The 111,155-nt window shown below is 68.3% G+C and carries 106 protein-coding genes, 1 tRNA gene, 2 other RNA genes and 1 pseudogene (2 of these 110 cut by a window edge); 32 read left to right on the top strand and 78 right to left on the bottom strand.

Annotated elements, in window-relative coordinates; translation table 11 throughout:
• The 15 genes from ftsA to rsmI all read right to left on the bottom strand — a co-directional run.
• A protein-coding gene (ftsA, locus tag ACYVGY_RS01695; RefSeq protein ID WP_325132082.1) for a cell division protein FtsA crosses the window boundary here: on the bottom strand, nucleotides 1-607 show its 5' portion. Its footprint begins 629 nt before the window's first position; 607 of the gene's 1,236 nt are visible here — the first part of the coding sequence; its start codon is at nucleotides 605-607; the stop codon falls past the left edge of the window.
• A complete protein-coding gene (locus tag ACYVGY_RS01690) occupies nucleotides 604-1,371 on the bottom strand; it encodes a cell division protein FtsQ/DivIB (protein WP_460455757.1) in 768 nt (255 codons plus the stop codon). The genes ftsA and ACYVGY_RS01690 overlap by 4 nt, the downstream gene beginning before the upstream one ends.
• Nucleotides 1,368-2,354 (bottom strand): D-alanine--D-alanine ligase, encoded by a 987-nt coding sequence (locus tag ACYVGY_RS01685; protein WP_460455756.1) that lies wholly within the window; start codon nucleotides 2,352-2,354, stop codon nucleotides 1,368-1,370. The genes ACYVGY_RS01690 and ACYVGY_RS01685 overlap by 4 nt, the downstream gene beginning before the upstream one ends.
• On the bottom strand, nucleotides 2,351-3,787 hold the full coding sequence (gene murC, locus ACYVGY_RS01680) for a UDP-N-acetylmuramate--L-alanine ligase (RefSeq protein WP_460455755.1): 1,437 nt from the start codon (nucleotides 3,785-3,787) through the stop codon (nucleotides 2,351-2,353). Before murC ends, ACYVGY_RS01685 begins: the two co-directional genes overlap by 4 nt.
• Entirely contained in the window at nucleotides 3,784-4,860 is a 1,077-nt protein-coding gene (gene murG / locus ACYVGY_RS01675) for an undecaprenyldiphospho-muramoylpentapeptide beta-N-acetylglucosaminyltransferase (RefSeq protein ID WP_460455754.1), read from the bottom strand. The genes murC and murG overlap by 4 nt, the downstream gene beginning before the upstream one ends.
• Nucleotides 4,857-6,167 carry a putative lipid II flippase FtsW gene (gene ftsW / locus ACYVGY_RS01670; RefSeq protein ID WP_460455753.1) on the bottom strand — a complete coding sequence of 437 codons (1,311 nt, stop codon included), beginning with the start codon at nucleotides 6,165-6,167 and terminating at the stop codon, nucleotides 4,857-4,859. The genes murG and ftsW overlap by 4 nt, the downstream gene beginning before the upstream one ends.
• A 1-nt stretch (nucleotide 6,168) precedes the next feature.
• Nucleotides 6,169-7,251: a phospho-N-acetylmuramoyl-pentapeptide-transferase gene (gene mraY / locus ACYVGY_RS01665; RefSeq protein ID WP_460455752.1), complete on the bottom strand. Its 1,083-nt coding sequence runs from the start codon at nucleotides 7,249-7,251 to the stop codon at nucleotides 6,169-6,171.
• Nucleotides 7,241-8,623 (bottom strand): UDP-N-acetylmuramoyl-tripeptide--D-alanyl-D-alanine ligase, encoded by a 1,383-nt coding sequence (locus tag ACYVGY_RS01660; RefSeq protein ID WP_460455751.1) that lies wholly within the window; start codon nucleotides 8,621-8,623, stop codon nucleotides 7,241-7,243. Before ACYVGY_RS01660 ends, mraY begins: the two co-directional genes overlap by 11 nt.
• The gene (locus tag ACYVGY_RS01655) at nucleotides 8,620-10,098 is read right to left on the bottom strand and encodes a UDP-N-acetylmuramoyl-L-alanyl-D-glutamate--2,6-diaminopimelate ligase (RefSeq protein WP_460455750.1); all 1,479 of its coding nucleotides are present in this window, start codon (nucleotides 10,096-10,098) and stop codon (nucleotides 8,620-8,622) included. The genes ACYVGY_RS01660 and ACYVGY_RS01655 overlap by 4 nt, the downstream gene beginning before the upstream one ends.
• Nucleotides 10,095-11,852 (bottom strand): peptidoglycan D,D-transpeptidase FtsI family protein, encoded by a 1,758-nt coding sequence (locus tag ACYVGY_RS01650; RefSeq protein WP_460455749.1) that lies wholly within the window; start codon nucleotides 11,850-11,852, stop codon nucleotides 10,095-10,097. Before ACYVGY_RS01650 ends, ACYVGY_RS01655 begins: the two co-directional genes overlap by 4 nt.
• The gene (ftsL, locus tag ACYVGY_RS01645; RefSeq protein ID WP_460455748.1) at nucleotides 11,849-12,118 is read right to left on the bottom strand and encodes a cell division protein FtsL; all 270 of its coding nucleotides are present in this window, start codon (nucleotides 12,116-12,118) and stop codon (nucleotides 11,849-11,851) included. The genes ACYVGY_RS01650 and ftsL overlap by 4 nt, the downstream gene beginning before the upstream one ends.
• Nucleotides 12,115-13,086, bottom strand: coding sequence for a 16S rRNA (cytosine(1402)-N(4))-methyltransferase RsmH (rsmH, locus tag ACYVGY_RS01640; RefSeq protein ID WP_460455747.1), 972 nt, complete (start codon nucleotides 13,084-13,086; stop codon nucleotides 12,115-12,117). Before rsmH ends, ftsL begins: the two co-directional genes overlap by 4 nt.
• A gap of 5 nt (nucleotides 13,087-13,091) precedes the next feature.
• On the bottom strand, nucleotides 13,092-13,538 hold the full coding sequence (mraZ, locus tag ACYVGY_RS01635) for a division/cell wall cluster transcriptional repressor MraZ (RefSeq protein ID WP_460455746.1): 447 nt from the start codon (nucleotides 13,536-13,538) through the stop codon (nucleotides 13,092-13,094).
• A gap of 313 nt (nucleotides 13,539-13,851) precedes the next feature.
• An RNA gene (gene rnpB, locus ACYVGY_RS01630) (RNase P RNA component class A) lies at nucleotides 13,852-14,205 on the bottom strand.
• A 42-nt stretch (nucleotides 14,206-14,247) separates the two neighbouring features.
• Nucleotides 14,248-15,081, bottom strand: coding sequence for a 16S rRNA (cytidine(1402)-2'-O)-methyltransferase (gene rsmI / locus ACYVGY_RS01625; RefSeq protein ID WP_460455745.1), 834 nt, complete (start codon nucleotides 15,079-15,081; stop codon nucleotides 14,248-14,250).
• Between the two features lie 63 nt (nucleotides 15,082-15,144).
• On the opposite strand from rsmI, the gene ACYVGY_RS01620 reads away from it, so the two are divergent.
• The 4 genes from ACYVGY_RS01620 to ACYVGY_RS01605 all read left to right on the top strand — a co-directional run bounded on the left by ACYVGY_RS01620 (nucleotide 15,145) and on the right by ACYVGY_RS01605 (nucleotide 19,557).
• On the top strand, nucleotides 15,145-16,893 hold the full coding sequence (locus tag ACYVGY_RS01620) for a penicillin-binding protein activator (RefSeq protein ID WP_460455744.1): 1,749 nt from the start codon (nucleotides 15,145-15,147) through the stop codon (nucleotides 16,891-16,893).
• Entirely contained in the window at nucleotides 16,877-17,254 is a 378-nt protein-coding gene (locus ACYVGY_RS01615; RefSeq protein ID WP_460455743.1) for a YraN family protein, read from the top strand. Before ACYVGY_RS01620 ends, ACYVGY_RS01615 begins: the two co-directional genes overlap by 17 nt.
• A gap of 306 nt (nucleotides 17,255-17,560) precedes the next feature.
• The gene (locus ACYVGY_RS01610) at nucleotides 17,561-17,983 is read left to right on the top strand and encodes a hypothetical protein (protein WP_460455742.1); all 423 of its coding nucleotides are present in this window, start codon (nucleotides 17,561-17,563) and stop codon (nucleotides 17,981-17,983) included.
• A 185-nt stretch (nucleotides 17,984-18,168) separates the two neighbouring features.
• Complete coding sequence (locus ACYVGY_RS01605) at nucleotides 18,169-19,557, top strand: FAD-binding oxidoreductase (RefSeq protein WP_460455741.1); 1,389 nt, start codon at nucleotides 18,169-18,171, stop codon at nucleotides 19,555-19,557.
• Between the two features lie 36 nt (nucleotides 19,558-19,593).
• Here the strand turns inward: ACYVGY_RS01605 and ACYVGY_RS01600 are convergent, their stop codons facing one another.
• The 18 genes from ACYVGY_RS01600 to creD all read right to left on the bottom strand — a co-directional run bounded on the left by ACYVGY_RS01600 (nucleotide 19,594) and on the right by creD (nucleotide 38,969).
• Nucleotides 19,594-19,755: a hypothetical protein gene (locus ACYVGY_RS01600; RefSeq protein ID WP_460455740.1), complete on the bottom strand. Its 162-nt coding sequence runs from the start codon at nucleotides 19,753-19,755 to the stop codon at nucleotides 19,594-19,596.
• Between the two features lie 71 nt (nucleotides 19,756-19,826).
• Complete coding sequence (locus tag ACYVGY_RS01595; protein ID WP_460455739.1) at nucleotides 19,827-20,048, bottom strand: hypothetical protein; 222 nt, start codon at nucleotides 20,046-20,048, stop codon at nucleotides 19,827-19,829.
• 10 nt (nucleotides 20,049-20,058) lie between these two features.
• Entirely contained in the window at nucleotides 20,059-20,223 is a 165-nt protein-coding gene (locus ACYVGY_RS01590) for a hypothetical protein (RefSeq protein ID WP_460455738.1), read from the bottom strand.
• Nucleotides 20,224-20,492: 269 nt separating this feature from the next.
• Nucleotides 20,493-20,984 (bottom strand): phosphatidylglycerophosphatase A family protein, encoded by a 492-nt coding sequence (locus tag ACYVGY_RS01585; RefSeq protein ID WP_460455737.1) that lies wholly within the window; start codon nucleotides 20,982-20,984, stop codon nucleotides 20,493-20,495.
• The gene (gene thiL, locus ACYVGY_RS01580; RefSeq protein WP_460455736.1) at nucleotides 20,984-21,943 is read right to left on the bottom strand and encodes a thiamine-phosphate kinase; all 960 of its coding nucleotides are present in this window, start codon (nucleotides 21,941-21,943) and stop codon (nucleotides 20,984-20,986) included. Before thiL ends, ACYVGY_RS01585 begins: the two co-directional genes overlap by 1 nt.
• Nucleotides 21,943-22,404, bottom strand: coding sequence for a transcription antitermination factor NusB (gene nusB, locus ACYVGY_RS01575; protein ID WP_460455735.1), 462 nt, complete (start codon nucleotides 22,402-22,404; stop codon nucleotides 21,943-21,945). The genes thiL and nusB overlap by 1 nt, the downstream gene beginning before the upstream one ends.
• A complete protein-coding gene (gene ribH, locus ACYVGY_RS01570; RefSeq protein WP_460455734.1) occupies nucleotides 22,401-22,868 on the bottom strand; it encodes a 6,7-dimethyl-8-ribityllumazine synthase in 468 nt (155 codons plus the stop codon). Before ribH ends, nusB begins: the two co-directional genes overlap by 4 nt.
• 31 nt (nucleotides 22,869-22,899) lie before the next feature.
• Nucleotides 22,900-25,026 carry a peptidase domain-containing ABC transporter gene (locus ACYVGY_RS01565; protein WP_460455733.1) on the bottom strand — a complete coding sequence of 709 codons (2,127 nt, stop codon included), beginning with the start codon at nucleotides 25,024-25,026 and terminating at the stop codon, nucleotides 22,900-22,902.
• A complete protein-coding gene (locus ACYVGY_RS01560) occupies nucleotides 25,023-26,273 on the bottom strand; it encodes an HlyD family efflux transporter periplasmic adaptor subunit (protein WP_460455732.1) in 1,251 nt (416 codons plus the stop codon). The genes ACYVGY_RS01565 and ACYVGY_RS01560 overlap by 4 nt, the downstream gene beginning before the upstream one ends.
• 97 nt (nucleotides 26,274-26,370) lie before the next feature.
• Nucleotides 26,371-27,465 (bottom strand): 3,4-dihydroxy-2-butanone-4-phosphate synthase, encoded by a 1,095-nt coding sequence (ribB, locus tag ACYVGY_RS01555; protein ID WP_460455731.1) that lies wholly within the window; start codon nucleotides 27,463-27,465, stop codon nucleotides 26,371-26,373.
• Entirely contained in the window at nucleotides 27,462-28,067 is a 606-nt protein-coding gene (locus ACYVGY_RS01550; RefSeq protein ID WP_460455730.1) for a riboflavin synthase, read from the bottom strand. The genes ribB and ACYVGY_RS01550 overlap by 4 nt, the downstream gene beginning before the upstream one ends.
• A gap of 241 nt (nucleotides 28,068-28,308) precedes the next feature.
• Complete coding sequence (locus ACYVGY_RS01545) at nucleotides 28,309-28,791, bottom strand: hypothetical protein (RefSeq protein ID WP_460455729.1); 483 nt, start codon at nucleotides 28,789-28,791, stop codon at nucleotides 28,309-28,311.
• A 107-nt stretch (nucleotides 28,792-28,898) separates the two neighbouring features.
• Nucleotides 28,899-33,914, bottom strand: a complete 5,016-nt coding sequence (locus ACYVGY_RS01540) for an RHS repeat-associated core domain-containing protein (RefSeq protein ID WP_460455728.1) — start codon at nucleotides 33,912-33,914, stop codon at nucleotides 28,899-28,901.
• A gap of 237 nt (nucleotides 33,915-34,151) precedes the next feature.
• On the bottom strand, nucleotides 34,152-35,249 hold the full coding sequence (gene ribD / locus ACYVGY_RS01535) for a bifunctional diaminohydroxyphosphoribosylaminopyrimidine deaminase/5-amino-6-(5-phosphoribosylamino)uracil reductase RibD (protein WP_460455727.1): 1,098 nt from the start codon (nucleotides 35,247-35,249) through the stop codon (nucleotides 34,152-34,154).
• The gene (locus ACYVGY_RS01530; RefSeq protein WP_460455726.1) at nucleotides 35,246-35,710 is read right to left on the bottom strand and encodes a GNAT family N-acetyltransferase; all 465 of its coding nucleotides are present in this window, start codon (nucleotides 35,708-35,710) and stop codon (nucleotides 35,246-35,248) included. The genes ribD and ACYVGY_RS01530 overlap by 4 nt, the downstream gene beginning before the upstream one ends.
• 5 nt (nucleotides 35,711-35,715) lie before the next feature.
• Entirely contained in the window at nucleotides 35,716-36,231 is a 516-nt protein-coding gene (gene nrdR, locus ACYVGY_RS01525) for a transcriptional regulator NrdR (protein ID WP_460455725.1), read from the bottom strand.
• A gap of 4 nt (nucleotides 36,232-36,235) precedes the next feature.
• Nucleotides 36,236-37,486, bottom strand: a complete 1,251-nt coding sequence (glyA, locus tag ACYVGY_RS01520) for a serine hydroxymethyltransferase (protein ID WP_460455724.1) — start codon at nucleotides 37,484-37,486, stop codon at nucleotides 36,236-36,238.
• A 136-nt stretch (nucleotides 37,487-37,622) separates the two neighbouring features.
• Nucleotides 37,623-38,969, bottom strand: a complete 1,347-nt coding sequence (creD, locus tag ACYVGY_RS01515) for a cell envelope integrity protein CreD (protein WP_460455723.1) — start codon at nucleotides 38,967-38,969, stop codon at nucleotides 37,623-37,625.
• A gap of 294 nt (nucleotides 38,970-39,263) precedes the next feature.
• Between creD and ettA the strand changes: the two genes are divergently transcribed.
• Nucleotides 39,264-40,928 (top strand): energy-dependent translational throttle protein EttA, encoded by a 1,665-nt coding sequence (gene ettA, locus ACYVGY_RS01510; RefSeq protein ID WP_460455722.1) that lies wholly within the window; start codon nucleotides 39,264-39,266, stop codon nucleotides 40,926-40,928.
• A 62-nt stretch (nucleotides 40,929-40,990) separates the two neighbouring features.
• Here ettA and ACYVGY_RS01505 read toward each other — a convergent pair whose 3' ends face one another.
• The 16 genes from ACYVGY_RS01505 to gspE are packed head-to-tail and all read right to left on the bottom strand — an operon-like array spanning nucleotide 40,991 to nucleotide 56,053.
• Entirely contained in the window at nucleotides 40,991-41,851 is an 861-nt protein-coding gene (locus tag ACYVGY_RS01505; protein WP_460456241.1) for a glycosyltransferase family 2 protein, read from the bottom strand.
• 38 nt (nucleotides 41,852-41,889) lie between these two features.
• Complete coding sequence (locus ACYVGY_RS01500; RefSeq protein ID WP_460455721.1) at nucleotides 41,890-42,732, bottom strand: class I SAM-dependent methyltransferase; 843 nt, start codon at nucleotides 42,730-42,732, stop codon at nucleotides 41,890-41,892.
• 9 nt (nucleotides 42,733-42,741) lie between these two features.
• The gene (locus tag ACYVGY_RS01495) at nucleotides 42,742-43,596 is read right to left on the bottom strand and encodes a glycosyltransferase family 2 protein (RefSeq protein WP_460455720.1); all 855 of its coding nucleotides are present in this window, start codon (nucleotides 43,594-43,596) and stop codon (nucleotides 42,742-42,744) included.
• Nucleotides 43,593-44,786 carry an ABC transporter ATP-binding protein gene (locus tag ACYVGY_RS01490; protein WP_460455719.1) on the bottom strand — a complete coding sequence of 398 codons (1,194 nt, stop codon included), beginning with the start codon at nucleotides 44,784-44,786 and terminating at the stop codon, nucleotides 43,593-43,595. Before ACYVGY_RS01490 ends, ACYVGY_RS01495 begins: the two co-directional genes overlap by 4 nt.
• A complete protein-coding gene (locus ACYVGY_RS01485) occupies nucleotides 44,783-45,553 on the bottom strand; it encodes an ABC transporter permease (protein WP_460455718.1) in 771 nt (256 codons plus the stop codon). The genes ACYVGY_RS01490 and ACYVGY_RS01485 overlap by 4 nt, the downstream gene beginning before the upstream one ends.
• 7 nt (nucleotides 45,554-45,560) lie before the next feature.
• Complete coding sequence (gene gspD, locus ACYVGY_RS01480) at nucleotides 45,561-47,732, bottom strand: type II secretion system secretin GspD (protein ID WP_460455717.1); 2,172 nt, start codon at nucleotides 47,730-47,732, stop codon at nucleotides 45,561-45,563.
• Between the two features lie 4 nt (nucleotides 47,733-47,736).
• Complete coding sequence (locus tag ACYVGY_RS01475; protein WP_460455716.1) at nucleotides 47,737-48,519, bottom strand: hypothetical protein; 783 nt, start codon at nucleotides 48,517-48,519, stop codon at nucleotides 47,737-47,739.
• The gene (gspM, locus tag ACYVGY_RS01470; RefSeq protein WP_460455715.1) at nucleotides 48,516-49,106 is read right to left on the bottom strand and encodes a type II secretion system protein GspM; all 591 of its coding nucleotides are present in this window, start codon (nucleotides 49,104-49,106) and stop codon (nucleotides 48,516-48,518) included. Before gspM ends, ACYVGY_RS01475 begins: the two co-directional genes overlap by 4 nt.
• Complete coding sequence (locus ACYVGY_RS01465; protein WP_460455714.1) at nucleotides 49,103-50,212, bottom strand: PilN domain-containing protein; 1,110 nt, start codon at nucleotides 50,210-50,212, stop codon at nucleotides 49,103-49,105. Before ACYVGY_RS01465 ends, gspM begins: the two co-directional genes overlap by 4 nt.
• On the bottom strand, nucleotides 50,212-51,093 hold the full coding sequence (locus ACYVGY_RS01460; protein ID WP_460455713.1) for a type II secretion system minor pseudopilin: 882 nt from the start codon (nucleotides 51,091-51,093) through the stop codon (nucleotides 50,212-50,214). The genes ACYVGY_RS01465 and ACYVGY_RS01460 overlap by 1 nt, the downstream gene beginning before the upstream one ends.
• Nucleotides 51,090-51,758 carry a prepilin-type N-terminal cleavage/methylation domain-containing protein gene (locus tag ACYVGY_RS01455; RefSeq protein ID WP_460455712.1) on the bottom strand — a complete coding sequence of 223 codons (669 nt, stop codon included), beginning with the start codon at nucleotides 51,756-51,758 and terminating at the stop codon, nucleotides 51,090-51,092. Before ACYVGY_RS01455 ends, ACYVGY_RS01460 begins: the two co-directional genes overlap by 4 nt.
• Nucleotides 51,755-52,207, bottom strand: a complete 453-nt coding sequence (locus ACYVGY_RS01450; protein ID WP_460455711.1) for a type IV pilus modification PilV family protein — start codon at nucleotides 52,205-52,207, stop codon at nucleotides 51,755-51,757. The genes ACYVGY_RS01455 and ACYVGY_RS01450 overlap by 4 nt, the downstream gene beginning before the upstream one ends.
• Complete coding sequence (xpsH, locus tag ACYVGY_RS01445) at nucleotides 52,204-52,656, bottom strand: type II secretion system protein XpsH (protein WP_460455710.1); 453 nt, start codon at nucleotides 52,654-52,656, stop codon at nucleotides 52,204-52,206. The genes ACYVGY_RS01450 and xpsH overlap by 4 nt, the downstream gene beginning before the upstream one ends.
• 22 nt (nucleotides 52,657-52,678) lie before the next feature.
• Nucleotides 52,679-53,095 (bottom strand): type II secretion system major pseudopilin GspG, encoded by a 417-nt coding sequence (gspG, locus tag ACYVGY_RS01440; protein WP_460455709.1) that lies wholly within the window; start codon nucleotides 53,093-53,095, stop codon nucleotides 52,679-52,681.
• Between the two features lie 14 nt (nucleotides 53,096-53,109).
• Nucleotides 53,110-54,321, bottom strand: coding sequence for a type II secretion system F family protein (locus ACYVGY_RS01435; protein WP_460455708.1), 1,212 nt, complete (start codon nucleotides 54,319-54,321; stop codon nucleotides 53,110-53,112).
• Nucleotides 54,322-54,325: 4 nt separating this feature from the next.
• A complete protein-coding gene (gene gspE / locus ACYVGY_RS01430; RefSeq protein ID WP_460455707.1) occupies nucleotides 54,326-56,053 on the bottom strand; it encodes a type II secretion system ATPase GspE in 1,728 nt (575 codons plus the stop codon).
• Nucleotides 56,054-56,152: 99 nt separating this feature from the next.
• On the opposite strand from gspE, the gene ahr reads away from it, so the two are divergent.
• Nucleotides 56,153-57,169: an NADPH-dependent aldehyde reductase Ahr gene (gene ahr / locus ACYVGY_RS01425; RefSeq protein WP_460455706.1), complete on the top strand. Its 1,017-nt coding sequence runs from the start codon at nucleotides 56,153-56,155 to the stop codon at nucleotides 57,167-57,169.
• 45 nt (nucleotides 57,170-57,214) lie between these two features.
• Here ahr and purL read toward each other — a convergent pair whose 3' ends face one another.
• The 3 genes from purL to xerD all read right to left on the bottom strand — a co-directional run bounded on the left by purL (nucleotide 57,215) and on the right by xerD (nucleotide 62,972).
• Nucleotides 57,215-61,069, bottom strand: a complete 3,855-nt coding sequence (gene purL / locus ACYVGY_RS01420; protein WP_460455705.1) for a phosphoribosylformylglycinamidine synthase — start codon at nucleotides 61,067-61,069, stop codon at nucleotides 57,215-57,217.
• 69 nt (nucleotides 61,070-61,138) lie between these two features.
• Entirely contained in the window at nucleotides 61,139-61,936 is a 798-nt protein-coding gene (locus tag ACYVGY_RS01415) for a thioredoxin fold domain-containing protein (RefSeq protein WP_460455704.1), read from the bottom strand.
• Between the two features lie 82 nt (nucleotides 61,937-62,018).
• The gene (xerD, locus tag ACYVGY_RS01410) at nucleotides 62,019-62,972 is read right to left on the bottom strand and encodes a site-specific tyrosine recombinase XerD (protein WP_460455703.1); all 954 of its coding nucleotides are present in this window, start codon (nucleotides 62,970-62,972) and stop codon (nucleotides 62,019-62,021) included.
• A 92-nt stretch (nucleotides 62,973-63,064) separates the two neighbouring features.
• On the opposite strand from xerD, the gene ACYVGY_RS01405 reads away from it, so the two are divergent.
• Nucleotides 63,065-63,511, top strand: coding sequence for an RDD family protein (locus ACYVGY_RS01405; RefSeq protein ID WP_460455702.1), 447 nt, complete (start codon nucleotides 63,065-63,067; stop codon nucleotides 63,509-63,511).
• A 2-nt stretch (nucleotides 63,512-63,513) separates the two neighbouring features.
• Here the strand turns inward: ACYVGY_RS01405 and lptG are convergent, their stop codons facing one another.
• Together lptG and lptF are read right to left on the bottom strand one after the other, a co-directional pair.
• The gene (gene lptG / locus ACYVGY_RS01400; RefSeq protein ID WP_460455701.1) at nucleotides 63,514-64,611 is read right to left on the bottom strand and encodes an LPS export ABC transporter permease LptG; all 1,098 of its coding nucleotides are present in this window, start codon (nucleotides 64,609-64,611) and stop codon (nucleotides 63,514-63,516) included.
• A complete protein-coding gene (gene lptF / locus ACYVGY_RS01395) occupies nucleotides 64,608-65,690 on the bottom strand; it encodes an LPS export ABC transporter permease LptF (protein ID WP_460455700.1) in 1,083 nt (360 codons plus the stop codon). The genes lptG and lptF overlap by 4 nt, the downstream gene beginning before the upstream one ends.
• 132 nt (nucleotides 65,691-65,822) lie before the next feature.
• Between lptF and ACYVGY_RS01390 the strand changes: the two genes are divergently transcribed.
• Together ACYVGY_RS01390 and ACYVGY_RS01385 are read left to right on the top strand one after the other, a co-directional pair.
• On the top strand, nucleotides 65,823-67,295 hold the full coding sequence (locus ACYVGY_RS01390; protein WP_460455699.1) for a leucyl aminopeptidase: 1,473 nt from the start codon (nucleotides 65,823-65,825) through the stop codon (nucleotides 67,293-67,295).
• 1 nt (nucleotide 67,296) lies between these two features.
• Nucleotides 67,297-67,722, top strand: coding sequence for a DNA polymerase III subunit chi (locus ACYVGY_RS01385; protein WP_460455698.1), 426 nt, complete (start codon nucleotides 67,297-67,299; stop codon nucleotides 67,720-67,722).
• 23 nt (nucleotides 67,723-67,745) lie between these two features.
• Here ACYVGY_RS01385 and ACYVGY_RS01380 read toward each other — a convergent pair whose 3' ends face one another.
• Nucleotides 67,746-69,056, bottom strand: a complete 1,311-nt coding sequence (locus ACYVGY_RS01380) for an aminopeptidase P N-terminal domain-containing protein (RefSeq protein ID WP_460455697.1) — start codon at nucleotides 69,054-69,056, stop codon at nucleotides 67,746-67,748.
• Nucleotides 69,057-69,063: 7 nt separating this feature from the next.
• Nucleotides 69,064-69,615 (bottom strand): UPF0149 family protein, encoded by a 552-nt coding sequence (locus ACYVGY_RS01375; RefSeq protein ID WP_460455696.1) that lies wholly within the window; start codon nucleotides 69,613-69,615, stop codon nucleotides 69,064-69,066.
• A 201-nt stretch (nucleotides 69,616-69,816) separates the two neighbouring features.
• Here ACYVGY_RS01375 and ACYVGY_RS01370 point away from each other — a divergent pair, with 201 nt between their 5' ends.
• The 7 genes from ACYVGY_RS01370 to rpiA all read left to right on the top strand — a co-directional run bounded on the left by ACYVGY_RS01370 (nucleotide 69,817) and on the right by rpiA (nucleotide 74,659).
• Nucleotides 69,817-72,060, top strand: coding sequence for a putative bifunctional diguanylate cyclase/phosphodiesterase (locus ACYVGY_RS01370; protein WP_460455695.1), 2,244 nt, complete (start codon nucleotides 69,817-69,819; stop codon nucleotides 72,058-72,060).
• Nucleotides 72,061-72,092: 32 nt separating this feature from the next.
• Nucleotides 72,093-72,314 (top strand): TIGR02449 family protein, encoded by a 222-nt coding sequence (locus ACYVGY_RS01365; RefSeq protein WP_460455694.1) that lies wholly within the window; start codon nucleotides 72,093-72,095, stop codon nucleotides 72,312-72,314.
• Nucleotides 72,311-72,604, top strand: a complete 294-nt coding sequence (locus tag ACYVGY_RS01360; RefSeq protein WP_460455693.1) for a cell division protein ZapA — start codon at nucleotides 72,311-72,313, stop codon at nucleotides 72,602-72,604. The genes ACYVGY_RS01365 and ACYVGY_RS01360 overlap by 4 nt, the downstream gene beginning before the upstream one ends.
• A 151-nt stretch (nucleotides 72,605-72,755) precedes the next feature.
• Nucleotides 72,756-72,941, top strand: a non-coding RNA gene (gene ssrS / locus ACYVGY_RS01355) — 6S RNA.
• A gap of 3 nt (nucleotides 72,942-72,944) precedes the next feature.
• Entirely contained in the window at nucleotides 72,945-73,520 is a 576-nt protein-coding gene (locus ACYVGY_RS01350) for a 5-formyltetrahydrofolate cyclo-ligase (RefSeq protein ID WP_460455692.1), read from the top strand.
• A 7-nt stretch (nucleotides 73,521-73,527) separates the two neighbouring features.
• A complete protein-coding gene (locus tag ACYVGY_RS01345; protein ID WP_460455691.1) occupies nucleotides 73,528-73,989 on the top strand; it encodes an EVE domain-containing protein in 462 nt (153 codons plus the stop codon).
• Nucleotides 73,990-74,002: 13 nt separating this feature from the next.
• Nucleotides 74,003-74,659 (top strand): ribose-5-phosphate isomerase RpiA, encoded by a 657-nt coding sequence (gene rpiA, locus ACYVGY_RS01340; protein WP_460455690.1) that lies wholly within the window; start codon nucleotides 74,003-74,005, stop codon nucleotides 74,657-74,659.
• Between the two features lie 28 nt (nucleotides 74,660-74,687).
• On the opposite strand, the gene ACYVGY_RS01335 is transcribed toward rpiA, so the two are convergent.
• The 4 genes from ACYVGY_RS01335 to rplM form a co-directional block, all read right to left on the bottom strand.
• The gene (locus ACYVGY_RS01335) at nucleotides 74,688-75,746 is read right to left on the bottom strand and encodes a cyclic nucleotide-binding domain-containing protein (protein WP_460455689.1); all 1,059 of its coding nucleotides are present in this window, start codon (nucleotides 75,744-75,746) and stop codon (nucleotides 74,688-74,690) included.
• A gap of 164 nt (nucleotides 75,747-75,910) precedes the next feature.
• Nucleotides 75,911-75,984, bottom strand: a tRNA-Gln gene (locus tag ACYVGY_RS01330).
• Between the two features lie 30 nt (nucleotides 75,985-76,014).
• Nucleotides 76,015-76,407, bottom strand: coding sequence for a 30S ribosomal protein S9 (rpsI, locus tag ACYVGY_RS01325; RefSeq protein WP_460455688.1), 393 nt, complete (start codon nucleotides 76,405-76,407; stop codon nucleotides 76,015-76,017).
• 9 nt (nucleotides 76,408-76,416) lie between these two features.
• Nucleotides 76,417-76,848: a 50S ribosomal protein L13 gene (rplM, locus tag ACYVGY_RS01320; protein ID WP_460456240.1), complete on the bottom strand. Its 432-nt coding sequence runs from the start codon at nucleotides 76,846-76,848 to the stop codon at nucleotides 76,417-76,419.
• A 110-nt stretch (nucleotides 76,849-76,958) separates the two neighbouring features.
• On the opposite strand from rplM, the gene ACYVGY_RS01315 reads away from it, so the two are divergent.
• Both ACYVGY_RS01315 and coq7 read left to right on the top strand, forming a co-directional pair.
• On the top strand, nucleotides 76,959-78,098 hold the full coding sequence (locus tag ACYVGY_RS01315; RefSeq protein ID WP_460455687.1) for a (Fe-S)-binding protein: 1,140 nt from the start codon (nucleotides 76,959-76,961) through the stop codon (nucleotides 78,096-78,098).
• A complete protein-coding gene (gene coq7, locus ACYVGY_RS01310) occupies nucleotides 78,095-78,739 on the top strand; it encodes a 2-polyprenyl-3-methyl-6-methoxy-1,4-benzoquinone monooxygenase (RefSeq protein ID WP_460455686.1) in 645 nt (214 codons plus the stop codon). Before ACYVGY_RS01315 ends, coq7 begins: the two co-directional genes overlap by 4 nt.
• 69 nt (nucleotides 78,740-78,808) lie before the next feature.
• On the opposite strand, the gene speD is transcribed toward coq7, so the two are convergent.
• Nucleotides 78,809-79,603 (bottom strand): adenosylmethionine decarboxylase, encoded by a 795-nt coding sequence (gene speD, locus ACYVGY_RS01305; RefSeq protein WP_460455685.1) that lies wholly within the window; start codon nucleotides 79,601-79,603, stop codon nucleotides 78,809-78,811.
• Nucleotides 79,604-79,780: 177 nt separating this feature from the next.
• On the opposite strand from speD, the gene crp reads away from it, so the two are divergent.
• On the top strand, nucleotides 79,781-80,452 hold the full coding sequence (gene crp, locus ACYVGY_RS01300; protein ID WP_460455684.1) for a cAMP-activated global transcriptional regulator CRP: 672 nt from the start codon (nucleotides 79,781-79,783) through the stop codon (nucleotides 80,450-80,452).
• 15 nt (nucleotides 80,453-80,467) lie between these two features.
• On the opposite strand, the gene ACYVGY_RS01295 is transcribed toward crp, so the two are convergent.
• The 8 genes from ACYVGY_RS01295 to pdsR form a co-directional block, all read right to left on the bottom strand.
• The gene (locus ACYVGY_RS01295; RefSeq protein ID WP_460455683.1) at nucleotides 80,468-81,124 is read right to left on the bottom strand and encodes an HAD family hydrolase; all 657 of its coding nucleotides are present in this window, start codon (nucleotides 81,122-81,124) and stop codon (nucleotides 80,468-80,470) included.
• 7 nt (nucleotides 81,125-81,131) lie between these two features.
• Nucleotides 81,132-81,920: an indole-3-glycerol phosphate synthase TrpC gene (gene trpC / locus ACYVGY_RS01290; RefSeq protein ID WP_460455682.1), complete on the bottom strand. Its 789-nt coding sequence runs from the start codon at nucleotides 81,918-81,920 to the stop codon at nucleotides 81,132-81,134.
• Nucleotides 81,921-81,944: 24 nt separating this feature from the next.
• Nucleotides 81,945-82,979: an anthranilate phosphoribosyltransferase gene (trpD, locus tag ACYVGY_RS01285; RefSeq protein ID WP_460455681.1), complete on the bottom strand. Its 1,035-nt coding sequence runs from the start codon at nucleotides 82,977-82,979 to the stop codon at nucleotides 81,945-81,947.
• 25 nt (nucleotides 82,980-83,004) lie between these two features.
• Nucleotides 83,005-83,592 carry an anthranilate synthase component II gene (locus tag ACYVGY_RS01280; protein ID WP_460455680.1) on the bottom strand — a complete coding sequence of 196 codons (588 nt, stop codon included), beginning with the start codon at nucleotides 83,590-83,592 and terminating at the stop codon, nucleotides 83,005-83,007.
• Between the two features lie 126 nt (nucleotides 83,593-83,718).
• Nucleotides 83,719-84,267, bottom strand: a complete 549-nt coding sequence (locus tag ACYVGY_RS01275) for an SIMPL domain-containing protein (RefSeq protein WP_460455679.1) — start codon at nucleotides 84,265-84,267, stop codon at nucleotides 83,719-83,721.
• Nucleotides 84,268-84,288: 21 nt separating this feature from the next.
• Nucleotides 84,289-85,764 (bottom strand): anthranilate synthase component I, encoded by a 1,476-nt coding sequence (gene trpE, locus ACYVGY_RS01270; RefSeq protein WP_460455678.1) that lies wholly within the window; start codon nucleotides 85,762-85,764, stop codon nucleotides 84,289-84,291.
• Between the two features lie 60 nt (nucleotides 85,765-85,824).
• The gene (locus ACYVGY_RS01265; RefSeq protein ID WP_460455677.1) at nucleotides 85,825-87,834 is read right to left on the bottom strand and encodes an ATP-binding protein; all 2,010 of its coding nucleotides are present in this window, start codon (nucleotides 87,832-87,834) and stop codon (nucleotides 85,825-85,827) included.
• 1 nt (nucleotide 87,835) lies between these two features.
• Nucleotides 87,836-88,525, bottom strand: coding sequence for a proteobacterial dedicated sortase system response regulator (gene pdsR, locus ACYVGY_RS01260; RefSeq protein ID WP_460455676.1), 690 nt, complete (start codon nucleotides 88,523-88,525; stop codon nucleotides 87,836-87,838).
• A gap of 143 nt (nucleotides 88,526-88,668) precedes the next feature.
• Between pdsR and ACYVGY_RS01255 the strand changes: the two genes are divergently transcribed.
• From ACYVGY_RS01255 to ACYVGY_RS01245, 3 genes are all read left to right on the top strand, one after another.
• Nucleotides 88,669-90,696, top strand: coding sequence for a marine proteobacterial sortase target protein (locus ACYVGY_RS01255; RefSeq protein ID WP_460455675.1), 2,028 nt, complete (start codon nucleotides 88,669-88,671; stop codon nucleotides 90,694-90,696).
• 92 nt (nucleotides 90,697-90,788) lie between these two features.
• The gene (locus ACYVGY_RS01250; protein WP_460455674.1) at nucleotides 90,789-90,974 is read left to right on the top strand and encodes a hypothetical protein; all 186 of its coding nucleotides are present in this window, start codon (nucleotides 90,789-90,791) and stop codon (nucleotides 90,972-90,974) included.
• Nucleotides 90,971-91,588: a class GN sortase gene (locus ACYVGY_RS01245; protein WP_460455673.1), complete on the top strand. Its 618-nt coding sequence runs from the start codon at nucleotides 90,971-90,973 to the stop codon at nucleotides 91,586-91,588. Before ACYVGY_RS01250 ends, ACYVGY_RS01245 begins: the two co-directional genes overlap by 4 nt.
• 12 nt (nucleotides 91,589-91,600) lie before the next feature.
• Here the strand turns inward: ACYVGY_RS01245 and rpe are convergent, their stop codons facing one another.
• Genes rpe through ACYVGY_RS01230 form a run of 3 tightly spaced genes read right to left on the bottom strand, consistent with a single transcriptional unit; the run spans nucleotide 91,601 to nucleotide 92,923 of the window.
• Nucleotides 91,601-92,275, bottom strand: a complete 675-nt coding sequence (rpe, locus tag ACYVGY_RS01240) for a ribulose-phosphate 3-epimerase (protein WP_460455672.1) — start codon at nucleotides 92,273-92,275, stop codon at nucleotides 91,601-91,603.
• A 7-nt stretch (nucleotides 92,276-92,282) separates the two neighbouring features.
• Nucleotides 92,283-92,609, bottom strand: a complete 327-nt coding sequence (locus ACYVGY_RS01235; RefSeq protein ID WP_460455671.1) for a J domain-containing protein — start codon at nucleotides 92,607-92,609, stop codon at nucleotides 92,283-92,285.
• Entirely contained in the window at nucleotides 92,606-92,923 is a 318-nt protein-coding gene (locus ACYVGY_RS01230; protein WP_460455670.1) for a c-type cytochrome, read from the bottom strand. Before ACYVGY_RS01230 ends, ACYVGY_RS01235 begins: the two co-directional genes overlap by 4 nt.
• Before the next feature lie 94 nt (nucleotides 92,924-93,017).
• On the opposite strand from ACYVGY_RS01230, the gene ACYVGY_RS01225 reads away from it, so the two are divergent.
• Both ACYVGY_RS01225 and ACYVGY_RS01220 read left to right on the top strand, forming a co-directional pair.
• Complete coding sequence (locus ACYVGY_RS01225; RefSeq protein ID WP_460455669.1) at nucleotides 93,018-93,914, top strand: phosphoribosylaminoimidazolesuccinocarboxamide synthase; 897 nt, start codon at nucleotides 93,018-93,020, stop codon at nucleotides 93,912-93,914.
• 65 nt (nucleotides 93,915-93,979) lie between these two features.
• The gene (locus tag ACYVGY_RS01220) at nucleotides 93,980-94,465 is read left to right on the top strand and encodes an Mpo1 family 2-hydroxy fatty acid dioxygenase (RefSeq protein WP_460456239.1); all 486 of its coding nucleotides are present in this window, start codon (nucleotides 93,980-93,982) and stop codon (nucleotides 94,463-94,465) included.
• 78 nt (nucleotides 94,466-94,543) lie between these two features.
• On the opposite strand, the gene ACYVGY_RS01215 is transcribed toward ACYVGY_RS01220, so the two are convergent.
• Nucleotides 94,544-95,035 carry a hypothetical protein gene (locus ACYVGY_RS01215; RefSeq protein WP_460455668.1) on the bottom strand — a complete coding sequence of 164 codons (492 nt, stop codon included), beginning with the start codon at nucleotides 95,033-95,035 and terminating at the stop codon, nucleotides 94,544-94,546.
• A 154-nt stretch (nucleotides 95,036-95,189) separates the two neighbouring features.
• Here ACYVGY_RS01215 and ACYVGY_RS01210 point away from each other — a divergent pair, with 154 nt between their 5' ends.
• Nucleotides 95,190-96,077 (top strand): DMT family transporter, encoded by an 888-nt coding sequence (locus ACYVGY_RS01210; RefSeq protein ID WP_460455667.1) that lies wholly within the window; start codon nucleotides 95,190-95,192, stop codon nucleotides 96,075-96,077.
• Between the two features lie 497 nt (nucleotides 96,078-96,574).
• Here ACYVGY_RS01210 and ACYVGY_RS01205 read toward each other — a convergent pair whose 3' ends face one another.
• The 5 genes from ACYVGY_RS01205 to ACYVGY_RS01185 form a co-directional block, all read right to left on the bottom strand.
• On the bottom strand, nucleotides 96,575-99,070 hold the full coding sequence (locus ACYVGY_RS01205; RefSeq protein WP_460455666.1) for an efflux RND transporter permease subunit: 2,496 nt from the start codon (nucleotides 99,068-99,070) through the stop codon (nucleotides 96,575-96,577).
• A gap of 10 nt (nucleotides 99,071-99,080) precedes the next feature.
• Nucleotides 99,081-100,283 (bottom strand): WD40/YVTN/BNR-like repeat-containing protein, encoded by a 1,203-nt coding sequence (locus ACYVGY_RS01200; RefSeq protein WP_460455665.1) that lies wholly within the window; start codon nucleotides 100,281-100,283, stop codon nucleotides 99,081-99,083.
• 88 nt (nucleotides 100,284-100,371) lie between these two features.
• Nucleotides 100,372-101,736, bottom strand: a complete 1,365-nt coding sequence (locus tag ACYVGY_RS01195; protein ID WP_460455664.1) for a DUF1329 domain-containing protein — start codon at nucleotides 101,734-101,736, stop codon at nucleotides 100,372-100,374.
• A gap of 20 nt (nucleotides 101,737-101,756) precedes the next feature.
• Entirely contained in the window at nucleotides 101,757-103,787 is a 2,031-nt protein-coding gene (locus ACYVGY_RS01190; protein ID WP_460455663.1) for a DUF1302 domain-containing protein, read from the bottom strand.
• 198 nt (nucleotides 103,788-103,985) lie between these two features.
• Entirely contained in the window at nucleotides 103,986-104,855 is an 870-nt protein-coding gene (locus tag ACYVGY_RS01185; protein ID WP_460455662.1) for an NAD-dependent epimerase/dehydratase family protein, read from the bottom strand.
• 183 nt (nucleotides 104,856-105,038) lie between these two features.
• Here ACYVGY_RS01185 and ACYVGY_RS01180 point away from each other — a divergent pair.
• From ACYVGY_RS01180 to ACYVGY_RS01150, 7 genes and pseudogenes are all read left to right on the top strand, one after another.
• Nucleotides 105,039-107,786: pseudogene (locus ACYVGY_RS01180) on the top strand (monovalent cation/H+ antiporter subunit A); the annotation flags it as partial.
• 14 nt (nucleotides 107,787-107,800) lie between these two features.
• Nucleotides 107,801-108,157, top strand: coding sequence for a Na+/H+ antiporter subunit C (locus ACYVGY_RS01175; RefSeq protein ID WP_460455661.1), 357 nt, complete (start codon nucleotides 107,801-107,803; stop codon nucleotides 108,155-108,157).
• Nucleotides 108,154-109,683, top strand: coding sequence for a monovalent cation/H+ antiporter subunit D (locus tag ACYVGY_RS01170; protein WP_460455660.1), 1,530 nt, complete (start codon nucleotides 108,154-108,156; stop codon nucleotides 109,681-109,683). Before ACYVGY_RS01175 ends, ACYVGY_RS01170 begins: the two co-directional genes overlap by 4 nt.
• Nucleotides 109,680-110,165, top strand: a complete 486-nt coding sequence (locus ACYVGY_RS01165) for a Na+/H+ antiporter subunit E (protein ID WP_460455659.1) — start codon at nucleotides 109,680-109,682, stop codon at nucleotides 110,163-110,165. The genes ACYVGY_RS01170 and ACYVGY_RS01165 overlap by 4 nt, the downstream gene beginning before the upstream one ends.
• Before the next feature lie 44 nt (nucleotides 110,166-110,209).
• Nucleotides 110,210-110,431, top strand: a complete 222-nt coding sequence (locus ACYVGY_RS01160; RefSeq protein ID WP_460456238.1) for a K+/H+ antiporter subunit F — start codon at nucleotides 110,210-110,212, stop codon at nucleotides 110,429-110,431.
• Nucleotides 110,428-110,760, top strand: coding sequence for a Na+/H+ antiporter subunit G (locus tag ACYVGY_RS01155; protein ID WP_460455658.1), 333 nt, complete (start codon nucleotides 110,428-110,430; stop codon nucleotides 110,758-110,760). Before ACYVGY_RS01160 ends, ACYVGY_RS01155 begins: the two co-directional genes overlap by 4 nt.
• Nucleotides 110,760-111,155, top strand: partial view of an SLC13 family permease gene (locus tag ACYVGY_RS01150; RefSeq protein WP_460455657.1) — the 5' end (the start) only. The gene runs 975 nt beyond the window's last position; the window shows 396 of its 1,371 coding nt (coding positions 1-396); it begins with the start codon at nucleotides 110,760-110,762; its stop codon lies beyond the right edge, outside the window. Before ACYVGY_RS01155 ends, ACYVGY_RS01150 begins: the two co-directional genes overlap by 1 nt.

Here is a 111,155-nt window from a genome sequence, read left to right as displayed (position 1 = left end):
TTTCGTCCGTGGTCAGCACCGCGGTGCTGGAGGCCAGCGAGCTCAGGATCAGGTCGTCCACCTGCAGGCCGCAGCGCTGCACGCACTTCATGACGTTGCTGGCGGCCGACTGGGCGCCCGTGACCAGGTGGGCGCGGACCTCGAGGCGCACGCCGCTCATCCCGACCGGATTGCGGATACCTTCCTGGGAATTGTCGACGATGTATTCCTGCGCGATGGCGTGCAGGATTTTCTGGTCGGCGGGAACGGCGACGGCCTTGGCCGCCTCCAGCACCCGGTCGAGATCGGCATAGGTCACTTCGCCGCCCGCCACCGGCACGATGCCGGGCGAGTTGCGGCACTGGGTGTGGCTGCCGGTGATCGAGGCGTAGACCGAACGGATCTCGCAGCCGGCCATCAGCTCGGCCTCTTCGATGGCGCGCTGGATGGACTGCACGGTGGACTCGATGTCCACCACCACGCCGCGCTTCATGCCGCGCGATTCGTGCGAGCCGATGCCAATGACCTCGATTTCCTGGCCGGGCGAGTACTCGCCCACCAGCGCAGTGATCTTGGAGGTGCCGATGTCGAGTCCGACGATCAGCGACTTGTCGCCTTTGCGGTTCATGCGTTTCCTTCCTGCGTGCGGTCGGCGGCGTCGCCACGCGACGCGCTTGTGTCGGCTTGGGCAGCCGGCGGCGGATCACCCCAGACCAGGGTGAAGCCGTTGGTGTATCGGAGGTCGGCGCGTACCAGTACGCGCGCGTCGTTCTCGCGCAGACGCGGCAGCAGCCGCGCGAAGCGGGCCAGCCTTGCCTGCGGATCACCGCGACCGGCTTCAACGCGGGTGCCGTCGTCAAGCTGAAGGCTCCAGCTGCCGCGCGGGCTCAGCTGCACGGAGGCCACCTTGGCACCCACCGTCAGAAACAGCGGGCGCGCCAGGCTGTGGAAGGACATCAGCTCACTGGCCCGGCCCTCGGGGCCTTCGAACAGCGGCAGGCCTTCGCCGGCGCCTTCCGGGGCCGCGAACAGCTTGCCGTCCTCGGACAGCAGGCGGCCGTCGGCCCAACGCGCCACCGGCGTGTGCTCGGTCAGGCTCACTTCCAGCCGATCGGGCCAGCGCTTGCGCACTTCCACCCGTTCAACCCAAGGCAGCGCCGCGACGGCATCGCGCACTTCAGCCAGATCCACGGCGAAGAAGCCACGCTGCACCTGCGGCAGCACGGCCTGGCGCACCGCAGCTTCGTCCACCTGCGCAAACTCGCCGGTGACGGCCAGGCTCCGCATCGGCCAACGCTCACCGGCGATCCAGCCGTTGAGCACGGCGTACACCGGCAGCGTCACCAGGGCGATCGCAAGGGTCCAGGCGATGATGCGCAGCAGGGCGTTCATGGGGCAACGTCCTCCTGCGCAAGGCTGGTTTCCAGTACGCGCCAGCACAGATCTTCGAAGCCGATGCCGACTTGGCCGGCGGCCTTGGGGACCAGCGAGTGGCTGGTCATGCCGGGCGCGGTGTTCACTTCGAGCAGGTAGTTGTTGCCCTCGGCGTCGCGCATCACGTCCACGCGACCCCAGCCGGTGCAGCCGGCCGCACGGAAAGCGACCAGCGCCAGCTCACGGATCGCGACCTCGGCCTCCGCTTCCAGGCCCGGGCACAGGTACTGCGTGTCTTCGGCCTGGTATTTGGCGTGGTAGTCGTAGTATTCGCCGGCGGGCACGATGCGGATGCTGGGCAAGGCGACGTCACCGAGGATGCCGACGGTGTATTCACCGCCCACCACCATCTGTTCCATCAGCAGCTCGCCGGGGTAGCGCGCGGCCAAGGCCACCGCGTCGGCAAGGCCGTCGGCGTCGAACACGCGCGATACGCCAACGCTGGAGCCTTCGCAGGACGGCTTGACGATCACGGGCAGGCCGATTTCACGGGCGGCCGCGCGCAGCACGTGTTCCGCGCTGCCCGCCGCGGCGGCGCCAGGCGACAAGCGCGCGTAGCGCGGGGTGGGCAGGCCCAGGGCCAGCCAGACCTGCTTGGTGCGGATCTTGTCCATGCCCAGGGCCGAACCGAGCACGCCCGAGCCCGTGTAGGGAACGCACAGCGCTTCGAGCAGTCCCTGCAGCGTGCCGTCCTCACCGCCGCCCTTGTTGCCGTGCAGGATGTTGAAGACGCGGTCGAAGCGCTTCGCGAGCAGGGCCTCGAGCAGGGCCGGAATGCCGTCCACCGCTTCGGCATCAATGCCGCGGGCGCGCAGCGCCTCGAGCACGTTGCGTCCGGACTCCAGCGACACCTCGCGCTCGGCGCTGGTGCCGCCCATCAGCACGGCGACGCGGCCGAAAGCCTTCGGGTCGGTGATGCGCGGGGACGGGATCGGCGTCATGCCTGGGGCTCCCCCTCGATGCCGTGCAGGGCCAGGTCGGCGGCCACATGGCCGATGTCGCCGGCGCCCATCATCAGCAGCAGGTCGCCGTCGGCGAGCATGTCGGCGAGCACCGCCGGCAGGTCGCGGGCAGTGCCGGCCACGACCGGATCAATGCGACCGCGGGCCCGGATGGCGCGCGCCAGCGACTTGGCATCGGCGCCGACGATATGCGCCTCGCCTGCCGGATAGACCTCGGTCAGCACCACGGCATCGGCGCTCGAAAGCACCGCCGAGAATTCGTCGAACAGATCGCGCGTCCGGCTATAGCGATGCGGCTGGAAGGCCACCACCAGGCGCCGATCCGGCCAGCCGCCGCGAGCCGCCGCGAAGACCGCTTCCAGCTCCTTGGGGTGGTGGCCGTAGTCATCCACCAGCAGCGCCTTGCCGCGACCGAAGTCGAGTTCACCTTTGAGGTTGAAACGGCGACCGATGCCCTGGAATTTCTCGAGTGCTGCCGCGATCGCTTCCGGCTCGACGCCCAGCTGCCAGCCGATCGCGGCCGCCGCCAAGGCATTGAGCACGTTGTGGCGCCCCGGCAAATTCAAGGTGACGGCCTGCGGCGCGCTCTCGGGCAGGTGCAGGGTGAAGCGCATGCAGCCGCCGTCCTGGCTCAGGTCGCGGGCGTAGACGTCGGCGGGCTGGTCGATACCGTAGGTGACCAAGTGCCGCGGCGTTTCGGCCGCCAGCGCCGCCACCTCGGCGTCATCCACGCACAGCACCGCCAGCCCGTAGAACGGCAGGCGGTGCAGGAACTCATTGAATGCAGCCTTCACCCGCTCGAAGTCACCCCCGTAGTTCTCGAGGTGATCGGCATCAATATTGGTCACCACGGCCACCAGCGGGTTGAGCCGCAGGAAGCTGCCGTCGCTTTCATCGGCCTCGGCCACCAGCCACTGACCGCCGCCCAGGCGCGCGTTGGCGCCGGCCGAAAGCAGCTGGCCACCGATCACGAAGGTCGGGTCCAGCCCGCCCTCACTCAGGACGCTGGCCACCAGCGAGGTGGTCGTGGTCTTGCCGTGCGTGCCGGCGATGGCGATGCCGCGCTTGAAGCGCATCAGCTCGGCCAGCATCTCGGCGCGCGGCACCACCGGGATGCGGGCATCGCGCGCCGCAACCAGCTCGACGTTGTCAGCCCGGATCGCGCTCGACACCACCACCACGTCGGCACCGGCAACCTGGCCGGAGGCATGGCCGCGATGGACCACGGCGCCCATCGCCAGCAGGCGACGGGTCGCGACAGAATCCGCCTGGTCCGAGCCCGATATCTGATAGCCCAGGGTCACCAGCACCTCGGCGATGCCGCTCATGCCGACGCCGCCGATGCCGATGAAATGCACGCGCGGGAAGGCGCGGGCCAGGTCACCGGTTTGCTGCAGACGACGACGATTCACGCCCGGGCCTCCTGCAGCACGAGGTCGGCGACGCGCTCGGCGGCATCCGGCCGGGCCGCGGCGCGCGCCGCTTCCGCCATGGCCAGGCGCGCGGGCGCGTCCACCAACAGCGCCGAAAGCGCATCGAGCAGGCGCGGCCCGAACGCTTCGCCTTCAGGCAAGAGGCGCGCCGCGCCACGTTCGACCAGGTATTCAGCGTTGCGGGTCTGGTGGTCATCCACGGCTTTCGGGAAAGGCACCAGCAGCGAGCCAACCCCGGCCGCGCACAGTTCGGCCAGCGTCAGCGCGCCCGCACGGCACACGACCAGATCGGCCCAGGCATAGGCCGCGGCCATGTCGGCGATGAAGGGTTCCACGCTCGCCGCCACGCCAGCCCGTGCGTAAACCGCACGCGACGCATCGGCATGACGCTCGCCGCACTGGTGGCGGACGCTGGGACGCTGCGCTTCAGGCAGCCGTTCCAGCAGCTTCGGCAGCGCCGTGTTGAGCGCATGCGCGCCCTGGCTGCCGCCCAACACCAGCAAGCGAACGGGGCCCGATCGCCCGGCAAAACGTTGCGCCGGCGGCGGCAGGGCGGCGATGGCCGGACGCACCGGATTGCCGACATCGACGGTGTCGCGTCCCGGGAAGCTGCCGGGGAAACCGCAGAGCACCCGACGCGCAACGCGTGCCAGCACGCGATTGGTCAGCCCAGGTGCGCGATTCTGTTCGTGCACCAGCAGCGGACGGCGCAGCAGCCAGGCGCAAATTCCGCCCGGGCCGGCCGCGTAGCCGCCGAAGCTGACCACGGCGCGCGGACGCACGCGGCGCAAGATGGCCAGCGCCTGCAGGCAGCCGCGCAGCAGCACGAAGGGCGCTTTGAGCAGGGTCATGGCGCCCTTGCCGCGCAGGCCGCCGATGGCGATGGTCTCGATTCGCAGACCGGCCTGCGGAACCAGCCGCGTTTCCATGCCGCCGGCCGCACCGAGCCAAAGCACCGGCACATCGCGCGACTGCAGCGCCTGGGCCACGGCCAGACCCGGGAAAATGTGGCCACCAGTGCCACCGGCCAGGATCAGCACGGGCCCGCTCATGCCACGGCTCCGAACTTGGGTTCAATGCGCTGGCGTGAGCCACGTGCACCCATCGCCGGAGCCAGCGCCGCCGGAGACTGCGTCGGCAGCGCGGCGTCCAGGCTCGGCTCACCAGACTCTGGCAGGCCGTCGCCGCTGCGCAGGCGCGCGACCTGGCGCTCGGCGCGGTCCAGCTCATAGCTCACCCGCAGCAGCAGGCCGATCGCCACGCAGGTGACCAGCACGCTGGAGCCGCCCGAGGAAATCAAGGGCAGCGTCAGCCCCTTGGTCGGCAGCAGCCCGAGGTTCACGCCGATCGAGACGAAGGACTGCAGGCTGACCCACAGGCCGACGCCGAAAGCACAGAAGCCGGCGAAGTGGCGGCGCATGTTGACGGCGCGCAGGCCGATATTGAACGCACGCCAGGTAAACGCCGCGAACAGGGCAATGATGCCGAAGGAGCCGACGAAGCCCAGCTCTTCGGCCGTGACCGAGAAGATGAAGTCGGTGTGCGCCTCGGGCAGGTAGAACAGCTTTTGGATGCTGCCGCCCAGGCCAACGCCGAACCATTCGCCGCGACCGATCGCGATCAGGGCCTGGGTCAACTGGAAGCCGTCGTTGAAGGGATCCGCCCAAGGGTCGCGGAATGAGGTCAGGCGGCGCACGCGGTAGGGCTCGGCGATTGCCACGATCGCCAGCAGCGGCAAAGCCACCAGCGCAGGAATGACCAGGTTTCGGATACGGGCGCCGCCCAGCCAGACCATGCCGCCAGTAATCGCGAGCACCAGTGCCGCGGAGCCGAAGTCCGGCTGCAACAAGAGCAGCACGACGATGACGCCGGCCACGGCCAATGGCTTGATCAGCGCCATCCACTGCTGGGCGATTTCGTCCCGGTAGCGCACCAGGTAGCTGGCCAGCCAGATGATGAACATCAGCTTCACCGCTTCAACGGCCTGGAACTTCGACACGCCCAGGTTGAGCCAACGCTGCGCGCCATTCACCGTGTGGCCGATGCCGGGCAGGAACACCAGCAGCAGCATCAGGAAGCAAAGCGCCAGCAGCAGATGGCTGTATTTCTCGACGATCTTGAGCTCGACCTGCATCAGGGCCCAGGCCAGGCCGCAGCCCACGCCCAGGAACACCAGGTGGCGCACCAGGAAATGGAAGGGCCCGACGTTGAGGCCCTCCGCGATCGCAAGCGAGCTCGACGCGACCATGACCACGCCCAGGCCAATCAGGGCCAGCGTCAACAGCAGCAGCACCGGGTCGTAGCGCCCGGTAATGGCGTCGAGGCGGGTGGCCTGGTGGCTGCGGTCGGAGGCGTTCATCTCAGCGCACCTTCAGGGTCGCGAGACCCACGAGCACGAGCATCACGGAGATGATCCAGAAGCGCACGATCACGCGCGGCTCGGGCCAGCCTTTGAGCTCGAAGTGGTGGTGGATGGGCGCCATCCGGAACACGCGCTTGCCGGTGAGCTTGAAGCTGGCGACCTGGATCATCACCGACAGCGTCTCGACCACGAAGATGCCGCCCATCAGCACCAGGATCGCTTCCTGCCGCACGATCACCGCGATGGTGCCCAGCACGGCGCCCAGCGCCAACGCGCCGATGTCGCCCATGAAGACCATGGCCGGATAAGTGTTGAACCACAGGAAGCCCAGGCCAGCGCCGGCAATCGCCGCACAGACGATGGTGATCTCGCCCGCGCCCGGGATCGCCGGGATCTGCAGGTACTGCGAGAACACCGCGTTGCCCGAGGCATAGGCAAAGATGCCCAGCGCCGCCGCCACCAGAACGGTCGGCATGATCGCCAGCCCGTCGAGGCCGTCGGTCAGGTTCACCGCGTTCGAGAAGCCGACGATCCAGAAATAGGCAATCACCACGAACATGCCGCCCAGCGGGATCGCGAAGTCCTTGAGCAGCGGCAGGAACAGCGTGGTCGCGTTGGCGTTGTCGGCGGTGTAGTACAGGTAGAGGGCCGCGGCGAGGCCGAAGATCGACTGCAGCGCGTACTTGTGGCGCGACTTCAGACCGTTCGGGTCACGCTTGACGATCTTGATCCAGTCATCCAACCAGCCGATCGCGCCGAAAGCGATCATCACGGCCAGCAGCACCCAGACGTACTTGTTGCGCAGATCGGCCCACATCAGCGTCGCCAGCGACACGGTCAACAGAATCAGGGTGCCGCCCATGGTCGGCGTGCCGGCCTTGGCGAAGTGGCTCTGCGGACCATCGGTGCGGATCGGCTGGCCGCCCTTGAGCTGGGCCAGGCGTGCGATGACGCGCGGACCGAGCCAAAGCGACAGCAGCAGCGCCGTCAGCGCGCCCAGGATGGCGCGGAAGGTGATGTAGCCGAACAGCGGCGGCATCAGGCCCATTTCATTAAGCCAGCGGGCCAGTTCAAGAAGCATGGTCGGCGTCTCCCTGCCGGTCGGCGGCCAACAGCGCGGCCACCACTTTGTCCATCGCGCTCGAGCGCGAACCCTTGACCACGCAGCGCAGTCCCGCGCCGGCCGATTTGAGCGCCGGTGCCAGCGCCGCCACCAGCGCGGCCTGGTCGGTGAAGTGACTCGCGCCGTCGCCGAAGGCGCGGCTGGCGTTCGCGCTCAACTCCCCCACCGTCCACAGCCGCGCGATGCCGGCGCCGCGTGCGTGGGTGCCGATTTCCGCATGCATCAGCTCGGCACCAGTGCCCAGTTCTTTCATGTCGCCCAAAACCAGCCAGGCGTCGCCGCCGGCCTCGGCCAGTGCGGCAATGGCCGCGGCAACCGAGCCCGGATTGGCGTTGTAACTGTCGTCCACCAGCACGGCACCATTCGCGAGGGAATGCGGAATCTGCCGACCGGGAACCGGCGCTGCGCCTGTCAGGCCGGCGACCACGTCGGCCAGCGAGGCGCCGGCGCCCAGCGCCAGGGCCGTCGCCGCCAGGGCGTTCATGACGCTATGGCGACCCGCGAGCGGCAGCGCGACGTCGGCGTCACCCGCCGGCGTATGCAGACGGAAGCGCATGCCTCCGGACTGGGCCAGCAGCTGGCTGGCGCGGATATCGGCGTCGTTCTCGAGGCCGAAGCGCAGCACCCGGCGCGCGCCGATGCGCTGCATGAACCAGGGCGCGAACGCGTCGTCGGCATTTACTACCGCCACGCCATCGTCGGGCAGGGCTTCGTAGATCGCGCCCTTGGTCTCGGCGATGCCCAGCAGGCTGCCCATGCGCTCGAGATGGGCCGGCATCACGTTATTGACCAGTGACACCTGCGGCGGCGCGATCGAGGCCAGGTAGGCGATGTCGCCGGGCTGGCCAGCGCCCATTTCGTAGATGGCGAAGCGCGCATCTTCCGGCGCACTGAGCACGGCCAGCGGCAGGCCGATCTCGTTGTTGAAATTGCCCGGATTGGCGTAGGCGGCACCCGCGCGCGACAAGATACCCAGCAGCAGGGTCTTGACCGAAGTCTTGCCATTGCTGCCGGTAATGGCGATCACCACGGCCGCGCGGCCCTGCTGCATGCCGGCAGCGAGTTCGCCCAGCGCGTCCTGGGTGTCGGCACAGAGTACCTGCGGCAGCGCGCAGTCGACTTCGCGCTGCACCAGCAGGGCGGCGGCGCCGCGCTCAAGCGCCTGGGCGACGTGGGCGTGGCCGTCGTGCTGCTCGCCGCGCAGCGCGACAAACAAACCGCCAGCCGCCAGCGTGCGGCCGTCGGTGCTGACCGAGCTGATCTCGACATCGTCGCCGAGATGGCGGCCTTCGACCCAGCGTGCGACCTGGGACAGCATCACCGGCCTCATGAGCGGGCCTCCAGGCAGCGGCGCGCAATCTTGAGGTCGTCGAACGGATGCTTGATGCCCTGCACGTCCTGATACGGTTCGTGTCCCTTGCCCGCCACCAGCACGACATCACCGGCGCCGGCTTCGGCGATCGCTTCGGCGATGGCGTCGGCGCGATCACGCTGGATCCGCACGGCATCAGCACGAGTAAAGCCGGCCAGGATCCCGGCGACGATGGCATCGCCATCTTCGTTGCGGGGATTGTCGTCGGTGACGACGATGCGGTCGGCGCCGGCCTCGGCGATGGCGGCCATCTGCGGGCGCTTGCCGGCGTCGCGCTCGCCGCCGCAGCCGAACACGCAGGTCAGGTGGCCGGGGGTATGGGCGCGCAGGCTGGCCAGCGCCTGTTCCAGCGCGTCGGGGGTGTGGGCGTAATCCACCACCACCAGCGGCTGGCCATCGCGGCCGCCGACGCGGCTCATCCGGCCGTCCACCGGCGCCAGCCGGGGCAGCATCGCGGCGACCGCGGCCAGCGACCAGTCCAGGGCGCGCAGCGCGCCGGCGACCGCCAGCAGGTTGTCCACGTTGAAACGGCCCAGCAGCGGCGAGACCACGGCGATTCGTTCCCTGCCTTCCACCAAATCGAAACGCAGGCCTTCCGGCGCCAGCGAGACCTGCTCGGCGCGCAGGCTGGCGTCGGCGTGGCCGCGCGAGCTCAGGCCGATCCGGCGCGCAGCGGCGGGCGCGCGATCCAACAGCCCGCGGCCGAACGCGTCGTCGAGGTTCACCACCACGGCCTGCAGGCTGGGCCATGCGAACAGACGTGCTTTGGCGGCACCGTAGGCGTCCATGCTGCCGTGGAAGTCGAGATGGTCGCGCGTGAGGTTGGTGAACACGGCGATGCGGAAGGCGACGGCATCGACGCGCCCCTGCTCAAGCGCATGCGAGGACACTTCCATCGCCACGTGACTGGCGCCGGCATCGCGCATTTCCGCCAGCAGTCGATGCACGGCGATGACGTCGGGCGTGGTGCGTTCGCCGGCCACCAGTTGGCCATGCAGGCCGGCGCCGAGCGTGCCGATGCTGCCGGCCACGCCGCCGCCCAGGGTCAGCGCCTGCGCCAACAGCTGCACGGTCGAGGTCTTGCCGTTGGTGCCGGTGACGCCGGCCACGGCCAGGCTGCGCGAGGGCGCGCCGTAGAAACGGTCCGCCAGTTCGCCCTGGCGCGCGCGAAGGCCGGGTACGGCCACCGCGCGATCGCTCAACGGCTCACCGGCGGCCGCCGGCGGTTCAAACAAAATGACGCTGGCGCCGGCAGCACGCGCCTGGGCCGCATGGCGCAGGCCATGGGTGCTGGCACCGGCCAGCGCAATGAAGGCGTCGCCCGCGCGCAGCGCACGCGTGTCGGCCGTCAGGCCAGCCAGCATGGGATTGAAGCCGGCCGGCAGCACCGGCTCGCCCTGCAGCAGATCGTGCAGCGACATGGCGCGGCTCATCGCAGCGCTCCCGCAGCTTCGGGTGGGACGGCTGCACTCGCGGGTGCCGGCGGCTTGTTGCGGGCCTGCTCGGCGAACCACTGCTCGATATTGTCCGGCGGCACGTCCATCAGGCGCAGCGCGCCGTCCATCACGTGGTGGAAGATCGGGGCGGACACGGCGCCGCCGCCGTACTCTTCGCCCTGCGGATCATGGATGACGACCGCCATCGCGAAACGCGGGTTGCTGGCCGGCACCAGGCCGACGAACACGGCGGCGTAGCGCTTGGCGGCATAGCCGCCGCCGCTGGCCTTGCGCGAGGTGCCGGTTTTTCCGGCAACCCGGTAGCCCAGCACCGCGGCCCGACGCGCGGTGCCTTCGGGGCCGGTGACCGTTTCCATCATCTGCATCAGCTGCGCAGCGATGGCCGGATCAACGACCTGCTCGCTTGGCTTGTTCGCACCCTTGACGAAGGTGGATTCGTTCAGGCGTCCGCCGTTGCCGATCGCGGCATAGGCACGCGCCAGCTGGAGCGGTGTCACCGACAGGCCATAGCCGTAGCTGATGGTCGCCTTCTCGGCCGGACCCCAGGTGTTGGGCGGGCGCAGCACGCCCGACGACTCGCCCGGGAAACCACTGCCGCTGACCTGGCCCAGGCCCAGCCGGTGGTACATGTCGTACTGGTGCTCGTTGCTCAGCTGCTGCGCGACCAGGGTGGCGCCAACGTTCGAGCTCTTGGTCAGCACGCCGGTAAGCGTGAGCGTGCCGTAGTTGCGGAAGTCTCGGATCTGGTGGCCGCCGGCCAGGCTCATGTAGCCGGGGGCGGTCGCGATCAGGGTCTCGGGCGTGAACTTGCCGCTCTCGAGCGCCGCCGCGAAGGTCAGCGTCTTCATCACCGAGCCCGGCTCCACCACGTCGGTGACGGCACGGTTGCGCTGGGCATCGGTGGTGCTCGATTCACGCGCGTTCGGGTTATAGGACGGCTGGTTGACCATGGCGAGGATCTCGCCCGTCGGCACGTCCAGCACCACGATGGAGCCGGCGCTGGCGCCATGCTCGATCAGGGCGGACTTGAGTTCGCGGTAGGCCAGGTACTGGATGCGCCGATCAATGGTCAGCACCAGGTCACGGCCGGGCTCGGCCGCCCGGATCAGGTCAACATTCTCGACCACGCGACCGCGGCGGTCGCGGATCACCTGCTGCGAACCCTCGGTGCCGGTCAGCCAATCTTCGAACGCGAGCTCCAGGCCTTCCTGGCCATGGTCGTCGATGTTGGTGAAGCCCAGCACGTGCGCCATCACCTCGCCGTGCGGATAGAAGCGCCGGAACTCGCGCTGCGAATACACGCCGGGAATGCCGAGGTCGGTCACTTCCGCCGCCAGGTCGGGATTCATGTGCCGGCGCAGGTACAGGAACTCCTTGTGCGAACGCTGGGTAACCCGCTGCAGCAGCACGTCCCGCGGAATGCCCAGCGCATCGGCGAGCGCGGGCAGGCGATCGATATGCTGTAGCAGTTCCTGCGGATTGACCCACACCGATTCCACCGGCGACGACACCGCCAGCGGCTCGCCGTTGCGGTCGCTGATCATGCCGCGCGAGGTCGGGATCGGCACTTCGCGCAGGAAGCGGGCATCGCCCTGCTGCTGGTAGAACTCGGGACTGATCAGCTGCAGGTGCGCGGCGCGGGCCACCAGCACCAGGCTGAAGAGACCCATCACGACACTCACCGCAACCAGGCGGCGGCGGAGGCTGTAGCTGCTGCGCTGGACCTTCATGGCTGCAGCACCACGATGTCGGCATCGGTCGGATATTTCATGCCGATGCGGTTGCCGGCGACCTGTTCGATGCGATTGGCTTCAGACCAGGTGGCCTGCTCGAGCTGCAGGCGTCCAAAGTCGATATTGAGCTCGTCGCGCTCGTGTTCGAGCATGGTCAGCGAGATGTACGCCTGGCGATGCAGGTGACGCGAGTACACGACGGCGACCGCGCTAGCGAGCACGGCCACCACCAGCACCATCAGCGCGAACAGGCGCGGGTTCATGCCGACGGCTCCGGTGCATCCTGCGGCGCCGTGGCGAGTTTTTCGGCGATGCGCATCACCGCGCTGCGGGCGCGGGGATTGACCGCGGTTTCCGACGAATCGGCGCGCAGGGCGCCGGCCAGGTCGCGCAGGCGCGGCGTGAACGCCTGGACCATGGGCATGCGGCGATTGCCCGGGGGCGCCTTGGCATGGCGGGCGATGAACTGCTTGACGATGCGGTCTTCCAGCGAATGGAAGCTGATCACGACCAGGCGGCCGCCGGGCTTCAGGCGCTCCAGCGCCGCATCGAGGCCGCGCTCGAGATCCTCGAGCTCGCGATTGATGTAGATGCGGATGGCCTGGAAGCTGCGGGTGGCGGGATGGATCTTGCTGTCACCGCGACCGACCACCGAGGCGATCAACTCGGCCAACTGGGCGGTGCGCAGCAGCGGCGCTTCGTCGCGACGCGCCACGATGGTGCGGCCGATCTTGCGGCTCAGCTTTTCCTCGCCGTACTTCCAGAGCACGTCCGCGATCTCGCGCTCGTCGGCGCGCGCCAGCCAGTTGGCCGCGCTTTCACCCGACTCCGGGTCCATGCGCATGTCGAGCGGGCCGTCCTTGGAGAAGCTGAAGCCGCGCTCGGCGACGTCGAGCTGCGGCGAGGACACGCCCAGGTCCATGAACACGCCGTCGAGACCCGCGCTGGCTTCATCCCAGCCATCCAGGCCGGCGAAGGAGCCGCGGCGGACGCGGACGCGCGCATCCGCGCTGGCAAGCGCGTGGGCGGCAACGATCGCTTCCGGGTCCTTGTCCATCACCAACAGCCGTCCATCCGGCCCGAGCCGGTCGAGCACGCCGCGTGCGTGGCCACCACGCCCGAAGGTGCCATCCAGATACCAGCCATCCCTGAGCACACGCAGCCCGTCCAGGGCCTGCACGAACATCACCGGGAGATGGCTGGGCTGCGTGGATTCCCGCACCCCGGCCATGCCCGTCACAGCCTCAGGTCGAGCATGTCCTCGCTGATCTCGTCTTCACCAATGGTTTGACGGATCTGCGCGAGGTGCGCCTGCTCGCTCCACAATTCAAACTTGCCGCCCATGCCCAGCAGCACCGCTTTCTTTTCGATCGCCGCCGCATTGCGATGGCTCGCCGGCAGAAGCAGGCGGCCGTTGCCGTCGGGCTCAACCACGGTGGCGGCACCGACCAGCTTGAGCTGCAGGTTGCGGTGCACGCGCTTGGCGTTGGGCAGGGCGTTGACCTGGTCGCGAACCTTTTCCCAGGACGCTTCCGGGTACAGCCACAGACAGCCGGCTTCGTAGGGGTTGTAGGTGACCACCAGGCGATTGGCGCAGGCGCGCGCGACCTGGTCCCGGTAGGCGGTGGGAATCGCCAGACGGCCCTTGTCGTCGATCGTGATTGCGGTTTCGCCCTGGAACATCAGTTCAGATCAGCCTTTATCCACCGAAACCCACGAAAAACCCGGATTTCCCTCGGAAGCCCACGTTAGTCCTGCCCCCGGGGGCTGTCAAGGATAAAGACGGGGCAATTTCGCTAGGCGGATCAAGACTTTGCGCGAAACTTGAGAGTCTTGTTTAAGAACTGTTTCGCAAGTGTTGTTTCACATGGATTTGATCAGAAGATGTGATCGGGTCCACGAAATGACGGGAGCGCCGGGCCGACGCGACAGCAGCGCCCGCTCCGGCCGGAGGCCAGGGGCAACTGCGCAAACGGGGTGGAACGGGAGAGGAAAGTGGCGGAGCCGGTCGTTAAGCCGGGTTCTGTCGTGGACAGTCATTCCTCTGGGACCTGCGTCACCGCAGGCCTCAAGCAACCAACCCGGGTGCGGCACGAGCCATGCCATAGCACCCCTATTTGGTCTTGCTCCGGGTGGGGTTTGCCGTGCCCCGAGGCGTTGTCCCCTCGGGCGGTGGGCTCTTACCCCACCGTTTCGCCCTTACCACGCACCCTTGCGGGCCGTTCGGCGGTTTATTTTCTGTTGCACTTTCCGTCGGCTCACGCCGCCCAGGCGTTACCTGGCACCCTGCTCTATGGAGCCCGGACTTTCCTCGGCGCATTGCTGCGACGCGACTGCCTTGACCGACTCCGCCGGGGCGGATTGTCGCACGCCGGGGGCGGCCGCGCCGGAATCAGGCCTCGCCGCCGTACAGGGACTTGCGCGGCGCCCCACTGAGGTCGGCCGCCAGCTTCGCCGCCACCGAGGGCTTGAGGTGTTCCGCCAGCTTGGCGTAAAGCCGCTGCCCTTCGATCAACCTGGCCGCCGTATCGTCCTCGCAGCCTCGGACGACGAGCACGAACTCGCCTTTGCGCTGGTTGTCGTCGGCGGCGACCTTGCCCGCGATCACGTCGAGGCTGTCGCCAAGCACGGTCTCGAACAATTTCGTCAGCTCGCGTCCGAGAACCGCTTCCCGATCGCCGCCGAAAGCCGCCACCAGGTCTGCGAGACTGTCCTGGATGCGGTGCGAACTTTCGTAGAAGACCAGGGTGCGGGTTTCCCGTGCCAGCGCCGCCAGCCGCTCACGCCGGGCGGACGCTTTCGCCGGCAGGAAGCCTTCGAAGCAGAAGCGGTCGCTCGGGATGCCGGCCACCGACAGCGCGGCAATCGCGGCGCAGGCGCCGGGGACAGGACTGACGGCCAGCCCCGCCGCACGCACCTCGCGCACCAGCCGGTAGCCGGGATCGCTGACCAGCGGCGTGCCGGCATCGGACACCAGGGCCAGCCGCTCGCCGTTGCGCAGGCGTTCGACCAGCTTCCAGGCGATCTCACCTTCATTGTGTTCATGCAGCGCCAGCAGCGGGCGCTCGATGCCCAGCGCCACCAGCATCTGCCGGGTGTGCCGGGTGTCCTCGGCGCAGATCGCGTCCACCGAGGCCAGCACCTCGCGCGCCCGCGCGCTCAGGTCGCCGAGGTTGCCGATCGGCGTGGCCACCACGTAAAGCGTTCCTGCCTGGGTCGTCGCCATGACCGCGCCCTCCTTGTGCACCGGGGTATCATCTTAGCGGCATCATCCTCCCGGACCCCGACCATGCTGCGATCTGCTTCCCTGCTGTTGGCGCTTGCCCTGCTTTCCGGCTGCGCCAGCGTCACCGTTTCGCCCTCCTCCCCGGTGGCAGGCGAACCGGCCGCCACTCCCGCGGCCAGGCTGGCCGCCGACGGCCAGCATCGCGAGGCTGCGCGGGCCTACGCCGCCGAGGCAGGCGATGCACGCGGCAGCGCCCGTGACCGCAGTTGGCTCTATGCCGCCGACCAGTACCTGCTGGCCGGCGACGCGTCGGCCGCCGAACAGGCCCTGACCTTGGCCAATGCGCGGCGGCTCGAGGGTCGCGACTTACTGCTTCACGCCTTGGTGAGCGCACAGTTGGATGTCGCGGCCGGACGCCACGCGGCCGGCCTGGCCCGGCTGGCGCAGCCGCGTGAATCGGTCCCCGACCGCCTGCGCATTCGCTGGCACAGCACGCGCGCTGACGCACTGGCGGCCACCGGGCGCAGCTTCGACGCCGCCGGCGAGCGCGCCTGGATGCATGATTCGCTGGACCGCGCCGAGCGCATCGACAACCTGCGCCGCATCGACGAACTTCTGCGCACCCTGCCCGACGCCAGCCTGGTCGCCGGCAGCACGGCGCTTGCGGTGGGCCATCCGCTGTACCGATATGCCGGCCGCGCCCTGACCCAGCGCGGGCTGCCGCTGCCGCGCCCCTACGACCGCAGCGTCTCGGCACCCGGCATGGAGAGCCTGCCCCCCGCCGAACCGGATGGCTATCGTCCGCCCGAGCGCCTCGCCGCCCTGCTGCCGCTCAGCGGTTCGCTCGCGCCGGCGGGCCAGAGCGTGCGCGACGGCCTGCTGGCCGGCTACTACGGCGAAATGCGCCGACGTCCGGAACTACGTTTCTACGACACCGCCGGCCCCGAAGGCGTGCGTGGTGCGCTGACGCAGGCACAGGCCGATGGCGCCCAGATGATCGTCGGCCCGCTGGGCCGCGACCAAGTGGATGCCATCTTCAGCCTGCCGGAGCTGGACCTGCCGGTGGTCGCGCTCAATCGCGGCGGTATTGCGCCGCCGCCGGGCAGCACCACGTTCGCGCTGGCGCCGGAAGACGAAGGCGTTGCGGCCGCCGAGCGCCTGCTCGATCGCGGCTTGCGCCGCATCCTGGTCGTGACCCAGGCCGACGAAAGCGCGAACCGCGCGCTGCTCGCCTTCCGCGAGCGACTGATTGCCGGCGGCGGCGACATCATCGGTGAGGTCGTGGTCAGCGACGGCAACCCCGACTATGTGCCGGCGCTGCAGCAGGCGCTGGGCGGCACCCGGCCGGATGGCGTGTTCCAGCCGCTGCGCGCGGCCCAGGCGCGCCTGTTGGCCAGCCAGATGGACACCGCGGGACTGCTGGGCGTGCCGCGCGTCGCCACCTCACTGATCCTGGCTGGCGCCAACCTGCGCATGGACGTCGAGCTCGACGGCATCGAATACCCGGAACTGCCCTGGCTGCTGGGCCTGCGCGGCGGCATGCCCGACGCCGAGTCCCTGGGCCGCAGCCTGCCCAGCGCCCAGGGCGGCGGCAGCCGACTCTTCGCCTTCGGCATGGACGCTTGGAAGTTGGCGGCTTATGCCGACCTGCTCGCGCGCGACCCCGCGGCCGAAGTCCGCGGCGCTACCGGCGAACTGCAGGTCGACGGCTTCGGCCTGGTGCAGCGTCGCCCGGCTTGGGCCGTATTCAGTGGCGGCCGCTCGCGCCCGGCGCTGGACGGTGCGCTGCTCCCCGATGCCGGCACGCCCTGACCGGCAAGTCCTGGGCGCCGCGGCCGAAGCCGCGGCACTGCAGCACCTCGAAGCCGCCGGCCTCCGCCTGCTGGCCCGCAATGCCCGCTTCAAGGTGGGCGAACTCGACCTGGTGATGCGCGACGGCGACACCGTCGTGTTCGTCGAGGTGCGCCTGCGCAACGCCAGCCGCTTCGGCGACGGCTTCGATTCCGTGGACCGCCGCAAGCGCCAGCGCATGGTGCGCGCGGCCCAGGCCTGGTTGGCGGGCCGCCCGGCGCTGGCGAACCAGCCCTGCCGGCTGGACGTGGTGTCGGTGCGAAGTGCGGGGCTTCGTTTGTCGCTTGACTGGTGCCAAGCCGCCTTCTCGTCCGGAGACTGACTGCAAGTGGCCGGCACAGCGCTAACCTTCCTCGGCGCCCGGACCATTGCAACTGCAACTGGACCACCTTAACTGTCAGCCTTGGTGATCCTGGCCAATCCCCTCTCTAGTCACCAGCAGCGCTGGTTAATAGGAAAAAATAGCGGCAAAAAGCACTCTCGCCACCATTGTGCGAACCTCCGTGGAAAGGCATTCTCCGACCCTATTCCAGTGCCGACTCGGGCAGCTGGCGTCGAGACAGGGAGACCAGATCGTGAGGCACATCGGCAGCAGCGCGCTCGGGATCAAGCCGGAGGTTGGTACGCCATGACCGACAGGTTTCTCACTTCAAGCGCCGCAATAGAAAGCCTGAAAGCGCCAGAGAGTGGCGGGGTCGAACAGTGGGTTTCCTGCCACGAAAGCGATGGTTTTAGGTTTATTTCTTGGATCCGAATTGTTCAAGAGAAAACGTCGTCACCCGGAAAGTGGACTGTTTACCAAAAGACGAGCCTCGACGTAGGAAACGAGGATTTCATTGATCTCGATGAGTTTGAGGAAGTGGGCGACCCAGACGAACCAGAAGGCAAGAGATACCTATGTGATTCTGTAGAGCAGGCCCTATCGCTTGCATCCTCTCTTGGCGCAGATCAGGGTCGCTATGTTGGCTACGGTGAACTTCAGTTCGTCTATCGCGATTTTTTCCTCGCAAACGGTCCTCCGAAGAGGGGGGCGGAGGACTGGTTCAGGTAGGCCGACAGCGCCGTGAAGCCCTGCGAGTCTGAGGTGCTGTCACATCCTCGGATTGCGGCGGCGTGCCATCGAACTTTTCAGTGCGGCGGTCGTTCAGGCCAATGAGAGCGTCAGGACCGAATTGAGTGGGGTAGACGTGGCAATCTCACGGCCATCGGGCAACTGAGTCACGCTAGAATTCAGACATGGCCGGAGCCGAGTCGTCCAACTTCCTCGACACCCTTTCGCGAATTCTTGGCGAGCACGGGCTACTTTTGGATCCGTCGGAACGGCTGGCCTACGGCTACGACAACTCACGCCGGCACGGCTTGCCGCTGGCGGTGGCACTGCCAACCACGGCGGCGCAGGTGCAGGCCATCGTGCGGCTGTGCCGCGCGAACAAGCTGCCGATCGTTGCCCGTGGGCGCGGGACCAACACCACAGGCGCCAGCGTGCCGGGCGAAGATGCGCTGGTGCTGTCCTTCGAGCGGATGAACCGGGTGCTGGACATACGGCCCGGCGATCGCGTCGCCGTGGTGGAGCCGGGACTGCTCAACGGCGACTTGCAGGCGGCGCTGGCGCCGCACGGCCTGTTCTGGCCGCCTGACCCGACCAGCGCCGGCTTCTGCAGCATTGGCGGCAACCTGGCCTGCAATGCCGGCGGCCCGCGCGCGGTGAAGTACGGCGCGACGCGCGACAACGTGCTCGCGCTCACCGCCGTCACCGGCAGCGGTGAGCTCGTGCACTTCGGCGCAGGCACCACCAAGGGCGCCAGTGGCTACGACCTGTCGCGCCTGTTGATCGGCTCCGAAGGCACGTTGGGCCTGATCGTCGAGGCGACGCTGAAGTTGACGCCCGTCGCGTCACATCGCCGCGCCCTGCGCGCGCTGTACGCCGATGTCGAAAGCGCCGCAGCCGCGGTGGCGCGACTGATGTCGCAGCCGGTGACGCCCTCGATGCTTGAATTCATGGACGGCGACTGTGTGCGCCTGGCGCGCGAGGTCGGTGGCGCCGACCTGCCGCCGGCCGGGGCGTTGCTGATGATCGAAGCCGACGGCGAGGACGCGGTGCTCGACGCCGCCGTCGCCGCGCTGACCGCCGCCGCCCGCGGCCCCGGCTGCCTGGACGTGGCCAGCGCGCCGGACGAGGCGGCGCGCGAAAAGCTCTGGGCCGCCCGCAAAGTGCTGTCCCCTGCCCTGCGCACGCTGGCGCCGGGAAAGATCAACGAAGACGTCGTGGTGCCGGTATCGCGCATCCCCGAACTGGTGGCGGCAGTGCGCGCGGCCGCCGCCGCGCAGCAGCTGAGCATCGTCAGCTTCGGCCATGCCGGCAACGGCAACCTGCACGTCAATATCCTCTACGACCCTGCTGATACGGATCAGGCGGCCCGCGCCGACGCTGCGCTGGAAGCGGTATTCGACGCCGTGATCGCCCTCGGCGGACAAGTCTCCGGCGAGCACGGCATCGGCCTGGTGAAACGCGAGCTGTTGGTCCGTTCGCTGACGCCGGCCACGGTCGGCCTGATGCGCGCCATCAAGTCGCAGTTTGATCCCGACGGAATATTGAATCCGGGCAAGGTGCTGCCGCCGGTCTAGTCCGGGGCCGGGCGAGACCGACGTCCGATACGCGGGTCAGCGATCGGAGCACTCGGCCGCCAGGCGTGAGGCTTCGGCCGAGGCCGCCTGGGCCACCTGCCAAATCGCGTCGCGCGCCAGCCACCCGCCCACCAGCAACACCAGTACCGAACCCACCAGCAGCACGCGCCGGCGCACCAGATTGCCTGTGCTTTGCATGTTTCCTCTCCTCGTGGTCGACCCGGGCGGATCCGGCGACCCCGCCAGGGGCCACCGGACCCTGCCCCGGGTCAGTGGTTGTTGTTGAAGTGGATGATGGCGCCGACGACGGCGCCGACCGGCGAGATCAGGCCGCCAATCGTGGCCTCCTTTGACGCCAGGCCGTGCAGCACCTTGCCGAGACCGTCGCCAATGGTTCCCGCGACCGAGCCATCGCCGCCGCTGCCGCTGCCGCCCGGCTCACCATCGCCACCGGCCACCTGTGCACAGGCCTTCATGTTGAGAATGTCCATGGTCGTCTCCTTAGGGATTGCCGCATTCGGCGTCGAGGTCGGCCATTTCCAGCGCCGCCTCGGAGGCGACCTCGGCCAGGGCTTCGCGGTTGCTCCAGAGGAAGGTCGCCATCTTGATCAGGGCGCTGTTGCCGCCGCTGACCTGGGCCGTTTGCGAAGGGGTCATCACGTTCATGGGTGTCTCCCGGAATGCCTGCGGTTTGCAGGCGCCTCCATCACATCAGCGCGGCCGCGATCGCGATGCCGGCCGTCGCCGTCGCAGGGCGTCGGTCGAGGCTGCATCGGAAGGTAGCGACCTGCGTCATGCGGCAGCAGCAGTTACCGACGACATGTCCGCATTGCCCGATCAGCCGCGATGGCCAAGGCGATGTTTTCGCACGCAGATACCGCCGGGCCCATCGGCGACCGGATCAGAATCGGGTGAGAGTTTTCCGACGCCGGGCGTCAGCGCAGCAGGAAGGCCGCCAGCTGCAGCAGGCCCAGCGCCCACAGGCCCGCCAACGCGTCGTCGAACATCGCGCCGAAACCGCCGTGCAGCCGGCGATCCGCCCAGCCCACCGGCCAGGGTTTGGCGATGTCGAAAATCCGGAACAGCACGAACGCCGCCAGCACCCAGGGCCAGCCGGCCGGCAGCAGCAGCAGCGCGATCCACATGCCGATGTATTCGTCCCAGACCACCAGCGACGGATCTTCGATCCGGGTTTCGCGGATGGCCCAATGCGAGGCCCACACGCCGATGCCGAAGCCCACCGCCAGCACCGCCAGGTAGGCCGAAAGCGGGAGGTCGCGCAGGAAAAACCACCAGGGCAATAGCGCCGCCAGGCTACCTACGGTGCCGGGCGCACGCGGCGCGAATCCCGCGCCAAAGCCAGCGGCAATCCAGCCCAGCGGATGCTTCATCAGGCGCCGGCGCGTACCTATGGGGAGGACAGCCATCAGTGAACTCCCTGGAAATGCTGGAAGCCAGCCTGCGCCGGCGTGTAAGCCTCGCCTTCCGGCGTGATGAAGGCCAGGCCCGGGTCCGCCAGCACTTGACCGATCACGCTCGCACCGAGCCCGCAGGCCGCCAGCGCCTGCTCGATCGCAAACGCCACCGAGGCCGGGGCGGTGAAGCAGAGCTCGTAGTCATCGCCGCCGGAAAGCTGCAGCGGCCAGCGCTGGGCTTCATCGAAGTGGTCGGCCAAGGTGCGCGAGGTAGGCAGCCGGCCCAGGTCGATCCGCGCGCCAAAGCCGCTGGCACGCAGCACGTGGCCGAGGTCGGCGGCCAGGCCATCGCTCAGGTCAATGCCAGCGGTAGCCAGCTCGCGCAGCGCCAGCCCGGCCGACACCCGCGGCGTCGGGCGGTCGAGTCGATATCGCAGCTTGGCCGAGAAAGGTCCGCCCGCGCGCCACTGCGCCAGCGCACCGGCCGCGTCGCCCAGGGTGCCGGTGACCCAGATCTCGTCGCCGTCCCGCGCGCCGTCGCGACGCAGGGCCTGGCCGGCCGGCACCAGGCCGTGGGCGGTGACCGTGATCGACAGCGGCCCGGAGGTGGTGTCGCCGCCGACCAGGCTGAGCTCGTGCTCATCGGCCAGCTCGAGGAATCCGTCGAGGAAACTGTCCACGAAATCGCCATCGGCGTCCGGCAGCGTCATCGCCAGCATGCACCAGGCCGGCGTGGCGGCCATCGCGGCCAGGTCGCTGAGGTTCACCGCCAAGGCTTTCCAGCCCAGGTCGGCGGCGCTGGTTCCGGGCGGAAAGTGCACGCCGGCCACCAGCGTATCGCTGGTTACCACCAGCTCGTGGCCGGGCGGCAGACGCAGCACGGCGGCGTCATCGCCGATGCCCAGCACCACGTCGGGGCGACGCCGCGCGCGGGCGCGGATCCGGTCAATCAGGGCGAATTCGCCCGGCATCAGCCGCGACGCGGAGCCTGGGCCTCGGCCGAGCGCCAGGCCGCGGCGGCATGATCGAGCACGCCGTTGACGAAGGTGTGGCCGTGCTCGGAGCCGAAGCGCTTGGTGGTTTCGATGGCTTCGTTGATCACCACGCGATACGGCACGTCAATGCGGTGGCGCAGCTCGTAGGCGGCGATGCGCAGTACGGCGCGCTCGATCGGGTCGACCTGGGCGATATCGCGATCGAGGTAGGCCGACAGCGCCTGGTCGATCGTGGCCAGGTTGGCCTCGACGCCGCGCACCAGGTCTTCGAAATACTCGGTGTCGGCCACTTCCATGTCCTGCTCGTTCTGGAATTGCTCGATCACCTTGTTGATGGCTGTATGCGACAGCTGCCAGGCGTAGATAGCCTGCAGCGCGCGGCGGCGGGCGCGCGAACGCGCATGCGGGTCAACGCCGTCGGGACGGGGATGCTTCATTCGAATTTTCCGATCAGGTTCGCCATCTCTATGATGACCAGGGCGGCTTCCTCGCCCTTGTTGCCGTGGTTGCCGCCGGCGCGGGCCTCGGCGTGGGCGTACTCGTCCACCGCCAGCACGCCGTTGGCCACCGGTACGCCGGTGTCCACGGACACGCGCATCAGGCCGCGGGCGCACTCATCCGAGACCTGCTCGAAATGGCGGGTGTCGCCGCGCACCACGCAGCCCAGGGCGACGATGCCGGCGTAGCCCATCCGGTCGATCGCGTGGGCGGCCGCCACGGGCAGCTCCCAGGCGCCGGGCACGCGGATCACGTCGACGCTGGCCGGGTCCACGCCGTTGGCCTCGAAGGCCTTGCGCGCACCGTCCACCAGCACATCGGTGATGCGCGGGTTCCAGCGGCTGGCGAGGATGGCGTAGCGGGCAGAGCCGGGGCTCTGGACGTCGCCTTCGTAATGGCTCATCGGTCGGGGTCGCGGCAGAAAGGGGGCTAGTTTACCCCGCGGGCAGGGGGGCCGCCTGCCTGATGACGGACCGACGGGCAGACGGGGCGGATGCCCCCGCCTCGACCCGCCCCCCGCACAGCACCAGCACGCGGTCAGCCGAGGCGATGGTTTCGGGCCGATGGGCGATGATCAGTCGGGTCAGCCTAAGCCGCTGTACGGCGGCATTGACCAGGCGCTCGCGCGCAAGGTCCAGATGGCTGGTCGCCTCGTCCAGGAACAGCAGCCGCGGTCGACGATAGAGCGCGCGCGCCAGGATCACCCGCTGCTTCTGCCCTCCCGACAGCGTGGTCCCCATGTCGCCAATCAGGCTGTGGTAGCCCATCGGCATGGCGACGATCTCGTCGTGCACCGCCGCCAGCCGCGCCGAGGCCTCGACCCGCGCCGGGTCCAGGTCGGCTTCGCCGTCGCCAAACGCGATGTTCTCGGCCACCGAGCCGGCGAACAGCTGGTCGTCCTGCATCACCGCGCCCACCCGCGCGCGATAGCCACGCAGGCCGAGCCGCACGATGTCTTCACCGCCCAGGCGCACGCATCCTTCGGTCGCGGGAAGCAGACCCAGCAGCAGCTTGAGCAGGGTGGTCTTGCCGCATCCGGAGGCACCGACGATGGCGACCGACTCGCCGGGCTCGACGACGAAACTGCAGTCCCGGATCACCCAGGGCTCGCCGTCGGCGTAGCGATAGCCCAGCCCGACGACCTCGAGCCGATCGCCGGCGGGCGCCGGCCGCGCGGTCGCGGAACCGGGATCGTGCTCCGGCGCGCTGAGCACGATGTCCGCCAGGCGCTCACCGTGCAGGCGCAGCATGCGGAACTCCACGACCTTGTCTATCAGGGCCGTGACGCGCGCCGCGAACTGGTCCTTGTACGCCAGGTAGGCGATCAACATGCCCACCGAGAACACACTGTCCATCGCCAACCGTGCGCCGATCCAGACCACGGCGATGCGTTCGATGCCGAAGATGGCCTGGCTGGCGGTGTTGAAGCCCAGGCCCAGGCGCGACAAGGCCAGCTCCTGGTTCACCGTTTCCACCCGCAGGTTCTGGAAGCCGGCCTGCCGCCCAGATTCCTGGCCCGCCAGCTTTATGCTCTGCATGCCGCGCAGCGACTCCAGCAGATGCGAGTGCTGCAGGGACGCGGCCAGCAGATGCTGTTCGGTGTGGCGACGCAAAGGCCGATACGCCAGCGTGCGCAGCGCAAGGTAGAGCAACACCGCCAACAGCGTCAGCGCCGCCAGACGCGGGCTGTAGATCAGCATCATCGCCAGCGTGGCCACCGCCATCAGGCCATCGATCAAGGCTTCGACGAAACTGCTGGTCAGGGTGCGCTGGATCGCCTGCACCGCGCCCAGCCGCGAGACGACGTCGCCCAGGTGACGCTGCTCAAAGAAGGCCAGCGGCAGCCGCAGCGCATGCGCGAACACGTTGCCGGCCCACTGCAGGCCAAGCCGGCTGGACAGAAATACGACCGCCCAGCCGCGCAGCAGTCCGATTCCCACCTGTATCAGCAGCGCCAGCCCGAAGCCCAGCGCCAGCAGCGCCAACAGGTCGCGATCACCGGACACCAGCGCCTGGTCCACCACCCACTGCATGAAGAAGGGCGCGACCAGCACGAACACTTGCAGCGCCAGCGAGAGCAGCAGCAGCTGCGACAGCGAACGCCACAGTCCGCGTACCGGGCCCGTCAGCTGCGACAGCGTGACCGCCGGCGGCGCGGGGCGCGCCTGGAACGCTGCGCCCGGCGTCAGCTCCAGGGCCACGCCGGTAAAGTGTTGGGACACCTCGGCGTGACTCAGGCGCCGCAGGCCCAGGGCCGGATCAAGCACGGTTACGTGGCGCCGGCTGACCCGGGACAAGACTACGAAGTGGTTCAGATCCCAGTGCAGGAGGCAGGGAGTCTCGAGCTGTACAAGCTCCGGAATCTCGAGCCGAAGCGCGCGCGCCTGCAGATTCATGTCCTGCGCGATGGCGATCAGCCGAGCCAGCGTCGCTCCCTTCAAGGACAGCGGAAAACGACGGCGCAGGTCGGCCAGCCCGCGGCGATCACCGTGATGCGCGGCCACCATCGCCAGGCAGGCCAGCCCGCATTCCGCGGCCTGCGTCTGCCGGATCGGTTTCATGGCGCGCGCGCCACGGTGCCCGCCAGCGCGTAGAGCGGCTCGATCGCCCACTCCCACAGACGGCGGCGCTCACCGAGGATGTCCGCTTCGAGCTGCATCCCGGGCTTCAGGGCTTCGTCACGGCCATAGGCGCGAACACTTTGCCGCTCGAGCGCCACCACGATCCGGTACATCGGCTCGCGGCCGCCCCCGTGGTCCACGCCAGCCAACGCGCTGCGCGAGATCCGTTCGACCCGCCCCGACTGCAGGCCGAATTTCTGGAAGGGAAAAGCGGCGTAGCGAAGCAGAACCGCGTCGCCGGGCGAGACAAAGCCGACGGCGCGGCTCGGCACCAGCAGATGCGCCTCGATCCGGCCACCCGACGGCAAGACGCTCAGCAGGTCCTGACCCGCCTGCACCGACTGACCTTCCAGCGCCAACAGGGTGCTGACCACGCCCGCCACCGGGGCCGTGATGACGGCCTGGCCACGGGCGCGGTTCTCGAGGGATTCCTGCACCAGGGCGGCGCGCTGACGCCCCGCGTCGGCGTCCAGCGCGTCCCGTCGCGACGGAATCTCGGCCAAGCCTTGCTGCAGCTGGGCCAGCAGTCGCTTCAGGGCCATGGCCTGTCGGGTCAGCGCCTGGGTCGCCGCCAGCAGCTCCAGCACCTGGGCCTGTTGCTGATGCAGCTGCAGATCGCTGACGAATTGCCGATGTCGCAAGGCTTCGAAGCGGTCCAGCGTGGCCTGCGCCAGCGCCTGCTGGCGACGCCGGGTATCGAGCTCGCGCTCGACCTGCGCCAACTCATCGCGCGCGGCCGCCTGCTGCGCCGCCAGCCCGTCGCGCTGCGCGGCGAGCTGCGCGCGCTGGGACATCAGGTTTTCACCCACCTCGTGCTGGCGCACCGTGATCGCAGCCTGCACGGCCCGAGCGGTATCGCCGGCCACCAGCGTGGCGCGCGGGGCGTCCAACACCGCCAGCACGTCGCCCGCCGCCACCGCCGCGCCTTCCGCCACGCGCACATCCACCAGCACGCCGCTGCTGGGCGCCAGCACCTGGGCCTGGCCGAGGCTGGGCACCAGCACGCCGGCGACCCGGGTACGCCGGGTGTAGTCGCCCAGCGCAAACACCAGCGCCACGGCGCTCGCGCAGAAGCAGGCGAACACCGTCAGGCTCCACAGCGACAAGGGCTGACCCAGAACAATACCGCCCAGCCAGCGGCTGCCGCGCGCCTGCATCACTTCGGGCCGGAACAATGGCTGCGCCATGGGCCTACCTCCTGAGGGAAGGCCAGCCTAAGCGGCGGCGCAGCGACCGCAGCGCTAAAAAACGGCGGCGCGCGTAGTGCCTACGCGCATTTGCGAATCAGCTGACGGAAGCCACGTAGTCCACGACCTCGAGACCATAGCCGGCAAGCCCGACCTGCCGGCGCGGCGTGCCCAGCACCCGCAGCTTGCCCAGACCCAGGTCGGCCAGGATTTGGGCACCGGCACCATTGCGGCGCCATTCCCGGGTTTTCGGCGTGTCGTTGGTATCGGCCTCGGTGATGCGGGCCAGCAGGTCCTCGGGCGACACCGGCTCGGCCAGCACCACCACCACGCCCTCGCCCGCCGCGGCCACGGCGGTCAGCGCGTCGTTCACGCTGACGCCGAAATCGGCGCGGCGCCACTGCAGCACGTCCGACAGCGGGTTCTTGACGTGTACGCGCACCAGCGTGGGCGTCTCGGCCTTGGGTTCGCCGTGCACCAGCGCGAAATGCAGGTCGTGGGTGACGCGATCGCGATAGGTCACCAGTTTGAAGGGGCCATGTGCGGTGGTGATGTCGCGCGCATCCACGCGCTCGACGGTGTGCTCGGTTTCAAGGCGATAGCGGATGAGTTCTTCGATCGATCCGATCTTGAGCCCGTGTTCCTTGGCGAAGGTTTCAAGCTCCGGACGACGCGCCATCGAGCCATCGGGATTGAGGATTTCCACCAGCACGCCGGCCGGTTCCAACCCCGCCAGCAGCGACAGGTCGCTGGCCGCTTCGGTGTGGCCGCTGCGGGTGAGCACGCCGCCGGGCTGGGCCATCAGCGGGAAGATGTGGCCGGGCTGGGTGAGGTGTTCGACCTTGGCATCCGGCCGCACTGCGGTGCGGATGGTGTGGGCGCGGTCGTAGGCGCTGATGCCGGTGGTGACGCCCTCGGCCGCCTCGATGCTGACCGTGAAATTGGTGTGGTAGGGCGAGTTGTTGTCGCGCACCATCGGGCCCAGGCCCAGCTGGCGGCAGCGCTCGCGGGTCAGCGAGAGACAGACCAAACCGCGGGCGTGGGTGACCATGAAGTTGATGTCGCTGGGCTTGACCAGCTCGGCGGCCATGATCAGGTCGCCCTCGTTCTCTCGGTCCTCGTCGTCGACGATGACGACCATGCGGCCCTGGCGGAGTTCCTCGAGCAATTCGGGGACAGTGGCGAAACTCATTTCGATTCCTCGCGAGTCGCCAGCAGGCGCTCGACGTAGCGGGCCACGGTATCGACCTCGAGATTGACGGCGGCGCCGACGGCGGTTTCGCCGAAGGCGGTGTGGGCGACGGTGTGCGGCACCAGGTTCACTTCGAAACCGGTGTCGTCGACGGCGTTGACGGTGAGGCTGGTGCCGTCCACGGCGATCGAGCCCTTGTTGGCGATGTAGCGCAGCACGCCGTGCGGCGCGGCGAAACGCCAGCGCTGGCTGCGGCCGTCGTCCCAGACTTTTTCGACGCTGCCGACGGCATCGACGTGGCCCGACACCAGGTGCCCGCCGAGGCGATCGGTCGGCAGCAGCGAGCGCTCTAGGTTCACCGCGGCACCGACCGGCAGTCCGCCCAGGGTGGTCAGGGCCAGGGTTTCGTTCGAAACATCGGCGAACCAGCCCTCGGCGTCCCATTCGACCACCGTGAGGCAGCAGCCGCTGACGGCGATGGACTCGCCCAGCGCGATGTCATCGGCCGGCATGCCGCCCCAGCCGATGCGCAGGCGCTGGTCGCCGCCGCGGACCTCACGGGCCAGCAGGCGGCCAACGGATTGGATCAGGCCAGTAAACATGGGGGAAAGCCCGGAAAAGGGCCGCCATTGTAAGGGCTAGGGGCGAAAACCGCGTCACGAAGCGGCCAGGCGGGTGGGACGCTGGGTTTCGGGCGGGTTCTGCCCTTTTCTCAGTGGAGACGCCGGCGGCGGTAATTCCTTCCTTGACGCTTACCTGTGGCCGGCCGACCCAGGCTGGCAAGTGTCCATGAAAGCCTGGGCGATTCATTGCGAGGGCATGGGCCAAGCCGACTCGCCTGACTTATCGACGAGCCGTGTCTCGACCCGCCCGGACCGCGACAACCCCGACCACAACCGCCACGAGGACGGCGATCCAGAACAGCAGCCCATTGGTCGCGTTCAAGTAGTCGGTTGACATTCGCGGCGACACGCACTGCACAAAGGCCTCGGAGGACACGCCGGATGCCATGCTCGCATCGAATACAAATCGCCGTCCAACCTCGACGGCCGCTGCGGTCAGGACCAGAATTAGGAAGACCCATCCGAACGCCACGACCCACCACAAGATTCGGGACCGGATCCAGCGATGTGCGGCACTCAGCGCGAGCGTCGAGAAAAGCATGGCGACGAGCAGCGGAAGCGTGGCCAGAAGCATGACAGTCCACACTGCTTGGTCGGCAAGGCATTCCGCAGGAACGACCTGATCCACTGCCACCACGAACATGAGCGTGAATCCGGCAAGGACTACTGCCGCTCCGTGAAATCGCATGCGAACTCTTTTCATGAACTTTTCCTTGGGCAACGTACCCAGCCAAGAAGGCCGCGACTGAGCGAGCACTCATTGAGTAAGCAGCCCGACTACTTCGCATGACCTCTTGGCGGAACAGCATTTCAACCGCCGGGTAGCCCAGCCCCCAGAACCAGGTTCGACGTCGTATCCATGCGGGCTCGCGCTCGCTCCAAGACCCGCGGTATCGGACGCCCATTCAAGGGGTCTCGCAAGCCGTAGAAGTCCATCACATCATGGAATGGCTTTCTGCAGGACATAGGAGCACCTCGGCACGCTTCCATCAGCGCCTCGTTCTGTTGAATTCGAAACTGCTCCAGCAGTGCGAGCGCTTGATCTTCTGCCAACCACGCGCCCTGCGGATATTTCGACTCGTAGTAGCCCTCAAATCCTCCATCAGCTGCCGCGCATTGCTCAAGCAGAGTCTCCCCAAAAAACTGAGCTAAAGGGTCAAGCGCAAGGTCAGACATTCCTGCCGGAGAGGCCGCCAATAGCGCTTCCTGGGAACTCTGCGACGATGCCAGCAGGGTTGCCAATCCGCCTGCAACTCGCGCAGCACGGCTCCGGGCCGCGGACGTCGAGCGCGTCGCCATCACCTCAGCCATAGAAGACTGGAAACTGAATTGGTATTGGAACTGTTGGCCGTTATATCGCGCAATCACATCGAAGAGCCCGTACGGGTCCGACCGGCCGAACGGTGAACCCGAGACGTACCCAAACGTTGTGATTCCACCTCCAAGTCCAATCGGATCCGACTGCACATACCGCCCGGTGCCCGGCTCATAGTCCCGGAAATAGTTGTAGTGCAGCCCCGTCTCCGTATCCAGGTATTGCCCCGGATAGCGCAGGTTGAACGTGTACTTGTTGGCATCGCCGTCCGGGTTGTTCTGGGCGGCGTGATCGCCGAAGGCGCTGCCGGTCAGGTCCCAGCGCCAGACGATGGCGTTGGTGCCCGGGTGCACCACGGCCCGCGGGGTATTCAGGTGGTCGGTGAGCACGTACTGGTAGGTGCTGCCGGCGTGGCTGGACAGCACCGCCACCGGGGTTTCGTCGAGCCAGACGATCTCGCGGATGCGGGTTCCGTTGCCGCGATACTCGCCGATCAGGTGACCAGCCTCGTCGTAGACGAAGTAGGTGTCGCTGGTAGCCTTTCCCGGTACTTTCTTGGCCACGCGCTGGCCCAGGCCATTGATCGCGAACGTGCGGTTGACCACGCCGTTGAGTAGGTACTGCGACATGCGGCCGGCGTCGTCATAGGTGTAAGTCTTGGTGCCGATCGCCGTGGTGTTGCCCGCGGCATCCAGGCTACGCAGGGTCGAGCCGATCTTGGTCAGGTGATGGCTGTCGGCGGCGTAGGTGTAGACCGCACTGCCCTTCTTGGTCCGGTTGCCGGTGGCGTCGTAGGTGAAGGACTGCACGTTGGCGGTGCCGTTCTTGAGCGCCGTCAGGCGGTCCTGGCCGTCGTAAGTGACGGTACGGGCGGCGGTGGCGCCGGTGGCCAGGCGCTCGTCGAGCGCCGTGACGTTGCCGACGTCGTCCAGGCCCAGGTCCAGCGACAGGCCGGCGGCCGCGCTGTCGGTCACTGCGTCAATGCCGTAGTTGAGGTCGTAGGCCTTGGTCAGCCGGCGGCCGTTGCCGAAGGTGATGACGTTCGCGGGTCCGAAGGGCAGGTAAGTCACGTCCGAGACCAGGCTCACGGTAGCCGCGGCCGCCGTCGGCTTGCCGCTGATGCCCGTGATGCGACCGTTGGCATCGCGCGTATAGGTCACGGTGGCGCCGCTGGGGTAGGTCATCGTGACCAAGCGGTCCGCCAGGTTGTGGCTGTAGCGAACCGTGCGGCTGGCCGCCGCGCCGGTGACGGCCTGCACCTTCCTGACCAGATTGCCGCGGCGGTCGTAGCAGAACTGGGTGCTGCCGCTGGGATCGGTGAGGGTACCGAGGCGGCCAATACCGAAGGTTTCCCCCGCGGCGCAGGCGGCCGGCACCGCGTCGTAGACGAAGCCCGTGTCCTGCCCCGCCGAGGGGCGGTCAATGCCGGTCAGGCGCGACTGGCCGTCGTAGGCGTACAGCGTCAGCACGCCGCGAGCGTCCACGGCACTGATGCGATTGCCGGCTTCGTCGTAGGTGTAGGTGGCGGTGCCAGTGTCGGGGCTCACCAGCTGCGTCAGATTGCCGAGGCCGTCGTAGCCGTAGCTCGTGACCAGCCCCTTGGGGTCGATGACGGTGGTCAGACGATCCAGGGCGTCGTAGTCAAAGCGCGTCTGGGCGCGCTCGCTGCCGGTGCCCGCGACGTTGGCGATGGACTCACGCAGGCGGCCGAGGGCGTCGTAGGCGTTGTCGGTGGTGCGGCCGAGCGCATCCGTGACCATGTCCACCTGGCCCGCTGCGTCGTAGTCCAGTTGCGTGGCGTTGGCATTGGCATCCGCCAGCGTCACCACGCGACCCAGGTCATCGAACAGTCGCGACAGGGAACGTGCAAGCACGCCCTCTGCGTCGCGTGTCTGCTCCGCGAAGCGATTACCCGCCCCGTCGAGGGAGTAGTTGATGGTGTTGCCCAGGCTGTCCTCGATCAGGGTCAGCCGGCGCGCGGCGTCGTATCCGAAACGGACGAGGACGCCGTCGGGCTGGGTGATTTGCTGCACCAGCCCGTTTGCGTCGTAGGCGAGGGTCGACCTCATGTCGTCCAAGCTGCTGTTGGGGTCCGTGCCGAGCACCGTCTGGCTCGACAAACGGCCCAAGGCGTCATGGTCCAGGATCGTGATGACCTGGTTCATGTCGCGGATGCGTACGATGCGGCCAGCCAGATCATGTCGGACGATCTCGGTTTCGCGGCCCGAGGCGTCAAAGACCTTCCAGAGATCACCCTTGCGGTGGCAGTTTCCGGTGTTGATTCCACAGCTCGTGATGTCGCTGGCGTTGCGATAGACGTACTGCACGCGGTCCGCCATGCCGGCCAGCGGGCCGTCAACCGAGCGCAGCAGGCCCACCAGGGGGCAAGCGGCGGGGTCAGCCGAGACATCCGCCTCGCTGCAGTAGTTGAACGCGGTCTGGCGGACGCCGGCCGGCGCATCCGCTGCCGAACCGCAGGCATAGCTGGTCCCGGGACCCGATGGATCAACGGCGCAGCTGGCGAGCACGCGACCCTGCGCATCCAGCGACCGGGCGGACCTGGAGAGCGGCACCATGGCGCCTCCGACCTTGCCGGAAACCAGGGACCCGGTCACCCGCCCGAAAGTGTCGCGATTGATCACGGTCACACGCTCCAGGTCGGTCCCCGGCGCTTCGGTTACCTGGGACACCTTTCCGCCGGTATAGGCGTAGCGGGTACGGCGGCCGGCACGGTCCACGGACTCGGTCCTGCGGCCATCGCTGCCGTAGATGTTCTGGATGCTGCCAAAACTGTCGGCCACCGACAGCAGGCGTCGCTGGACACCCGGCTGATAGGTATAGCGACGGACCAGGCCATTGGCCGTGGTCACGTCGACGATATCCCGACTGATATAGGTCAGTTCAGTGCGCTCTGCCCCGCCTGCCAGGGCCGACGACGTGACGCGACCATAAGCGTCATAGATAAAGGTCGCGTAGCGCTGGCCGTTGTCCGAGATGCCGGTCATGAGGCCGGCCGACGGCGCGCCCACGTGTGCCGACTCGTCGTAATGGTACTGGCGGGCACTGCCGTCAGGGCGAACCACGGCGGCCAGGTTGCCCGAGGCATCGTAGCTGTACTCGTGGACTTTTCCGTCAGGCAACACGACCTCGGTGAGGACGCGCTTGCTGGCCACCACGACGTTGCTGCCGCCCACCGGGCGGGACATCTCGATCACGCTGTAATGGAAGCTCAGCTTGCGGCCAACGCCATCCGTCAGCTCACTCAGGTAGCCGTTGCCATCGTAGGCATAGGCCAGGTCTCGGGTAGGATCCTCCGCGTGACGGCGACTGAGCAGGCGTCCCGTCGTGGCGTCGTAGATTCGCGTATGACCCGCTTCGTCCACCATCTCGTAGGTTGCGCCCACCCGCTTGACGATACGGTCGGACAGGCCACGGGCGACGTAGGTTGTCACGCCCCCCGACTGCGAGACCCACTCCATCGGCAGGAAGGAGCCATCGTTGTTGATGACGTGCGGGTAGTTGTCGTTGGTGCCGCCGATCCTGGAGCCGTGCGAGTGATGCCAGCGGCTGCCGATATTGCCCTGCTCCAGAAGGCCCGTCGACCGGTAGGTGCGAGTGAAGGGCTCGCCGGCGAACTCGAAGTCTGTTTCGTGTCGCTGTTTCTCACCGGTGGCGGGGTAGCAGGGATTGTCGTTCGCCTTGCAGCTTTCCGCCTGGCGGACCCGGACGGTCATCTGACGCATGTTGTCGCGCGGGGCGCAGACGATCGGCCAGTCCTCGGCGGGATTGACGATGACGAAGCCTGCCGGGCAGGCAAAAGGCGTCGTTTTCGAGATCTGGGTGGGGTGGTCGACGGGATCCGGCGTGCCCCAGCCCGGGCACCACCACGCTTCGTCTATGTATCGGCCGCCATGGCTGGGACCATGGGCAAAAACTGCGGCACCGTAGCGCGAGGCCGAATAGGCGCCCGACAGCCCACTGGGCACAGCGTGGGCACCCACGATCGAGTTTCGCAGGTACGTGCAGTTGGACCTTGAAAGGAACGCCGCTCGATTGGAGACCCAAATGCTGACGGCCTCGGCCTCACTCTGGCAGTGGGGATGACCCGGCCCGTTGCCGCTCGATACCGCGCAACCCAGATTGTCGGAGGTCCACCCACCGACAATGAAGCCCGGGCTTCCGATCGACTCCGGCGCCACCTTCTGCTCGGCGCGGTAGACCACCCAGCGCCATTCCGTATTGTTGGTGCGGCTTTCCTCCGCCCTGACCAGATATTCGCCGACCAGCGTCGACGCCCGCATCGCAACCAGGGCTTGGGCCTCGCTGGGATAGCAATCGCCTGGGCCACTGGGGGGGGTGAAGCAGTAGTCCAGTGGCGGTTCGCCGGCCTGCGCAGCGGCAGGCGACGGAACGGCCACAAGCAAGAGGCATCCGGTGGCCAGGAGTACGGCCAGAAGCGGTTTCCCGATGCGGGACACCAGCCGGGGGAGGGTCGGACGCGAGAGGCGCATGGGATGGTTCCGTGTGACAAACGGGGGAGGCGACAAGGCCGCATTGGCCATGCGCGGGGTTGCGTAGCCTAGCCAGACAACGGCGCCGCTGGACAGCGGTCGGCGCGTGCCGTGCCCGTCATGCTGGCAATTGGTCAGGCCCCACTAACGGGTTTAGCCGGAGTGACCGCCGGCGATACGCCGCCTCGCTCCCAGTGCGAGCGCTTGAAGTTGGCCGGTCTGACGCGCGGCGCGTTGCTAGCCGGCGGACGGCGACAGCAACAGCCGCAAATCCGGGCCTATCGACCGGGATTCCAGCAGGCGCAGCCCCATGCGCTCCGACATCGACGCCGGATCCAGGCCGGCGAACAGCGGCCTGGCCTTCTCCCCCAGCAGCACCGGGGCCACGTAGAGCAGCAGTTCGTCGATCAAGCCGGCCTTGAGCAGCGCACCGCTGAGGGTGGCACCGGCTTCGACCTGCAGTTCGTTGACGCCGCGCTGGGCCAGCTGGGACAGCACGGCGGCCAGGTCCAGGCCGCCTTCGACGCGGCGTACGGCGAAGGCGCGCACCTCGTCGTCGTAGTCGGGCACCACGTCGTCGCCGTGCACCACCAGGGTGGGCGCGGCGCCGTCGGTGAGCACCTGAGACAGTGCCGGCAGCCGGCCGCGTTCGTCGAGGACCACGCGCATGGGCGGCACGAAATCAACGCCTTCCGGCAGGCGCACGGTCAGGCGCGGGTCGTCGGCGAGGACGGTGGCGATGCCGGTCATCAGGGCGCCGGCGCGGGCGCGCCAGCGCATCACGTCGGCGCGCGCGGCCTCGGAGGTGATCCACTTCGATTCGCCGCTGGCCAGGGCAGTGCGGCCGTCCAGACTCATGCCCAGCTTCACCCGCACCCAGGGCAGGCCGCGCTCCATGCGCGAGAAGAAGCCGCGGTTGAGGTGGCGCGCCGCAGCTTCCATCAGACCGTACTCGACGGTGATGCCGGAGGCCTGCAGCTTGGCGAAGCCCTGGCCCGACACCTGGTGGTAAGGGTCGCGGCAGGCGGCGACCACGCGGGTGACGCCGGCGGCCACCAGCGCGTCCGCGCAGGGCGGCGTGCGGCCGTGGTGGGCGCAGGGTTCGAGCGTGACGTAGGCGGTGGCGCCACGGGCGCGGCCGGCGGCTTCGCGCAGCGCGTGCACTTCGGCATGCGGTCCGCCGGCGCGCACGTGCCAGCCCTCGCCCAGCACCCGGTCGCCGTCGGCGATGACGCAGCCGACCATCGGATTGGGCTGGGTGGTGAACGCGGCGCGCTCGGCCAGCTGCAGGGCGCGGGCCATGTGGGCGTGGTCGCGGGCGGTGAAGTCGGTCATGCGGGAAGGATATCCATCAAATGCACGCGGGTGCCGCGAAGGGTGGCCTGGCCCTGGGGGCGCCAGCCGAGGCGGGCGTAGTAGTCGGCGTGGTCGGGGGTGAACAACCAGAGGCGTTCGACCCCCTGCCCTGCCGCGAAATCAACCAGCGCCTGGACCAGGCGTTTCCCGAGACCCGTGCCGCGGGCTTCGGGCACCACGTAAAGGCTGGCCAGCCAGGCGTCACCGCGGTCGCGCAGCTCCGGCGCATCTTCGTCCACCAGGCTCACCGAGCCCAACAGCCTGTCGCCATCAAGCGCCACCAGCGTGGTCGGGCGGGTGCGGCGGGTGGCGTGGTCACGCAGTTCCTCGCAGGTGTGTTCGAGCGTCCAGCCTTCGTAGAGGTGCTGCCACTGCGCGTGGTGCCAGCCGGCAAGCGTGTTGGCGTGGCCGGGGGTATCGGCCAGGAAGCGGATGGCCACGGCCGTCAACGCTTGGCCTTGTCCACCACCACGTCCAGCAGGGGCAGCTGCAGGCCGTCGAGGCCCGGCAGGTCACGCTCCAGGCGTTCTATTTCCTCGCGGAAGGCCTGCACGTCCTCGAACTTTCGATAGACGGAGGCAAAGCGCACGTAAGCCACCTGGTCGAGCAGCTTGAGCTCGGCCATCACGAATTCGCCCACTCGCAGCGAAGGCAGTTCGCGCTCGCCGGTCAGGCGCAGCGCATGCACGACGCTGCGCACGGCGGTGTCGATCTGTTCGGACGAGACCGGGCGCTTCTGCAGCGCACGGTCGAAACTGATGCGCAGCTTGCGTTCGTCGAAAGCCTCGCGACGGCCGTCGCTCTTGACGATGGCCGGCAGCTTGAGCTCGGCCACCTCGAACGTGTTGAAGCGCTCGTTGCACTGCTCGCACTCGCGCCGACGGCGGATGGTGGATCCATCCTCGGACACGCGCGAGTCGATCACGCGGGTGTCTTCGTGCTGGCAGAAGGGGCAATGCATCCGGTCAGCCGTAAACCGGGAAGGCGCGGCACTGGGCGGTGACGGCGTCGCGCACGCGGGCAATCACCGCTTGGTCGGCCGGGGCGTCGAGCACGTCGCAGATCCAGTTGGCCAGCGCGATGCACTCGGACTCGCCGTAGCCGCGGGTGGTGACCGCCGGGGTGCCGATGCGCAGGCCAGACGTGACGAAGGGCGAGCGCGGGTCGTTGGGCACCGAGTTCTTGTTGACGGTGATGTGGGCGGCGCCCAGCGCGGCCTCGGCGTCCTTGCCGCTGACGTCGCGGCCGATCAGGTCAATCAGCATCAAGTGGTTCTCGGTGCCGCCGGAGACGACCTTGTAGCCGCGAGCCATCAGGGTCTTGGCCATCGCCTGCGCGTTCTTGATCACCTGCGCCTGGTAGTCCTTGAAGCCCGGCTCGAGCGCTTCCTTGAAGGCCACGGCCTTGGCCGCGATCACGTGCATCAGCGGGCCACCCTGGGTACCAGGGAAGACCAGCGACTGGAATTTCTTCTCCAGCGCTTCGTTGGCCTTGGCCAGGATGATGCCGCCGCGCGGGCCGCGCAGGGTCTTGTGGGTGGTGGAGGTGACGACGTCGGCGTGCGGCACCGGGTTCGGGTAGAGACCGGCGGCGACGAGACCGGCCACGTGCGCCATGTCCACGAAGAAATAGGCGCCGACCGACTTGGCGATTTCGGCCATGCGGGCCCAGTCCACCACCTGCGAGTAGGCGCTGAAACCGGCAACCAGCATCTTCGGCTTGTGCTCGGTGGCGAGGCGCTGCACCTCGTCGTAATCAATCAGCCCGTTTTCGTCCACGCCGTACTGCACGGCGCTGTAGATCTTGCCGGAGAAGCTGACCTTGGCGCCGTGGGTCAGATGGCCGCCGTGGGCCAGGCTCATGCCCAGCACGGTATCGCCCGGCGCCAGCAGCGCCATGTAGACGGCGATGTTGGCCGAGGAGCCCGAGTGCGGCTGGACGTTGGCGTAGTCGGCGCCGAACAGCTGCTTCACGCGCTCGATCGCCAGCTTCTCGGCGATGTCCACGTATTCGCAGCCGCCGTAGTAACGCTTGCCCGGATAGCCCTCGGCATACTTGTTGGTCAGCACGCTGCCCTGCGCTTCAAGCACGCGCGGGCTGGCGTAGTTTTCCGAGGCGATCAACTCGACGTGGTCTTCCTGGCGCTGCAGCTCCTGGGCCATGGCCTGGGCGAGGGCGTCGTCGTAACCAGCGATCTGCATATCCTTGGCAAACATTCGGGGCATTCCAGGCGGCGGCGGGAGCGTGAAATTGTAGCCCCGACGGGAACTTGCGGCCAGCCAAGCGCGGTCCGGGCCGCCGCGGCGCGCGCGACGGACCCGGTCCGCGCACGCGCCGCCGGGCCGGCCGGACTCAGCGGGGCGGCAGCGGCGGGGGCTCGCCGGTGACGCCGAGGCGGTGCCAGTCGACCCGGCGGGTCAGGGCCATCACGCTGGCCAGCGCAGCGAACAGCACGGCGGCGCCCACCAGCAGGGCGTAGTCCTCGGAGCTCAGCAGCGCATACAGCAGCCCGTAGAGCGTCAACAGCCCCAGCCCGAAGCCCAGTCCGGGCCGGCGCCCGCCCAGCACCCCGCTCAGGTAGTAGCCCAGCAGGCCACTGCAGCTCGCGGCGGCCAGGGCGTAGGCCGGGCCGAAGCCGATGTGCTCGGACAGCGACAGCAGCAGCAGGTAGAACATGGCCAGGGCCAGGCCGGTCAGGCCGTACTGCACCACGTGCACCGGCCGCGCCGACAGCGCCTCCACCAGGAACACGGCCCCGAACACCAGCCCAAGGAACAGCAGTGCGTACTTCATCGCCCGGTCGGTCATCAGGTAGCGGTCCACCGGATCCACCAGGCGGACGCCGAAGCGGCCCTCGTCCAGGCCCTCGCAGTGGCTCAGCTCCGGCCCGCACTGGCTCAGCAGCTGCGGCACCCGGCTGGAAAGCCGCGATACCGCCCAGCGTGCCTTGAAGCCTTCGTCGCTGATCTCCGAGCCCAGCGGCAGGTGTCGCCCCTCGAAAGCCGGATGCGGCCAATCGGCGCTGGCCTCGACCGTGGTTTCCGCGCCCACCGGCAGCCAGCCCAGCTGGGTCGTGCCGGTCAGGTCCAGCTTCACGTCGAACGCGAAAGGCTTGGCGAGCGCCGAAATGGGCACCGGGGCGATCAGCCCTTCCGGCATCCAGCCCACCTGGGTACCGGCCTCGGCCGCCAGCGGCTGGCCGTCGAGCGTGATCTGCAGGGCCTGCACGCCGCGGTTGTCGCCCAGGCCCAGCACCAGCCAGGCCCGGGTGGGCCGCAGCTCGTCGCCGCCGGCCGAAGGCGGCGAAACGGGGCGGAACTGGCCCGTCAGCGACAGTGCGTCGTGGAACAGCGGCACTTTGAACAGGCTGCGGCCGCGTTGCTCGATCCGCAGCTGGTTGCCGATCACCAGTTGGGTCGGACTGACGAGGTAGCGCAGGACTTCCCGGGTCTGCTCGGTTTCCTCGCGCATCTGGCCGTCCTGGCTGACCACGCGCCGGCGCTTGCCCACGCGTTCGGCCTCGACCAGCAGCAGCGGGCCCACCACCGACTGGGGTCCGGCGGAGGACTGTGCGATCTCGGCGGCCACTTCCTGGCCGCGCTGTTGGCGCTCCCCCACCAGCCCACCCAGCAGGGCCAGCGGAATCATCAACACCAACAGCAGTACGCCCACCAGGGCCAGCTTCCAGCCGATGCGCATGACGCACACCCCCATCAATCGCCGCCAAGCGCGGCAAGGGCATATCAACAGCCGATTGCGGCCTGCCGCGGGCGTGAATATGGCGTTTCCCGGGCAAGCCCGTCGCCGCCGACGGCCTGGGCCCCGGAAAAGGGGCCGGGACGGCCGGGGTAAAGGAAATAAGCCCGATGGGGCTTTATACTTGGCGGTCACCCGAGATTCCGGATCCGCCGCGCAGCACCCCGCGCGGCCCCACCCTGCCCGGCCGGCGCGTCATCGCGCGGCTGCGGCCTGCTTCAAAAGAGAGAGCGAGCCATGTCGCAATACATCTACACCATGATCGGCGTCAGCAAGACCGTGCCGCCGAAAAAGCAGATCATCAAGGACATCTCGCTGTCGTTCTACCCGGGCGCCAAGATCGGCCTGCTGGGCCTGAACGGCTCGGGCAAGTCCACCGTGCTGCGCATCATGGCCGGCGTGGACCAGGACTTCACCGGCGAAGCCCGCCCACAGCCGGGCATCAAGGTCGGCTACCTGGAACAGGAGCCGCGCCTGAATCCCGAGCACACCGTGCGCCAGGCGGTCGAAGAGGGCGTGGGCGACCTGCTGCACGCGCAGGAGCTGCTGGACAAGGTGTACGCCGCCTACGCCGAAGAAGACGCCGACTTCGACAAGCTTGCCGCCGAGCAGCAGCGCCTGGAGGGCATCCTGGCCACCGGCGACGCCGCCACGCTGGAGCTGCAGCTGGAAATCGCCGCCGACGCCCTGCGCCTGCCGCCCTGGGAAGCCATTTGCGGCCAGCTCTCAGGCGGCGAGAAGCGCCGCGTGGCGCTTTGTCGCCTGCTGCTTTCCAAGCCCGACATGCTGCTGCTCGACGAACCCACCAACCATCTCGACGCCGAGTCGGTCGAGTGGCTCGAGCAGTTCCTCACGCGCTTCCCGGGCACCGTCGTGGCCGTTACCCATGACCGCTACTTCCTCGACAACGCCGCCGAGTGGATCCTCGAACTCGACCGCGGCCGCGGCATTCCGTGGAAGGGCAACTACAGCGATTGGCTGACCCAGAAGACCGAGCGCCTTAAGCAGGAAGAGTCGCAGGAAAAGGGCCGCCAGAAGGCGCTTCAGAAAGAACTCGAGTGGTCGCGCCAGAACGCCAAGGGCGGCCGCAGCAAGGGCAAGGCCCGTTTGCAGCGCCTCGAAGACCTGCAGTCGGTCGACTACCAGCGCCGCAACGAAACCAACGAGCTGTTCATTCCGCCGGGCGAGCGCCTGGGCGACAAGGTCATCGAATTCAAGAACGTCACCAAGTCCTTCGGCGACCGTTTGCTGATCGATGACTTGAACATCACCATCCCGCCCGGCGCCATCGTCGGCATCATCGGCCCCAACGGCGCCGGCAAGTCGACGCTGTTCAAAATGATCACGGGCCTCGAGAAGCCGGACAAGGGCGAAGTCAACGTCGGCCACACGGTCAAGATCGCCTACGTCGACCAGAGCCGCGACGCGCTGGAAGCGGACAAGAACGTCTGGCAGGCGGTGTCCGGCGGCAGCGACATCATCACCATCGGCAAGGTCGAGATCCAGTCGCGCGCCTATATCGGCCGCTTCAACTTCAAGGGCGCCGACCAGCAGAAGCTGGTGGGCACGCTGTCGGGCGGTGAGCGCGGCCGACTGCACATGGCCAAGACCCTGCTGCAGGGCGGCAACGTGCTGCTGCTCGATGAACCGTCCAACGACCTGGACATCGAAACCCTGCGTGCGCTTGAAGACGCGCTGCTTGAGTTCCCGGGCTGCGCCCTGGTCATTTCGCATGACCGCTGGTTCCTCGACCGCATCGCCACCCACATCATCGCCTTCGAGGGCGACTCGCACGTGGAGTTCTACCAGGGCAACTACCGCGAGTACGAAGAGGACAAGAAGCGCCGCCTGGGCGAGGATGGTGCGCGTCCGCATCGCTTGCGCTACAAGGCGCTTAAGTAAGACATCCGGTCGAGAGCTTCGGGCCTGAAGGCCCTCCTACACGTGTGATTGTAGGAGGGCCTTCAGGCCCGAATGCTTTTCAGCCAGGCCCGCAGCACCGCCACCCCAAAGTGCGCCCACAGCGCCAGCCACAGCACCGGCACCTGCCAGGACGGCGTGTCTGAGGCTTCAAACTTCTGGAAGTAGCGCCACAGCCCCAGATGTTTTTTCCACGCTACCCAGACTGGACGGCGCTGGCTGGATACGCCGCGCACGTGGGTGACGCGCAGTTGATTCGCGATCACCACCTCGTAGCCGGCCTCACGCACGCGCCGGCACAGGTCCAGGTCTTCGGCATGCAGGCGATAGCCCTCGTCGAAGCCGTCCAGCCGCACGAATAGCCCCAGCGGCATCAGCATCAGCGCGCCCGACACGGCGTCAACCGGCTGCACGTCCAGCGCGGGATCGCGGCCCAGGTAGAGGCCATCGCGACGACCCAGGCTGGCCATCTGCTCGCGGAGCGAGGGGTCCGCCCGGCGCGAGGCCAGGTCCACTTCGCCGTCCTCACCTACCAGTTCCACGCCCAGCAGGCCGGCGCCCGGCCGCGCGGTGGCGCAAGCGACCAGCCGGGACAGGGTCTCGCGCTCGACGTAGGCATCGGGGTTCACGAAGGCGACCCAGGGCTGCGAGATCGCCGTCGCGCCCTGGTTGCAGGCGGCGCCGAAGCCACGATTGTCGGGATTCCGTACCAGACTCAGGCGCGCGTCGCGGCGCGCGAGGCGCGCGACGACGTCAGCGGTGCCGTCGGGGGAGTTGTTGTCGATCACCACCACCCGCGCCACGTCGCGGGCGCTGAGCAGCCGGGAAAGGCAGGCTTCGATGGTGGTCTCGCTGGCGTAGGTGACCACCACGACGCCGATGTCGCGCGCGCTGAAATCGCGCAGCCCGCTTTCGCCCAGCACCGGCCATTCGCGCGAGGTGTTCACGTCGGCGCCTGCAGGCGCTTGAGCTCGGCCTCGAGATGGGCGATGTAGGCCATCGCGTTGCGGAAATTGGTCACTTCACGGCGGTAGGCCTCGTACACGCCTTCGGCCTGGTCGCCCAAAACCGACAGCCCCGGAAGGCCCTCCATCGCCGCGGCATCTTTGGCGCACGCGGCCAGGTAGTACATCGGCGCGTTGCCGACCCCGTCGTGGATGGCCTGTCCGTCCAGCGTCAGCGCCTGGGCGGGTGAGCGGGTCGCGTCGAGCGGCCAGAGCACCGACTGGAACAGCAGCTTCTGTCCGTACAGCCGTCGCAGCGGGAAGCGCGCCGCCAGCATCGCCTCGAACTCCGGCCGGTACAGTTCGCGCACGTGGTGCGGGTTCTCGACGCCGGTCAGGTCGGTGTAGGTGTGGCGATCGGGCGTGGACACGAGCAGCAGGCCGCCCGGCGCCAACAGGCGCGCGAAGCCGTCGAGCATCCGCTCCTGGTCCTGCACGTGCTCGAGCGTTTCAAAGCTGAGCACCAGGTCGAAGCTGGCGCTGGGCAAGTCGTCGAGCGCGGTGGCGTCGGCCACGCCGAAGGCCAGGTCGGGCATCGCGCCGTAGCGAAGGCGTGCGTGTTCGATCACATCCGCACCGATATCCAGGCCCAGCACGCGGGCGCCGGCGTCGGCCATCATGGCACTGCCGTAGCCCTCGCCGCAGGCGGCGTCCAGCACCCGCCGGCCGGGCGCCAGCCGGCGTGCGAAGGCGTAGCGATGCCAGTGCTCCTGCGCGATCTCGCGATCGCGCTCGGGCGTGTAGCGCTCGCCGGTGAACTCCAGGACAGGGATGTCGGCCATGCGCAGATGCTATCCGAACAGGTCCCGCTGCGGACCGGACGCGGCCATGGACTGCAGACGCTGCTCTAGCGCGATGCGCCGGGGCGCCAGCGGGTCGGTCATGATGAAGCGCGCCACCCGCTCGTTGTAGTCGGGCCAGCGCGCCAGCAGCCGGGCCAGGTTGTCGCCCCCCGGCGCCAGGTCCAAGGGTTCGAACGAAGCGCCACCGTGGTGGACGACATAGGCCGTGTCGCACAGCACGTTGCGCCAGCCCATGGCGGCGGCGCGCAGGCAGAAATCGTTTTCCTCGCCGTAGCCGCGACCGAAGGTCTCAGCATCGAAATCGCCAAGCTGGCGCAGCGCGGCGCGCCGAAGGAACATGCAAAAGCCCACGGCGGTTGGCAATTCCGGATACGCCGGCGCCAGAGCGGCCGCGGCTTCGGCGATGGCTTCGGGAAATTCCGGCGCCGGGTTGTTTTCGCAAAAGCGCGGCCAGGAGCAGATCTCGGCGTTGTTCGACCAGGGCGTGATGGTGGCGATGCGCGGATCGCTGGCGGCGCAGCGCAGCAGCTGGTCCAGCCAGCCGCGGGTGGTGATGGTGTCGGAATTGAGCAGCACCAGGTCGGCATCGCCGGTCTCGGCGAAGGCGGCGTTGCAGTTGGCCGGGAAGCCGAGGTTCTGCGGCCGCCGGAGGTAGCGCGCAGCCAGCGGACTGCGCTCGCACCAGCCGCGGGCCAGGGGCTCGACGCGCGGATCGGACGACGCGTCGTCCGCCAGCAGCACCGGACAGCCTGCCGGCAGGCTGCGATCGAGCGAGGCCAGGCAGGCGTCGAGCGCCTCGAGCGCGTTGTGGATCGGAACCACCACCACCGGCATCGGGTTCATTCGCCGGCTCCGCGCCAGCTGTGGGGCAGCCGGGCCAGGCCGTATTCGCGCGCAGTGCCGGTCACGGTGACCTCGCGATCCAGGGTGTCGAACAGCCGCAGGCCTTCATCATCGAGCGCACTCGCGCGCAGGCGATAGCTGCCCGGCAGCAGCGTCAGCGGTTCGAATACCAGGCGGAAACGGAAGCGCCCGTCACCCAGCGGCTCCGGCCGCACGCCGTCCATTTCCGAGCTGACGCCATAGACGGGCGTGCCGTCGGCGCGAACCCAGCCATTGAGCAGCACCGGCGGCAGGCCGTCGCGGCTGTGGATGACGACGTCCTGTTCGAGGCGCCCGCCCATCGGAACCGACATCGCACCGCTGCCGGGCACGCCGTTGATCGCCACCGACTCGACCGAGAATTCCGTCTGCGCGGCGGCGGCCACCGGCGCCTCGCGCTCGCCGGCGCGACTGGCTTCCAGCGCGGCGAGGTAGCGTTGGCTGACTTCGAACACGTCGCCCTGCGCCTGCACCCGGCCGTCCTTGAGCCAGATCGCGCTGCGGCAAAGTTTTTGTACGTGGTACATGCTGTGCGAAACCAGCAGCAGGGTGCCGCCGCCCGCCAGGTAGTCGTCCAGCCAGTGGATGCACTTGCGCTGGAAATTCTCGTCGCCGACCGCCAGCACTTCGTCGGTGATCAGCAGCGCCGGGCGCACGGCCGCGACGATGGCGAAGCCCAGGCGCACCACCATGCCCGACGAGTAGTGCTTCACCGGCTCGTCGAGGTAGCTGCCGATGTCGGCGAAAGACTCGATTTCAGGCATCTTCGCGACCAGGGCCGCGGCATCGATGCCGTGCAGGGCCGCCGCCAAACGGACGTTGTCCCGACCGCTGAGTTCAGGATGGAACCCGGCCCCCAGTTCAAGCAGGGCGCCAATGCTGCCGCGGGTGGTCACGCTGCCGTCGCTCGGGGTCAGCACGCCGGTGATCAACTTGAGCAAGGTGGACTTGCCGGCGCCGTTCTCGCCGATGATCGCCAGCGATTCGCCGGCGCGGACTTCGAAACTGATGTCCTGCAGCACGCTCACCACGCGCCGCGGCTTGCGGCCGCGCAGCACGTCCCAGAGCGCACTGAGGCGATCGCCGCGATGGCCGAGCACCGGATAGCGCTTGGCCAGGCCCTGCGCCTGCACCAGCGGCTCCTTGCTCACAGGAAGTCCTCGAGGTGGCTGCGGGCGCGGCGGAACAGCGCATTGGCGAGCAGAAGCAGCACCAGCGCCAAGCCCAGCGACACGCCCAGCATCGTCCAGTCCACGGCTTGGCCGGTGAGCGCGCGGCGAACACTTTCCACCGGCACCGCCAGCGGATTGAGCGCCAGCCAGCCGGCGGCGGTCGGCGGCAGCAGGCTGCGGTCGTACAGCACCGGCGTCATGAAGAAGCCCAGCATCAGCACCTGGCCGGTCACCGCGGCGATGTCGCGCAGGAAGACCTGCAGCACGGCCAGCAGCCGCGCCGCCGCCAGCGCATGCACGCAGATGACCGCCAGGGCCGCCAGGGTCGCGGGCAGTCCCTGCACCTCCAGCCCGACGCCGAACAGCAGCAGCACGGCCAGCACCAGCACCAGCCCCGCGAGGTCAATCAGCACGCTGGCCACCACCCGCACGTCCACGTAAAGCCCGTGCGGTACCGCCACCTTGCCGATCAGCGACGCGTTGTCGGTGAGCGCGGTGACCCCGCGGTTGGCCGCATTGGAAAAGAGGTTCCAGGGCCATAGCCCCAGCGCCAGGAAGGCGCCATAGGGCAGGTCGCCGCCCTGCGCGCGCGCCGGCAGCAGATGGCCGAATACCCAGGCCAGCACCGCCAGCTGCAGCAAGGGCAGCAGCAGCAACCAGGCGGTGCCCAGCAGACTGCCGCGGTATCTCTCCTCGAGCTCGCGGCGCAGCAGCTCGCGAAAGACGGCGGATGCGGCGGGAACCATGGCGAAATCAGTCAGCGTCGCGCGGCTTGCCCAGCGGCTCCAGCGCGCGGAAGCGCTCGCCGTACTCGTCGGTGAGCTTGCGGGCCTCGGCCGGGTCGCGGATCACCCGCGGCGTGACCAGGATGATCACTTCCGAACGATTCGAATCCCGCGTCTGGGTGCCGAACAGACCGCCGATCACCGGCAGCCGGCTCAGCCCGGGGAAGCCGCTGCTGCCCTGGGTGCTGCCTTCGGTGATCAGGCCCGCCAACATCACGGTTTCACCGCTCTTGATGGCCGCTTCCGTGATCAGGCTGCGCTTGTTGATCGGCACGTTGCCGTTCGGATCACCGGCGCGCGGGGCACCGGGCGAACTGACTTCCTGCTCGATCTCCATGAAGACGGTGCCGTCGCGGCTGATGCGCGGGGTCACGGTCAGGATCACGCCGGTATCGAGGTACTGCACCTGGGTGAAGGTGCCGTTACCGCTGCCGGGGTCGCCCACGATCGGATTGAAGCTGGTGCTGTTGACCGGAATCTTGGTGCCGACGTCGAGCTTGGCCTCGGCGTTGTTGCGCACCACGACCGACGGCGTGGACAGCAGACGCACGTTCGATACATCGTCGAGGGCGGTAATGATGGCGGCAGCGTTTCGGCCCAGGAAGGTCCAGCCGACCCCGTCGGCGCCGATGCTGCCGGCGATGTCGCCCCAGATGTCGCGGCCCACGGCGCTGGGCAGGCCGGCGTCCACGACCGAATTCTCGAAGAACCAGTTCACGCCGTAGCTGAGTTCGCCGGTGAGCTGCACCTCGACCACCTGGGCTTCGATGTGCACCTGCAGCGGCATCACGTCCAGGCGCTCGATGGCGCGCCGGATGGATTCCCATTGGCCGGGCGTGGCCCGCACCAGCAGCGCGTTGGATTCTTCGACGGCGCTGATCGAAACATCAGCGTCGCTGCCCAGGGCGATGCCGTCGCCGCGGCCCGCGGCGGCATTGCCGCCGGCGTTGGCGGCGCGGCGGTCGGCGGCCCGTGGGCTCGGCTCGGCGCCGTCGGTTGCCGGCGTGTCGATCGAGCGGATCTGCACCGGCGCCAGGCCGGGCATGATCGACGGCGGCCCGCTGTCGCGGCGGCTGCCGGCGCCGGACTGGCCACCGAACACCTGGCTGAGCTGCTCGGCCAGGTCCACGGCCTTCATGTAGAGAACTTCATGGGTGTACAGGCGCGCGCCTTCGCCGCCACCGGCGTCGAGACGCTCGATCCAGGACCGGGCCTCGCGCAGGTAGCGCGCCTGCGGCGTGATCACCATCACCGCGTTCTGGCCCTCCAGCGGCATGAACCGGAACATGCCCGATACCGGCGTGGAGCCTTCCTCGCCGAAGATGCCGTTGAGTTCGTCCACCATCTGCGCCGCCTCGGACGACTGCAGCGGGAACACGCCCACCGACATGCCGGCCAGCCAGTCGACGTCGAAAATCTCGACCGTGCGCAGGTAGTTCTGGAGTTCGCTGCGGGTACCCGCCAGCACGATCAGGTTGCGTGACGCGTCCACGTTGACCACGGCGTTGGCACGCGCGTAGGGCTCGAGGATTTTCTTCATCTCGGCCGCGGAGATGTACTGCAGCGGCACCGCGCGCACCTCGTAGCCGCGGGCGTTGGCGGCGCCGCCGGTGCGCGGCGACAGATTGCCGGGAAGGGCTTGGTCGGCGGGCAGCACGTTGTAGCGGCCGTCGGTCCAGACCAGGCGCGCATTGTTCCAGCCCAGCACCATCTCCAGCAGGCTCAGCGCCTGGGCGGCATTGACCGGGCGCGGGGTCGCCAGCGTCACCTGGCCCTGCACGCCGGGCGCGATGACGTAGTTCTGCTGGAGCAGGTCGCCGAGGATGGCCTTGACCACCGCATGCACCGACTCGCCTTCGAAGTTGAACGTGGCTTCGCCCGGGGTGTCGATAGAAGGCGGGGCGGAAGCGGCGACGCGCTGGTTGATCACCAGACCGGTGCCGGGCGTCATCAGCGGACCGCTGGCGGCGCCAGCGGGGCCGGCCGCGGCGGGATCGTCCGCGACCACCGCGGGCGCGGGCTCGTTGGCCCGTGCGTCGGTGCCGCGCTGTATCACGGGCGCACCGACGGTGGCGCAGCCGGTCAGGAAAACGATCAGGGCGAGGCCCAGTGCGGGGGCCAGGGACGGGGTGTTCTTCATCGCTTCACTCTACCTGTTTGATCCCATCCTGCGCCGCCTGCTCCGCGGCAGCTTCAGCGGCGCGTTGGGCGCGACGGGCTTCGATCCGGCGACGGATGGCCTCGACCTGCTGTTCCGGAGTGACGGGTGCGGATTGGGTGGGCCGTTCACCGCCGCTGGAACCGGAGATGTCGGTGCTGCTGGTGGACGGGGGCGGCGGCGTCGCTGCAACGGCTTCCGCGAGGGCGAGACCGGGCGCAGGCGCCGGGCTGGGAACCGGAGCGGCAGGAGCCGCCACCTGCGTCACCGGCTCGCCGCCGGTGCCGTCGAAGACACGTAGCGCCATCTCGCGACGGCCTTCGGGGCCATCGAAAACCGCGCGCCGGGGTTCCACTTCTACCAGCCGCCAGGCCGTGCCCTCGACCAGATCGCCAAGCCGCACGCGGCGACTGCTGCGGTCGGCAGTGTGCTGCAGGATCACCAGCCGGACATCGTCTGCGATCAGTACGCTGGTCAATACCGCATCGAGCGGTGCATCACCGCTGCCGGCGCCGGCAAGCACGGCCGAGGGGCGACGATCAACGCTGAGCAGCGGACGATTGCCGATTTCCAGATAGTCGGACGCTGGCCCCAGGCGCGAGCCGACCACTTCGAGCCGGACCTGCGGCACCGGCGGCGCCAGCGACGCATTGCCCGGGTGTAGGCCAACCCGGCCGCCCAGACCCGCCAGCGCCAGCAGCAGCAGGCCCACCGCCCAGGCCGCGACGGCCGCCAGCAGCGCGCCGACCGGACGCAGGTGCGCGATCACGGCGCGGCTCCCGAGGGCGTCTGCAAATAGCCGTAGAGCTCGAAGCTGACGTCTACGCCGCCACCCTCCACGCCGGTGGTGAGGTAGCTGCGGCGCGACAGCAGATCAATGCTGTCGACGAACAGCTGCGGGCTGCCGCTCTCGAGCGAGTGCAGCACGGCGCCAAGCTCTTCCATGCCGCAGCGCAGGCGCACCTGCACCGTGGCGCGGACGAAGGGTTCCTCGACCCGGGACTCGGTGGGCGTGCGCGCGGTGATCTGGCAGCGACCCGGCTCCGGGCTCGCCTCCGCCAGCACGGCCTCGAGCCGCTGGACGAGGGCGGCGGTGGCCAGCTGCCGGTTGGTTTCGGGCAGGAATCCGGGATTGCCGCGTTCGAACTCGCGCACGCGGGCGAGCTCGCTTTCAAGCACCGGGCGCTGGGCGATCTCTTCGCGCAGGGCCAGTTCCTGGTCACGGAGTTGGGCGATCTCGCTGCCCATCGCCAGCATCGGCGCCGTCCACCACCAGTGCAGCAGCAGGGCATAGCCCAGAACCAGCGCCACCAGCACGCCGGCGAGCAATTTCAGGCGATCGGCGGCCGGCGTCATTCGGCGCCCTCCCCGCTGGCGTTGACCACCCGTGCGGTCAGCGTGAAGCGGTCCCGGCCCGTGCGCGGATCCGACTGCACCACGCCCGACAGCGCCGGATCGGTGATCAGCGGCGAAGCCTGCAGCAGCGCCACCAGGGCCGGCGCCGCACGACTCTGGCCGACCATCACCAACTGGTCGCCGCTGATCGCGAGCTTGTCGAGCGAGGTGTCGTCGGGAATGCGGCGCGTCAGCTCCTCCATCACCTCGAGCATGGTCGGACGGCTGGCGCGGGTGGCGGCGAGGAAGTTGGCGGCCTGCGCCGACGTCACCAGCTGGTTGCGCAACAGACGGGCCTCGCGGGCCTCGTCGTTGGCGCGGGACACCAGATCGCGCAGTTCGTCGCGGCGTTCGCTGCGGTTGTGCAGGGTCAGGCCCAACGTGCCCAGCAGCCCCAGCATCGCGACCGCGGCCAGCGCCAGATGCAGGCGACGGACGGGGTCGCGGCGCAGGGCGAGCGTGGCGTCGGGCAGCAGGTTCAGACCCAGGCGACGGCCGTCCGCTTCGACCACGTCAACGCCGGCCAAGCCGCGCGCCAGCGGGCCGACGGCCTCGAGTTCGGATTCCAGTCGGGCGCGCGGCAGCACCAGCAATTCCACCCGCAGCTGTTGCGCGCCCAGGTCGCGCTCGAGCACGCGACCTTCGAAGCTGACCTGATCGGCGGAGAACGGCGTTTGCCGGTCCAGCTCGAAGGCCAGCACTTCGCGCAGGCGCGGTTCGGCCGCCGCCGGCAAGGTCAACACGCGGCGCAGCACGCCGGAAGCGGGAATTAGCAGCCAGCGCGGGGTGCCGCTGGCGTCGGCGCGGGCGCGCAGGTCTTCGAGCAAGGTGGTCTCTAGCGGGACCTGGCCCAGACGGGTGTCACTACGATGGCCGGTGGCCAGCAGGGACAAGCCGCCGTCCTCCCGCCACAGGCACAGCCGCTGGGCATCGCTCGCCACCCGGTCGCGCCAGCGCGGCGGCAGCGTCCACAGCAGGGCGTCGCGCAAACGGCCCGGCAGCGTGCTTCGCGCCAGGCGCAGCTTCAGCGGGTCCAGCAGGTTGGCAAGGCGATTGGCGGCGGGCATCAGTAGGGGTCTCCCGTCCGCCAGGCAAGGGGGGCATACAGGTTTCCGAAGCCCGACGCTGCGCCGATGCGCAGCGTGGCATGGACCTCGAACAGGGTGCCGTCCGGACGGGTGGCGCGGCTGGCAACACTATACGTACCCGACCCGTTCACGGCGAGGGTGCTGCCGTCCGGCAGTTGCGGCAGCGGCAGCCCGGGACGCCAGGCCTGGCGCAACGCCAACAGCTCGGCCGCCTGCGCCGGGCTCAGCCCCATCGCCTGCAGCACCGGCAGCTGGGCCAGGCTCGGATCAGGCTGGGGCATCCCGGTGTAAATAGTGACGTGCGGGACCAGCAGCCGATACGTCGCCAGGTCCATGCCCAGCAGCTGCTGCAGCTCGCCGAGCGTGGTGAAGGGTTGGTCCTTGGCCCCGTACTCCAGGCCAGCCGCCGCGTAGTCGCGGTCTTCGGCGCCACCCGCCACGGCCAGCAGACTGTCGTTGTCGCGCCAGTCCTGGATCACCCCGCCCAGCCGTTCGGCGCGCGCGGGCTCGACCCCCAGCCAGCCCATCAGCGCCGACAGCTGGCCGGCGTCGGCGGCGTTGAGGTCCATCTTGCCCGCCTCGTCCTGCACCAGAACCTCGACCTGGAAGCCGTCGAAGGTGAAACGCTGCGGGCGGCCGTCCGGCACCCAGCGTGCGGCCGGATCGGTCTCGACCAGACGCAGGCTGGCCAGCTCGATGCCAGCCTCGGCGGCCAGCCGCGCCGCGACCTGCTGACGCAGCGCACTGCCCTGCAGCGCCTCGGTGCGGGTACCCAGCGCGAATACGGCAATCAGGCCTGCCATCAGCATCAGCATCCAAAGCACCAGCAGCAGGGCGGCGCCGCGCGCGGAACGACTCACTGCGCTTCCTCCCGCGCGGGGTCGTCGGCGCGCGCGGGGGCCCAACCGGCTGCCGCAGCCGCCGCCTGGCGCGGCGCGACCAGCAAGGTCGGAAACTGCGCGCGCTCATCGCCCATGCGCAGCTCCAGCCGCACCAGCCGCGGCATGCTGTCGGGCGTGTCCCAGCGCGCGGTCCAGGCCCCAGGGCGGCCATCCTGGTCAAGGGTGCGGAACCCGAAGCCGCCATCAGCGATACCTTCGAGCAAGATCTCTGGCTCGCGCTCGTTCGCCAGCGGGCCATCGGGCGTGAGCAACTGGTGTTCGAACTCCAGCCGCAGGCCGTCGCGGCCGCGCACCAGCCGGAAGGTCTGCAGGTGCGGCCCGCCGTGGGACAAGTAGCCGGGCATCGGCGCCACCAGCTGCATTTCATCCTTGTCGGCCACAAACATGATGGTGCGGCCGGTGCTGCCGTCAATCTCGATCGGCAGCGGCAGCGCGTCCTCCACCTGACGGCGCAGGAACGACTGCACCGCGCGCAGGCGTTCGTTTCTTTGCGCCATGTCTTCCGCGCGGCCGGTGGCGACGGTGGCGTTGCGCAGCGTGGCGAAGGCCAGCGCAATGCCGGCCGCCAGCAAGGCGGTGGCCAGCAGCACTTCGATCAGGCTGAAGCCGCGGCGTGCGTTCATTGCAGCACCTGGTCGGCGGTCGGATAGCGCGCGCGCAGGGTGGCAAACCTCAGGCGCCGCGGCACGTCGTCGGCGCCCCAGCTGACGTCGAGCTGGATCCGATAGAGCAGCGGACCGCCCACCGGCTGCAGGCCCACGGTTTCGATCGGCAGCACGTCGGGGCCGGACTCGGCGCGCGGGGCGGGGTCTTCGGTCTCGGTGATCTCGAGCTCCCAGCGATAGCGACCGCCGTCGAATTCACCGCGCGACTGCCCCGGCTCGATCGGCTCGAGTACGCCCACTTCGTCCAGCAGCGACTGTGCGTGCAGCGTGGCCTCGGTGGCGTCGCCGGCGCCGCGCACCTGTGCGAGACCTCCGCTGAGGATGGCGATCAGGATGCCCAGCCCGACCGACAGCAGGGCAAAGGCAAGGATGACCTCGAGCAGACTGAAGCCGCGCTGGCGCCTCATGGCTCGCCCTCGCCGCGGTGCAACTGCACCTCGCCGGTCAGCCAGGCCACGTCCACGCGCCAGGCGGCTTCGCCGCTGCGCAGCACCACGCGGCCGCCGGTGGCCGCGCCTTCGGGAAAGAAACGGATGGCCGCCACCTGCGGCGACTCAAGCTCTTCACGGGCGCCGGTGACTTCCAGCGAAATGCCGGCGGGCACTTCCCCGGTATGTTCGCCGGCGCCGCGCCAGCGCTTCTCGCCGACGTCGATCCGGAATACCTGTTCGCGGCCGGTGGCGATGGCCTGGGCGCGGGTGAAACGCAGCTCGGCCGCCAGCGCCTTGGCCGTGCCGCGCAGTTCCTGGCCCGGCATGCCGCGACCGATCGCCGCCAGGCCCAAGGCTGCGAGCGCGGCGATGAGCACCATCACCACGATCAGCTCCACCAGCGAAAAGCCGTGGGGGCGCTTCATCGGCGGCGTCCCGGGCCGGCGCTCAGGGCCGGCGGATGTCCTGGTTGACGCTCTCGCCGCCGGCCTGGGTGTCGGCACCCAGGCTCACCAGTTCAAACGGACCGTTCGCGCCCGGGCGCTTGAACTCGATCGGCGTGCCCCAGGGATCCTTGAGCTCTTCGGCGCGCGCATAGGGGCCGAGCCAGTTGCTGGTGCCGGTGGAGGTGACCAGCTGTTCCAGCGAGTCCGGCAGCTTGCCGGTGTCCATGCGGAACTGGTCAATCTTGCCGGCCAGGGTCACCAGCTGGGTTTCGGTGATACGCACGTTGGCGCGGTCCTGGCCGCCCATGATGCGGCTGGTGATCAGGGCGAGTATCGAGCCGATCAGGACGATGACGATCATCAGCTCGATCAGGCTCATGCCGCGGGCGTGTCGGGGGGAAGCAGGAAGACGTCGCATCGGAAAGTCCCTGGTCAGATGGAATTGGTGAGGTCGTAAATAGGAAGCAGCACGGACATCATGATGGCGCCGACGATGAGCGTCATCAGCACGGTCAGCGCCGGCACCAGCGCAGCGAGCAGGCGGTCGAGCGCGTTCGCGGTTTCCTGGTCGAAGGTATCGGCCGCCTTGAGCAGCATCGCGTCAAGCTCGCCCGACTCCTCGCCAACCTGGATCATGTGCACCGCCAGCCGCGGGAAAACCTTCTGCCGGCCCAGGGCATAGCCCAGGCCACTGCCGGTCTTCACCTCTTCAGCCGCAGCCTCGACGGCTTCGGCCAGTACCCGGTTGGACAGCACCGGGCGGGAAAGGTTCAGGGCCGCCAGCAGCGGCACGCCGTTGCGCACCAGGGTGCCCAGGGTCCGCGCCAGGCGCGCGGTGTCGAGCTTGGCGACCAGATCGCCCGGGAATTTGTGCCTGAGTACGCGTGCGTCAAGGGCGCGGCGCACGCGCGGGTCGTTGAACCGCATCGCCGCCCAGGCCGCCGTGCCCAGCGCCAGCAGCAGCAGCGCCCACCACCAGCTGCGGATGAACAGGCTGGTCTTGAGTACCGCCAGCGAATACCAGGGCAGCTGGGCGTTCATGCTTTCGAACAACGCCTGGAACTGCGGCACCACGAAGGCCATCAGGAAGGTGATGGAAGCGAACACCAGCACGGTGAGGATTGCCGGGTAGATCATCGCGTTCAGTACGCGTGCGCGAAGTACGGCGCTTCGCTCCAGGTAGTCGGCCAGGCGGCGCAGGCTTTCGTGCAGGTTGCCGCCGGCTTCGCCCGCGCGCACCAGGTTCACGTACAGGCGGGAGAACAGGCCGTGCTGCTGCTCAAGCGCGGTGGACAAGGGCGTACCGCCGCGCACCGCTTCCCGCACGCGCTCGACCACGCGCCGTGCCTCGGGCGTGTCCGGAAGCTCGAGCAAAATCCCCAGTGCGCGATCGAGCGGCTGGCCGGCGCCGAGCAGGGTCGCGAGCTGCTGGGTGAACTGCAGCACCTGCGGATCACCGAACTCCTTGCGCTTGAGCAGCGCGCCCAGGCCTTCGCCCGCGCCTTCATCGGCGCGACGCGCTTCAACCGGCAAGTGGCCCTGGTCCTGCAGCCGACTGATCACTTCCTCGGCGCTGGCGGCCTCCATCTGGCCGTCGAGGGACTCGCCGGCGCTGGACAGTGCCTTGTAGCGGAACAGCGCCATCGCCCTAGCCTTCCTGGGTCACGCGAAGGACTTCCTCGAGCGTGGTCTGGCCCTGCATCGCCTTGATCAGACCGTCTTCATACATGGTGCGCATGCCGCGTTCGCGCGCCGCTTCCTCGATCTCGCCCATGCCGGCGTGCTTCATCACCAAGCGGCGCAGGCTGTCGTCCATCACCAGGAATTCCATGATGGTGGTGCGGCCGAGATAGCCAGTCGGCGTCAGCGCCGACGGCTTCGGGCGGTAGAGATGGATCACGCCTTCGGGCTGGAACCGGCGCAGGCCGAACTCTTCCACCACTTCGGGCAGCGCCTCGTATTTTTCCATGTGCGTCGGCTCGATCCGGCGCACCAGGCGCTGGGCCAGGATGCCGTTCACGGTGGACGTGAGCAGGTAGTCCTCGACGCCCATGTCCATCATGCGGGTGATGCCGCCGGCGGCGTTGTTGGTATGCAGGGTGCTGAGCACCAGATGGCCGGTGAGCGCGGACTGGATGGCGATGCGCGAGGTTTCAAGGTCGCGCATTTCGCCAATCATGATGATGTCCGGGTCCTGGCGAACGATGCTGCGCAGGGCGTGGGCGAAGTCCAGGCCGATCTGTGGCTTGGCCTGGATCTGGTTGATGCCCTCGATCTGGTACTCGACCGGGTCCTCGACGGTAATGATTTTCACGTCGGGCGTGTTGAGCTGGCTAAGCGCAGCGTACAGCGTGGTGGTCTTGCCCGAGCCGGTGGGGCCGGTGACCAACAGGATGCCGTGCGGCTGCTCGAGCACCTTCATGAACTGGCCGAGGAATTCGTCGGTGAATCCCAGGGCCTTGAAGTCGAGCACCACGGATTCGCGATCGAGCAGGCGCATCACCACGCTTTCGCCGTGCGCGGTGGGCACGGTGCTCACGCGCAGGTCCAGCTCCTTGCCCTGCACCCGCACCATGATGCGGCCGTCCTGCGGCAGCCGGCGCTCGGCGATGTTGAGCTTGGCCATGATCTTGATGCGCGAGATCACCGCGGCGGTGAGGTTGGCTGGCGGCGATTCCGACTCTTCGAGCACGCCATCGACGCGATAGCGCACTTTCAGGCGGTTCTCGAAGGGCTCGATGTGGATGTCGGAAGCGCGCAGTTCGACCGCACGCTGGATCACCAGATTCACCAGGCGGATGACCGGCGCCTCGGACGCGAGGTCGCGCAGCTGCTCGACGTCGGCTTCGTCGCCGCCGGACTCGTCGCCCAGGTTCTCGACGATGGTGCCCATGGCGGATCGGCCGGTGCCGTAGTAGCGCTCGATGAGGTCGGCAACCTCGGCGCGCAGGCCCACCTTCATCCGCACGGCGCGCCCGGTGGCCAAGGCCACCGCTTCGGCGGCATACGGATCCTGGGGGTCGGCGACCAGCAGCTCGACGTAGTCCTCGCCCTCGCCGACCGGACACACGGCGAGCTGCTTGAGGAAACGCAGCGACAGGTGCACGCCCGCGGGCGGCGCGTCGGGGCAGTCCTTGGCGGCCACCAGCGGCAGGTCCATGACCTCGGCGGCGGCTTCGGCCATGTCGCGCTCGGACACCATGCCCAGCCGCACCAGCAGCGCCGCCAGCGAACCGCCCGCCTCGGCCTGCAGGCGCTGGGCGCGGGCGAGGTCGCCTTCCTTCAGGCGGCCACGCGCGGACAGGGCCGCGGCGATCCGGCTGTCGGCGGTTTCCATCGTTTCGTTAAGGACCGAGGCCACGGCGGCTCCCTGCATGACTACTCCCGGAATTTAGCAGGTCGGGCCGCCCCGGCGCGCCCCTCACGCGCGGCGGCGTATCGTTGGCGGTTATTCCCATCCCCCAAAGGATTCGCCATGACCAAGATCCGTGCCTGGGCCGCGCCCACCGCTGGCGCCGCGCTGGAAGCCTTCGAATACGACCCCGGCCCGCTGGGCGCCGAGGACGTCGAAATCGAGGTTGAACACTGCGGTATCTGTCATTCCGACCTGTCGCTGCTCGACAACGAATGGGGTTTCACCCAGTACCCGTTCGTACCGGGCCACGAAGCCGTCGGCCGCGTGGTGGCCATGGGACCGCAGGCCAAGGGCGTGGCCATGGGCCAGCGCGTCGGCCTGGGCTGGAATGCCCGCAGCTGCCTGCACTGCGAACAATGCCTGGCCGGTCGCCAGCACCTGTGCGTGTCGCTGCAGCCGACGCTGGCCGGCCGCCACGGTGCCTTCGCCGACCGCGTGCGCGCGCACTGGGTCTGGGTGATGCCCCTGCCCCCCGGGCTTGACCCGCGCGAAAGCGGCCCGCTGCTGTGCGGTGGCATCACCGTGTTCGCACCGCTGCGCGAGCTCAACATCTCGCCCACGGCGCGGGTCGGCGTGGTCGGCATTGGCGGCCTGGGCCATTTGGCGCTGAAGTTCTGCAAGGCCTGGGGCTGCGAGGTCACGGCCTTTACCTCCAGCCAGTCCAAGGCCGAGGAAGCGCGCGCATTCGGCGCCCATCGAGTCGTGTCCACCGGCGATGCCAAGGCGCTGGCGGCGCTGGCCGGGCAGTTCGACCTGATCATCGACACCGTGAACGTGTGCCTGGACTGGGACGGCCTGCTGGCGGCGCTGGCGCCAGAAGGCCGGCTGCACGTGGTGGGCGCGGTGCTTGAGCCGATCCCGGTGCCGGCGTTCTCGCTGATCATGGGTCAGAAATCGGTGTCGGGTTCGCCGACGGGTTCGCGCGGCGGCATCGACGCCATGCTGGGCTTCGCGGCGCGCCACGGCGTGCTGCCCCAGACCGAACATTTCCCGATGAGCCGGGTGAACGAGGCGCTCGATCACCTGCGCGCCGGCAAGGCACGCTACCGCATCGTGCTCGACGCCGACTTCAGCTGACGCCAGCGGAAAACGGGGTGCGCAGCGCGCGCACCCCGTCGTGACTCAGTCAACCCAGACGCGGGCATTGCGGAAGATCCGCATCCAGGGCGAATCCTCGCCCCAGCCGGCCGGGTGCCAGCTCATCTGCAGCGTGCGGAACACGCGCTCGGGGTGCGGCATCATCAGCGTGGCGCGGCCGTCGCGGCTGGTGAGGCCGGTGACGCCGGCCGGAGAGCCGTTCGGATTGGCCGGATAGGCGTCCGTGACCTGGCCGAAGCCGTCAACGAAGCGCAGCGCGACCTGCGCTTCGTCGGCGTGGCCCGGCGCGTCGAAGCGGGCCTGGCCCTCGCCGTGGGCCACCACCACCGGAATCCGCGAACCGGCCATGCCGGCGAACAGGATCGAAGGCGAGTCCTGCACTTCGACCTGGGCCAGGCGGGCCTCGTACTGTTCACTGCGGTTGCGCAGGAAGCGCGGCCAGTGCTCGGCACCGGGCACCAGGCCCTTGAGCTGGGCCAGCATCTGGCAGCCGTTGCACACGCCCAGGCTGAAGCTGTCTGCGCGCTCGAAGAAGCGTGCGAACTGCTCGCGCAGGTCGGGCCGCTCGAGGATGGACGTGGCCCAGCCGCGGCCGGCGCCCAGCACGTCGCCGTAGCTGAAGCCGCCGCAGGCCGCCAGGCCCTTGAACGCATCCAGCCGGGTGCGGCCGCTGATCAGGTCGGACATGTGCACGTCCACGGCGGTGAATCCGGCGCGGTCGAACGCCGCCGCCATTTCCACCTGGCCGTTGACACCCTGCTCGCGCAGGATCGCCACGCGCGGACGCACGCCGGTGTGGATCCAGGGCGCGGCAACGTCCTGGGCCGGGTCGAAGGAGAGTTTCGGCACCAGGCCGGGATCGGCGAAGTCCAGGCGCGCGTCACGCTCGGCGTCGGCGCCGGCGGGGTCGTCGCGCAGGGCCTGGATCGCGTGCGTCACCGACCACCAGGCGCCGAACAGCGCCTGCCAACTCCATTCGGCCAGCACCTGCGGACCGTCGCTGACGCGCACCATCGGCACCGAGCTCGGCCGGCCGATGCGCTGCGCACAATGGGTCAGCTGGTGGCGGTTGACCAGGTCGGCGAAGGCCACGCGGTCTTCGGCGGCAATCTGCACCACCGCGCCCAGCTCTTCGTTGAACAGCGTGGTGAACGGATCTTCGCCCCAGCCTTCGAGGTTGATCTCGAGGCCGCAGTGGCTGGCGAACGCCATCTCGCAAAGCGCGGCGAACGCGCCGCCGTCGGAGCGGTCGTGGTAGGCCAGCAGCAGGCCATCGGCACGCGCCGCCTGGATCAGCGAGAAGAAGTCGCGGAGCCGCTCGGGTTCGTCCAGGTCGGGACTGGCGCCGCCGAAGCTGGAATGCACCTGGGCCAGGATCGAACCGCCCATGCGTCGGGCGCCTGCGCCCAGGCCGATCAGCCAGATCTCGGATTCGCCGCTGCGGTCGAGCACCGGCACCAGAGTCTGGCCGGCGTCCGCCACGCGCGCGAACGCAGTGATCACCAGCGACACCGGCGACACCGATTTCTGCGGACCTTCCGGCGCCTGCCACTGCGCCTGCATGGACAGCGAGTCCTTGCCGACCGGGATCGAGATGTCCAGCTCCGGACACAGCGCCATGCCCACGGCCTTGACGGCGTCGAATAGCAGCGCGTCCTCACCCGGGAACGAGGCGGCGGCCATCCAGTTGGCCGACAGCTTCACTTCCGAGAGCGAAGCAACGTCGGCGGCGGCCAGGTTGGTGATCGCTTCGCCCACGGCCATGCGCGCCGAAGCGGCGGCGTCGATCAGGGCCAGCGGGGTGCGTTCGCCGATCGCCATCGCTTCGCCGGCGACGACGTTGAAACCGGTCAGCGTGACCGCGACGTCGGCCAAGGGCAGCTGCCAGGGCCCGACCATCTGGTCGCGCGAGCACAGGCCGCCGACGCTGCGGTCGCCGATGGTGACCAGGAAGTTCTTGGACGCCACGGTGGGATGCGCCATGACGCGCAGGCCGGCTTCGTGCAGCTCGAGCTTGGCCACGTCCAGGCGCGGCCAGCGGCTGGCGGGCGGACGCTGGGTGTCGCGGTGCATCTGCGGCGAGTTGCCAAACAGCACGTCCATCGGCAGATCAATCGGATGGCTGCCGTCGGGCGCCTTGAGCACGAGGCGTTCCTCTTCGGTGGCGAAACCGACCACCGCGAACACGGCGCGCTCGCGCCGGCAGATCGCCTCGAAGTCGGCGATGCGGTCGGCGCCGACGCCGAGCACGTAGCGCTCCTGCGCTTCGTTCGACCACAGCTGCATCGGCGACAGCGACGGATCGTCGCTGGGGATCTTCGCCATCTCGATCACGCCGCCGACGTTGGAGTCGTGCAGCAGCTCGGGAATGGCGTTGGACAGGCCGCCGGCGCCGACGTCGTGCGCGGTCAGGACCGGGTTGTTCTCGCCTTGGGCGAAACAACGATCAATGACTTCCTGGCAGCGACGCTGCATCTCGGGGTTGTCGCGCTGCACCGAGGCGAAGTCGAGGTCTTCCGAACTCTGGCCGGCATCCACCGACGAGGCGGCGCCACCGCCCAGGCCGATCAACATCGCCGGACCACCCAGCACCACCACCGCATCGCCCGGGCGCAGGTCGAGCTTCTTGACCTGGCCGCGATCCATGGCACCGAGGCCGCCGGCCAGCATGATCGGCTTGTCGTAGGCACGGGTCAGGCCCGGCTGGTCGGTGGGCTGCTCGAAGCTGCGGAAATAGCCGGTCAGCGCCGGACGACCGAATTCATTGTTGAACGCCGCGGCGCCGATCGGACCTTCGGTCATGATCTCCAGCGCCGTGGCCATGCGCGGGTTCAGCGGGCGCGCGGCTTCCCAGGGCCGCGGCAGCGACGGTATCCGCAGGTGCGACACCGAGAAGCCGGTCAGGCCGGCCTTGGGCTTGCCGCCGCGGCCGGTGGCACCCTCGTCGCGAATCTCACCGCCCGAGCCGGTGGCCGCGCCGGCAAACGGCGAGATCGCGGTGGGATGGTTGTGGGTCTCGACCTTGATGCAGAACGCCGAGTCCATGGGCGCGCTGTGGCCGTATTCGCCACTGCCGGGCTCGGCCCGGAAGCGCGCGGCCGGATGGCCTTCGACCACCGCGGCGTTGTCCTTGTAGGCGCTGAGCGTGAGCTGCGGCGACTTCGCATGCGTGTTCTTGATCATGCGGAACAGGGACAGCGGCTGCGGCTCGCCGTCGATGGTCCAGTCGGCGTTGAAAATCTTGTGGCGGCAGTGCTCGGAGTTTGCCTGCGCGAACATCATCAGCTCGGCGTCCGACGGGTCACGACCCAGTTCGGCATAGCGCGTCTGCAGGTACTCGATCTCGTCGGGCGACAGCGCCAGGCCGAGGCGGATGTTGGCTTGTGCCAGGCCCGCCACCGGGATCCGTTCGACCTGGCCGGCGGCCGGCTGGGCGAACAGTTTCGCGGCATCTTCGCGAACCGCGAGCAGGGACTGGGTCATCGGATCGTGCAGCGCGCGCGCCAGCTGTGGCCAGCGCGGATCAGAGGCCGGCGGCAGCCCGGCCAGATCCAGACGCAGGCCGCGTTCGACCCGCTTCACCGCCAGACCCGCGCCCTGCACGATCTCGGTGGCCTTGGTGGACCAAGGCGAGCGCGTGCCCAGGCGCGGCACCACGAAGCGCGACGCGGCGCCGTCGGCCAGCGACTCTTGGCCGGTGCAGGCTTCGAGGATGCGGCCGAGCGCCGTCAGGTCCGGCGCGGCGCCGGCTTCGGGTTCGACGAAATAGCTGTGCCAGGCCCCGGTGACCCGGAGGCCGTCGACGATCTGCTGCAGGCGATTTTGGAGACGGTCGCGCCGAAAGGGCGACAGGGCCGCGAGGCCCTCAAGGACAATCATGTCCGCACAATTCCGTGGGAAACGAGCGCCGTATTGTAGATCAAGACCGGGCCGTCGGCCCGGTTGCCGTCACTTCTCCGCCTTGGCCGCCAGTTCGTCCAGCCGGGCCAGCATGGCCGCGGGCTCCAGGTAGCCGCCCAGCTGCACGCCGTCCGGGGTGTAGATGGCCGGGGTACCGTCCAGGCCCACCCGGCGACCCAGGTCGTAGTCCATGGTCACGGGGTTGGTGCAGTCGGCCTTGGGCATGATCAAGCCGGCCTTGGAGGCGGTCAGGGCCTTGTTGCGGTCGGGCGCGCACCAGACCGAGACGGCCTTGTCGAAGGACTCCGAACCGATGCCGCCGCGCGGGTAGAACAGGTAGTCGACCGTGATGCCCAGGGCGTTGTAGTCGGCGATCTGCTCGTGCATGCGCTGGCAGTAGCCGCAGTCAATGTCGGTGAAAACCGTGACCACGTGCTTGGGCTCGGCCGCGGCGAAGGTGATCTTGCGGTCGTTGCCGATGGTGGCCAGCAGCTCCTTGCGCAGCACCGACTCGCTGGCCTGGGTCAGGCTTTCACGCGAGGCCAGGTCGAACAAGGTGCCCTGGATCAGGTACTTGCCGTCCTCGGAGACGTAGATCACCCGCCCTTCGAGCGGCACTTCGCGGAAACCCGGGATCGGCGAGGCCGTGACCTCGCCCACTTCGGCGCCCGGGGCCAGGTCGGCCAGGGCAGCGCGGATGGTGGCCTCGACGCCAGCCGGGGCCGGTGCGGCGGCGGCCGCCGGGCCGGCTTTGGCGGCTGGCGCACCGGTGGTCTGGGCCTGGGGCTCGGCGGCGCAGGCGGTCAGGCTGATCAACAGGGCAAGCGGCAGGGTACGGCGAATCATCAGGGGCGTCCTTCGAAGTCGATGCGGGTCCGACCGCAGCCGGGGCGGAAAGTTCGCTGATTGTGGCACGGTCGCCACGAACTCAGGCACGGGGGTGGTGCTGCTGGTGCAGGCGCTTGAGGCCTTCACGCGCCACCAGCGTGTAAATCTGGGTGGTCGAGAGCGAACTGTGGCCCAGCAACATCTGCAGCGCGCGCAGGTCGGCGCCGTGGTTGAGCAGGTGGGTCGCGAAGCTGTGCCGCAGGCCGTGCGGGCTGACCTTGGCCGGGTCCACGCCGGCCACGGTGGCCAGGCGCTTGACCACGTTCCAGAACTGCTGGCGACTCAGTGCCTGCCCGGCGCGGCCCAGAAACAGGGGCGCCGCCGCGCGGCCGCCGGACAGCGCCGGACGCCCCTGGGCCAGGTACTGCTCCAGCCAGTGCTGGGCCTCCTCGCCCAGCGGCACCAGACGTTCCTTGCTGCCTTTGCCCATCACCCGCACCACGCCCTGGCGCAGGTTCAGTGCCGTCGCCGGCAGGTTCACCAACTCGCTTACGCGCAGCCCGGTGGCGTACATCAGCTCGACCATGGCCCGATCACGCAGGCCGGCCGGAGCGACGACGTCGGGCGCGTTCATCAACGCCTCGACCTCGCTCTCGGACAAAGCCTTTGGCAGCGAACGGCGCAGCTTGGGCGGATCCAGCAGCGCGGTCGGGTCGGTTTCGCGCAGGCCCAGGCGGACCTGCTGGCCGTAGAAAGCGCGCAGCGCCGACAGCAGACGCGCATTGCTGCGGGCCGCGTAGCCTTCGGTGGTGCGGCGCGACAGGTAGTCGTAGAGAACATCGCGGTCGACGCCGGCCAGGTCCCGGCCGCGCGTACCGAGCCAGCGGGCGAGGCCGTCGAGGTCGCGCCGGTAGCTGTCGAGCGTGAGCCTGGCCAGGCCGGATTCGGCCCAGACCCGATCGAGGAAGCCGCTGATGGCGCGCTGGTCCTGCGGTGCTGCCGGCGGCAGCGTCTGGGCGCGGGCGCGACGATCGGCGGGGCAGGTACTTGGCATGAAGGCAGGATAGCCCAGCGGCGCACGGCAATGAACGATATCGAGGCTGTCGAACAGCTGGCCCGCGCCGGCCGGTCCGCTATGCTTATCCGATGCCCGACCACGCCCTCACCGCCGCCCTGCCCGCCCACCTCGGCTGGCGCCTGCTGGCCCTCGTCTACGACACGATGCCCAATATCGCGCTGTGGTTCGCGGTCAGCGGAGTGGCGCTGGTGCTGACGCCGGACCACACCGCCTTCGCGCCCTGGAGCCTGGGCCAGCTGGTGCTGTGGCTGGCCTGCGCCACGATCAGCGGCGTTTACGCCGTGCTGTCCTGGCAGCATGCCGGGCAAACCCTGGGCATGCGGCCCTGGCGACTGAAAGTCACCACGCCCGACGGTCGGCTGGCACCGACGGGAAAGCTTTGGCTGCGCTACGCCGTGGCGATCATCTCGCTGGCCGCCGGTGGCTTGGGCTTCTTGTGGTCGCTGGTGGATCGCGAACGCCGTACCTGGCACGACCTGGCCAGCGGCACGGTATTGGTGCGCCTGTCGCGCTGAGCCTATTCGCGCCGGGCGAATAAACCCCAGCACAGACTCAGCAGCGCCAGCGGCGGCAACAAGTAGGCAAGGCGCGCATCAAAGTCGTAAACATCCGACAGGCTCACCACCAGTCGCTGCGCCAGCAGGTAGGCGACGCCGATGACGATGGCGATGAACAACCGCTTGCCGAAGCCGCCCGAACGCAGTGAGCCGAAGGCGAAGGGCAGCGCCGCCAGGCACAGCACCGCCACGTTCACCGGGTAGAACCAGCGCGCCCAGTAGGCGTTGCGGAACACCTTGGCGTCCAGGCCATTGCGCTCGAGATAGGCGATGTTGCGCTGCATCTCGCTGGCGCTGAGATAGCGCGGGCGCTGCGCCGCCGACGCCAACGCCTCCGCGTCGAGGCCGGTGTCCCAGCGCTCCTCGGCCACCGTTTCATTGGTCACGGCGCGACCGGTGAAGCGCGAGCGCTGCACGTCTTTCAGGCGCCAACCATCGGCGCGATGCTCGGCCAGCCGCGCCTCGGCCAGCGACACCAGCCGTCCCTCATCGTCGAATTCGAACAGGCGCACGCCCTGCAGCTCGGTCCATTCGCCGCCCTCGGCCTCACGCCGCACGCCGTTGCGGGCATTGAGGTAGACGTTGCCCTCGCGCAGCCAAAGGCCCGAGACCCGCGCGACCACCATGTCGCCGGATTTCGCGGCATTGACCACGGCCTGCGCGCTCTGTTCGCCGCGCGGCGCCACCGTCTCGGCGTTGACCATCATCAGCGCGGTCAACAGCCCCAGCGACAGCAGTGCGCCCAAACCGATGCGCAGGCGCGACATGCCGGCCGAGCGCATCGCAGTCAGTTCAGACCGCGCCGAGAGACCCCCCAGACCCAGCACGCAACCAATCAGGGCCACCGTCGGGAACAGCTCGTAAAGGCGCCGCGGCACCGTGTAGGCGGTGTAGAGCACGGCGTGACTGAGCGTGTAGCCGCCCTCGCCGATTTCGTCGAGTTCGTTGACGAAGCCAGAAATCAGGTCGAAGCCCAGCAGCACCACCCAGGTTGCCAGCGTCGTGAGCAGCACCGTGCGCGCCAGGTAAAGATCAATGATGCGCGGCCGCAGATTCACGCCGTCACCGGGCGCGGACGGCGCAGTCGGCCGTCGGTACGGAACAACCAGGCCGCCAGCAGGCCCATCGGCAGCAGCAGCCACCACAGGCCCGCCCAGGCTGGCAAAACGCCGGTCGCCAGCCAGCCCTTGCCCAGCAACAGCAAGACCATGGCATTGAGATAGATGAGCAGCGCCGCCAGCATGCGGCCATAGCGCGCCTGCCGCGGTTCGCCGCGACCCAGCGGCAGCGCCAGGAAGCCCAGCGCAAGCGTCAGCAGCGGCGTCGCCAGCCGCCAGTGCAGCTCGGCGCGGGCGCCGGCATCGTCCTGCAGCAGCAGCGCACGCGTAGCGCGCGCCTCCAGCGCGTCGGCTTCGGCATCGACCTCCCGGTCGGGCACACGCAGTTCGTTCTGCTCGAAGCGCATCAGCCGGAAGTCCTTCGAGGCCGGCGTGCCTTCGACCCGGAACCCGTCGCGCAGGCGCAGGTAACGGCCCGTGTCGGCCTCGAAGAAAATCTCGCCATGGCGGGCGGTGATGACGTCCAGACGGCCGTCGCGCTCGGACTGCACGAACAGTTGGCCAAAACGCGTGCCATCGGCGTCGAGTTCACCGACGTAAAGGATGCCGGCGCGGCCGGGCAGTTCCAGGAAGCGCCCGGCCTCTAGCCCGGCGACCAGGAAGCTGCGGTTGGCAGTCTCGATCATGTCGCGGGCGATGCGTGCACCCGACGGCGCCAGCCAGAGGGAAGACAGGGCCACGACCGCTACCACCGGCAGAGTCACCAGCAACAGCGGCCGCCAGAGCCGCTGCGGACCCAGGCCCACCGAAGAGAGCACCGCCATCTCGCTGTCGCCGTAGAGCCGGCCCACCGCCAGCAGCAGGCCGACGAACAGCGCCAGCGGCATCAGCAGCGGCAACACCTGGATCGAGCGCAGGCCCAGCTGGGACAGCAGCAGCGCCGCCGGCACCTTGCCGCGGGCGATTTCGGACATCAGGTCCACCAGCAGCCCGCCCAGCCCGACCAACAGCAGCACCGCCGCCACCGCAGCCACGCTGAGGACGAACTGGCGCAGCAGATAGCGTTCGATCAGCAGCATCCGGGGGGCGTCCTGGCCTGGGCGGGGGGTGGGCTTGGGGCTGAGTTGCTAGAATCGCGGAGTCATCACGGCGAAACGCCAGAATCGGCGTATCCGCCCCGAATCCCTTTTGATTGTACGGAATCCCAGACCATGGCCCTCGAATTTCAACTGAACCACAGCGATCCCGCCACCGCCGCCACCGATTGCCTGGTGCTCGGCCTGTTCGCCGACGGCAGCCTGTCGCCCTCGGCCCAGGCCGTGGACAAGGCCAGTGGCGGCCGGCTCAGCGCCCTCGCCGCCCGCGGCGACTTGTCCGGCAAGACCGGCCGCACCGCCCTGCTGCCCGACCTGGGCGGCGTCACCGCGCCGCGCGTGCTGGTGGTGGGCCTGGGCGATGTCGGCAAGTTCGGCGTCCCGCAGTACCTCAAGGCGGTCGCCGATGCCGTGCGCGCCCTCAAGATCGGCGCCTCCGAAAGCGCCCTGCTGACCCTGACCGAGCTGAACGTGGCCGGTCGCGACGCTGGCTGGAGCCTGCGCCAGGCCGTCATCGCCGCCGACCACGCCGCCTACCGCTACACCGCCACCCGCAGCAAACAGGACGAGGCCGGCCTGCGCCAGCTGGCGGTGCTGGGCAAGGACGCCAACCGCAGTGAGTTCGAACGCGGCGTGGCGATCGCCGCCGGCGTCGAGCTCTCGCGCGAGCTGGGCAACCTGCCGCCCAATATCTGCAACCCCGGCTACCTGGCCGATACCGCCCGCAAGCTGGCGGCTGAGCACGCCAATGTCGAGGCCGAAGTCCTCGAGCGCGCCGACATGGAAAAACTCGGCATGGGCTCGCTGCTGGCGGTCGCCCGCGGTTCGGCCAACCCGCCGCGCCTCGTGGTGCTGCGCTACACCGGCGCCGGCAAGGCCAAGCCGCATGCGCTGGTCGGCAAGGGCATCACCTTCGACTCCGGCGGCCTCAACCTCAAGGTGCAGGGCGGCATCGAGGAAATGAAGTTCGACATGTGCGGCGCCGCCACCGTCTTCGGCACCTTCGCCGCGGTCGCGAAAATGCAGCTGCCGCTGAACCTGGTGATGGTGGTGCCGGCGGTCGAGAACATGCCCGACGCCGACGCCTACCGTCCCAGCGACATCCTCACCTCGATGTCGGGCAAGACCATCGAAGTCGGCAACACCGACGCCGAAGGCCGCCTGATCCTGTGCGATGCCCTGACCTACGTGCAGAAGTACGAGCCGCAGGCCACGGTCGACGTCGCCACGCTCACCGGCGCCTGCGTGGTTGCGCTGGGCAAGTTCGCCGCCGGCCTGATGAGCAAGCACGACGACCTCGCCGACGAGCTGCTGGCCGCCGGCGACACCGTGTTCGACCGCGCCTGGCGCCTGCCGCTGTGGGACGAGTACCAGACCCAGCTGGAGTCGGCCTACGCCGACATCTACAACATCGGCGGCAAGAACGCCGGCGCGATCACCGCCGGCTGCTTCCTGTCGCGATTCACCGAAGGCCAGCGCTGGGCCCATCTGGACATCGCCGGCGTCGCCAATGGCGACGGCCGCAAGGGCATGTCCAGCGGCCGGCCGGTCGGCCTGCTGACGCAGTGGCTGATCGACCAGGCCGGCTGACATGGCGCGCGCCGATTTCTACCTGATCGGCAAGCCCCGCTTCCGCGAGCAGCCGCTGCTGCTCGCCTGCGAGCTGGCCCGAAAAGCCAGCGATGCCGGCCTGCCGATGCTGGTGCTGTGCGCCAGCATTGAACAGGCCGAAACGCTGGACGATCTGCTCTGGTCCTTCGACCCGGACGCCTTCGTGCCGCACCAGATCGTGGGCGCGGACGAAGAAGAGGAAGAAGTGGCGGTGCTGATCGCCGCCCCGGAGCACGACGCGGCGCTGCGCCCGCTGGTGCTGAACCTGCGCGAGGAGGCTGTTCCCGACGGTTTCGAGCGCGTGCTGGAGGTGGTGCCCGCCGACGATTCCGCCCGCGGCCCGCTGCGCGAGCGCTGGAAGCAGTACGTTGCCCGCGGCCTGGAAGTCGCCAAACACGACATGTAGCGTCACCGGACGCCTGCCGCGATTCAGCGGGAGGCGAGGACCGCCTCGACCGCGTCCGGATCCTTGGGCACGCCGTCGGTCAGCACTTCATGGCCGGTCTTGGTGACCAGCACGTCGTCTTCGATGCGGATGCCGATGCCCTGCCACTTCGCCGGCACACCCTTGCTACCCGGCGCGATGTAAAGGCCGGGCTCGATGGTGAAGACCATGCCGGGCTCGAGTTCGCGGTATTCGCCGGCAAGCTTGTACTCACCCACGTCGTGCACGTCCAGGCCAAGCCAGTGGCCGGTCTTGTGCATGTAGAACTTCTTGTAGCTGCCGCTGGCCAGCGCTGACTTCAGCGAACCCTTGAGCAGGCCCAGCGACAGCAGACCCTCGGTCAGCACTTCCACGGCGGCGTCGTGGCCGGCGATCCAGGGCTGGCCGGGGCGCGCTTTCGCGAGCGCGGCATGCTGTGCCGACAGCACTACCTCATACAGCGCACGCTGCTCTTTCGAATAGCGGCCGTTCACCGGCCAGGTGCGGGTGATGTCGGAGGCGTAGTTGGCGAACTCGGCGCCGGCGTCGCACAGCAGCAGGTCGCCGTCCTGGGTGGGGCCGTTGTTGTCGCGATAGTGCAGCACGCAGCCGTTGGCGCCGGCGCCGACGATCGGCTCGTAGGCGGCCACGGCGTTGTTGCGCCGATAGGTGTACTGCAGCGCGGCCTCGACTTCGTACTCGCGGCCGCCCGGACGGGTGGCGCGCATCGCCGCGAGTTGGGCCTCGCAGGCGATGCGGGCGGATTCGCGCATCAGCTTGATTTCCGCCGGGCTCTTGAACAGGCGCAGCTCGTGCAGCAGATGGCCGAGTTCGAGGAACTCATGCGGCGGCTGCGCGCCATGGCGCACCTGCGAGCGTACCCGGTTCACCCAACCGATCAGCTTGAGGTCGAATTCCGTGTCGCGGCCGAAGTGGTAGTAAACGCGGGAGCGCCCTTCGAGCAGGCCCGGCAGGATCTCGTCGAGGTCGGCGATGGGGTAGGCGTCATCGAAGCCATAGTTCTCCACCGCCCCTTCGGGGCCGGCACGCGGGCCATCCCAGGCCTCGCGGTCGGCGTCGCGCTCGCGGCAAAAAAGCAGCGTCTCGCCGTGTTTGCGGCCGGGCACCAGCACCAGCACCGCCTCGGGCTCGGCGAAGCCGGCCAGGTACCAGAAGTCGCTGTCCTGGCGGTAGGGGTAATGGGTGTCGTGGCTGCGCACGCGCACCGGCGCGCTGGGCAGGACGATGATGGCGTCCTCGTCTGCCATGCGCATGAGCTGCCTGCGGCGGCGCGCGAATTCGACCGGCTTGATCACGGCTGGCTCAGTTGAGCTTGCGACGGTGGCGCGGACCCAGCACGCAGTCGCTGTGCAGCAGCATCACTGCGACCCGGATGAATTCGGACACCTCCGCGAGCGCGGCGGCGTCAGCCTCCGGGTCTTCGTAGCTCAGGTCGCTGGCGGCGATCCGGGCGATGTCGCCCAGGGCTTCTTCGGATTCCTCGGAGAGCGGCGGCTTGGCGCCCGCGGCCAGCCCGAAGCCGCCCAGGAAGCCGCGGCACCAGGCCACCAGGCCCTCCCCACGCTCACTGACCGGCAGGCCTTCGGCCGGCAGCAGCAGTTCGAATTCGAAGTCCGGGGAGTCAAGCTGGCCGGTGCTGGCCAGATAGAGCTGGTCCAAGGCGCCGCCGGCCTCCGGGGCCGACAGCAGCGGGTCGGCCATGACCTGGGCGAACCAGGTCTGGCGATCGTGCTTGCCACCGCCCGAAAGGAAGCCGCAGAGGGATCCGTGCAGGTCGCAGGGTTCCAGGCCGGCTTCCAGGCTCTGGAGTTCGGCGACGAGTTCAGCGTGTTCAGGCAATTGGACGTCGGACATGGCTTCAGGACGGGAGGCAGGCCTGCATTCTAGCAAGGCCGGCCCAAGTCGGCCGACGGTGCTTGTGGCGGTGTTGGTGCCCCCCTACACTGCCAAAATACAGGGGCGATCGTTCACAGGGGATCATCGAGCCTAATGGCGCGTTCGCGAAACAGTGGCAGACGTCCGACGCGTGGCTTCGCAGCCAGCGTAGTCGGGGGAATGCTGGTGCCGATCGTTGCCCGGGCACAGGCTGGCGTCTCCGGGGATTCCGGATTCGTGCTGCAGGTGGTCCTGTTCGGTATCGCGCTGTGCCTGGGCTGGCTGCTCTGGCGGGTCTGGACCCATCGCCGGCGCCAGGAAACGTCCCTGCTCGGTGAAATCCGCGAACGCGAAGAGCGCCTGAACCTGGCGCTGTGGGGCTCGGGCGACGAGTTCTGGGACTGGAACATCCGCGAGAACAGCCTCTACCGCCTCGGCGCCAACCAGCTGCTGGGCGAAGGCAGCCGCGAGGAAATGAGCACCGACGACTGGCGCACGCACTCGATCCACCCCGAGGACCTGCCGCGGGTGCAAAAACTGCTGCAGGAACACATCGTCGGCCACAGCGACGTTTTCGAGTCCGAACATCGCATCCGGAACGCGGGCGGCGAATGGGTTTGGGTGCGTTCGCGCGGCAAGGTGGTCGAACGCGACACCAGCGGCAGCCCGCTGCGCATGGCCGGTACCGCCCGAGACATCACCGTCATCCGCCGCGCCGAGCGCGAGCGCCGGGTGGCGCTGGAAGTGCTGCGCTCGATGAGCGAAGCGGTGGCAGTTATCGACCTCGACTTCCGCTTCATCTCGGTCAACCCGGCCTTCTCGCGCATCACCGGGTACAGCGAGGAAGAAGTGATCGGCCAGAACAGCCGCCTGCTCGACTCCAGCCAGCACAGCGCCGAGTTTTACCGGCGCGTGCGCGACGTGCTCGAGCGCACCGGCCACTGGGCGGGTGAGATGTGGCAGCGACGCAAGGACGGCGAGGAATTCCTGGGCTGGATCGAAATGAGCGAAGTTCGCGACGCGATGGGGCTGCGCAGCCACTTCGTCGCCGTGGTCAACGACATCACCGACAAGAAGCGCGCCGAGCAGGAGCTGCGCTACCTGGCCAACTACGACACGCTCACCGGCCTGCCGAACCGGGCCCTGCTGAGCGAGCGCCTGGGCCGCGCGATCGTGCGCGCGCGCCGGCAGGAAACGCGGGTGGCGGTTCTGTTTCTGGACCTTGATCGCTTCAAGGACATCAACGACTCGCTCGGCCATGCCGCCGGCGACCGCCTGCTCAAGGCCGCGGCTACCCGCCTGCAGGCCACGGTCGGCGCCTCGGATACCGTAGCGCGGCTGGGCGGCGACGAATTCACCGTGGTGCTCGAGGACGTCGAGTCGATACCGGCGGTTGAACGCATGGCGCGGGAAATCCTGACGGCGTTCTCGATGCCGCTCGAAGTCGACGAACGCCACGACGTCTCGATCACGCCATCGCTCGGCATCAGCCTCTATCCCGACCACGCCCTGGTGCCTACCGACCTGCTCAAGTACGCCGATACGGCCATGTACCAGGCCAAGGCCGAGGGCCGGAACACCTACCAGATCTACAACGAAACCATGGACGCCGAGTCGCGCCGGCGCGCCACGGTGCTGGCCTCGCTGCGCAAGGCGCTCGACCGCGGTGAGTTCCGCCTGGTCTACCAGCCGCGCATGGCATTGGCGGACGGCCGCATCACCGGCGTCGAGGCGCTGCTGCGCTGGCACAGCGCCGAGCTGGGCGAGATCCCGCCCACGGTGTTCATCCCGCTGGCCGAGGAATCGGGCCTTATCCTGCAAATCGGCGACTGGGTGCTGAGCGAAGCGCTGCAGACCCTCAAGCGCTGGCGCGGCCACGGCTTGAACGAAATCTCGATCGGCATCAATGTCTCGGTGCTGCAGCTGCTGCGCGGCAACCTGCCGCTGAGCCTGCGCAACCTGATCCAGGACCTGGGCGTGCCGGCCAACCGCATCGAGTTGGAGGTCACCGAATCGATGGTGATGCAGAACGCCGAGCAGACCACCCACGTGCTCAACGAACTGCGCAAGCTTGGCGTCACCCTGGCCATTGACGACTTCGGCACCGGTTATTCGTCGCTGGTCTACCTCAAGCGCCTGCCGATCGACACGCTGAAGATCGACAAGGAATTCATCGGCGACCTGACCCGCGACCCCGACGACGAGGCGATCACCGCCACCGTCATCACCATGGGCCATTCGCTGGGCTTGAACGTCATCGCCGAGGGCGTGGAAAGCGAACAGCAGCTGAGCTACCTGCGTGAACAGGGCTGCGACGAGATCCAGGGCTTCTGGCTGTCGCCGCCGCTGGATTCGCACCGCTGCCTGGCCTTCATACGCAGCTGGCAGCCAGCCACCGTGGCGGCCATCCCGGCGCCGTATTGACCCCTTCCCCCGCCCCGCCTAAGGTGGCCGCGATGAGCGCCAACGATCCGATTTCCCAACTGCAGTCCCTGGTCGAGCGCTTCGAGCGCCTGGCGGAACAGCATCGTCGACTGCTGGATGAAAACAAGAGCCTGCGCCACGGCCAGGAGCAACTGGTCGCCGAACGGGCCCAGCTGCTGAACAAGAACGAGCTTGCCCGGTCGCGGGTCGAAGCCATGATCACGCGGCTCAAGTCGCTGGAGCACAACGCGTGAGCGAGCCGGTCAACGTCAAGATCCTGGACCGTGAGTACACCGTCGGCGTCGAACCGGCCGAGCGCGAAAGCCTGATGGCGGCGGCTCAGCTGCTGGACGCGCGTATGCGCGAGCTGCGCGGCAGCAACCGCATGGCCGCAATCGACCGGGTAGCCGTGCTGACCGCCCTGAACCTCGCCCATGAGCTGCAGCAGCTCAAGCAGGCCGCCGAAGCGCGCGACCTGGCGATCAGCCTCAGCCTGGGCGAACTCAACCGCAAGCTCGACGGCCTCTTCGACACCCCGCGCTGAGCCGCATCTGGACGCACCGCGTTTAGCCTCCGCTGTAGGAGGGCCTTCAGGCCCGAAGCTCTTCAGCGAACAGCTTCGGGCCTGAAGGCCCTCCTACAGTCGCGCGCTCAAGCGTTCACTCTTCCGTTAGGTGCGAGGACTATAATCGCGCTGTCCTCTGCCGTGTACGACAGCGTGCCTAACACTACACCTTGTCCCATAAACACGACCCGGGAATCCGCCCCATCCGTGGTGTGCATGTCCGCCCCGTTGCGGAAAGCCTGAAGCGGTGGTTCGGGTACCCACTTGATCCCAGGGATCAAGGTCGTTTCGTGCGCATCGGCATGGTGGAGGAACTTTCTTGAACGCTATTCGCACTTCCCTACGTGCTGAACTACGTGCCCGCCGCGCGGCCCTGCGCCCCGGCGAGCGACTCGCCGCCGCCGATGCGGTCGCGCGTCACTTGGGTGAACGTCCCGAGCTTCGCGCGCCCGGCTACGTGGCCGGCTACTGGGCAGTGAACGGTGAACTTCCGCTTCATGCGGTGCAGCTGAGGCTGGCGCCTGGCCAGGTCTGGTGCCTTCCGGTGACCACGCCGGATGGCGGGCTTGGCTTCGCGCCCTGGCGCGCCGGCGATCCGCTCGAACCCAACCGTTACGGCATTCCCGAACCCGTCGCCGAAACCCGATTGGCGCCTGAAGCCATGAGCATCGTGCTCCTGCCCCTGCTGGGCTTTGACACCGACGGCACCCGGCTGGGCATGGGCGGCGGCTACTACGACCGCGCCTTCGGCTTTCGACGGGGCCAGGCGGCGCCGCCGCATCTGGTCGGCGTGGGCTACGGCTGCCAGCAGATCGAGACGCTGGCCCGCGAGCCTTGGGACGTTCCGCTGGACGCGATCGCGACCGAAGCCGGATTCCTCGCGTTCGGGCGATAATGGCGGCATGAAACGATACTGGCTGATGAAGTCCGAGCCCGACGAGTTCTCGATCGAGGCGCTGGAAAAGGTGGGCAGCGAGCCCTGGACCGGCGTGCGCAACTACCAGGCGCGCAACTTCATGATGAAGGACATGAAGGTCGGCGACGGCATTCTGTTCTATCACTCCAACTGCAAGGTGCCCGGCGTGGCCGGGCTGGCCGAAGTGGTTTCGGACACCTATCCGGACCCGACCCAGTTCCAGAAGAAGTCCGACTACTACGATGCCGCCAGCAAGCCCGACGAGCCGCGCTGGTGGATGGTGGACGTGGGCTTCGTGCGCCGCCTCAAGCGCACCGTGTCACTGGACGACATGCGCGCCGAGGCCGAGGCGCTGGGCGAGGACTTCGCCCTGCTCCGCCGCGGCAATCGTCTGTCGGTGCTGCCGGTGACGGCCGCGCAGTACAAGCACATCCTTTCCCTAGAATAAGCCGGAGCCGCTGATGTCCCGCGACGCACAGAAGAAACTCGCCGCCGAGAAGGCCCTGGAATTCGTCGAGGACGGCACCGTGGTCGGCGTCGGCACCGGCTCCACGGTCGCGTTCTTTATTGACGGCCTGGCGCGCATGAAGGGACGGATTGATGGCGCGGTGTCGAGCTCCGAACAAAGCACGCGCCAGCTCAAATCCCACGGCATCCCGGTGTTCGACCTCAACGCGGTCGGTCCGCTGAAGCTCTACGTGGACGGCGCGGATGAATGCGATCCCTTCAACCGGCTGATCAAGGGCGGCGGCGCGGCGCTGACCCGCGAGAAAATCATCGCCGAGGCCAGCGAGCGCTTCGTTTGCATCATCGACGAGGCCAAGCAGGTCGACCTGCTGGGCGATTTCCCGCTGCCTGTCGAAGTGATCCCAATGGCGCGCAGCCTGGTCGCCCGCCGCATCGTCGAACTGGGCGGACAGCCAGTCTGGCGCGAAGGCGTCACGACCGACAACGGCAACTGGATCCTGGACGTGCACCACTGGCGCATCACCGACCCGGTGGGTCTGGAGGCCAAGTTGAACCAGATCGTCGGCGTCGTGGCCTGCGGCCTGTTCGCCGCCCGCCCGGCCGATGACGTCATCATCAACGGTCAGATCCGCCCCCTGCGCCAGCCGTAAATGTAGGAGGGCCTGCAGCGACCGGCAATCAGGCCGGCGCGTTGGCGGCCAGCAGGCGCAGCATGGCGCCGAGGCCGCCGTGCAGGGCACTGACCTCATAGCCGAGCCGCTTGAGCACGAAGGCAGCGGCGGCCGAACGTTCGCCGGTATTGCAGTAAACCACCACGCGCGCACCCGACGGCAAGGCGCTGGCGATATCCTCGCGCAGGCGATACAGCGGCACGTTCAGGGAGCCGTCAATCGCGCGCTGGGCGTGTTCTTCCGGCATGCGCACGTCCAACAGCGCCGCGCCGCCCTGCACCAGGCGGGCAGCTTCGGCCGGCAGCACCCACGACAGCATCGGCGGCTTGAGCACGGCTTCGAAGGCATCGCGCGAGAGACGCATCAGCTGGCCGCCCTGCATCATGCGCACGGTGGCGTTGCGCGGCAGGTTCGACAGCAGCGCGTCCTCGCCGAAGGTATCGCCTTCACGCAGGTAGGCCACGACCTGCGGCGCACCGTCGAGATACTTCGAGATCGAAGCGGCGCCCTCGCGCACGACGTAGAAATAGTCCGGGGCATCGCCCTCGCGCATCACGATCTCGCTGGGCTTGACGGTCACCGGCTCAAACAGCTGGAACATCTTCTCGATATTGCCGGTGGGCAGGCGCGCGAAGGCCTGGCTGCGCAGCAGGCGGAAGACCCAGTTGTTGCCGCCCGGCGCGGAACCGAAGTGACGATAGTTGTCGTCGCGGCTCAGCTGGTCCCAGGTGATCAGTTTTTCCAGGTAGCGGCGGTCCACGCGCATCACTCGCGCCTTCGACGACACCACCTTGGCGGTGAAGCGGCGCGGCACCGCATCGTTGAGCGAATAGCAGCCATGGGGCGCGCTGGCGATGTGGGCGATGCTGCGACCGTCCGGATAGTTGCAGCGCAACTCGCCTTCGAGCAGGTAGATCGTGTCCTCGTCCAGGTCGCCGGCCTCGAAGACGTTCTCATTGCGACCGTAGTCGGACACCGAGGCCTCGCGGGCCAGTTGGTCTCGAGTCTCCTGGCGCAGGGACTGAAGCGGGAACAGGCGGGCCAGATGGTCGGCGGGAACAGGCATGGGGCGACTCCGGGTGCGAATTGGCTGAGTTTATCGCCGCAGGGCCGGCTTGGGGTAGGAGGGCCTTCAGGCCCGAAGCCCTTCGCGAGGAGCTTCGGGCCTGAAGGCCCTCCTACAGCCTCGGCCAAAAAAGAGGGCCCCCGTCAGGGAGCCCTCTTCTTTTTTGGCTGGGGGACTAGGATTCGAACCTAGATAGGCAGAGTCAGAGTCTGCAGTCCTACCATTAGACGATCCCCCAATCTGGGGTCGCCGCCAGTCTACTAGGCGATTAACGCTTCGAGAACTGGGTGGCGCGGCGGGCCTTGTGGAGGCCGACCTTCTTACGCTCGACCTCGCGGGCGTCGCGGGTCATGAGGCCAGCCTTGCGCAGGTCCGGCTTCAGGGTGTCGTTGTACTCGACCAGCGCGCGGGCGATGCCCAGGCGGATGGCGCCGGCCTGGCCGGTGATGCCACCGCCGCCGACCGTAACGGTGAAGTCGAACTTGTCGCCCATCTGGCTGACGACCAGCGGCTGGCGCACGATCATGCGCGAGGTCTCGCGGCCGAAGAACTCGTCGACCGGACGGCCGTTGACGACGATCTTGCCGGTGCCCGAACGCATGAACACGCGGGCAGTGGAGGACTTGCGACGGCCGGTGCCGTAATTCTGCTGGATAGCCATGTCTGTGCCTTAAGCCTTGAAGTCCAGAGCCTGCGGCTGCTGGGCGGTATGCGGATGCTCCGAGCCCTTGTACACCTTGAGCTTGCGGTACATGGCGCGGCCGAGCGGATTCTTGGGCAGCATGCCCTTGACGCCGATTTCGATCACGCGCTCCGGGTGGGCGTCGAGAATCTGGCCCAGCGACTGGGTCTTCAGGTTGCCGACGTAACCAGTGAAGCGATGGTACTTCTTGTCCTGCAGCTTGTTGCCGGTGACGTGGATCTTCTCGGCGTTGATCACGACGAGGTAGTCACCCGTATCAACGTGCGGGGTGTATTCCGGCTTGTGCTTGCCGCGCAAGCGACGCGCGAGTTCCGAGCACAGGCGGCCCAGGGTTTTGCCGCTGGCATCGACCACGTACCAGTCTTGCTTGACGGTCTGGGCGTTGGCGCTGACGGTCATGGTCTTCATGACGGCTCCAAAATATAGAAATCGGGGTGGAAAGAGGCGGAATGATAGCGGCCCTTTCCGGCCCGTGCAAGTCCGGATTAAGCCCGTGCTAGCATCCCGCCATGCCTGCACCGCCTGAAACGGCCCCCTGCCCAGCGCTGCACGCGCCTGCCGCAGGCCTCGTGGCCTTGGCCGACCGCTGCGTACAGTGCGGCCTGTGTCTGCCGCATTGCCCCACCTACGGGCTCGACCAGAGCGAGGCGGAGTCGCCCCGCGGCCGCATAGCCTACATGCGCGCAACCCTGTCCGGCAGCCTGGCGCCCACCGCCGCCGGCGACACCCATCTCGACCACTGTCTAGGCTGCCGCCGCTGCGAGCGCGCCTGCCCCGCCGGCGTCGAATACGGCGCCCTGCTGCTGGGCGCACGCGCCCTGCAGACGCAGCGGCAGCCGCCACCTCTGCGCCAACGCCTGGCCGGCTGGCTGCTCGCCCGCCCGCCACTGCTGGGCCGCCTACTCGACGTTTATCGGATCGCCGGACCCTGGCTGCCCGGCCCGTTGCGTCCGGCTTTGCCGGCGCCAGCGCGGCCCCAGGCCCTGCCTGCAGCCAGCGGGCGCCCGTCGGTCGCCCTGTTTGCCGGCTGCATCGCCGACCGGCACGAGTCCGGCAGCCGCGCCGCACTGGCACGTCTGCTCGGTGCTGCCGGCCTGGACGCCGTGCTTCCCACAGGCCAGGGCTGCTGCGGCGCCGCCGCCGCGCATGCCGGCGACGCCGCCACCGCCACCCGGCTGGGCGAGGCCAATCGCCTCGCCTTCCAAGGCCATGAGCAGGTGCTCTGCCTGGCCAGCGGCTGCCTGGACAGCCTGTTGCATAGCCTCGACGGTCGTCAGGTCGAAGACGCCCTCACCGCCCTGGATCGCCTCGGCGAGCGCCTGACTTTCCGTCCGGCCGCGGGCCGCGTTGCCCTGCACCTGCCCTGCACACAGCGCAGCGGCGATGCGCTGCGGCGCCTGCTGGCCCGGGTGCCCGGGCTGGACCTGGTGACCCTGCCGGACAGCGGCTGCTGCGGCGCGGCCGGCCTGCACCAGGTGGCGTTTCCAGCGCGCGCGGCGGCCTTGCGCAGCCCCGTTCACGCCGCGCTGGCGGCCAGCGGCGCCACCCTGTTGCTATCGGCCAATATCGGCTGCCGGCTGCATCTGGCGCAGGGCCTTACAATCCCGGTACGCCACCCCCTGGACTTCCTCGCCGAGCATCTGGAATGAACGCAGTACGTCGCTACAGCCCGCTGGACCGAATCCTGATCGAAGCCCAGCACGCGCTGGTTACGACGCTGGGCACGGCCCGCGCAGAACGCGCGAATCCGGCCGGCCAGCTGCCCGCGACCCCTTTGGACGACGCCGAGCGCCGCCACGCCGCCGGCCTGATGCGCATCAATCACACCGGCGAAGTCTGTGCCCAGGCGCTGTACGTCGGGCAGGCGGTCGTCGCCCGCGACGCCGCCACCCGCGCCCAGCTCGAGCATGCCGCCCAGGAGGAAACCGACCACCTGGCCTGGTGCGCCGACCGCCTGCGCGAACTCGACAGCCGCCCCAGCCTGTTCAACCCGGTGTTCTACGCCGGCAGCTACGCGATTGGCCTGGCCGCCGGACTGCGCGGTGACGGCTGGAACCTGGGCTTCGTGGTCGAGACCGAACGTCAGGTCGAAGCCCATCTCGAGGAACACCTGGCCACCCTGCCGCCGGGCGATGAACGCAGCCGCGCCATCCTGCGCACCATGAAGGAAGACGAGGCCCGCCACGCCGACGAAGCCGTCGCCGCCGGCGCCCGTGTCCTGCCCGCGCCGATCCCGCGGCTGATGGCCCTGACCTCGCGATTGATGAAGGCCGTGGCCTACCGCGCCTGATCGCCCCGCACCAAAGAAAACGGCCCGGCGCTTGCGCACCGGGCCGTTTTCGCAGCGCATCGCGATGGTTCAGTCGGCCAGGTTGTGGCCATTGAACAGCTCGACGATCTCGCGCTTGAGCTGGGTTTCGATCCGCATCCGGTCCTTGAAGCCGAGGTTCTTGGCCTTCTCCTCGAACAGGTAGGTGTCGAGGTCGAACTCCTTGAGATGCATCTTCGTGTGGAACAGGTTCTCCTGGTACACGTTGACGTCGATCATCTCGTACTTGCCCTTGGTCGGCTTGGACAGGAAATCCTGGATCGAGTTGATCTTGTGGTCGATGTAGTGCTTCTTGCCCTTCACGTCACGGGTGAAACCGCGCACGCGGTAGTCCATCACCACGATGTCGGACTCGAAGCTCTCGATCAGGTAATTGAGGGCTTTCAGCGGCGAAATGACGCCGCAGGTGGCGACGTCGATGTCGGCGCGGAAGGTGGCGATGCCGTTGTGCGGGTGGGTTTCCGGATAGGTGTGCACGGTGATGTGCGACTTGTCCAGGTGCGCCACCACGGCGTCGGAGATCAGCTCCTTGCCCGCCGCCTTCTTGTCGATCACCGGCTCTTCCGAGATCAGGATCGTCACCGAGGCACCCTGCGGATCGTAGTCCTGGCGGGCCACGTTCAGGACGTTGGCGCCAATGATCTCGGCCACGTCGGTCAGGATCTGGGTCAGGCGATCGGCGTTGTATTCCTCATCGATGTACTCGATGTAACGCTGGCGCTGCTCTTCCGACACGGCGTAGCAAACGTCGTAGATGTTGAAGCTCAGCGACTTGGTCAGGTTGTTGAAACCCTGGAGCCTGAGGCGAGGAAGCGGCTTGACCACGTGGGCATTCCTGCGTGAGGAGGGGGATGGAGCGAGGGGCCGCATTATCGGCCAAACGGTCCCCCGGGGGAACCTTGGTGCCGCCGGCATTGCCCGAGACAGGCTCCGGGCCTAAGCTGAACGCCTGCAAGGGCTTCCACAGCCCGCCATGGCGCCGCCAGAACAGGAGTTCGCCGCATGTCGATCCAGCCGCCGAAATTGGTCAGTAGCCCGCTGGCGCCGGATGCCGCGACCATGGGCCGCTTCCTCGACCATTGCCACCGGCGTCGCTACCCGACCCGAACCGATGTGTTCCGGCCCGGCACGCCCGCCACCTCTCTTTACTACGTCATCAGCGGTTCGCTGAGCGTGGTCAGCGAGGAGCCGGACGGCCGCGAGCTGATTCTGGGCTATGTGAATGCCGGCGAATTCATCGGTGAGATGGGCCTGTTCTTCGCCGCCGATGCCCGCGCCGTGGTGGTCCGCACCCGCAGCGCCTGCGAGCTGGCCGAGATCAACTACGACCGCCTGCACCAGCTGTTCGCCGGGCCGCTGCAGTCTGAATGCCCGCGCATCCTGTATGCGATCGGCCTGCAGCTGTCCAAGCGCCTGCTCGACACCAGCCGAAAGGCCAGCCGCCTCGCCTTCCTCGACGTGAGCGGCCGCATCATCCGCACCCTGCACGATCTGTGTCAGGAGCCGGACGCGCTGTCACACCCGCAGGGCACCCAGATCCGGGTCTCGCGCCAGGAGCTGGCCCGCATCGTCGGCTGCTCGCGGGAAATGGCCGGTCGCGTGCTCAAGCAGCTGCAGGAGCAAAACCTGCTGCACGCCCGCGGCAAGACCGTCGTGGTGTACGGCACCCGCTGAGCCGATCGTCGGGACTCAGCGCAAGGTCTCAAACGCGCCGCGCAGGCGCTTCTGCACCCGCGCCAGACTGCGGGCATCCGGCCGCACCAGCACCGGCCGCGCGGTCTCGCACAGCAGCGGCAAGTCCCAGAAGCTGTCGCTATAAACCGCCGCGAACGGCGGCCGGATACCAGCGCGCGCCAGCGCGGTGATTTTGCGCGGGCCGATGGTGTGTTCCTGGCCAATCCAGCCGCCAAACGCCTGGCGCACACTCGAACCCACCACCGGCACGTCCGGCTGACCCAGCGCCCGCCACAGATCGCGCGCCAGGCTGGCTTCGGCCCCGGTGACGATAACCACCGGGTCGCCGGCGTCCAGATGCGCGTGCAGACGCCTGACCGCGGGCGCGATCAGCAGTTCATCGCGTCGCAGGGTGCAGTCGTGCAGGAAGTCGTCGCGCGCCTCCAGCAGCGCTTCCTGCGTGCTGCCCACGGTGGCCAGCCAGGTGTAGAAGCTGGCCGGCATCCAGGCACTGCGCCACCAGGCGAAGCCCGGCGCCAGGAAGGGAAAACTCAGCCCAGCGGCGAGCCGCCGCAGGGGATGACTGCGCAGCTGGCCGCGCAGCCAGGCCGCCGCGCAGTCACCCCGCACCAAGGTGCCGTCGAAATCGAACAGGACGGTCGCGGCGGGCATCCGGGCCTCAGGCGAACAAACGCGCCAGTTCGGTGCCGGGATCGGGCGCGCGCATGAAGGCCTCGCCGACCAGGAAGGCATGCACGCCGTGGCCACGCATCAGGGCCACGTCTTCGGGCGTGGCGATGCCGCTTTCGGTCACCAGCACGCGATCGCCCGGAACCGCCTGCTTGAGGTCGAGCGTGGTCTGCAGGCTCACTTCGAAGCTGCGCAGGCTGCGGTTGTTGACGCCTACCAGCGGCGCCCCGACCTGCAGCGCGCGCTCGAGTTCGTCGATGTCATGCACTTCCACCAGCACGTCCATGCCCAGCTCCATCGCCAGGTGCGAGAGCTCGGCCAGCGCAGCGTCGTCCAGGGCGGCCACGATCAGCAGGATGCAGTCGGCGCCCAGCGCCCGCGCCTCGTACACCTGGTAGGCATCCACGGTGAAGTCCTTGCGCAGCACCGGCAGCGAGCAGGCGCCGCGGGCCTGCAGCAGATAGTCGTCGGCGCCCTGAAAGAAGTCGACGTCGGTGAGCACCGACAGGCAGGCGGCACCGCCGCGTTCATAGCTGGCGGCGATGTCGGCCGGATGGAAGTCGGCCCGGATCACGCCCTTGCTGGGGCTGGCCTTTTTGACTTCGGCGATCACCGCAGGCAGGCCGGCCGCGATCTTCGCCTGCAGCGCGGCGGCGAAGCCGCGGGTCGGCGGCAGGCCTTCGCAGCGCGCCGAGAGTTCGGCCAGCGGCACGCGCGCCGCGCGCTCGGCGACCTCTTCGGCCTTGCGGCGCAGGATGGTTTGCAGAATGTCGCTCATGGGTTTCCTTCGGTGGCAGCCGGCTCAGCGCCCGCCAAGCCGGCGGGTGGCGGCGACAAACTCGTCGAGCTTGGCGCGCGCCTTGCCGGCCGCGATGACCTTGCGAGCCTGGTCGATGCCGTCGGCGATCGAGACCGCGCGGCCGGCTGCGTACAGCGCGGCGCCGGCGTTGAGCGCGACGATTTCCTTGGGCAGGCCGTCCTTGCCGTCCAAGGCTTCCTTCAACAGCACCATCGACTCGGCGGAGTCCTCGACCCTGAGGTTCCTGCTGGCGGCCATGGAGATGCCGAAGTCTTCGGGATGGATTTCGTACTCGACGATCTCGTCGCCGCGCAGCTCACCGACCATCGTGGCACCGCCCAGCGAAATCTCGTCCATGCCGTCGCGGCCCCAGACCACCAGCGCGCGCTTGGCGCCCAGCTTGCGCAGCACGCGCACCTGGATACCGACCAGGTCGGGATGGAAGACGCCCATCAGGATGTTCGGCGCGCCGGCGGGATTGGTCAGCGGGCCCAGGATATTGAACAGGGTGCGCACGCCGAGCTCCTTGCGCACCGCCGCCACGTTCTTCATGGCCGGGTGGTGGATGGGCGCGAACATGAAGCCCATGCCGGTCTCAGCGATGCAGGCCGACACCTGGTCGGGCTGCAGGTCGATCACCGCGCCCAGGGCCTCGAGCACGTCTGCGCTGCCGGACTTGGACGAGACGCTGCGGTTGCCGTGCTTGGCGACCTTGGCGCCGGCCGCGGCCACCACGAACATGCTGGCGGTGGAAATATTGAAGGTGTGCGCGCCGTCGCCGCCGGTGCCCACGATGTCCACGAAGTTGTGGGCATCGGGCACGGTGACCTTGGCGGCGAACTCACGCATCACCCGCGCGGCGCCGGCGATCTCGCCGACGGTTTCCTTCTTCACCCGCAGGCCGGACAGGATGGCCGCCGTGATCACGGGCGAGACGTCGCCGCGCATGATCTGGCGCATCAGTTCGACCATCTCGTCGTGGAAGATCTCGCGGTTCTCGATGATGCGCTGCAGCGCTTCCTGCGGAGTTATCGGCATTGGCATGACCTATGTAGGAGGGCCTTCAGGCCCGAACCCCCCGGATGAAATTTCGAAGCATGTCGTGCCCATGCTGGGTCAGGATCGATTCGGGATGGAACTGCACGCCCTCGACGGCCAGCGTCCGGTGCCGCAGCCCCATGATCTCGTCCATCGAGCCGTCCTCGTGCTCGGTCCAGGCCGTGATCTCGAGGCAGTCGGGCAGCGACTCCTTGCGTACCACCAGCGAGTGGTAGCGCGTGGCCTCGAACGGATCCGGCAGGCCGGCGAACACGCCCTGGCCCTTGTGCCGGATCGGCGAGGTCTTGCCATGCATGATCGTGCGCGCCCGCACCACTTCGCCGCCGAAGGCCTGGCCCAGGCTCTGGTGGCCCAGGCAGACGCCCAGGATCGGCACCTGGCCGGCCAGCTTCTCCAGCACCTCCAGCGATACGCCCGCCTCGTTGGGCGTGCACGGGCCCGGCGAGATGACGATGTGGTCGGGCTTGAGAGCGGCGATCTGGGCGACCGTGAGGTCGTCGTTCCGCACCACCTTCACGTCCTGCCCCAGCTCGCCGAAATACTGCACGAGGTTGTAGGTGAAGCTGTCGTAGTTGTCGATCATCAACAGCATGTGGACGCGGGCCGTGCGGGTGGGCCGCTGAGTATAAAGCCCCCCGGCGTCAGTCGGCGATCAGGAAGACCGCATAGATCTTGTCACTGAAGGTGACATAGCCGGTCCGAAGCGACACCGGGCTGCTCAAACGACTCCCGGAGACCACGATCGCGTCAAGCTGGTCACCCTCGTCCCTGCCGAGCCACTGATAGCCATTGGGCCAGCTGCCGGCTCGGCCTCGAGCGAGGTGGTGATGCCCGACACCGTCAGCTCTTTCGACGTCTGCAGGCCACCAATGAAGGCCTCGAGCGCATCAATATCCGAAAAGCGCGCGGTGACCTCACGCGAAACCGCCATGCCTTCGTACACCTCGGCTTCGGACTTGGCGTCGTAGCGCTCGCGCGGCTCGATTTCCAGCGAGGTCGCGACGACCTCCCCGTCCGGGACGCCCGCCTGGTCGAGCGCCTTGAGCACCGCCGCCAGCTGCGTCTCCACCTTGCGCCGGGCGATGTCGACACTGGGGTCGACCACATTGAATGACACCGTGATCTTGAAGCGGTCGGGGATGGCCCGCGCTTCCGCCTCGCCATAGACCAGCAGATGGCGCTCGGACGGCAGCGCATTCATCTGCGCGGAAACCGGAATGGAAACCAGCACCAGGCAGGCCAGGAACAGCTTCATCATCGTCTTCATACCGATGCTTTCCCTACAAAGTCAGAGCCCGCCAGCGGCCTGGGCCACGGCGCGGAACAGCGCCCGCCCCTTGTTCATGGTTTCGTCCCACTCTTTCTCGGGATCGGAGTCGTGGACGATGCCGGCGCCGGCCTGCACGTGCAGGCGGCCGTCCTGGATCACGGCGGTGCGGATGGCGATGGCGGTGTCGGCGTCGCCCCACCAGTTCAGGTAGCCAACGGCGCCGGAATAGATGTTGCGCTTCACCGGCTCCAGCTCGCGGATCACTTCCAGCGCGCGGATCTTGGGCGCGCCGCTGACGGTGCCGGCCGGGAAGGTCGCCTTGATGACCTCGGCAAAGCCCACGCCCGGCCGCACTTTGCCGCGCACTTCGCTGACGATGTGCATCACGTGCGAATAGCGTTCGATGAGGAAGCGATCGGGCACGGTGACGCTTCCGGGCTCGGCCACGCGACCGACGTCGTTGCGGCCCAGGTCGATCAGCATCAGGTGCTCGGCGCACTCCTTGGGGTCGGCCAGAAGCTCGGCTTCCAGGGCCGCGTCGGCTTCTGCGGTGGCGCCGCGCGGTCGGGTGCCGGCGATCGGGCGCACGGTGATCTCCCCGCCCTGCAGGCGCACCAGGATCTCGGGCGAACTGCCCACCACCTGGGTGCCGCCCAGGTCGAGGAAATACATGTAGGGCGAAGGATTGAGCGCCCGCAGCGCCCGGTACACGTCCACCGGCCGCGCCCGGAACGGCACGCTCATGCGCTGGCTTAGCACCACCTGGAAAATATCGCCGGCGCGGATGTACTCCTTCGACTTCTCCACCGCGGCCAGGAAGCCTTCCTTGGTGAAGCCGGACACGAAGTCCTGTTCGCTCAGCAGCGACGGGTCAAGCACATCGGGATAGCTACGACCGGAATGACGCAGGCGGTAGACCAGTTCGTCCAGGCGGCGCACGGCCTTGCCGTAGGCCTGCGGCTCGGCCGGGTCGGCGTGCACGATCAGGTACAGGCGGCCTTTGAGGTTGTCGAACACCGCCACTTCTTCGCTGAGCAGCAGCAGCGCGTCGGGCGTGCCCAACTGGTCGGGCTTGTCGCCGCCGGCCAGCCGCTTTTCGATCCAGCCGATGGTTTCGAAGCCGAAGTAGCCCACCAGGCCGCCGGTGAACGCCGGCAGGTCGGGCATGCGCGGCACCTTGAACGAAGCGCGCAGCCGATCGATTTCGGCCAGGGGGTCGTCCAGCTCGCGGGTTTCGGTGAGTTCGCCGTGCTCGCGCACTTCCAGCGTGTGGTCGCGGAAGGTGTAGGTGCGCCGCGCCGGCAGGCCGATGATGGAATAGCGGCCCCAGGTTTCGCCGCCTTCCACCGATTCGAACAGATAGGTATGCGGGCCGTCGGCCAGCTTCAGATAGACCGAGAGCGGCGTATCCAGGTCCGACAGGACCTCGCGGACGACCGGGATGCGGTTGTGGCCTTCGGCGGCCAGACGCTGGAACTCTTCAACGGAAACCACGGCATTTACCTGATCGGACAGGCGCCAAGTATAGCCACGCCCCCCTGTGGGAGGGCGGGGTCAGGGCATGGGGTGGAGGTGGAGAGTGAAAGCGACGCCGTCGCCGGCGGGGAGGTTGCGGGCCTCGGCGTGGCCGCGGTGGAGTTCGGCGATGAGTTTCGCGATGTGCAGGCCGAAGCCCAGGTGGGTGCCGCCTTCGCTGCGCTGGGGCTTGGCGCGCAGGCTCACCAGCGAATCGAACAGGCGCGACTGCATGGCTTCGGGCAGCAGCGGGCCCGAGTTCGCCAGCGTGATGCGTGCGCCCTCCCCGTCCGGCGCCAGCGACAGCCGGACCCAGCCGTCGGGCGGGCAAAAGCCGCGCGCGTTGTCGACCAGCTTGTCCAGCGCCTGCACCACCAACTCCGGCGAGCCGTGCAGAGGAAGCGGCGCAGCGGGAAGTTCCAGACGGAAGTCACGCGGCGCCAATAGCGCGCGATAGCCCTCGGCGCAGTCGGCCAGGAGCCCCCTCAGGTCGAAGGGCTCGGGTTCCACCGCCGATATCGCGTGCTCGATGCGCGTGACCTCGCTCATCGTGCGCACCAGGGTGCCCATGCGCTCGATGCCGTCGCGGGCACGACCGACGTAGGGCCGGGCGTCGGCCGGCAGCTCGGCCGACTCCAGGTTGTCGAGCGAGGTGCGGACGATGGCCAGCGGCGTGTTGAGTTCGTGCGACAGCTTGCCCGACAGCGAGCGAAGGTAGTCGGTGTACCCGGCAATCTGGTCGAGCAGGCTGGCGAAGCTGCGCGACAGATCGCCGACTTCATCGCGCGCGGTGGTCACCGGGAAGCGGGTGACGCGTCCTTCGCGATCCAGCGCGCGCTCGGCGGCGTCACGCAGGTGGCGGATCCGGGTGCCCAGGCGCGATGCAAACAGGAACAGCAGCCCGAACGAGGCCAGGAACACGATGCCACTGACGCCCAGCAATTCGGAAAACGCGCGGTCGGTGAGCAGCAGCACCTCGGAGTTGGAACGCTCGAGCAGCAGCGCGGCACGCACTTCGCCATTCACCGTCACCGGCACCGCCGCCGACAGCAGCAGGCGCGCACCGGAGGGGTCCCGGCGCCAGGCGGTGCCGGGCTGGCCGGCGATCGCGCCCGCGACTTCCGTGCGCAGCACGCGGCGCGCGTCCGCCGGCTCGCTGGCCGTGGGCAGGGTGTCGCGGAACAGCAGCGCGCGATAAAGGCTGCGACGCCAGGGCAGCAGGTCGTCTTCGGTGTCGTCGGCGCCCAGGGTGCCGGCGCGCGCCAACACCCAGGCGGCGCGATCAGCCAGCACCACGCGCATGCCGGGCGGCGCCAGCGCGGTCAGGGTCGGCTCCAGGCCACCGACATAGCCGTGCAGCGGCTGCAGCGCCAGGCTGCCCGTCGCATCCAGCGTGCCGGCCAGGCGGCGCTGGCCACCCGCGTCCAGGTCGCGCGCCTCCACGCCCAGCGAGCGCACGATGAAGGCCTGCGGCAGCGCCATTTCGATGGTGTAGCCCTGCGCGTGCTCGCGCCAGAAGCCTTCGATCCGGATCGGCGGCGGCAGGCCATCTTCGCCGGCCACGCGCAGAACGCCGGACTCGCTGTTGGCCAGGCGCAGCCGCAGTTCGCCGGACGGCCCCGACAGGTGCAGGCGCAGCCGGTCGAACTCCAGGTCACCGGGCCAGTGCGCCTCGCCGCGCTGGCGGCTGGTGTCGCGCACGTCCAGCAGCAGGTGCAGGCTTTCGTTGGCGCGACCCAGGCTCATCCGCAGCCAGGGCGCCGGCGAACCGAAAGCATAGGGATCGCTCGCCGCACCCTGCCAATCGCCCGACTCGCCGTCCAGACGTGGTGCGAAGGCCAGCCGATGCGCAAACCAGCCATCACCGGCCGGCGGCAGGCTGCCCGGCCTGACGGCGACGCCGCGCGCCAGCGCTTCGGCAGACGCCAGCAGGGCCTGCTCCTGGCCCTGGCGCAGCAGGATTTCGAGCTGCTGGACGAACTTCCAGCCCGCCCACGGCAGCGCCAGCACCGACAGCGAAAGCAAGAGCAGCTTGCCGCGCAGGGTCATGTCAGGCGCGCCAGCGGTAGCCGGCGCCGTGCACGGTGTCGATCTCATCGAAGCCGGCATCAAGCGCCTGGAACTTCCGACGGATGCGTTTGATGTGGGAAGTAATGGTGGCGTCATCCACAACGACCTGCGCCTCGCGCATCAGCTGGTCGCGCGACTTCACGTGGCCGGGGTAGCGCACCATGGCGTGCACCATCCAGAACTCGGTGACGGTCAGCGCGACCTCGACCTCGTTCCAGCACACGCGCATGCGTTCGAGTTCGAGCATCAGGCCGCGCAGGCGGTAGACCGAATCGCGGGCCTGGGGCGCCGCCAGCGAGTCCAGGCGCCGGAACAGGGCGTGGATGCGGGCCGTGAGCTGGGGCAGGCTGGTGTCCTTGCTCAGGTAGTCGTCGGCGCCCAGCCGCAGGCCCGAAATCACGTCGAAATCCGAATCGCGCGCCGTCAGGAACAGGATCGGCAGCGTCGCCGAGCGCGCGCGCAGCTCCCGGCACAGGTCGAAGCCGCCCTCGGGCTCATCGCCCAGGCCGACATCAATGATCACCAGGTCCGGCAGCTTCACGGCGAACGCGGCCTGCGCCTCGGCGCGGCTGGCATGGGGCTGGACCGCGTAGCCGTGGCGACGCAGCGCCTCGGTGTAGTTGGCGCGGATGGCGGGTTCGTCTTCGACGATGGCAACGGTGCGTGACATGGCGGCCAGCCTAGGCCAGCGCGCGGTGCCGCGGCAACGGATTGCCCGCAAATCGCCATAACTCGTCGGCGCCCTGCCCGAATCGGGCCCGGTTCCGGGCCGGCGCCGGCGCTGGAATGGCAGCGTCCCCAAGGAGCACCGCCATGTACGCCCGAGAAACCCGCAAGCCCCGCCTCTTCCGCCCCCGGCCGGCGCCGCCGCGCCCGCTGGCCTGGCTGTACGCCATCGCCGCCGTGGTGCTGGCCCTGGTGCTTACGCTGGCGCCGGCCCGCGCCAGCGCCTCGGACCCGACCTCCGAACCCGAGGGTCTGATGATGAAAGTGGGCGACGAGTGGGTCGCCACCCTGGCCATGGACACCACGGTGAACATGCAGGTGCGCGGATTGCTGGCCGAGGTCACCGTGCGCCAGACCTACCGCAACGACGCCAGCGAATGGCGCGAGGGGCGCTACCTGCTGCCGCTGCCCGAGAACGGCGCGGTGGGCGGCCTGCGCCTGCGGATCGGCGAGCGCCTGATCGAAGGCGAGATCCGCGAGAAGGCCGAGGCCGAGGCGATCTACCGCGCGGCCGCCGCCAGCGGTCAGCGCGCCAGCCTGGTTTCGCAGAACCGTCCGAACCTGTTCCAGACCGCGGTGGCCAACATCGGTCCCGGCGAAGAAGTGGAGATCGAAGTGCGCTACTGGCAGCCGGTCGCCTTCCGCGACGGCGCCTTCTCGCTGCATCTTCCGCTGACCCTGACGCCCCGCTACATGAGCGGCGAACAGCGTGAGTCAGCGCAGGCGATGGCACAGCACCCCGAGGCATTGCCGGCCGTAGCAGGTGCGCGCAACCGGGGCGCCGCCCTGCCGCCGACGGTGGCGCTGAGCGTCGAGATCGAGCCGGGCATGCCGCTGCAAAGCGTCACCAGCCCCAGCCATTCCGTGACCGTGACCGCCGAGGGCAGCCGCTACCGTGCGACGCTCACCGACCTGGTCGAAGCCAGCGACCGTGACTTCATCCTCCGCTGGGAGCCGGTGCCCAGCCGCGCCCCACGCAGCGCCGTGTTCACCGATGTCGTGGACGGTGAATCCTTCGCCATGCTGATGCTGGTGCCGCCGACCCTGCCGGTGGCGCCGCTGCCGCGCGAGCTGATCCTGGTGATCGACAACTCCGGCTCGATGTCGGGCGCCTCCATGGAACAGGCGATCGAGGCCGCCGACCGCGCCCTGTCCCGCCTGCGTCCGGGCGACCGCTTCAACGTGCTGCGCTTTGACGACAGCTTCGACCTGCTCTACCCCGAAGCCGTCGCCGCCGAGCCGGGCAATGTCGCCCGCGCCCGCAGCTTCGTGCGGTCGCTGCGCGCCGAAGGCGGCACCGAGATGCTGCCGGCCCTGCGCGCCGCGCTGGCGGGCCAGGCGCCGGCGGGCTACCTGCGCCAGGTGGTGCTGGTCACCGACGCCGCGATCGGCAATGAAGACGAACTGCTGAGCCTCATCGAGACCCATCGCGGCGAATCGCGGCTGTTCCCGGTCGGTATCGGCAGCGCGCCCAACGGTCACTTCCTGCGCAAGGCCGCCGAAGCCGGACGCGGCACCCAGACGCTGGTGCGCGACGTGCAGGAAGTCGCCGAAGTGATGGACGCCCTGCTCGCCAAGCTCGACCGCCCGGCGATGCGTGACATCACCCTGACCTGGCCAGGCACCGCCGAGATGCATCCGGCGCGCATTCCCGACCTCTATGAAGGTGAGGCGCTGCAGGTCGTGGCTCGCGTGGATCGCCTGCAGGGCGCCGCCACCGTAAGCGGCCTGCGCCCGCAGCCCTGGTCGAGGCAGTTGCCGCTCTCGTCGGGCTCGGCGGCCTCGTCGCCGGGCATCGGCCGGCTCTGGGCCCGCGCCCGCATTGACACGCTCGAAGACACCCTGCGCCGCGGCGGTGACACCGAGGCACTGCGTCCGCAAATCGTCGAAACCGCCCTGCGCCACGGTCTGGTCAGCCGCTTCACCAGTCTGGTCGCCGTGGACCGGACGCCCGCGCGCGCGCAGGACGAAGCCATGGGAAGCACCCGGATGATGAATGCCACGCCCGACGGTTCCCTGCAGTTCGCGCAGGGCAGCACCGGCTGGCTGCGTGAGCTGCTGCTGGCGATGGTGTTGGCACTGTCCGCCCTCTTGCTGCTGCGCGGACGGAGCTAAGCCATGAGCGCCCGCCTGCTCGCCTGGATCGCCTGTACCGCCCTGCTCTTCCTTCTGCGCGAACCCGCGCAGGCCTGACCCGGAGATTCGCCATGGTCCTTATCGTCGAACGTCGAGAACTGTCCCCGCTGCCGCCGGCCTCCGAGTCCGGCCCGCGCTCCACCGAACGCGCGCTGCGACACATGCACTGGCACTTCGTAGCCGCCGACGCCAGCGAACTGCTGCGCCGCCGGCCCTTCCCCCTGGTTTCCCCCCGGACGGCGCAGGAGGCGCCGTGACTTCACCGCTCGCCGCCGCATCACGGATGCACCCTCGGGACAGGGAAGTCCCACCACCTGCGCTGCGTCGCTGGCTGGGGCGGGGGCTGATGCTGGCGGCGCTGGCGCTGGCCGGCCATGCGGCCTGGCTGCCGGCCAAGGCGCTGCTGGCCCAGCAACTGCTGGAACAGGCCTGGACGGCCAGCGTGCAGGACGGCGGCGCGCATCGCCCCTGGCCCTGGGCCGACACCCATCCGGTGGCCAGGCTGCAGGCACCGCGACTGGGCATTTCGCAGGTCGTGCTGGCCGGAGACGCGGGCCGGCCGCTGGCGTTCGGTCCGGGCTGGGCCGAAGCCAGCGCCGCGCCCGGCCAGTCCGGCACGACCATCATCAGCGGCCACCGCGACACCCATTTCAGCTGGCTGCGCGAGGTCCGCGACGGCGACTGGCTGTCGCTGGAATCGGACCGGGGCCTGCGTCGCTACCGCGTCACCGGACGCGAAGTGGTGGACTCCCGGACGACCCGGATCGCGACTTCTTCCACCGACCAGCTGGTGCTCGTGACCTGCTGGCCTTTTGACGCCACCGCTGCGCGTGGACCGCTGCGCTACGTGGTCACCCTGGCGCCGATGTGAGCCCCGGCCGGCTCAGCCGCGGGCGGCCGCCACTTCGGCCCGCATCCGCGCGATGACGGCGGCATAGTCGGGCGCGTTGAAGATGGCGCTGCCGGCAACGAAGGTATCGGCACCCGCCGCCGCGATCGCGGCGATGTTGTCGACCTTGACGCCGCCGTCTATCTCGAGGCGGATCGGCTTGCCGAGCTTGTCGATGCGATCGCGCACGCGCTTGAGTTTGTCCAGCGCCGAGGGAATGAAGGCCTGGCCGCCAAACCCCGGGTTCACCGACATCAGCAGCACCAGGTCGAGTTCGGGCAGCACGTAGTCGAGCACCTCCAGCGGCGTGCCGGGATTGAGCACCAGGCCGGCCTGGCAGCCCTGCGACTTGATCAGCTGCACGGTGCGGTGCACGTGCTCGCTGGCCTCGGGGTGGAAGCTGATGAGGCTGGCGCCGGCCGCGGCGAAATCAGGAACGATCCGGTCGACCGGCTTCACCATCAGGTGCACGTCAATCGGCGCGGTGACGCCGTGCTTGCGCAGCGCTTCGCAGACCAAGGGGCCGATGGTGAGGTTGGGCACGTAATGGTTGTCCATCACGTCGAAGTGCACCCAGTCGGCGCCGGCCGCGAGCACGGCATCCACTTCTTCGCCCAGCTTGGCGAAATTGGCGGAAAGGATAGACGGGGCGATGATGCAGTTCGACATGGGCTTCTCAGCGTGAGCGTCGCGATTTCTGGATGCGGTCGTAGGCGGCGTTGATCTCGCGGGCCTTGTCTTCCGCCTGCAGGCGAAGTTCGGGCGCTACGCCGGTGAGGCGATCGGGATGGTATTGGGCGATCAGGCGTCGATAGGCGCGCTCGAGTTCGGCGTCGCTGGCGTCGCTCGACAGGCCGAGCACTTCGTAGGGGTCGTACTTCTTGCGGCGGAACCAGTCAGCATCGAGCGCATGGCCCATGACCAGTCCCAGCACGGCCCCGGCCGGGTGCCGGAGCAGCAGCCATCCGGCGACGAAACCCAGCAGCTTGCCGTACCACCTCATCGCGCACCGCCGGCCACGAAGCCCGGCTGCGCCGCGTACCAGGCCGCCAGCGACGCGATGTCGCGGGGCTGCAGGGCGTTGGCGAGGCTGGTCATGGGTACGTGCTGGCGCTTGCCGCTACGGTAGTCGGCCAGGGCGCGTTCCAGATAGATCCGATCCTGGCCGCCGATATGCGGCGTGCCGAGCGCGCGGCCGGTGCCGTCTTCGCCGTGGCAGGCGACACACAGGCCCAGCTTGGCCGGCTTTGCCGGCAGGTCGGGGGCCATCGCAGGGGCGGCGAGACTGGCCAGCAGGAGCAGGGAAGACGTCGTCATGGCGGGGATTCTAGCAGCGCCTTTCGTGTGGCCGCCGTCACGGCTCGGCCGGTCGCCTTACAATAGCCGCCTCCCCTGCGCCCGCGAGCCCGCCGTGCCCACCACCCTGCACACCGCCGACCTGCCCGGCCTGCCCCTGCTCCATCGCGGCAAGGTCCGCGACGTTTTCGAACTGCCGGGCAATCGCCTGCTGATGGTCGCCACCGACCGCCTGTCCGCCTTCGACGTGGTGCTGCCCGACCCGATCCCGGGCAAGGGCGAGATGCTGTGCCAGATCAGCAACTTCTGGTTCGACAAGACGGCCCACCTGATCCCCAACCACCTGACCCACGAGCCGGTGGCGGCCGAGCTGCCCGCCGGCGTGGATGCGGCGCTGTATGCCCGCCGCGCCGTGGTGACCAAGCGGCTCAAGCCGGTGCCGGTGGAAGCCATCGCCCGCGGCTACCTGATCGGCAGCGGCTGGAAGGACTACCAGCGCAGCGGCGCGGTCTGCGGCATTGCCCTGCCGCCGGGCCTGCAGCAGGCCCAGCAGCTGCCCGAGCCGATCTTCACGCCTTCCACCAAGGCCGCCGTCGGTGACCACGACGAAAACGTCAGCTTCGCCCACATCGTGTCCCTGGTTGGCGCCGACCTGGCGATGCAGGTGCGCGATGCCACGCTGGCGATCTACCGATTCGCGTCGGCCTATGCGCTAGATCGGGGCATCATCATTGCCGATACCAAGCTTGAGTTTGGCCTGGACGAACACGGCGTGCTGCACGTGATGGACGAAATGCTCACGCCCGACTCTTCGCGTTTCTGGCCGGCCGAGCACTACCGGGTGGGCATCAGTCCGCCGAGCTACGACAAGCAGTTCGTGCGCGACTATCTGGAAACCCTGGACTGGGACAAGACCGCGCCGGGCCCGAGCGTGCCGGCGGACGTTATCGAAGGCACGCGCCGCAAGTACGCCGAAGCCCTGGACCGCCTGGCCGACCTGCGGCTGGATTGACGCCCCGGGGCTATGATGGTGCATCAACGCCCCACCGGAGACTGGCCATGGCGACTTCCCCCGATCTGACCGACGCGCGCGATCCGCGCCGTCCCATCGACCGCTGGCTGTCGAGCTATTCGGGCGACCACGTCAATTCCACCAACCAGCTGATCCACCTGCTGTGCGTGCCGGCCATCGTCTGGTCGGTGACCGCGGTGATGTGGGTGATCCCGGTGCCGCTGGCGCTGGTGAACCAGGGCGCGTGGATGGCGATCGGCATGTTCCTGGCCTGGGCCTGGTACTGGCGCCTGTCGCGGCCGCTGGCGATTGGCATGCTGGTGGTGTTCGTGGCCTTTGGCTTCCTCAATCGCATGCTTTGGATGAAGCTGGGATCAAGCGGGCTGCTCTGGCTGGCCTTGGGTGTCTTCGTCGTGGCGTGGATCGGGCAGTTCGTCGGCCACAAGATCGAAGGCCGCAAGCCCAGCTTCCTGACCGACTTGAGCTACCTGTTGGTGGGTCCGCTGTGGACGCTGGAGAAACTCTACCGAAAGCTCGGCATCCGACACTGACGAAATCCTGTCGGCGAACCTGCGAACAAAAGAAAACGGGCGCCTGGGCGCCCGTTTCTTTTTATCCGGCGTTTGGAATCAACCGCCCATGCCGGCCAGGCCTGCCGCACCCACGCCCAACATGGCCAGGATGATGCCGATCGCGATGCCGGCAACGATGCCCAGCACGACCATCACCACCAGGTACAGCAGCGCCACCAGGCAGGAACGGCCGAAACCGATCGCCCGACCGTCCGGCGCCTTGATCATCAAGTTGACGAAGAAGGCGGTGATGAACAGCGAAGCCAGCAGGCTGATCGCCATCACGCCCAGCGAGGCCATCATGGCGCCGGCCATCGCGGCCTCGTTGCCGGCCATCGCGGTCGGATCGCCCATGCCTGTGCCCACGCCCATCGCCATGGTCAGCACGATATTGACGATGAAGCCCGCCACGCCAGCCAGGAAAACGACCAGCACCGACTTGCCGTAGCTGGGCGAGAAGCTCTGCAGCATGCGGACGCTGAACTTGAGCACCAAACCACCGACCAGCAGGCCCAGTACCAGCATCACCGCGAAAATAACCAAAATCATGCCCCCGAGGGCAGCCATCTGTTCCATTGCCTCTCTCCCCATTGGATACTCGGATGCGCATTGCGCCCGGAGACTCTGCCCGAGCGCCGCGCCTGCGGCAAGCCGTTCCTGCCGGCCCGTCGACAGTCCCTCCGCCGAACCACCGGTAGTCACCATGCCTTTTCGCGACCTGCTTCTTGCGCTGTTGGTTTGTGTGGCCTGGGCCGGCAACTTCCTGGCGGCGGCCCTGGCGCTGCGCGAAATGCCGCCGCTGCTGTTTACCGGCATGCGCCTGCTGTTGCTGGCGCTGCTGCTCTCGGCTTTCCTGCGGCGTCCCGCTCCGGGCCAGTGGCCGCGACTGGTGGCGATTGCGCTGTGCATGGGCGTACTGCACTTCGGCTTGAGTTTCTGGGCCCTGAAGATGGCCGGCGACCTGTCGTCGCCCGCGATCGTGATGCAGAGCTACGTGCCGATGTCGGTGCTGCTGGCATGGCTCGTGCTGGGCGAGCGTTTCGCGTGGCGCACGGGCACGGCGATTGCGCTCAGTTTCGGCGGCGTACTGGTATTGGGCTTCGATCCCTTGGTGCTCGACAATCCAGCGTCTCTGCTGCTGATGCTGGTGTCGGCTTTTTTCCTTGCGGTGGGCACGGTGCTGATGCGCGGACTCGGCGGTGTTGACCGCTACGGGATGCAGGCCTGGACGGCGGTGCTTGGCGTGGGCCCGATGTTGGCGCTCAGTGTCTGGCTGGAGCCCGGCGGGTTCGATCGGATCGCCGGCTTCAGCGGGCAGGCGTGGTTCGGCGTGGCGTATGCGGCCATCGTCGCGTCGCTGCTCGGGCACGGCATCTACTATTCGTTGATGCAGCGCCATGCGGTGGCGCGGGTGATGCCATGGCTGCTGCTGACACCGGTGTTCGCGGTGGCGCTGGGCGTGCTGGTCTGGGGAGACCGGCCCGGCCCGAAGCTGTGGATCGGCGGCGCGATGACGCTGGCCGGCATCCTGCTGATCGCCCTGCGCAGCCTGGCAAAGTCGCGTCCGGTGCCGGCGCCGGAAGAACTTTGACGCCGGTCTTTTTAAAAGTGTTTGCGCTAGTGGCGCGTCATCGCAGCTCTGTCCACACGTTGGCGCTTTTCCGGCACGGCAGGGCCGAGAAAGTCGGGCTGGCCCGCATACTCGTGCTTGCGCCGACTACACCTAAAAGTGTCCGAAGGGACGCGCCGCGCTAGGCCGCATGCGCCATCAAAGCAAGTGAATATTTAGCCAAGCCGGATCCGCAGAAAAATGCGCCGGGAGAGAACGCGCCGCAACAGGCGCAAGCAAAGCACGGCCAACGTACCGTCTCGCCGATCAGAAAATCATGACTCCACGGTCCGGCGGCGCCGTGGAAGCGAGGGTCACTTCCCGCGAAATAAAAGGCTTCACTGAGTGGGAAGTGACCCTCGCTTCCGCGGTGACGACGGCGCGAGCCGACACGCTGCTGACGAAGGCGATAGGCCAATGCAGGGCAAAAAAGAAGGCGGGCCGAGGCCCGCCTTCCATGGATCAAGACATCAGCAGAATCAGAGCCTGGGCACCCAGGTGTCCTTCTCGCGCGGACGCAGCAACCAGCGGCACAGGGCCGGCAGGAAGATGATCGCGGCGACCATGTTCACCACGAACATGAAGGTGAGCATGATGCCCATGTCGGCCTGGAACTTGAGGTCGGAGAAGATCCACATCGCCACGCCGACCGCCAGGGTCAACGCGGTGTAGAAGATCGCGATGCCGGTGGTCTTGAGCGCCACGAAGTAGCTCTCGGCCACGGTTCTGCCCTGCAGCATCGACTCACGCATGCGCGCGAAGATGTAGATGCCATAGTCCACGCCGATACCGACGCCCAGGGCCACCACCGTCAGGGTGTTGACCTTCATGCCGATGTCGAGCTGCACCATCAGGGAGTGGCCCAGTTCGGTCACCAACACCAGCGGCAACATCACGCACAGGGCCGCCAGCGGATTCCGGAAGCTGATCCAGCACATCACGAACACCGCCGCATAAAGCAGGTACAGGATCATGTGCTCGGACTCGCGCACCGTGTCGTTGGTGGCGGCCGCGACGCCGACGTTGCCGGTCGCCAGGCGCAGGTTGACCTGGTCGGTGCTGAAGTTCGGGTCCTCCGCGGCCTGTTCGGCCAACTGCAGGCGCAGATTGCCCGGCACGTAAGCGTCGTTCGCCTCGCGGAATTCCTTCACTGCCGCGACCACGCGGTCGATGGTGGTGGCCTGGTGGTCGGAGGTAAAGATCGTGATCGGGATCGCGCTGCAGTCGGCGTTGAGCAGGCCCGAGTCGGTCTCGAAGCTCTGGGTCGCCTGGCGCAAGGTGTCCGGGTCGCGGGGCAGGATGCGCCAGCGCACCGAACCATCGTTCCAGCCCGCATTGACGATCTTGGCAGCCGCCGGGAGCGTGATGACCTGCTCGACGCCTTCCACGTTCTCCATGTGCCAGGCAAACCGATCAATGGTCTCCATGGCATTGAAGCTGGTGGTGCAGGCCGACGGACCGGACTCGGCGATGACGTTCATGATGTCCACGCCGAGGGCGAAGCGATCAGCGATCAGCACCGCGTCCTGGTTGTAGCGGGCATCGGGACGCAGTTCGGCCACGCCCTTCTGGGCATCGCCGATCATGACCTTGTTGCCGTGCTGCCAGGCGAAGAACCAGACCACCACGCCGACCAGGATCACCACGGCCGCCGGGCCGGGCTTGGACAGGCGCGAAAGCGCCGCCCAGATCTTGTCGAAGCGGGTCAGCTGGCGCAGGCGGAACTCGCGCTTGCGATCGATGTTGCGCAGGCGGGTGTAGCTCAGCAGAACCGGCAGCAGCACCAGGTCGGTGAGGATGGTCAGGGCAACGCCGACGGTGGCGGTGATCGCCAGCTCGCGCACCATGTCGATAGGGATGATCATGATGGCGCCGAAGCCGATGCAGCCGGCCAGCAGCGCCACGGTACCCGGCGCCAGCAGCATGCGGAAGGACAGACGGGCCGCTTCGAGCGGCTCCACGCCGTCTTTGGCGCGCGCCCGCAGTTCGTCCACGGTGCCCTCTTCCAGGCCGCCAAAGAAGATCTCGCCGCGGAAGCGGTTGATCATTTGTTCGCCATGGCTGACCGCGATCGCGAAGATCAGGAACGGCGTCAGCATGTTCATCGGGTCGATGCCGAAGCCCATCAGCTTGAGCGCGCCCAGCATCCAGACCACCGACACCAGGGCCGCGGCCACGGTCAGGCTGGCGAGCTTGCCGGAGGTGGAGTACAGGAACAGCAGCAGCCAGGTGAAGGCGATGGTGACCAGGAAGAACTTGATGACCGACCGTGCGCCATCGCTGATGTCGCCCACGACCTTGGCGAAACCGATGATGTGGACGCTGTGGTTCTCGTCTTCGTACTTGGTGCGGATGGCCTCGAACTGGCTGGCGACCTCTTGGTAGTCAACCTTGTTGACGTCGCTTTCCGGGATCAGGTCGGCCCAGATCATCGCGCCCGACCAGTCCTTCGCGACCAGACGGCCGACGATGTTGGCCTTGACGATGTTGCCTCGGATCGCGCGGAAGTCCTCAGGCGTCGACTCGAAGCCTTCGACGTTGGGCGTGAAGGTTTGCGGGATGACGTTGCCGCCCGACAGGCCGTCTTCGACCACCTCGATGAAGCGCACGTTGGGCGTGAACAGCGAGCGGGCGCGAGCGTCATCGGTGGAATCGAGGTTGATCACCTCGTTGGTAACGTTCTCCAGGGTCCGCATGAAGTCCTGGTCGAACATGTCGCCGTCCTTGGCGATCACGGCGACGAGCACGCGGTTGGCACCGCCGAACTCAGCCTCGTAATCCTGGAAGGTCTGCATGTATTCGTGCTGCAGCGGCACCTGCTTCTTGAAGCCAGCGTCCACCTTCAGCTGCGCGGCGAAGTAGAGCATCGCCAGGGTGATCACCGTGAAGACGATGAGGATCAACGGCCGGTTGCCGAAAACGATGTTCTCGGCAAAGCGGGCGAAGGGGCCGGGTTGGGCGTTGGGCAGGCTCATTGCGTCTCCGTCACTTCGGGCGGTACAGGTCGGCGCCCTTGTCGCCGATCACGAGGTATCCGGCGTCGTCCACCGGCAGTACGCCCGAGAGCAGCGGCGTTTCACCGCTGGTCATCTCGTAGGCCACTGCAGTGAAGGGCGTCGCGGCGTCGGGGCGGGTCAGGATGGCGCCATTGGCGCCGACCAGGACCGCGCCGCCATTGGGCAGCGCATAACCACCCATGAGGCTGGTGGTGATGCCGGTTTCGAGTGCGTTCCAGGTGTCGCCCAGGTCGCGGGACTCCAGCACGTTGCCGCGCAGGCCGAAGACCAGCAGGTGATCGTCTTCCCAAGCCAGCACGCCAAACATGGAGCCCTCGTAGGGAAGGCGCTTGCTCTCCCAGGTCTGGCCGCCGTCCCGCGAGCGCATGAACGCGCCGCGCTCACCGGCGATCACCAGCGCACCGGAGCCGGTGCGGGTCATGGCATTGAGGTGCGGGTCCAACTCCGCTTCCAGCATCAGATCGTCGTCGCTGAAGGTCCAGTCATCGGCCGCGGCAACTTCGTCCTGTGCATCATCTATCGGCATCGGTGCGTCCTCGACAACCGGTTTGTCGAGCACGCTGCGCGGGGTCCAGGTAACGCCGCCGTCGCTGGTGACCAGCATCAGGCTGTACGCGCCGATGGCGAAGCCGTTGCGAGCGTCGGTGAAGAACAGGTCCATCACCGGCACGCCTTCGCTGGGATCGACGACGTCGTAGCTCCAGGGCGCAGCGCGGCGACGGGTCCAGGTCTGGCCCCCGTCGGTGGAATGGACGATGACGCCGTCGTGGCCGGCGGCCCAGAGAATGCCGTCGGCACTGGCGATCGTGGTCAGGGTGGCGCGCGTGGGCACCTTGGCCTGGGTCCAGGACTTGCCGTCGCCGGACATGAGCACGTGGCCACGCTCGCCGACGGCGAAGTAGCCGGCGCTGGTGCGCACCGCGTCGAGCAGCAGCGAGCGGCTGGCGCGCGGCATGATCTCTGCGTCGCGCAACACCGGGTCGATGGCAGGGGCGGACGGCTCGACGGATTGCTCCGGAGCGGCGTCCATGCCGGAATTCAGATCGGCCGTTTCGGCCGCTGCATCCTCGGCGGGAATTTCAGCCTCAGGCGCCTGCGCGGAGAGCGGCAGGGCCAGGGCCAACAGCAGGGCGCCGGTGAGGCGCGCGCTGGAAAGGGGGGTTGCTGGCATTTCTTCCTCCACCTGGCCCCGCGCCATTCGCGGGGCCCTTAACGCAGCCGCGCCCTTTCGGGCGCGGCTGGTAACCAACAGCTTGGGGTCAGCGCACGCCCGAGGTACGCAGGTTCTGCGGCGAGTAGTTCGCCGGCGTGCTCTGGTAGCCGAAGTCACGCGGCTTGTCTTCGTTGTCCAGCAGACCGGTGATGTAGCGACCCGACTTGAGATCGTGGTGGGTCTCGAGGGTGGACCAGAAGGTCGGCACCTCGTAGTAGTTCACCGACGGCGCGTCCGAGTAGCGCCACAGGTTGCCCTGGCCATCGTAGTGGTCGATGGCCATGATCTGCCAGCTGTCCTCGTCGATGTAGAACGTACGGCGGCTGTTGATGTGGCGCTGGCCTTCCTTGAGCTTGGCCTCGACCACCCAGACGCGGTGCAGTTCATAGCGCATGAAGTCCGGGTTGAGATGCCCCGGCCGGATCAGGTCGCTGATCTTGGTCTTGTCGCTGTGCGCGCGGTAGGCGTTGTAGGGAACCAACATTTCCCGCTTGCCCACCAGGGTCCAGTTGAAGCGGTCCATGGCGCCATTGAACATGTCGGTCATGTCATTGGTGCGCAGGCCGTCGGACGCGGTGCCCGGGTTGTCGTAGGCGACGTTCGGAGCGCGGCGCACGCGGCGCTGGCCCGGGTTGTACACCCACGCCTGGCGCGGCGCAGCAGCCGCGTTCAGGGTTTCGTGCACCAGCAGCACCTGGCCGGCAAGACGCGCCGGGCCGAGCACTTCCTGCTTGAAGTACAGCAGGATGTTGTTGATGTTCTCGGAGGTGTTGCCCGGCTTGTAGTACAGGCCCAGGATTTCCTCGCGCACCTTGATCAGCGTGAACGCACCACCCGCGGTCGGAGCGGCCTGGTTGGAGTAGCTGACCACCGACAGGCCCTTGTACTTGAGCTTGTGGTTCCAGATCACTTCCTGCGCGCTCTGCGGGATCGGGAACGGAATGCCCTCGGCACAGTTCTGGATGCCTTCGCCGTCGGCGACCAGCTTGCACTGGGTGGCATTGCGCTTGGTGAAGTCGTAGGTGCGCTGCGGGAACGAAGCGCTGCGGCGGGTCGGGTACACGTCCATGCGATAGGTCGGGTACTTGGCGAACATCGCCTTCTGGCCGGCCGAAAGCACTTCGCCGTACTGCGCGACGTTGGCACGAGTGACCGAGTACAGCGGCTTGTCGGCCGCGAACGGATCAACGTGGAACGTGCCGACGCGGAAGCCCGCGGGCGGGCGGACGATGCCGCCATCCCAGGCCGGGATGGTGCCCGCGGCGTTGCCGGCTTTCTCACCGCCGACCGGGGTAAGGCTCTGGCCAAGCTTGGCCGCTTCCTGCTCGCTGACCGCGGCCTGCACAGCACCGGTACCCAGCACGATGGCGCCGACCAAAACGGTCAACGCATGCTTCTTGAAAATTTTCATCCTCTGCCTCCCTGTTGGCGTCAGAACGAATACTTGACGGAGAACGACGCGAAGTCGCGATCATGGATCTGGTTATATTGCTCGGCGCCGCTGAACGCGGTGTAGCTGAGGTCAAACACCAGCTTGTTGAGGTAGTTGGCCTCGACGCCGAGGGTCAGCGACTTGCGATCCTCGAGGAAGTTGCCGCCCGGTCCCGGGGTCGTGCCGCTCACGTCATGGTTGAACGCGATGCGCGGAGACAAGGTGATGGCCGTGCCGAAAGCGCTGGAGTAGTCAGCGCGCGCGGCAAAGCGATAGCCCCACGAGAACGCCGTCGGGAAACCGCCGGTCAGCGTCTGCGGGTTGCGCAGGCAGCCGAACTGGAGCGCACCCAGGCCCGGGAAACCAGCCGCCGCGGTGTCACCCACGTCGCAGCCGCCGCCGGTGTCGGTGCCTTCGCCTTCATAGCGCAGCACGGACTGCGAGGGCAGGTCCCAGACCTCGGTGGCGCCGAACTCGGCAACCATGGCCAGCTGATTGGCACCCAGCACCTCGGCGAAGGCCTTGGTGAAGGTCATCTGGATCTGGCTGATTTCATGCTCGCGCCAGCCGCGGACTTCCTGGCCCAGGGCATAGCTGCCGAGCTGGCTGTTGAACTGCAGCGCCGGCACCGGGATGAACGGGTTGAGCGGGGTGAGCGCGGCGAACAGCAGTTCGACGTCGTCCACCTGCAGCGGCGCGTTCGGGCGATGGCTGATTTCACCCTGCCAGGCGATGCCGCCGGGCAGCGTGGTGTTCCAGCTCATGCCGAACATCTGGATGTCTTCCGGATACTCGACGAAGAAGCGACCGCTGGCGGCGCCGACGACCGGGTTGTTCACGGCGCGGCCCGAAAGCAGCGGCACGCGGCTGTGGTAGTTCAGGAAGTAGAAGCCGAACTCGGTCTCGTTGAGGGCTTCGGCGTACCAGCGCAGCGCCATGCCGTACTGGCCGGAATCGCTGGCCGGACGGTCCTCGATGCGGCCGACGGCGTTGCCGCAGCCGATGGCGATGACCTGGGCGGCGGTGGCGGCGCTGCCGTACAGGGCGGTGAGGTCGGCGAAGCGGTCGGAGTTGGCGTAGCCAGCCGGTCCGCTGTAGCAGGTGTTGAAGAAGTTCTCGGGGTTGTACACCGGCTGCGGCGTGGTGCCGAAGCCCAGCATCACGTAGGTGCCGCCCGGGGTGCCGAAGTCATTGGAGCTGAAGTAGGTGCCGGCGGCGTCAACTTCGATTTCCTCGAACTCGAACATGTACACGGCCTCGAGGGCCACGTTCTCGGACAGGTTGATCGAGCCCCACAGCATGTCGATCGGCAGGAAGGCTTCTTTCAGCTCGGCGCCGGCCACGCGCAGGGCGGACAGGTCGACCGGGTTGATCACGTTCACGCCGTTCTGGATGAAGGTGCCCTCACCCCAGCTGACGACCTGGCGACCCAGGCGCAGCGTGCCGCCCAACTGGCCGTCGTCGCCGAGTTCGAAGTTCTTGTAGACGAACGCATCGAGCATGCGGAAGCGCTGGCCGATGCGGTCCTGGGCGATATTGGTGAGGTCGTTGCGGCCTTCGTTCTCGAAATCATGGAAGAAGGTGGCGCGGGCGAAGGCGCCCCAGTCACGCCAGTTGACGCTGACTTCGGAGGTGATCTTGAAGGCGCTCGAGATCGCGTCGCCCTTGTCGTACTTGAGGTTGCCGTCGTCGCGGTTGGCCGAGAAGCGACCCGGCGCGGCGATCTGGGCCGGCGTGCCCGGCACGCCGCCGGTCGAGGTGCAGCGGCCCGGACCGACCGGGATGGCGCCGAGCGGGAAGTTCTGGGTGCACAACAGCGGGTTGAACCAGGACTTGGCGACGAGGTTCGAGTCGCGCTCGTCGACGCGCCAGGAATAACCGTAGGACACCGTGGTGTCCAGACTGCCGGACAGCTCGCCGCGCGAGAATTCGAACGCCTGGGCGGCCGGGGCCAGCAGCAGGCCTAGCGTGACAGCGGCGGCCAAGGGGGCACGAGCGGCCAGCCCGTGGGTTGCGTGCAGTTTCTTCATGGGTGGATCCTCGGGTCAGGGCTTGCGTGCGGTAATCGGGGCACCACCAAAGGCGGTGGTATCAATTGGCGGGTGGAGTGCCGCCGCAAAGGAATTGTTCTTCATGACGGTTCTGGCTCCCCCCAGACTCTAGAGCATTTCCTCTAGGCATATTAATAGTTCGTTAGGAAATGGCAATGCTCCCGCGTATGGTGCCGCTCAGCGGGCTGGATGCTGCACTGCCGCATCCGGCGGAAACGCTGTCAGACCGGGCCGAAAGCCACGCGGCGCGTGACCCAGCGTCGCCCGGGCAGGCCCGGCGTCGTAGACCTGGTCCTGTGCCAACCGAGCCAGGAAGCCCTCCCCCAAGCCCTGCCCGCGACCGAACAGACGCAGCGCCCGGACCCCGAGCCGGAACAGCGGCGCCGGTAGCCGGATGACCCGCGTCCCGGGCGCCCCGGCGGCCAGTGCGCGGTCCACCATCTCCCCGAAAGGCAGGGTCTCCCCGCCCGGCAGGTCGAAGTAGCCAGGGCGCGGCCGCGGCTCGCGCAGACAGGTCAGCACGGCGGCGGCAACGTCCTCGACGTGCACCGGCTGGCGCTGTCCGCGGGCACCGGCGGGCAAGACCAGTACCGGCCAGCGTCGCGCCGCGACCACGAGCCGGCTGAGGCTATGGTCGCGGCCATTGCCATAGATGAGTGTGGGCCGGAGCACCGTCAGGGCGATGCCGCGCGCCGACGCGATGTCGCTGAGACGGCGCTCGGCTTGGCGCAGCGCCGCCGCCATGCCGCGCTCCTCGGGATCCGGCGAGTCTCGCTTGCCGTGGACGCTCGTGGAGCCCAGCGCCACCACCCGCGCCGGGGTCAGCGGCGACGCGTCCAGCCAGTCGGCGAAGGCATCCAGCGGTCCCAGGCTGACGATGGCGACGACGCCTTCGGAGCTCGCAGCGAAATCCGACAGGCCGGCCTCGAGCCAATCCACGCCGTGCCGGGGAGCCTGCGGCCGGCGCGAAGGCGCCAGGCAGCGAGGGTCGGTCGGCGCCAGCGCCTCGGCGAATGCCGTACCGACCTGGCCACTGAGGCCAAACACCAGCCACCTTGTCGCCGAAGCAGACCTTGTCGTATCCATGTTGGGAGGATAACGCCGGGATGACGACGCGGGCACGACATTGGCTTGGGTTAGACTTCAGCAACAGCCATCGCTTCGCGCGATGCCGAACCCGACCGCCGCCCCGCGCCGCAGGCCGCGAGGCGTCGACCAGCAAGGACCGCGATGCTAGAAACACTGCTTGCCATTCCCTTCGTGTTGGCCCTGATTATCGGGCTGCTGCCGCGCGACCGGCGGCGGAGCGCGGCGTGGCTGGCTGGCCTGGCGCCCGTCTCCGGACTGGTCCTGTTGGCGCTGATGACCCCGCCGGTGCTGGCCGGCGTCGGCGTGCGCAGCATCACCGAATGGGTGCCCACGCTGGGCCTGGCGCTGTCGCTTCGCCTGGACGGCCTGGCCTGGATGTTCGCGGGCCTGGTGCTGGCGATCGGCGGCCTGATCGTGCTCTACGCCCGCTACTATCTAAGCGAAGAAGACAGCATGCCGCGCTTCTTCAGCTACCTGCTGCTGTTCATGGGCTCGATGCTGGGCCTGGTGGTGGCCGGCAACCTGATCCTGATGGCTGTGTTCTGGGAGCTGACCAGCGTCAGCTCCTTCCTGCTGATCGGTTTCTGGAACCATCGCAGCGACGCCCGCGAAGGCGCACGCATGGCATTGGCCATTACCGGTACCGGTGGCCTGGCGCTGCTCGGTGGCGTGATCTTGCTGGGTCGCATCGTCGGCAGCTACGAGCTCGACGTGGTGCTGGCCGCCGGCCCGCAGATCCTGGCCAGCCCCTGGTACCCCGCGGCCCTGGGATTGGTGCTGCTGGCGGTGTTCACCAAGAGCGCACAGTTCCCGTTCCAGTTCTGGCTGCCGCATGCGATGGCGGCGCCGACGCCGGTGTCGGCCTACCTGCATTCGGCGACGATGGTGAAAGCCGGCGTGTTTCTGCTGGCGCGACTGCATCCGGCGCTGGCGGGCAGCGACCTGTTCTTCTACGTGGTCAGCGGCATCGGCGCGATCACCCTGCTGGTGGGCAGCTGGCACGCGATCTTCCAGCACGACATCAAGGGTCTGCTGGCCTACTCCACCATCTCGCATCTGGGCCTGATCACGCTGCTGTTCGGGCTGTCCACGCCGATGGCGGTGGTGGCGGGCCTGTTCCACATCATCAACCACGCCACCTTCAAGGCGTCGTTGTTCATGGCGGCCGGCATCATCGACCACGAAACCGGCACCCGCGACATGCGACGGCTGGGCGGACTGTTGAAATTGATGCCCTATACCGGTGCGCTGGCGATCATCGCGTCGCTGGCGATGGCGGGCGTGCCGCTGCTCAACGGCTTCCTGTCCAAGGAAATGTTCTTCACCGAGGCGCTGGAGGTCGAAGGCCATCAGTTCATGCGCATGGGCATCGCCGTCGCCGCCGTGCTGGCAGGTGCCTTCGGCGTCGCCTACAGCCTGCGCTTCGTGCACGACACTTTCTTTGGCGAGGGTCCGGCGCGAACGGAGTCCACGCCGCACGAGCCGCCGCACTGGATGCGTATTCCGGTCGAGGTGCTGGTGGTGGTTTGCCTGGCGGTCGGCATCGTGCCGGCAATAACCATCGCGCCGGTGCTGCAGGCCGCCGCCACGGGCGTACTGGGCGACCGGGTGCCGGAATACAGCCTGGCGATCTGGCATGGCCTGAACGTGCCGCTGATGATGAGTCTGTTCGGGCTGGCGGCCGGCATCGCGCTGTATTTCGGTATTCGCAAGCTGATCGACCTCTACGGCATCAGCTACGACTCGCTCGGGCGCCGCAGCTTCGAATGGTTGCTTGAACGCGCCGGCGACGGCGCCGCGAAGCTGACCGCCACGCTGGAGAACGGCAGTCTTCAGCGCTACCTCGGCCTGATGGTGATCGCGGCGCTGGTGATGGGCACGACGCCCTTCCTCAGCGCCTCGCTGTCGCCGGGTGATGCGCAGCCGATGCCGCCCCTGGGCTGGCTGGTGTGGGCGATCGGCGTCGCCGCGACGCTGGCCACCGTCGCCCTGCATCGCCGACGCCTGCTGGCCCTGGTGGTGATGGGCGCCGTGGGCCTGGCGGTCAGCCTCACCTTCGTGCTGCTGTCGGCGCCGGACCTGGCCCTGACCCAGCTGCTGGTGGAAATGGCGACCATCGCGTTGATGCTGCTGGCCTTGAACTACCTGCCCGACGAGTCGCCGTTAGAACGCTCGCGCCTGCGCCAGTGGCGCGACGCCCTGATCGCCCTCGCCGCTGGCGGCGGCACTGCGGCACTGGTGTATTCGGTCATCACCCGCCCGCTAAACACGGTGTCGTCCGAGATCCTGGCGCTGTCGCTGCCCGAGGGCGGCGGCAGCAACGTGGTGAACGTGATCCTGGTCGACTTCCGCGGCTTCGATACCCTGGGCGAAATCACCGTATTCGGTATCGCCGGCCTGGTGGTGCACGCCCTGCTTCGGCGCGCACGCATGCTGCCCGAGCGCGTCATCGCCGGGGCGTCCGACCCCCTGCTGATCCCCAACCTGGTCGCCCGCCTGCTGCTGCCGCTGGCGCTGGCGGTTTCGCTTTATCTTTTCCTGCGCGGCCATAACCTGCCCGGCGGCGGCTTCATCGCCGGCCTGGTGCTGGCGGTGCCGATGCTGATGCAGTACGTGCTCTCGGGCACCGACTACGTCGAGCAGCGCCTGGGCTTCGACTACCCGCGCGTGATCGGCCTGGGCCTGCTGGCCGCGCTGCTCACCGGCCTGGGCAGCTGGCTGCTCGGCTATCCCTACATGACCAGCCATACCGACTACATCGCCGTGCCGCTGCTCGGCAAACTGCCCATGGCCAGCGCCATGGCCTTCGACATCGGCGTCTATCTGGTGGTGGCCGCCGGCACCCTGCTGATGCTGGGGATGATGGGCAGCGTACGCGCCCCGACGACCGGGAGGCGCGGCTGATGGAACTGGCGCTGGCAAGTTTCATCGGGGTCCTGGTCGCGAGCGGCGTCTACCTGCTGCTGCGTGCGCGCAGCTTCGACATCATCCTCGGCCTGACCCTGCTGTCGTATTCGGTGAACCTGCTGATCTTCAGCATGGGTCGCCTGGTCGTGGGCAAGCCGCCGATCCTGCTGGACGGCGTGGCGCCGACCCTGGCCAACCATGCGGACCCGCTGCCGCAGGCGCTGGTGCTGACCGCCATCGTGATCGCGTTCGCCATGACCGCCGTGCTGCTGGTGGTCGCCATACGCAGCCGCAGCGACAGCCGCAGCGACCACGTCGACGGCGATGAGCCGCGACCGAAGGCGCGCCCATGAGCCCGCATCTGGTTGCCGCACCGGTCCTGCTGCCGCTGCTGGCGGGCATCGTGCTGCTGGTGCTCGGCACGCGTCGGGTGCGGGTGCAGCGCTGGATCGGCAGCGTCGCCTGCCTGGGCGGCATCGCGATCGCCGTAGCCCTGGCGCTGCAGGCCGACGACGGCGGCACCCGCGCCTACCTGGTCGGCAATTGGGCCGCGCACCTGGGCATCACCCTGGTCGCCGACCGACTGTCGGCGATCATGCTGCTGTCCACGGCACTGCTGGCCCTGCCCTGCCTGGTGTTCGCCTTCGGCGGCTGGGACCGGCGCGCGCCGCACTTCCACGTGCTGTTCCAGTTCCAGCTGATGGGTCTCAACGGCGCCTTCCTCACCGGCGACCTGTTCAACCTGTTCGTGTTCTTCGAGGTGCTGCTGATCGCGTCCTACGGCTTGCTGCTCAGCGGCGGCCGGGGCCTGCAGATGCGCAGCGGCCTGCAGTACGTGGCCTTCAACATCACTGCATCAACGCTGTTTCTGGTGGCGCTGGGCCTGATTTACGGTCTCGCCGGTGCCTTGAACATGGCCGAACTCGCGCATCGCATTGGCCAGGTTCCGGCCGCCGAGGCAGCGGCGCTGAAGGCGGCGGCCGGCCTGCTGCTGGTGGTGTTCTGCGCCAAGGCGGCGCTGCTGCCGCTGTACTTCTGGTTGCCCGAAACCTATGCCCGCAGTCCGGCCGCGGTAGCGGCGATGTTCGCGATCATGACCAAGCTGGGCGTGTACGCGGTGCTTCGCGTCTTCAGCCTGGTGTTCGGCGTCGAGGCCGGCGAACTGGCGGGCCTGGCCTGGCCCTGGCTGCTGCCGCTGGGCGCGGCCACCCTGGTGCTGGCGACCCTGGGCGCCCTGGCGGCGCCGTCGCTGCGCCTGCTGGCGGCTTACCTGGTGCTGGGTTCGGCGGCCACGCTGTTCATCGCGCTCGGGCTGGCCAGCGCCGAAGCGGTGGGCGCAGGCCTCTACTACCTGATGCACAGCACCTTGATCGGTGGCGCGCTGTTCCTGCTCGCTGACCTGATTCGCAAGCAGCGCGACAACGCCGGCGACAGCCTGCGCAAGTTCGACCAGCTCGGTCCGAAGGCCTTGCTGGGCTCGCTGTTCCTGGTAGCGGCAATCTCGGTGGCGGGACTGCCGCCGCTGTCGGGTTTCATTGGCAAGTTCAGTCTGCTGGCGGCGGTGCCGGACGCGCACGTGGCCTGGCTGTGGCCGGTACTGCTGGGCACGAGCCTGCTGAGCCTGGTGGCGTTGGCCAGCGCCGGCAGCCATGTTTTCTGGCGCGAAGGTGGCGAGGTGCCGCCGCCGGGCCGGGTTCCGGCCCTGCGCAAGAGTGAAGTGGGCGCCACCCTCGCGCTGCTCGCGTTGGGCGTGCTGCTGGCGGTGTTCGGCGGGCCGGTGCTGCGCTATGCCCAGGACGCGGGCGCCCAGGTGATGGCGCCGGCGGGCTACATCGAACAGGTGCGCAGCGCGCAGCCGCAGCCCGGGGTGACACCATGAAGACCTGGTTCCCGGCGCCGCTGTTGAGCTTGGCCGTGTTCGTGGTGTGGCTGCTGCTGGTGGCCACGTTCGATCCGGCGCACCTGCTGTTGGCCGCGGTGCTGGCGATCGTGCTGCCGCTGGCGGCGCAGCGCCTGCGCAGCGAGCCGGCAAACCTGCAACGGCCACTGCTGGCCGCGCGCCTGGGCCTGCGCGTGCTGGGCGATATCGTGCTGTCGAATATTGATGTGGCGCGGCGCATCCTGGGCCGCGAATCGCGGATCCACCCGGCCTTCATCTGGGTGCCGCTCGATATCCGGAACGTACATGGCATCGCCGCACTCGCCGGCATCATCACGATGACGCCGGGCACGCTGTCGGCGGAACTGGCGCCCGACAGCCGCCACCTGCTGGTGCACTGCTTCCATCTCGACGACGCCGACGCGACCATCGCGCTGATCAAGCAGCGCTACGAGACACCGCTCAGGGAGATATTCCCGTGATCCAGACCTGCCTGGACATTACGCTTGGCCTGTTTTCGCTGGCGATGCTGCTCAATCTTTTCCGGCTGCTGCGCGGCCCGTCCCTGCCCGACCGCATCCTGGCGCTGGACACGCTGTACGTGAATACGATCGCGGTGCTGGTGTTGGTCGGCCTGCGCCAGGGCAGCACGATGCACTTCGAAGCCGCCGTAGTGATCGCCATGCTCGGCTTCGTCGGCACGGTGGTGCTGTCTAAGTTCGTCATCCGCCGGGACATCATCGAATGAACGCGGCCCTGGAATTCCTCGTCTGCGCTCTGCTGCTGCTCGGCGGCGGCTTCGCCTTGGTCGGCTCCTGGGGCATGGCCAAGCTGGGCGACTTCTACAAGCGCCTGCACGGCCCGACCAAGGCCAGCACCCTGGGCGTGGGCGGTGTGCTGCTGGCGGCCATGCTCTGGCAGCTGATGCAGGGACAGCCCAGCCTGCGCGAGCTGTTGATCACGCTGTTCCTGTTCATGACCGCGCCGGTCAGCGCGCATCTGATGGCCAAGGCCGCGCTGGCGCTGGGTCCCTCGGCGCGGCCGGAACTGCCGCGCTCAGGCGACGGACAAGACTGATGCTGCGCCGGCTCGCGCTGCCGGCCGGGCCGCTGCTGGCGATCTCGCTTTACTACCTCGCCTTGGCACAGGGCAGTCCGCACGCGCTGGCGGTCACATTGGGAATCACCGGCTGGTGCGCGATGTGGTGGGTGCTCGAACCCGTACGCGCGCCGGTAACGGCCCTGCTGCCGCTGGCCGTGTTCCCGGTACTGGGCGTACTGGATGCGAAGCAGGTGGCGCAAAGCTATGGCCATGAACTGATCCTGCTGCTGGGCGGAGGCTTCATGCTCTCGCGCGCGCTCGAGCGCAGCGGCGCCCACCGCCGGCTGGCGCTGGGCATGGTTCGCGCCTTTGGCGGCGGCAGCGGGCGCAGCCTGCTTTATGGCTTTATCGCCGCCTGCGGCCTGGTCAGC

The sequence above is a fragment of the Arenimonas alkanexedens genome, assembly GCF_054781355.1.
Note: the sequence above shows the minus strand (reverse complement) of the source record. Positions and strands in the feature narration are given on the sequence as shown.

Coding starts and splice junctions, on each gene's coding strand:
- ACYVGY_RS01690 (WP_460455757.1), bottom strand. CDS start 1,371: ATGAACGCCCTGCTGCGCATCATCGCCTGGACCCTTGCGATCGCCCTG.
- ACYVGY_RS01685 (WP_460455756.1), bottom strand. CDS start 2,354: ATGACGCCGATCCCGTCCCCGCGCATCACCGACCCGAAGGCTTTCGGC.
- murG (WP_460455754.1), bottom strand. CDS start 4,860: ATGAGCGGGCCCGTGCTGATCCTGGCCGGTGGCACTGGTGGCCACATT.
- ftsW (WP_460455753.1), bottom strand. CDS start 6,167: ATGAACGCCTCCGACCGCAGCCACCAGGCCACCCGCCTCGACGCCATT.
- mraY (WP_460455752.1), bottom strand. CDS start 7,251: ATGCTTCTTGAACTGGCCCGCTGGCTTAATGAAATGGGCCTGATGCCG.
- ACYVGY_RS01660 (WP_460455751.1), bottom strand. CDS start 8,623: ATGAGGCCGGTGATGCTGTCCCAGGTCGCACGCTGGGTCGAAGGCCGC.
- ACYVGY_RS01655 (WP_460455750.1), bottom strand. CDS start 10,098: ATGAGCCGCGCCATGTCGCTGCACGATCTGCTGCAGGGCGAGCCGGTG.
- ACYVGY_RS01650 (WP_460455749.1), bottom strand. CDS start 11,852: ATGAAGGTCCAGCGCAGCAGCTACAGCCTCCGCCGCCGCCTGGTTGCG.
- ftsL (WP_460455748.1), bottom strand. CDS start 12,118: ATGAACCCGCGCCTGTTCGCGCTGATGGTGCTGGTGGTGGCCGTGCTC.
- rsmH (WP_460455747.1), bottom strand. CDS start 13,086: ATGGCCGGGGTGCGGGAATCCACGCAGCCCAGCCATCTCCCGGTGATG.
- mraZ (WP_460455746.1), bottom strand. CDS start 13,538: ATGTTCCAGGGCGAAACCGCAATCACGATCGACGACAAGGGCCGTCTG.
- rsmI (WP_460455745.1), bottom strand. CDS start 15,081: ATGGCGACGACCCAGGCAGGAACGCTTTACGTGGTGGCCACGCCGATC.
- ACYVGY_RS01620 (WP_460455744.1), top strand. CDS start 15,145: ATGCTGCGATCTGCTTCCCTGCTGTTGGCGCTTGCCCTGCTTTCCGGC.
- ACYVGY_RS01615 (WP_460455743.1), top strand. CDS start 16,877: ATGCCGGCACGCCCTGACCGGCAAGTCCTGGGCGCCGCGGCCGAAGCC.
- ACYVGY_RS01610 (WP_460455742.1), top strand. CDS start 17,561: ATGACCGACAGGTTTCTCACTTCAAGCGCCGCAATAGAAAGCCTGAAA.
- ACYVGY_RS01605 (WP_460455741.1), top strand. CDS start 18,169: ATGGCCGGAGCCGAGTCGTCCAACTTCCTCGACACCCTTTCGCGAATT.
- ACYVGY_RS01600 (WP_460455740.1), bottom strand. CDS start 19,755: ATGCAAAGCACAGGCAATCTGGTGCGCCGGCGCGTGCTGCTGGTGGGT.
- ACYVGY_RS01595 (WP_460455739.1), bottom strand. CDS start 20,048: ATGGACATTCTCAACATGAAGGCCTGTGCACAGGTGGCCGGTGGCGAT.
- ACYVGY_RS01590 (WP_460455738.1), bottom strand. CDS start 20,223: ATGAACGTGATGACCCCTTCGCAAACGGCCCAGGTCAGCGGCGGCAAC.
- ACYVGY_RS01585 (WP_460455737.1), bottom strand. CDS start 20,984: ATGGCTGTCCTCCCCATAGGTACGCGCCGGCGCCTGATGAAGCATCCG.
- thiL (WP_460455736.1), bottom strand. CDS start 21,943: ATGCCGGGCGAATTCGCCCTGATTGACCGGATCCGCGCCCGCGCGCGG.
- nusB (WP_460455735.1), bottom strand. CDS start 22,404: ATGAAGCATCCCCGTCCCGACGGCGTTGACCCGCATGCGCGTTCGCGC.
- ribH (WP_460455734.1), bottom strand. CDS start 22,868: ATGAGCCATTACGAAGGCGACGTCCAGAGCCCCGGCTCTGCCCGCTAC.
- ACYVGY_RS01565 (WP_460455733.1), bottom strand. CDS start 25,026: ATGAAACCGATCCGGCAGACGCAGGCCGCGGAATGCGGGCTGGCCTGC.
- ACYVGY_RS01560 (WP_460455732.1), bottom strand. CDS start 26,273: ATGGCGCAGCCATTGTTCCGGCCCGAAGTGATGCAGGCGCGCGGCAGC.
- ribB (WP_460455731.1), bottom strand. CDS start 27,465: ATGAGTTTCGCCACTGTCCCCGAATTGCTCGAGGAACTCCGCCAGGGC.
- ACYVGY_RS01550 (WP_460455730.1), bottom strand. CDS start 28,067: ATGTTTACTGGCCTGATCCAATCCGTTGGCCGCCTGCTGGCCCGTGAG.
- ACYVGY_RS01545 (WP_460455729.1), bottom strand. CDS start 28,791: ATGAAAAGAGTTCGCATGCGATTTCACGGAGCGGCAGTAGTCCTTGCC.
- ACYVGY_RS01540 (WP_460455728.1), bottom strand. CDS start 33,914: ATGCGCCTCTCGCGTCCGACCCTCCCCCGGCTGGTGTCCCGCATCGGG.
- ribD (WP_460455727.1), bottom strand. CDS start 35,249: ATGACCGACTTCACCGCCCGCGACCACGCCCACATGGCCCGCGCCCTG.
- nrdR (WP_460455725.1), bottom strand. CDS start 36,231: ATGCATTGCCCCTTCTGCCAGCACGAAGACACCCGCGTGATCGACTCG.
- glyA (WP_460455724.1), bottom strand. CDS start 37,486: ATGTTTGCCAAGGATATGCAGATCGCTGGTTACGACGACGCCCTCGCC.
- creD (WP_460455723.1), bottom strand. CDS start 38,969: ATGCGCATCGGCTGGAAGCTGGCCCTGGTGGGCGTACTGCTGTTGGTG.
- ettA (WP_460455722.1), top strand. CDS start 39,264: ATGTCGCAATACATCTACACCATGATCGGCGTCAGCAAGACCGTGCCG.
- ACYVGY_RS01500 (WP_460455721.1), bottom strand. CDS start 42,732: ATGGCCGACATCCCTGTCCTGGAGTTCACCGGCGAGCGCTACACGCCC.
- ACYVGY_RS01495 (WP_460455720.1), bottom strand. CDS start 43,596: ATGAACCCGATGCCGGTGGTGGTGGTTCCGATCCACAACGCGCTCGAG.
- ACYVGY_RS01485 (WP_460455718.1), bottom strand. CDS start 45,553: ATGGTTCCCGCCGCATCCGCCGTCTTTCGCGAGCTGCTGCGCCGCGAG.
- gspD (WP_460455717.1), bottom strand. CDS start 47,732: ATGAAGAACACCCCGTCCCTGGCCCCCGCACTGGGCCTCGCCCTGATC.
- gspM (WP_460455715.1), bottom strand. CDS start 49,106: ATGACGCCGGCCGCCGATCGCCTGAAATTGCTCGCCGGCGTGCTGGTG.
- ACYVGY_RS01465 (WP_460455714.1), bottom strand. CDS start 50,212: ATGCCCGCCGCCAATCGCCTTGCCAACCTGCTGGACCCGCTGAAGCTG.
- ACYVGY_RS01455 (WP_460455712.1), bottom strand. CDS start 51,758: ATGAACGCACGCCGCGGCTTCAGCCTGATCGAAGTGCTGCTGGCCACC.
- ACYVGY_RS01450 (WP_460455711.1), bottom strand. CDS start 52,207: ATGAGGCGCCAGCGCGGCTTCAGTCTGCTCGAGGTCATCCTTGCCTTT.
- xpsH (WP_460455710.1), bottom strand. CDS start 52,656: ATGAAGCGCCCCCACGGCTTTTCGCTGGTGGAGCTGATCGTGGTGATG.
- gspG (WP_460455709.1), bottom strand. CDS start 53,095: ATGCGACGTCTTCCTGCTTCCCCCCGACACGCCCGCGGCATGAGCCTG.
- ACYVGY_RS01435 (WP_460455708.1), bottom strand. CDS start 54,321: ATGGCGCTGTTCCGCTACAAGGCACTGTCCAGCGCCGGCGAGTCCCTC.
- gspE (WP_460455707.1), bottom strand. CDS start 56,053: ATGCAGGGAGCCGCCGTGGCCTCGGTCCTTAACGAAACGATGGAAACC.
- ahr (WP_460455706.1), top strand. CDS start 56,153: ATGACCAAGATCCGTGCCTGGGCCGCGCCCACCGCTGGCGCCGCGCTG.
- purL (WP_460455705.1), bottom strand. CDS start 61,069: ATGATTGTCCTTGAGGGCCTCGCGGCCCTGTCGCCCTTTCGGCGCGAC.
- ACYVGY_RS01415 (WP_460455704.1), bottom strand. CDS start 61,936: ATGATTCGCCGTACCCTGCCGCTTGCCCTGTTGATCAGCCTGACCGCC.
- xerD (WP_460455703.1), bottom strand. CDS start 62,972: ATGCCAAGTACCTGCCCCGCCGATCGTCGCGCCCGCGCCCAGACGCTG.
- ACYVGY_RS01405 (WP_460455702.1), top strand. CDS start 63,065: ATGCCCGACCACGCCCTCACCGCCGCCCTGCCCGCCCACCTCGGCTGG.
- lptF (WP_460455700.1), bottom strand. CDS start 65,690: ATGCTGCTGATCGAACGCTATCTGCTGCGCCAGTTCGTCCTCAGCGTG.
- ACYVGY_RS01390 (WP_460455699.1), top strand. CDS start 65,823: ATGGCCCTCGAATTTCAACTGAACCACAGCGATCCCGCCACCGCCGCC.
- ACYVGY_RS01385 (WP_460455698.1), top strand. CDS start 67,297: ATGGCGCGCGCCGATTTCTACCTGATCGGCAAGCCCCGCTTCCGCGAG.
- ACYVGY_RS01375 (WP_460455696.1), bottom strand. CDS start 69,615: ATGTCCGACGTCCAATTGCCTGAACACGCTGAACTCGTCGCCGAACTC.
- ACYVGY_RS01370 (WP_460455695.1), top strand. CDS start 69,817: ATGCTGGTGCCGATCGTTGCCCGGGCACAGGCTGGCGTCTCCGGGGAT.
- ACYVGY_RS01365 (WP_460455694.1), top strand. CDS start 72,093: ATGAGCGCCAACGATCCGATTTCCCAACTGCAGTCCCTGGTCGAGCGC.
- ACYVGY_RS01345 (WP_460455691.1), top strand. CDS start 73,528: ATGAAACGATACTGGCTGATGAAGTCCGAGCCCGACGAGTTCTCGATC.
- rpiA (WP_460455690.1), top strand. CDS start 74,003: ATGTCCCGCGACGCACAGAAGAAACTCGCCGCCGAGAAGGCCCTGGAA.
- ACYVGY_RS01335 (WP_460455689.1), bottom strand. CDS start 75,746: ATGCCTGTTCCCGCCGACCATCTGGCCCGCCTGTTCCCGCTTCAGTCC.
- rpsI (WP_460455688.1), bottom strand. CDS start 76,407: ATGGCTATCCAGCAGAATTACGGCACCGGCCGTCGCAAGTCCTCCACT.
- rplM (WP_460456240.1), bottom strand. CDS start 76,848: ATGACCGTCAGCGCCAACGCCCAGACCGTCAAGCAAGACTGGTACGTG.
- ACYVGY_RS01315 (WP_460455687.1), top strand. CDS start 76,959: ATGCCTGCACCGCCTGAAACGGCCCCCTGCCCAGCGCTGCACGCGCCT.
- coq7 (WP_460455686.1), top strand. CDS start 78,095: ATGAACGCAGTACGTCGCTACAGCCCGCTGGACCGAATCCTGATCGAA.
- crp (WP_460455684.1), top strand. CDS start 79,781: ATGTCGATCCAGCCGCCGAAATTGGTCAGTAGCCCGCTGGCGCCGGAT.
- ACYVGY_RS01295 (WP_460455683.1), bottom strand. CDS start 81,124: ATGCCCGCCGCGACCGTCCTGTTCGATTTCGACGGCACCTTGGTGCGG.
- trpC (WP_460455682.1), bottom strand. CDS start 81,920: ATGAGCGACATTCTGCAAACCATCCTGCGCCGCAAGGCCGAAGAGGTC.
- trpD (WP_460455681.1), bottom strand. CDS start 82,979: ATGCCGATAACTCCGCAGGAAGCGCTGCAGCGCATCATCGAGAACCGC.
- ACYVGY_RS01280 (WP_460455680.1), bottom strand. CDS start 83,592: ATGCTGTTGATGATCGACAACTACGACAGCTTCACCTACAACCTCGTG.
- ACYVGY_RS01275 (WP_460455679.1), bottom strand. CDS start 84,267: ATGAAGACGATGATGAAGCTGTTCCTGGCCTGCCTGGTGCTGGTTTCC.
- ACYVGY_RS01265 (WP_460455677.1), bottom strand. CDS start 87,834: ATGACCCTGCGCGGCAAGCTGCTCTTGCTTTCGCTGTCGGTGCTGGCG.
- pdsR (WP_460455676.1), bottom strand. CDS start 88,525: ATGTCACGCACCGTTGCCATCGTCGAAGACGAACCCGCCATCCGCGCC.
- ACYVGY_RS01255 (WP_460455675.1), top strand. CDS start 88,669: ATGTACGCCCGAGAAACCCGCAAGCCCCGCCTCTTCCGCCCCCGGCCG.
- ACYVGY_RS01250 (WP_460455674.1), top strand. CDS start 90,789: ATGGTCCTTATCGTCGAACGTCGAGAACTGTCCCCGCTGCCGCCGGCC.
- rpe (WP_460455672.1), bottom strand. CDS start 92,275: ATGTCGAACTGCATCATCGCCCCGTCTATCCTTTCCGCCAATTTCGCC.
- ACYVGY_RS01235 (WP_460455671.1), bottom strand. CDS start 92,609: ATGAGGTGGTACGGCAAGCTGCTGGGTTTCGTCGCCGGATGGCTGCTG.
- ACYVGY_RS01230 (WP_460455670.1), bottom strand. CDS start 92,923: ATGACGACGTCTTCCCTGCTCCTGCTGGCCAGTCTCGCCGCCCCTGCG.
- ACYVGY_RS01215 (WP_460455668.1), bottom strand. CDS start 95,035: ATGATTTTGGTTATTTTCGCGGTGATGCTGGTACTGGGCCTGCTGGTC.
- ACYVGY_RS01210 (WP_460455667.1), top strand. CDS start 95,190: ATGCCTTTTCGCGACCTGCTTCTTGCGCTGTTGGTTTGTGTGGCCTGG.
- ACYVGY_RS01205 (WP_460455666.1), bottom strand. CDS start 99,070: ATGAGCCTGCCCAACGCCCAACCCGGCCCCTTCGCCCGCTTTGCCGAG.
- ACYVGY_RS01200 (WP_460455665.1), bottom strand. CDS start 100,283: ATGCCAGCAACCCCCCTTTCCAGCGCGCGCCTCACCGGCGCCCTGCTG.
- ACYVGY_RS01195 (WP_460455664.1), bottom strand. CDS start 101,736: ATGAAAATTTTCAAGAAGCATGCGTTGACCGTTTTGGTCGGCGCCATC.
- ACYVGY_RS01190 (WP_460455663.1), bottom strand. CDS start 103,787: ATGAAGAAACTGCACGCAACCCACGGGCTGGCCGCTCGTGCCCCCTTG.
- ACYVGY_RS01175 (WP_460455661.1), top strand. CDS start 107,801: ATGGAACTGGCGCTGGCAAGTTTCATCGGGGTCCTGGTCGCGAGCGGC.
- ACYVGY_RS01170 (WP_460455660.1), top strand. CDS start 108,154: ATGAGCCCGCATCTGGTTGCCGCACCGGTCCTGCTGCCGCTGCTGGCG.
- ACYVGY_RS01165 (WP_460455659.1), top strand. CDS start 109,680: ATGAAGACCTGGTTCCCGGCGCCGCTGTTGAGCTTGGCCGTGTTCGTG.
- ACYVGY_RS01160 (WP_460456238.1), top strand. CDS start 110,210: ATGCTGCTCAATCTTTTCCGGCTGCTGCGCGGCCCGTCCCTGCCCGAC.
- ACYVGY_RS01155 (WP_460455658.1), top strand. CDS start 110,428: ATGAACGCGGCCCTGGAATTCCTCGTCTGCGCTCTGCTGCTGCTCGGC.